The sequence below is a fragment of the Bradyrhizobium sp. SZCCHNR1093 genome, assembly GCF_032381175.1.
Lineage (GTDB): Bacteria > Pseudomonadota > Alphaproteobacteria > Rhizobiales > Xanthobacteraceae > Bradyrhizobium.
In genome coordinates this window covers 1-115,343 of sequence record NZ_JAUHJJ010000003.1, presented here as the reverse complement: position 1 = coordinate 115,343, position 115,343 = coordinate 1, and the positions used below count along the sequence as shown (strand labels likewise).

The following is a 115,343-nucleotide window of genomic DNA, read 5'->3' as shown; positions in this document are numbered from 1 at the left end:
CGCGCGGCACCCGGCAATCCGGAGCGCGACGTGCTGACGCGCCTGATCCAGGGCGAGGCCGACGGCGAGCGGCTGAGCGAAAAGGAGCTCCTGCACAATTGCATCTTCCTGCTCAATGCCGGACACGAGACCACCACCAATTTGATCGGCAACGGCCTCGTCCTGCTGTGCCAGCATCCGGCCGAGCGCGAGAGGCTGATCGAGACCCCCAACCTGATCCGCACCGCCGTCGAGGAAATCCTGCGCTACGAGAGCTCGAACCAGCTCGGCAACCGCATGACGACCGAGCCGGTCACGCTCGGCGACATCACGCTCGAGCCCGGCACCTCCGTCACGCTGTGCATCGGCGCAGCCAACCGCGATCCCGCCCAGTTCGACGATCCCGAACGCTTCGACATCACCCGCCTCGCCAGCCGCCACCTCGCCTTCGGCACCGGCGCCCACCAATGCGCAGGGATGGCGCTGGCAAGACTGGAGGGCACGGTGGCGATCGCGCGCTTCGTGAAGAGGTTTCCGAACTACCAGTTGGACGGCGTGCCGGTGCGCGGCGGACGGGTGCGGTTTCGGGGATTCATGAACGTGCCTTGCGTGGTCGGCTGAGGCGAGGATCACGTTGTGCGGAGTGACCGGAGCACCTCAGTCTGTGATTTGTAGGGCGGATGAGCGAAGCGTAATCCGCCGCTGACACGGCCGGGTGCTGTCGAAAGACCCGCATTTCATCAGCGATATCTCCTCGCCGGTCACAACCAGCGCTCAAGCGACGCGTTGTGACATGCATGTTCACTGCTGCCGGCGCGGCGGATTACGCTTCGCTCATCCGCCCTACGCGCTGCTGTCGGAAAGTCTGACCGGCTACATAAAGAAGGCGATACTCGCCCGCTCCGGCCGACACCCACTCCTCGAAAAATCTCTTTCTTTTTTTCAGAATTGATGTATACGTTCTCCCGTCCCGCCTCACAAGAGGGGCGCTTCGCGGTCGTCACGAACGTCGAGTGCGGGATGCGGTGGGCGTGTTGGTGCTGCAGCGTGGGTGATCCCTGCGCCGACGAACGGCAGCGATGCGCACGGTCAAGTCGCGTGGTCCTGATACCCCGATGCTGGTATTACGCCTGCGTTGGCGCTCACGCGTCGCGCGGGCAACGGTGGCCAGAAAGCTCGGCGCACCGGGGAGAACGCGAAGCAGCCGTCAAACCATCGCGCGGGGAATGCCGGGTGTACTCGGCTGAACCTGTGGTTCCTGCCGCCTGCATTTTTTTCGCAGGCGGGCCATGGGTGCGGCCAGCGCCCGGCATTCCCCGTGCCCTCTTCCCAAGGAGGGCAGGACGATCAGCAAAGCTCGGACGCGAAAACGCGCCGCGAGATGGGACCTTCATGTCTCACTTCCGTCAGCTTAGGTCTCACCGCCCCGACACAACTCTCACCATCGTCATTGCGAGCGAAGCGAAGCAATCCAGGGCCGCGCACGCGACTCTGGATTGCTTCGTCGCTTCGCTCCTCGCAATGACGGGGAGACAGACGGGACTCAACGGTCGGGCGGACGATCGAGTAGGTCAGCCCCTGCTCCGGCAGATGCGCTTCGAACGCCAGCTTGGCCTTCTGAAACGCCAGCACCGGCTTCTGCACGCAGATGGCGGACAGCAGCACGAAGTGACTCACACCGACACTCCGCGCAGCATCCAGCGCGTTCACATGGGCTTGATAGTCGATCGCCTGGGCATCCGTCGGCTCGGCTTCGACCTCACGCCGCCGCGCGCGGGGTCTTCTCGAGGATCAGCGTGTGGATGCCGCAGGTGCCGCTGTAGAGGCTCATCACCCGCGTGCCCGGCTTGCGGCCGGCGCGCGGCTCGGAGACCTGCAGGCCGGCGGCGAGCAGCCGCGCGCGCGTCGCCTCGATGTCGGCGACACGCCAGCTCAGGCCCCACAGCTTGTCATGGGCCTTGTCGTTGCCGGCGACCGGCCGCTTCACCACCTCGACGATCAGGTCGCCGCAGCGGAAGAACATCAACTGCCCCCATTCCTGATGGCTGCGGTCGAGCGCCATGTCGAGCCCGAGCCGCGCGCCGTAGAGCGCGGCGGCGCGTTCGGGATCCTCGGTCGAGATCACGATATGGTCGAGGCCGAGCATGGCCGTATCGGCGGTCTTGGCGGACGGCGGGCGCGGCTCGGCAAGCTCGAGGAAGAACATGCGCACGCCACGCGTGAGATCGGTCATGGCGCGGGTGCGCTTCCAATGCAGCGTCTGGCCCGAGACGCGATCGGTGTTCTCGACCTCGGTGATCGGGTCCGGCTTCAGCGCCACGCGCTCCAATCTGCGATGCATCTTGGCGATGTCGTTGGTGGCAAAGCAGATGCTGGCGAGCCCCTCGCCCCAGATCTTGATGACGTTGCGGATGCGGTCGGCCGCCACGCTCTGGCCCATCGGGGCCATCAGCTCCAGGCTCATATTGTCGAGCGTGAACAGGACGCGGTCGGCGCCCTCGCCCGAATTCTGCCAGGACGGCTTGCGCGCCAGCAGCGTCTCGAAGGCGGCGCTGCCGGCCTGGACGTCCTGCAGCAGGACGACGACGTGGTCGAGGCCGGTGATCACGGAAACAGCCCTCGCGAGTTCTTGGCGGCACGCACCTTCTCCACGCCGATCGCCATCGCCGCGGTCCGGTGGGAGATGCCGTCGGCCTTGCCGCGCGTCAGCATGCGCTCGAAGGCACGGTCGAGGATCTGGTACTCCCTGCGCATCACCTCCTCTTCCTCCCAGAACAGCTGCTGCAGATCCTGCACCCATTCGAAATAGCTGACGATGACGCCGCCGGAATTGCAGAGAATGTCGGGAATGAGGAAGATCTCGTTGCGGCGCTGGTCGAGCACCAGATCGGCATCCGGCGTGGTCGGGCCATTGGCGGCTTCCGCAATGACGCGGCATTTCAGGTTCGCCGCCACCTTGGCGTCGATCACGCGCTCGACAGCCGCCGGCACGAGGATGTCGCAGGCCAGGGTCAGGATCTCCCGCGGATCGAAGGCGAGCTCGGTGGAGAAGCCGGCAATGCTGCCGTGCCTGGCGGCGTGCGCCATCAAGGCCGGGATGTCGAGACCACGGGGATCATGGAGGGCGCCGGTGTGATCGCTGACCGCAATCACCTTCATGCCCATCTGGTGGAAGCCGAGCGCGGCATAGGAGCCGACATTGCCAAAGCCCTGCACGACCGCGGTGGACTTGGTCGGGTCGATGCCCAGCTCATCCATCACCCGCCTCGACACATGGGCGACGCCGCGGCCGGTCGCCTCGCGGCGACCCAAGGTGCCGCCGGAGAACACCGGCTTGCCGGTCACGATCTCCATCACCGTCTGCCCCTGGTACATGGAATACGTGTCCATGAACCACGCCATCACCTGCTCGTTGGTGCCCATGTCGGGCGCCATCACGTCGGTATGCGGGCCGACGAAGGGGATCATCTCCTGCATGTAGCGGCGGGACAGCGATTCGAGCTCGCGCCGGGACAGCTTGGACAGATCGACGTTGACGCCACCCTTGGCGCCGCCATAAGGCAACCCGACGAGGGCGCACTTCCAGCTCATCCAGATCGCCAGCGCCGCCACCTCGCCGATGTCGACGGTGGGAGCAAAGCGCGTGCCGCCCTTGGTCGGTCCCATGGTCAGGAGGTGCTGGACCCGGTAGCCTTCATAGACCGCGATCGTGCCGTCATCCTTGTGGATCGGACACGAGACGGTGATCGCCCGCTTCGGCAAGAGAAGCCGGTCCCGCTCGTCGGCTGGGATGCCAAGATGGTCGGCGATCACGTTGAACTGATTGGTGGCCATCTCGAAGACCGGACCCGCATAGACAGTCATATTCCACTCCCGAATCTGCGTTTCTGCAGGCCGGCAACCATAGCGCGACCCGAGCGCCGGCGGCAGGGGGCCACCGGTAGCAGAGGGCCGATCTCAACCACCATGGTGACGATTTGACGAAGAATTTCAGCGTTGATCCGCTTTGACCGCTTGCTAATCTGCGGCGCCGGGGCCGCAATCACCCCTTAGTGAGACAGAAATGGCAATGCAGGCCCTCTTCATCGGACAGACCTACATCGACGTGACGTTCATCACCGACCACATGCCGACGGGGGACGAGAAGCACGTGGCCTCCGACTATGCCGTCTCGTTCGGCGGCAATGCGGTGACTGCGGCATTTTGCTGCGCCAAGCTCGGCATCGTGCCCGACCTGATCGCCACCGTCGCGAATGACTGGCTCGGGCGGATGTTCCAGGACATGACCGCGAAATACGGCATCTCCGTCCACCCCCGGAAGGTCAATGCCTCCTCGCTGTCCTTCATCATGCCGAAGGACGGCAAGCGCGCGATCGTGCGTTGCCGCGACGATGCGCATATCCACCCGTTCCCGCTGCTCAATCTCGGCAATTGCCGGGCGCTGCATGTCGATGGCCACCAGCCCGACGCCGCGTTGCATTATGCCAAGCTGTGCCGCGAGGCCGGCGTCCTGACCTCGCTCGACGGTGGCGGCCTGCGCGCCAACACCCATGAGCTCCTGGAATATATCGACGTCGCGATCGTGGCCGAGCGGCTGTGCGAGCAGATGGATCTCACGCCGGAGAAGATGCTCGACTACCTGAAGAGCCGCGGCTGCCGCATTGGCGGCGTCACCCAGGGCGAGAAGGGCCTGCTCTGGTATGACGAGGTCGGCGCCGTGCATACGCTGCCGGCCTATCCGATCCCGCGCGAGCGCGTGATCGACACCAACGGCGCCGGCGACGTCTTCCACGGCGCCTATGTGTATTCGTACCTCGCCAATCCGGCGAAGGGCTGGAAGGAGCATTTCGAGTTCGCGCGCGCGGCCTCGACGTTCAAGATCCAGAAGCTCGGCAACGAGGCCGGCCTGCCGACCCTCGCCGACATCGAGCTGGTCAGGCAGGAATTCGAGGCGCGCGTCTAGCGGTTGTGGGGAGCAAGCGGATGGGGCGGATCGTCGTCGCCGGCAGCATCAACATGGATGTGGTGGCGACTGCCGAGCGCCATCCGCGCATCGGCGAGACCGTCGCCGGCCGGTCGGTGATGTACTTTCCCGGCGGCAAGGGAGCGAACCAGGCGGTCGCCGCAGCCAAGCTCGGCGCGCCGACGGCGCTGATCGGCCGACTCGGCCGCGACGCCTTCGGCGAGCAGCTGCGCGCGTTCCTCGCGGCTCAGAGCATCGACCTCGCCGCCGTCAAGGACAGCGCGGGCGCGTCGACCGGCACCGCGATCATCACACTGGCCAAGGCCGACAACACGATCGTGGTGATATCAGGCGCCAACGCCGAGGTCAGCGCCGACGATGTGGCACAGGTGTCTCTTGGCTCGGGAGACGTGGCCGTCAGCCAGTTCGAGATCCCGCAGGCGACGATTGCCGCGTTCTTCCAGCGCGCCAAAGCGGCCGGCGCCACCACGATCCTCAACCCCGCCCCGGCGAGCGCATTCGACAGCACGCTGTTCGCACTGGTCGATGTGCTCGTGCTGAACGAAACCGAGCTCAGTTTCCTGGCCGGGATCGAACTCGGCGACGCGCCGACGCCGCAGCAGGTGAATGAGGCGGTTCGCGCGCTCGAGCCTCGCGACGACCAGACGGTCTGCGTCACGCTCGGCGCGCGCGGCGCGGTCGCGGTTTCTGGCGCCGAGGCCAGGCTGGTCGAAGGCCGCGCGGTCAAGGCCGTCGACACCACCGGCGCCGGCGACTGCTTCGTCGGCGCGCTGGCCGCGCGGCTGTCGCAGGGCGCGGCGATCGCGGATGCGATCGGCTATGCCAACATCGCCGCATCGATCTCGGTGCAGCGGATGGGTGCCGGCCCTTCGATGCCGACCGCAGAGGAGGTGCGCGCGCTGCTCTAAGCGAGAGCGCTCTTCAGGTCGAAGCTGGGATCAGCGGCTTTGGCTGCATCCAAGGTGCCGCCCGCAGCAAGCAACTTGCGGCCGAACATATGGTCGCCGGCACGGTTGACGGACTCGATGCCGACCAGCCTGCCCTCTTTGTAACAGAATGCGGAGAATGCCTTTTGCGTGGGATCACCGCGCAGCACCACCTGATCATAGCCGGTGGTGAGCCCCGCGATCTGGAGCTTGTCATTGCCCTGGTCGCTCCAGAACCACGGCTGTCCGTCATAGGGCTTGACGTCGCCCGTCAGCCGCGCCGCGACGCAGCGGGCGTGATCGGTGGCGTTCTGCACCGACTCCAGCCGCAGCGTGCCGCCGAAGCGCTGGCTGACGAACAGGGCGCAGTCGCCGATGGCCGAGATGTGCGGATCGCTGGTGAGCAGATATTCGTCGACGACGATGCCGGAGGCGACCTGCAATCCAGCCTCGGCGGCGAGCTCGACATTCGGCAGCACGCCGACGCCGACCACGACGAGGTCAGCGGGGATGTGCCGACCATCGCTGAGGCTGACGCCGGTGACCTTGTTGCCGTCGGCCTCGATGCTGGTGGCCTGCACGCCGAGATGGATGCGCACGCCGGCTTCCGCATGCTGCTTCTGGAAGTAGTCCGAGATCTCGGCGGTCACGGCCCGCGCCATCACCCGCGCACCGAGCTCGAGCACGTCGACCTCGAGGCCCTTGATCCGCGCAGTCGCCGCGAATTCGAGACCGATGAAGCCGGCGCCGATCACGACGACCCGCTTGGCATCGCCCAGCAAGGTCCTGAGCGCTTCGCTGTCGTCGAGGATGCGCAAGTAACGGACCGCCGGGAGGCTGGCATTGGGAATGTCGAGCAGGCGGTTGCGCGCACCGGTCGCGAACACGAGGTGCCCATAGTCGAGCGTCCTGCCGGAGGCGAGCAACACCTTGCGCTGATCGCGCTGAACAGAGACGGCACGATCATAGACGAGATCGATGGTCTGGTCCGCGTAGAACTTCTGCGGACGAAACATCAAGGTTTCGGGACCGCCGGTGCCCTTCAGATACGCCTTCGACAGCGGCGGGCGCTGATACGGCAGATGCGGCTCGTCGTTGATCAGGTGAATGGGATCGGCAAAGCCTGCCTGACGCAGCGAGGTCGCGAGCTGGAAACCCGCATGCCCCGCACCCACGATCACAACCGGTCCCTTCGTCACTGCGTCCTGCCCCATTCTGTCCATATCCCGTGTTTGCACGCCATGTCTGCTGCGGGTTTACCTCCCGTCATGCCAGCCGAGCCGGGTTGTCGCAGACTTCCCCGGCATTGTCACCGGCCTGCTGTGCGCTTTAAATGCGGCAACAACCATGCAAGGGAGGATTGAATGTCGGACGCAGCCGCGGACCCCGCTCGCCTGAGCATTGACGGCCCGATCGCGACCATCACGCTGGACCGACCGGCAGCGTTCAACGCCATCAACCTCGCCATCGCGCAGCGCCTGGAACAGCTCGCGGCGCAGGTCGAGGCGGACCCGACCATCCGGGTGCTCGTCCTCAAGGGCGAAGGCCGCGCCTTCTGCGCCGGCGGCGACCTGCAGACGATCGGCGCTGCCGCCGAGGCCGACACCATCACGCCTGTCGTGAGCGAGCTGCTGCACCACTACCACGCCTTCATCGCGAGCCTGCGGCGCATGCCCAAGATCGTGCTCGCCAGCGTGCACGGCTCCGCCGCCGGTGCAGGAATGTCGCTGGCCTTCGCGGCTGATCTCTGCATTGCGGCCGAGGATGCGCGCTTCACGCCGGCCTATGCCAAGCTCGGCGCCTCGCCCGACGGCGGCGGCACGGTCGGTGTCGTTGCGACCGTCGGTGTGCGGCGCGCGCTGCAGATATTCCTGGCCGAGGACAGCTTCACGGCGGCGCAGGCATACGAATGGGGACTGGTCGCGAAAATCGTCCCGGCCTCCGAGCTCGTCGCAGCTACCGACGCGCTGGCTGCGCGGCTGGCGCAGAATGTGCCGGCGGGGATCGCGGCGACCAAGGCGCTGATCCACCGCGCGCCGACCAGCTCGGTCGAAGACCAGCTCGCCGCCGAGCGCGACGCAATCATCAACTGCATGCACACGGATGAATTCCGCGCCGCTGTGAAGCGGTTCACCAGCAAAGGAAAGTAGGACTGCGCTCACCCCTTCCCTTTCCGGCGCATGAAGTCGAAATCGCAGCCGTCGTCGGCCTGCAGGATCGTCTCATGAAAGAGGTGCGCGTAGCCGCGCTCCGCCCATTCCGGCGTCGGGGCTTGCATCAGCGCAGCTCGGCGCCGGTCCAGCTCGGCGTCGTCGACCAGCAGGTCAATGCTGCGCTTGGCGACGTCGAGCCGGATCATGTCGCCGGTCCGCACCAGCGCCAGCGGCCCGCCAACGGCGGACTCCGGCGTGATGTGAAGGACGATGGTGCCGAAGGCGGTGCCGCTCATGCGCGCATCGGAGATGCGCACCATGTCCTTGGTGCCGCCGCGCGCGAGCTTCTTCGGGATCGGCAGATAGCCGGCCTCCGGCATGCCCGGGGCGCCTTTGGGTCCGGCATTGCGCAGCACCAGCACGTCGTCCGCCGAGACGTCGAGATCGGGATCATCGACCCGCAGGGTCATGTCCTCGATCGACTCGAACACGACGGCGCGCCCGGTGTGCTGCAGCAGCTTGGGGCTTGCCGCCGAATGCTTGATGACCGCGCCGCGCGGCGCCAGATTGCCGCGCAGCACCGCGAGCCCGCCCTCCGGCTTGATCGCGTCACCGCGCGAGCGGATCACGTCCTGCCCCGGCACGTCCTCGGCGGCGGCCACGATGTCGCGCAGCGACTGGCCGGTGATCGAGCGGCAATCGAGATCGATGAGATCACCGAGCTGCTTCATCAGCTTCGGCACGCCGCCGGCGTGGTGGAAATGCTCCATGTAGTGATCGCCGGATGGCTTGAGATCGACCAGCACCGGCACCTCGCGGCCGATGCGGTCGAATGCATCGAGATCGATTGTGTGCGGGGTCCGGCCAGCGATCGCGGTGAGATGCACCAGGCCATTGGTCGAGCCGCCGATTGCCTGCAGCACCACCTGCGCATTCTTGAAGGCGGCCGGCGTCAGCAGCTCGCTCGGTTTCGGCCCCTTGGCCTTGGCCATCTCGGCCGCGACGCGTCCGCTGGCTTCGGCCGAACGGAAGCGCTCGGCATGCGGCGCCGGAATCGTTGCGCTCATCGGCAGCGACAATCCGAGGGCCTCGGTGATGCAGGCCATCGTCGAGGCCGTTCCCATCACCATGCAGGTGCCGACCGACGGCGCCAGCCGGCCGTTGACCGCCTCGATCTCGCTGCCGTCCATCTCGCCGGCGCGATACTTCGCCCACAGCCTGCGGCAATCGGTGCAGGCGCCGAGCACCTCGCCCTTGTGATGACCGACCACCATCGGACCAACGGGGATGACCACCGTCGGCAGGTCGGCCGACACCGCCGCCATGATCTGCGCCGGCAAGGTCTTGTCGCAGCCGCCGATGACGACAACCGCATCCATCGGCTGGGCACGGATCATCTCCTCGGTTTCCATCGCCATCAGGTTGCGCAGATACATCGAGGTCGGATGCGCGAAGCTCTCGGCGATCGAGATCGTCGGAAACACGAACGGCATCGCGCCGGACAGCATGACCCCGCGCTTCACCGCTTCTAGGATCTGCGGCACGTTGCCATGGCAGGGGTTGTAGTCGCTGTAGGTGTTGGTGATGCCGACGATGGGCCGGTCGAGCGCGTCGTCCGAATAGCCGGCGGCCTTGATGAAGGCCTTGCGCAGGAACAGCGAGAAGCCGGCATCGCCGTAGGCAGTCAGTCCCTTGCGCAGGCCATCGGTCATGGTCTTCTCTTCTTTCATTCTCAACGTCATTCCGGGGCGCGCGAAGCGCGAACCAGGAATCCAGAAGTTGTCTTGCGCTCTCACATCGAGATTCCGGGTTCGCGTCCTGCGGACGCGCCCCGGAATGACGACGCCCAATTACCCCCAGTCGATGATCCGGCTGGTGTCGCCATCGAACTCGGTGGTGCAGAAAGCGCCGCCCTGGAAGTAGTCGCCGATCGGATCGGCGGGCAGCTTGGCTTGCTCCGCAAAAGCATGCTCGCGGAAATCCTCGGCGCGGCCGGTCGGGCGATAGCCGAGATCGTAGGCGCGCTGATTGTCCCACCAGGCGCGCTCGTTCAACGAGGCGCCATAGAGCACATCGAAATGAATGTCCGGATGCTCGAGGCCGATGCGGCAGAGCTCGACCAGATCCTCCGGCTTCAGCCAGATCGACAGCCGGCGCCGGTCGAGCGGCTTGTCGCCGAAATTGCCGATGCGGATGCACGTCACCTTCAGCCCGTGCTTGTCGGCATAGAGCGAGCCGAGCGCTTCGCCGAACACCTTGCTGACGCCGTAGCGGCCGTCGGGACGCGGTTGCACGTCGTTGTCGATCTTGCGATGGCGCGGATAGAAACCAACCGCGTGGTTTGACGACGCGAACACCACGCGCTTGACGCCCTTGCGGCGAGCCGCCTCGAACAGGTTGTAGCCGCCGATGATGTTGGCCTGCAGGATGTCATTCCATGGACCTTCGACCGAATAGCCGCCGAAATGGATGATGCCGTCGATGCCATCGCACAGTGCTTCGACCTGGGAGAGGTCGGCAAGATCGGCCGCCTTGAACGTCTCCTGGCTGGAGAGATCGGCAGGCGGTCGGAGATCGCTGAGCAGAAGGTCCGGATAGATCGGCGGGAGCAGCTTCCGCAAGGAAGTGCCGATTCCACCGCTCGCTCCGGTCATCAAGATATGTGGCATTTCATCCCTCGTGTTCGGCCCGCAGGTTTGCGGTCATTGCTTGCGGATGATAGCAGAGATCGTAACGGTGCAATAACAGGACCGGCCAGATGTCCGACGGAAACGCTCACGCCCAGGGCTTTCGCCCTGCCACCTTCTATCCCGATCCGGCGATCCAGACGCTCGATCCGCGCTTCGAGAAATACTGGCTCAAATTGTCGGCCGTCGAGCGGCTGGCGACGGGCCTGCGCTGGGCCGAAGGGCCGGTGTGGTTCGGCGACGGCCGCTATCTCTTGTGCAGCGACATTCCCAACCAGCGCATCCTCAAATGGGAGGAGGAGACCGGGGGGGTCTCGGTGTTCCGCAAGCCCTCCAACTTCGCCAACGGCAACACCCGCGACCGGCAGGGCCGGCTGGTCACCTGCGAGCATGGCGGCCGCCGCGTCACCCGCACCGAATATGACGGCTCGATCACGGTGCTGATCGACAGCTTCGACGGCAAGCGGTTGAATTCGCCGAACGACGTCGTGGTCAAATCCGACGGCTCGATCTGGTTCACCGATCCGACCTTCGGACTGCTCGGCAATTACGAGGGCTACAAGGCCGAGCCCGAGATCGACGCCAACGTGTACCGGATCGACGGCACCACCGGCCGGGCGACCATCGTCGCCGAGGGCGTGCTGGGACCGAACGGGCTGTGCTTCTCGCCCGACGAGAGCATCCTCTACGTCGTCGAATCCCGCGGCGCGCCGACCCGCAAGATCCTCGCCTACGACGTCTCCGGCGACGGTACCAAGCTTACCAACAAGCGCATCCACATCGATGCCGGCCCGGGCACGCCGGACGGCATGCGCTGCGACGTCGACGGCAATCTCTGGTGTGGCTGGGGCATGGGCACGCCTGAGCTCGACGGCGTCATGGTGTTCGCGCCGGACGGTGCGCCGATCGGCCGCATCGCTTTGCCCGAGCGCTGCGCCAACCTGTGCTTCGGCGGCCTCAAGCGCAACCGCCTGTTCATGGCCGCCAGCCAGTCGATCTACGCGCTCTACGTGAATACACAGGGCGCGCTGGGGGGCTAAGCTTCCACCGAGTAGGGTGGGCAAAGGCGCGGAGCGCCGTGCCCACCAGCTTCGTTGTTGGCGTGAATGGTGGGCACGCTGCGCTTTGCCCACCCTACGCACTCTCACCAATCAAGCCGCGTTGTAGCCCGCGACGGCCTTGACCTCGAGATACTCCTCGAGACCGAACCGGCCCCATTCGCGGCCGTTGCCGGACTGCTTGTAGCCGCCGAACGGCGCGGTGCGGTCGTTCGGGACGCCCTGCAGGTTGACGTTGCCGGCGCGGATCTTGCGGCCGACCTCGCGGGCCTTCTCGATCGTCGGCGCGGTGACGTAGCCGGCGAGACCATAGGGCGTGTCGTTGGCGATCTTGACCGCCTCGGCCTCGTCCTTGGCGGGGATGATGACCAGCACCGGCCCGAAGATCTCCTCGCGCGAGATCGTCATCTCGGGCTTGACGTCGGCGAAGATCGTCGGCCGCACGTAGAAGCCCTTGTTGACGCCCTCGGGCAGGCCGGGACCGCCGGCGACGAGCGTGGCGCCCTCCTCGATGCCCTTGTTGATGAGGGCCTGGATCTTGTCCCACTGGCCGCGATTGACGACCGGGCCGATCGTGGTGCCTTCGCCACGCGGATCGCCGGCCTTGGTCTTGTCGGCAACGCCCTTCGCGATCGCAGCCACTTCCTTCATCCGTGCGGCTGGCACGATCATGCGCGACGGCGCGTTGCAGGACTGGCCGGAATTGTTGAACATGTGCATGACGCCGCCGGTCACCGCCTTGACCAGATCGGCCCCCTCCAGGATCACGTTCGGCGACTTGCCGCCGAGCTCCTGGCTGACGCGCTTCACGGTCGGCGCGGCGCGCTTGGCGACGTCGATGCCGGCGCGGGTCGAGCCGGTGAACGAGATCATGTCGATGTCCGGATGCTCGCTCATGGCGGCACCGACCTCCGGCCCGAGGCCGTTGATCAGGTTGAACACGCCCTTCGGCACGCCGGCCTCGTGCAGGATCTCGGCGAAGATCAGCGCCGAGGTCGGGGTGAACTCCGACGGCTTCAGGATCATGGTGCAGCCGGCCGCGAGCGCGGGAGCGACCTTGCAGGCGATCTGGTTGAGCGGCCAGTTCCAGGGCGTGATCATGCCGACCACGCCGACCGGCTCGCGCACCACCACGGACGCCGGCAGTGTCTCCTCGAACTCATATTTCTTCAGCACATCGAGCGTCGACATCAGATGGCCGAGACCGGCGCCCGCCTGCAGCTTCTCCGCCATCGGCAGCGGCGCGCCCATCTCGTCGGAGACGGCAGCACCGATTTCCTTCATGCGGCCCTTGTAGACGGCGATGATCTTCTCGAACAGCGCGACGCGCTCCTCGCGCGAGGTCTGCGAGAACGTCTCGAAGGCGCGCTTGGCGGCGGCGACCGCCTTGTCGACATCGGCCTTGGAGCCCAGCGCAACCTCGTACATCGCCTCTTCAGTCGCCGGATTCACGACCGGCGTGGACTTCTTGACGACCGGATCGACCCAGGCGCCGTCGATGTAGAATTGCAGGCGATTGACCATCGGAAAACCTCTTCACGTGGAAGCATCTGGAGGGGGCGGCAGCACGCGGCCGGCATCCTGGCACGCGCGATCCGCGGGATGAACCCGCCACATGCGGGGACCGGGGTTGCGTCCCGCGGATATAGGAGCAAGGCCGCGACCGGCGCAAGCCGACGGACCTGCGTTTCGTCGCCGCTCCATTTTGCATCGCAGCAAATGCGATTGCGGCGATCATTCCGGATGGCAGAATTCCCAGTCCTGCAGATTCATTTTCAACATGTGAACTGCTTCACATCGTGGCCCGGTCGTGCCGATTACTCTCTCCTTCATAGACAGCCCAGCATCTCGAAAGGACGCTGGAAAACATTTCACAACGAATGACTTCGCCAGTTTTTATTGCGTAGCTTTTCAGCACCTAGCCCTTTTGCTCCAAGTTGCGACGCCGTCTCCTTCATCCAGGTGGGGGAGACGGCGCAGCTGTTTTCAGCTCCCTCTTCCCCCCGCCCTCACACCGCCATCTTGCGATGCCGCACCGGAGCGCCGGTGAGGCTCTCGGCCGCATCGATGATCGCGTTGGCATCCATGCCGTTGTGGCGATAGAGATCGTCGATCGTGCCGGTCTGGCCGAACTTTTCGACGCCGAGCGCCTCGACACGATGGCCGCGCACCGACCCGAGCCAGCCGAGCGTCGCCGGGTGGCCGTCGATCACGGTGACGATGCCGCAGTCGCGCGGCAGCGGCGCCAGCAACTGCTCGATATGGCTGAGATGCTGCACGCCGCGGCGATGCCGGCGCAGGCTGCGCGCCGCCGTCCATCCCGCATGCAGCCGGTCCGCCGAGGTGATCGCGAGCAGGCCGACGTCGCGCCGGGATTCGCCGATCAGGCCGGTCGCCTCGATCGCCTCTGGAGCAAGGGCGCCGGTATAGGCGACGATCACCTCCGCATTCGGCCCCGGCTTGCGCAGCCAATAGGCGCCGGCGGCGATGTCGGATTCCAGCTCCGGCGTCATGATCCGCTGCGGCTGATCGATGGTGCGCGTCGATAGCCGCAGATAGAGCGAGCCGCCCTCGCCTGCCTCGCGCTGCATGTGGGCAAAGCCCCATTTCATGATCGCGGCGAGCTCATCGACGAAGGCCGGCTCGAACGACGACAGCCCGTCCTGCGCCATGCCGATCAGCGGCGTTGCGATCGACTGATGCGCGCCGCCTTCCGGTGCCAGCGTCACGCCCGACGGCGTTGCCGCCACCATGAAGCGCGCATCCTGATAGCAGGCGTAGTTCAGCGCATCGAGGCCGCGCTCGATGAAGGGATCGTACAAGGTCACCACGGGCAGCAGCCGGGCGCCATTGATGGCGTGCGACAGGCCGAGCGCGGAGGCCATGATGAACAGGTTCATCTCGGCGATGCCGAGCTCGATGTGCTGGCCCTTCGGCGATGCCGCCCAGTTGAAGGTCGACGGGATCTTCTCGCTACGGAACAGGTCGGCCTTCTCGGCGCGCGCGAACAGGCCGCGGCGGTTGACCCAGGCGCCGAGATTGGTCGACACGGTGACGTCGGGCGACGACGTCACGATGCGCGAGGCCATCGCGGTGTCGCTGCGCGCGAGATCGTTGAGGATCAGGCCAAAGCCCTGCTGCGTCGACATCTGCGCCGCGGCCGTAAAGGTCAGCCGCTCCGGCACGTCGAACACGGCATCGTCAAGCCGGCGGCCGTCGCGATTGAACGGCACGGCGGCGAGAAACGCCTCCAGCTTTGCCGGGTCCTGCTTCAGGCCTTCGAACTTGTCCCACTCATGGCCGGGGCGGATGTTCTGCTGGGCGCGCCATTTCTCCATCTGCGCGACGGTCATCAGGCCGGCGTGATTGTCCTTGTGGCCCTGGAACGGCAGGCCAACACCCTTGATCGTGTAGGCGATGAAGCAGACCGGGCGGTCGTGATCGATGGACTCGAACGCCTCCAGCATGCTCGCCATGTCGTGGCCGCCGAGATTGGACATCAGCGCCAGCAGCTCGTCGTCGCTGCGCTTGTCGAGCAGCCGCGTGACGTCGCCCTGATCGCCGATGTCGTCCTGGATGTGCTTGCGGAAGGCGGCGCCGCCCTGGAAGCACAGCGCCGCATAGAGCGCGTTCGGGCAGTTGTCGATCCAGCGCCGCAAGGCCTCGCCGCCGGGCTCGGCGAACGCCTCGCGCATCAGCTTGCCGTATTTCACGATCACCACGTCCCAGCCGAAATTGCGGAACATGGTCTCGAACTTCTCCCACAGGCCTTCGCGCACGACGGCGTCCAGGCTCTGGCGGTTGTAGTCCACGATCCACCAGGTGTTGCGCAGGCCGTGCTTCCAGCCCTCCGCCAGCGCCTCGAAGATGTTGCCCTCGTCCATCTCGGCATCGCCGACCAGCGCGATCATGCGGCCTTCGCGGCGGTCCTTCATCCAGCCATGCGCCTTGACGTAGTCCTGCACCAGCGACGAGAACAGCGTCTGAGCGACGCCGAGGCCGACCGAGCCGGTCGAGAAATCGACGTCGTCGATGTCCTTGGTGCGCGAGGGATAGGACTGCGCGCCCTTGAAGCCGCGGAAATTCTCCAGCTTCTCGCGGGTCTGCCGGCCGAACAGATACTGGATGGCGTGAAACACCGGGCTGGCATGCGGCTTCACCGCGACGCGGTCCTCCGGGCGCAGCACCGAGAAGTACAGCGCCGACATGATGGTCGCGAGCGAGGCCGAGGAGGCCTGGTGGCCGCCGACCTTGAGGCCGTCAATATTCGGCCGGATGTGGTTGGCGTGATGAATGGTCCAGGACGACAGCCACAGCGCCTTGCGGGCCAGCGCGTTCAGCATGTCGAGACGGTCTGACGGTGCGGATGGCGTGGCCATGGCGCGGCTCCCGGGGGATTGTTTGGATTCTGCAAGCCTAATCCTGTCGACGAGACCATAATTCTCAAATTTTCGCGCATCATGGGCCATTATTGGGATATTTTTCCATCCGATCACCACTTCTAGGGATGCCATCCCAATGCCCGACCTCGACGCCATCGACCGCAAGATCCTCGCCCATCTCCAGGCCGACGGCCGCATCACCATGCAGGAGCTCGCCGACAAGGTCGGACTGTCGGTGTCGCCCTGCCACCGCCGCGTCAAGCTGCTGGAGGAGCGCGGCGTCATCACCCGCTACATCGCCACCGTCGACCAGAAGGCGCTGGGGCTGCACGTCTCCGTTTTCATCTCCATCAAGCTGGCGCGGCAGAAGGAGGAGGATCTGAAGCGGTTCGAGAAGGCGATCTCGGCCTGGCCCGAGGTGCTGGAGTGCTATCTGATGACGGGGAATCGCGACTACCTGCTGCGCGTGGTCGCGGCTGATCTCTCCTCCTATGAAGCGTTCCTGAAAACCAAGCTGACTCGTCTCGACGGCATCGCCTCGATCGAAAGTAGCTTTGCGCTGAGCCAGGTGAAGTATTCGATCGCGCTGCCGGTGTGAGGCCAGCTGCCTCAGCAATCTCAGCTGTCGTCCCGGCGAACGCCGGGACCCATACTCCGCGGCAGTTATTGTGAAGAAAGACTGGGTCGACATCGTGCGCAACAACATCTCCCTGGGGTTATGTGTCCCGGCGTTCGCCGGGACGACACTGGAATCCTGGGCGAGAGCGCTCGTCCCCCAACGCCGGCGATCTATCGCCACATGCGTTCGCAGTCCCGCGGCGGGTTGCGCCCGAGCTATGCTGATCGCTTCACCCTCCTCGACAACAGAGGGCGCAGGGAAGGCCGGGCGCTGGCCGCGCCCGTGGCCCGCCTGCGAAAAAAAAATGCAGGCGGCAGGTACCACAGGTCTGGCCGAACACGCCCGGCCCTCCCTGCGCGATGGTTTTGACGGCTGCTTCGCGTTCTCCCCGGTGCGCCGGCTTTTGGCCACCGTGCGCGACGATGCGCTTTGCGCGCTCCGCCGCGGGACACCAGCATCGGGGTGCCAGGACCGCGCGACTTGACCGTGCGTGCATCGCTGTTCGTCCGCGCGAATGATCACGCTGCAACGACACACGCCCATCGCATTCCGCTGCCGACGTCCATGACGACCGCGATACGTCCCCTCCGACGCAACGGAACGGGCGGGACTCTAATGCTGATTTTACGAAATAGACAAGCGATTTATTTTTCCGCACAGGGCTGGACAGGATTTCTCGCGCACGCCCCGATTTGCCCGACGGGCAGCTTTCGCATGCCGCATCCCACGCACACGCGCCTTCATTGCGCCTGCGATCTGTCACGGTGAAGGCCGTCATTGATCCAGATCAAACGCACTCGAAAACAAACCTCGATCCAGATCAAATGCTTGATGCTCCTCGATTTGATCCAGATCAAACGGCCGCAGGCCCACCGCAGCATGGCCCAGACACGTCCATATTGGCCGTCAAAAAGCGCCACATCTCGTCGGCAGATTCCGCGGCACAGCATGCGCTGATGACGCGAACTAACAGGCCTGGCGGACGAGCACGTCTGGCCCGGCCTCGTCACACCAGCGCGCCGTGCCAAGTAACCAGCGTCCTGGAAAGCAATGCGAAACAACAGCGCTCAACGTTCGTCCCAATACGACTACGCTTCGCACCGTCGAGAGGCCCGGCCGCTCACACACGTGGCCGTGCAGGTGGCTCCCGCCAGGTATCAGCCGGCCGCGCAGCCGGGCAGCCGCAGCACCGGCCGGGCCGAGCGGCGATTCTGGCTGACCATGCAGACGGTCATGCTGGTCGTCGGCGTGCTGCTGGTGAATCTGCTGCTGTTCTTCCCTGCGCTCGGCATCGCCCTGATGTGGAATCTGCTGATTCCGGTCGCGCCGGCGCTGGTGACGATCTCGCCCGGCCTGTGGCGCAACATCTGTCCGATGGCGACCTTTCATCTCTTGCCGAACAAGATGGGCATCTCGCAGAACATCCGGATGCCGGAATGGGGCGCGGCGACCTTAGCGGTGATCAGCGTAACCTCGCTCTTCATCGTCGTGCCGATGCGGCGCATCGGACTCAATGTTGACGGGCCGTTGACGGCGCTCATGCTGCTGTCGGCTGCGGTCATGGCGTTCGCGATGGGCTCGGTGTTCGAGATGCGCTCGGGCTGGTGCACCTCGCTGTGCCCGATCCACCCCGTCGAGCGTCTGTACGGCACCAACCCCGCTCTCACCTTCAAGAACGCCCGCTGCAATATCTGCGAGGCCTGCAGCAATCCGTGCCCGGACTCGACGCCGGAGCTGACGCCGACCGCGGGCGTGCCGACGAAGGTGCAGCAGTTCCTCGGCAACTTCCTGATCGGCAGCTTTCCCGGCTTCGTCTGGGGCTGGTTCCAGGTGCCGGATTATCCGCCGCAGCAGGTCGGGAGTGCCGAGATCATCACTGCCTATGTCTGGCCGTTCGGCGCGGCCGTCATCAGCTACATCGTGTTCAGGATCGGCGAGCACATGCTGCGCTACAAGCCGGCCACCCGCACCCGGATGCACCGCATCTTCGCCGCGACGGCGGTCAGCACCTACTATTGGTATCGCCTGCCCGGTCCGGCGTCGCTGCTGCCGGACTGGTTTCCGCTGGTCTCGCACCTCGTCACGACGCCGTTCTTCTTCTGGTTCCTGGTGCTGCGCTCGCCGAAGGTGAGCTGGCTGAAGCGGCCGGTGATGGCCTCGAACTACTGGTCGAGCCGGTTCGAGAGCACGGCCAACAAGAACCTCATCCGCGTCTCACCCGACAGGGCGTGATCCCGCGGCGTCCTTCAGCCCACATTGTCACAGCGTATTCGATCGAGGAGTGAACCATGTCGAACTTCAGGACCGTCACCGTCAAGGGCCGCCAGTTCCGCGTCCGCGCGGGTGACGTGCTGCTCGATGGCGCGCTGGCCAACGGCGTCGAGATTCCGTTCGACTGCCGCGCCGGCACCTGCGGCACCTGCATGGTTCATGTCTCCAAGGGCCAGACGGTGTGCGGCGAGACGCATACGCAGGGCATGATCTACGCCTGCCAGGCGCGCGTCGTGTCCGACCTCGACGTCGAGATGGAGGACGTGCCCGAGATCGACACCAGCAAGGCGCGCCTGGTCGGCCTGCGCGAGGTCGCGCCCGACATCATGGAGCTGATGATCGCCCCGGAGAAGAGCATCAGCTATCTGCCGGGGCAGTACTTCAAGTTCACCTTCAACGGCTATCCGGCGCGCGCCTACAGCCCCACCGCCTCGTTCGACGGCCGCATCGGCGGCCGCGTCATCCATCTCAACATCAAGCGCGTGCGCGGCGGCCGCGTGACGACGGCGCTCGGCAGCGGCATCCGTCCCGGCCATCGCTTGCGCATCCAGGGGCCCTACGGCCATGCGTTCCTGCGCCCCGGCGGGACCGGCCGGCTGATCCTCGTCGGCAGCGGCACCGGCTTTGCGCCGATCTGGGCGATCGCGGCGATGGCGCTGCGCGAGCAGCGCGGCCGGCCGATGGTGATCATCGCCGGCGCCAAGAAGCTGCCGCAGCTCTACATGACGCCGATCCTGGCACAGCTCGCGCGGCTGCCCAACGTCACGATCATCCCGACCGTCGAGGAAGGCCCGATCAATCATCCCTCGATCCGCACCGGACGGATCGAGCCGCACATGCCGACCTTGACCGCCTCCGACGTCGTCTATGCCTGCGGCTCGCCGCGCATGGTCAGCGCGCTCGCCGGCATGGTCGAGAAGGCCGGCGCGACCTTCTATGCCGATCCGTTCGACCCAGCTCCGCCGGAAGCGCCGTCCGGCCTGATCGGACGCATCAAGACGCTGGTGGCGCGGCGGCCGCCGGAGCCCGAGCCGAGCCGCGACAGCGGCAAGGGCCGTGAGGCTTCGCTCGATCCGTTCGAGCGGGCGCTATCGCTGGTGCCGAAGGATCCGATCGAGGATGATCTCGGCCTGCGCCGCCCCGAGCCGCGCCGCAGCGCGGCGGCCGAGCGCGACCATGCATTGTCGGTGGTGCGAGAGCGTGCCGCGCTGGGCGATCCCACGCAGTTGCAGGAGCGCGCCCGCCGCGCCGCCGGGCAGATGGCGTCGGGGCACGTGTGAGGACTGCGGCCGGGTATCCGCAACAGGGCGACCGCATACGAGGACCAGAGCGCCGTCCTCGTCTATCTCCATGTCGTCATGGCCGGGCTTGTCCCGGCCATCCACGTCATTCGGCATACGTGGGAGGACGTGGATGCCCGGGACAAGCCCGGGCATGACGGAATAACGACTAAGCAAGCCTCAGATCAGCTTGCGCCGCGCCAAACTCCGCATCAAGGCACCGACGCCGAAAGTCCACGGCTCGCATTCGTCGCTGTTGCGCATGCGGTTGACGAGGCGGCCGAGCTGCGGCGCTGAAATGGTGACGATGTCGTCGCGCTTGTGCGTAAAACCCTGGCCCGGCGCGTCGCGGTCCTTGACGGGCGCGAACATCGTGCCGAGGAACAGCGCGAAGCCGTCGGGATATTGATGCACGGCGCCGATGGTCTGGGCGACGAGATCGGTCGGATCGCGGCTGATCTTGCTGATGGAGGAATGACCGTCGAGCACGAAGCCGTCGCTGCCGGTCACGGTCAGCGCGACATCCATTTGCCTGACGTCGTCGAGCGAAAAGCTCTTGTCGAACAGCCGCAGCAGCGGGCCGATGGCACAGGAGGCGTTGTTGTCCTTGGCCTTTGACAGCAGCAGCGCCGAGCGGCCCTCGAAGTCGCGCAGGTTGACGTCATTGCCGAGCATCGCGCCGACGATGCGGCCGCGGCTCGACACCGCCAGCACCACCTCCGGCTCCGGATTGTTCCAGGTCGATTTCGGATGCAGCCCGGCATCCATGCCGGTGCCGACAGATGACAAGGTCGGCGCCTTGGTGAAGACCTCGGCATCGGGCCCGATGCCGACCTCGAGATACTGGCTCCAGGCGTTCTGCTCGATCAGCACCTGCTTCAGGTGCATCGCCTGGTCCGAGCCCGGCTTGAGCTTGGAGAAATCGTCGCCGACGAGACGCACCACCTCCTTGCGGATCGCCTCGGCGGAGGCCGGGTTGCCGCGCGCGCGCTCCTCGATGACACGCTCCAGCATCGAGATCGCGAAGGTGACACCCGCGGCCTTCAGCACCTGCAGATCGACCGGCGCCAGCAGCCACGGCTTGGCCGGATTGCGGCGATCCGGCGGCGTGTTGGCGAGGATGGCGGCGAGATCGCCGATGCGCTCGCCTTTCATCGCGCGCAGGGCCGCCGCCGGATCGTCGTGCTCGCAGAGGGCGCTGACGGTGGGGAAAGCCGAGGTGACGTCATAAACGCCGTCATCGCGCACCGCGACCACGGCCGGTCCGTCCACGTCGGGGCGCCAGACCCGGCCGACCAGCGTCCCGCTGGGGCCGTCGTCGGGCAGGACGGTCTCGGGCGTCAGGTTGATCATGGCGTCGTGCTCCCTGTTGTTCTTGTTGCTCAGCGCACCCCTAGCATCGGTGCACGCCGGCTCCAAGCCACACGACGTCGCGCAATCACCAACTGTAGCGCAGCACGCCCTTGCCGGCGTAGGAGCGGCTGATGGACGAGAACTCGCCCTCGAAGGTCACAGCCGCCGACCAGCCGTTGCGCCAGGCCATTTCGGCCGAGGCCGTGGTCAGCGCAAGGTCGCGCGACTGCGCAGCGCCGTTGACGACGAAACTCGTGCCCGGGAGCAGCTGGAAGCCGGCGGTCATGGTGCGATCCGGGTTGAAATTGTGCGCCCAGGCGGCGCGGCCGCGCAGCGACAACACGCCATCGGCGAGCACGAAAGCCCGGTCGAAACGCGCGCCGATCTCGATGCGCGCATCGGTCACGGTCTTGCCGGCATAGGTCAGCGCGAAGGTCCCGGCGCCGGAGAGCACCTGCTCGGCATAGGACGGCAGCACGTAAGCCGTCGCCTGGCCGCCGAGATAGGGCGTGATCCCGCCCCACGGCGTGGCATAGCGGCGGCCGGCCTCGAGGCGGGCCGAATAGGCCGACGCATTGAAGCGGGCGCGGAGCTGGTCGACGCCGGCGACGGTCACGGTGCGGTCGGTGGTCACGTCGTGCCAGCCATAGGCGAGCGCGGCGGCAAGATAATTCGGGCCGTTGCGATAGCGGGCGAAGGCGCCAGCCTGGAACAGGTCGGAGCGGCCGCTGCCGCCGCCATTGACGCCGAAGCTGGTGCCGCCGCCGGACAGCGCGAAGCCGGCCAGCCAGCTCGGCGACACGATGTAATCGGCGCCGGCGGCCAAGCCGACCTCGCGGATCGTGGCGTTGTTCGAGCCGAGCGCGGCGTTGCCATCGGTGAACGAGCCGCCGCCGAACGGCGCGGCCCAGGTGCTCCAGCGCTCATCGAAGCGCTGGGCCGGTGTGGCCTTCACCTGCATGCGCGCGAAGGCATCGCGCGGCGCGGCGCCCTTCCCTGCGTCGGCGAACGCTGCAGCCGGACTAGATGCGTTCGCGCTGCGACCGGCGACGAAAGGATCGGTCATCAGGCCAAGAAAGATCTTCATCGAGTCGAACATCGCCTGCTGCGGAGCGGTGGCGATCTCGCCGGAGACCTGCGTCAGGCCGGCCGGGGTCAGCGCGCCGAAGGCGAGCGGAATGCCGCCGGTGCGATTGAAATAGCCGGTCGTGGTGTCCGTGACGTTCTGCTGGTTGGTGTTGTTGGTGCCGGTCGAGCCAAGCGTCAGGTTCAGATAGACGTTGTTGGCGTCGTAGCTCAGACGAGAAGTGAAATTGGCCGGCAGGTTGGTGTTGACCAGCGCATTGAAGGTGCCGCTGACGCCGCCGGTCGCATTGACGATCGTGTACTGCTTGTTGACGTAGCTGCCGGGCGCGAAACTCGCCTGCACGGTGGCGCCGCCGAGCGTCGCCGTTCCCGTCACGTTGACCCGATCGGCATTGGCCGGGGATACCTCGACCATGTAGCTCGCAGCCGTCGTGAACACGAGGTTGCCCTGCACGGTGAGCAGCCCGATCGAATTGCCCGGCGCGAGTGCGCCGCCATTGACCAGCGTGCTACCGACGATGCCGTTGCCGCCGAGCGCGCCGCCGGAATTCACCACGACAATGCTGCCGGCGATCGAGCCGTTCACGGCGAGGATGCCGCCGTCGATCGTGGTCGTGCCGGTATAGGTATTGACGCCGGACAATGTCAGCTTGCCGCTGCCGACCTTGGTCAGCGAGCCTGGGCCGATGGTGCCGCACCCGCAAGGATCGGTGTCGCCGATCACGCCGGAGACCTCGGTGGAGAGATTGTTGCCGCCGACCACCAGCGTGTTGAAGGCGCCGATGTAGTAGTTGCCGGAGCCCGCCAGCGAGCCGGCGGTGATGCGGCCGTCGCCATTGACACCCGTGCTACCGGAGAAATCGACCACGCCGGTGCCATTGGTGACGAACTGGGCGGTGCCGCCGGTCGTATTGTCGAGGAAGCGGGTGCGGCCGCCATCATTGGTGATGATCGTGGCGGAGCCGGCGCTGGCGTGATCGAAGAACAGCGTCGAGCCGCCGTCATTGGTGGTGACGGTCGCGTTCGCCGCGGTGGAATGGGCGTTGAACTGGACCTGGCCGTTCATGTTGTTGGTGATGGTGGCATTGCCGGCCGACGGGGTGTCGCTGCCGAAGCCGATCCCGAACATCACGTAGGAATTGCCGCCATTGGTGATGACCGCATTGGCGGCCGTGGCGGCATTGACGAACGCCAGCATGCTGAACGTGTCGTTCGTGATCGTCGCGTTGCCGGCGCTGGTACTGGCGTTGAACAGCGTACGGCCCTGATGGTTGGTGATCACGGCGCTGCCGGCCGTGGCCGTGTCCGTGCCGCCGGCGACACCGAACGCGGTCGTGGCGATCGACTGGTTCACGATCGTCATCGTGCCGGCGGAGCTCGCACCGAGGAAGTTGGTGGTGCCGCCATCATTGGTGAGCGAGACGATGCCGGACGTGTCGGCCCTAACGATGTTGAAGATGCCGAAATTCGACACGTCGCCGACGATCCGGGCGGTGTGGGTGGCATCGCCGAGCTGCAGGGTCGCGACGCTGCCGATGAAGGTGCCGCCGGAGTAGGAATTGGTGCCGAGCAGGATGGTGGTGCTGTTGCCGAGCAATTCGGCGCGCACGCCGGCAACGGTCTCGCCGAGGTTGTTGCCGATGGTGATGGTCTGGCCGGAATTGGCGTTGTTGATGAAGCCCCAGCCGGAGCCGGCGACGCCGAAATTCACGTCGGCGCCGCCGATCGAATAGGACTGGGCGTTGCTGAGGAAGATCCAGGAATCCGGATTGATCGGCGCGGTGACCGTGATGGTCGATGCGCCGGTGGCCCCGAACAGCGCCTCCTGGCCGCCCGATGCCGGCGGCGCGCCGGCCGGCGGGGTCTCCCAGTTGGTCGAGAGATTGTAGTCGGAGGTCGTCGTCGTGGCGCCGGGACCGCCCCAGGTGTAGTCGGTTTGCGCCTGCGCGGCCGTCGTCAGCCCGAGCCCGACCACGAGCACCAATCCGCCAACCCGCCAGCGGACAGCCGTGTTGTCGCCCGACATCCCCACTCCGACACTCCCAAGCCCTGCTCTGCACGTTCTCGTGCAGTCCAAGACCTAGCAGCTCAGACTTGGTGGTCGGGACGGGATGCGAATGCGTTTTTCCAATGATTTCAGATCATTACGCGTTTCGCACCGGTTGTGGCGATCGCGCAACGCATCCGCCCAAAAATTCACACCCCCGTATTCGCCAGGGATGCGCGAGCGAGGGCTCACGGATTCGGCGAGCTCTCGCCGGCGACCTGCAGCAGTTGCGAGCGGCGGACGCGCTCGCGATGGGCGGTGTAGAGGCCGCTGGAGACGATGAAGGCGGCGCCGACAATGGTCCAGACGTCCGGCACCTCGCCGAACACCAGGAAGCCGAGGATGCTGACCCACAGGAGCTGGGTGTAGGAGAACGGCGCCAGCACCGAGGCGTCGGCATAGCGGAACGCCAGCACGACGATCCACTGCCCCATGGTCGAGGCGACGCCGACCAGCACGCCGAAGCCGATGTCCTGCCAGGACGGCGTGGTCCAGACGAACGGCACGATTGCCGTGAGCACGCAGAGGCCGGCGATCGACGAATAGGTCATGATCGTGATGGCGTGCTCACGCCCGCTCATCATCCGCGTCATGATCAGCGTGCAGGCCCAGGCGAAGGCCGAGGCGATCGGGAACAAGGCGGCGAGATGGAACGCGCCGGTGCCGGGGCGGAGAATGATCAGCACGCCAAACAACCCGACCGCGGTCGCGATCCAGCGGCGCAGGCCGACCTTCTCGCTGAGGAACACGATCGACAACGCGGTGACGAACAGCGGCGCGACGAAGCCGGTGGCGGAAGCCTCGGCGATCGGCAGATAGCGTAAACCGGTGATGAACATCAGCGACGAGCCGAGCAGCGCAACGCCGCGCAGCAGTTGGAACTTGAGCCGCTCGGTGCGCATCGCGAACAGCGGCGAGCCCGGGATCATCGCCGGCACCATGATCGCTGCGAATATGACGAAGCGGATCCAGGTGATCTCGATCGAGGGCAGCGTCTTCGAGAGATATTTCGCTGTGACGTCCGAGGTGCCGAGGAACACGGTCGACAGCAGGATCAGCGCGATGCCGCGGAACGGCCGGTCGGCCCGCGCGGGCGCGCGCTTGCGCGTGGCCTGCGGCTTCTCCTGCACGGAGGTCGGCACGTCGTCGAGGCGCGCGGCTGCGGCCGCACTCGGTGGCGGGGTCACGGTCGAACTCGGGAGTTTTGGAACGGGGACGATTCGGTGAGTGGCGACAAAACGCCAATCGCGACGCCGCGACAACCCATCGAAGCGGGCAGCACTTATGCGTTGCCACGCGCCGGAGTAGCAAACATCCGTAATTTTCCGTGATGCTGCATTACAGCATGGGCAGCCCGCGCGGCTTCGGCCCGCGCGGAAAGGCGCGATCGATTGCGGCGATCTCGGCTGCGGTCAGCTCGATGTCGCCGGCCGCGGCATTCTGCTCGGCATGCTCGGGCCGCGACGCCTTGGGGATCGCGAGCAGCGACGACGCCCGCGTCAGGAAGGCGAGCGCGATCTGGCGCGGCGTTGCGCCATGCTGCTCCGCGATGCGCTGCAGCACCTCGCCGCCGGCGCTGCGGCGTTCCGGAAAGTCGTCATGGCCGAACGGCGAGTAGGCGACGACGGCGACGCCATGCTGGCCGCACCACGGGATCACCGCGTGCTCGATGGCGCGCTCCTGCAGATGGTAGAGCACCTGGTTGCAGGCGATCTTGCCCTCGCCTGCGACCTTCAGCAGTTCATCGAGATCGTCGACGTCGAAATTGCTGACGCCCCAGGACCCGATCTTGCCGGCGGCCTTGAGCTCCTCGAACGCCGCCACCGTTTCCGCGAGCGGATAGGAGCCCGGCCAGTGCAGGAGATAGCAGTCGAGCCGGTCGGTCTTCAGCCGCTTCAGCGAGCGCTCGCAGGCGGTGATGGTGCCCTTGCGCGAGGCGTTGCTTGGCAGCACCTTCGAGACCAGGAATACGTCGTCACGCCGGCCGGCGATGGCCTCGGCGATGACCAGCTCGGCATCGCCATACATCTCCGCGGTATCGATGTGGCTCATGCCGAGATCCAGGCCGCGCCGCAACGTGGCGATGGCGCGGCTGCGATCGGCGTGGTCGAGATACCAGGTGCCCTGCCCGATGACGGAGACGCTGGCTCCGCCGGTTCCGAATGTCTTGTGCTTCATGCGCGGGAGCATAGTGGATGAGGCGCACGACGTCGATTGGGTGCCTCCCTGCTCAAGGCATCTGACGCGCCTCCACACCCACGTCATTCCGGTTCGACGCGTCAGCGTCGAACCCGGAATCCCGAGCTCGTCTTGCGCTGTTTCATTTCCACCATGTCGAGATTCCGGGTTCGAGGCCGTTGGCCTCGCCCCGGAATGACAGTGTTCTCGGCTAGCTCGCCGCCGCGATGGGCGGGGCGTCCGTGGCCGTCTGCGCGATCAGCCGCTTCATCTCCGGAATGCACGAGCCGCAATTGGTGCCGGCCTTGAGCTGCGCACCGATGGCGGCGGGCGTGCGCGCGCCGCCGGCGATGGCGTCGCAGATGGTATCGCGGCCGACGCCGAAGCAGGCGCAGACGATCGGGCCGCCGCCGACGCCGTCGGGCGCGCGGCCGGACAGCAGCACGCGGCGCTGGTCGTCGTCGAGGCGATCGGCGGCGAACATCGTCTTCACGACGTTCCAGTCGCCGGCATCATGGCCGGGGCCGACGAAGAGACAGGTTTCGATGCGATCGCCGGCGAACGACGCGGCGCGATAGACGCCGCCGCCGACATCCATGTAGTCCGTGACGTCGTCGGTGGCGCGCGCCTTGAACCAGGCCGGCCAGCGCGACAGATCGCCGTTATCGGCGAACAGATAGCCCAAGCCGCCCTGCACCGTCGCGCGTGCCCACCACAGGTTGGACGGCAGCGTGAGCTCGTTGCGCGACAGGATGAAGCCGCGGAATACGTACTCATAAGAACTGATCGCAGCCGGGGTCGCCTTGGCCTCGGGCTGGCCGGAGAACGGATCGGTGTGGGAGGCGACCAGCGCGCCGACGCGGCCATGCGAGGCGTTGGTGGCGTTCCAATGGATCGGCGCGAACAGCATGCCGCGCTGCTGGCGCTCGCTGACCACGACCTTGAGGATGCACTGGCCGTGCTCGGTCGTCACCTTGGCGAAGCCGTCATGCATCAGGCCGTATTTCAGCGCGTCGTCCGGATGCACCTCGACGAACGGCTCCGGCAGATGCGCTGATAGCCGCGGGCTCAAGCCCGTGCGCGTCATCGTGTGCCACTGGTCGCGGATGCGCCCGGTGTTCAGGCGCAGCGGGCGGGCGGCGGTGGTCTCACCGCGCAGCGCCGGCACTTCCGGCGCGACGAAGCGCGCTTTGCTGTCGTTGGTGAAGAAGGCGCCGTCGGCGAAAAAGCGCGGCTCGGGCGGCTTGCCCGCGCGCGCCGGCCATTGCACCGGCGCCATCGTCTCGTATTCGTCGTCAGTGAGCGAGGCCAGCGCGCCGATGTCGAAATCGCGCGTGCCGTCGTTCTCGAACGCCGACAATGCCGCATGCTCGCGGAACACGTCGGCCGCAGAGTTGTAGTTGAAGGCGCCCGCGTGGCCGAGCCGTTTGCCGACCTCGCTCAGGATCCACCAGTCCGGCATGGCCTCGCCGGCCGGCGCAAGGAAGGCGCGCTGGCGCGAGATGCGGCGCTCGGAATTGGTGACCGTGCCCGACTTCTCGCCCCAGGCCTGCGCCGGCAGCAGCACGTGGACGCCGGCATCGACGGTGTCGTTGGAGCGGACGTTCTCGGACACGACGAACAGCTCGAGCTTCTTGAGCGCGGCGCGGACCAGATCGGCGTCCGGCAGCGACACCGCGGGGTTGGTGCCGATCACCCACAACGCCTTGATCTCGCCGCGCGCGATCGCCTCGAACATCTGCACCGCCTTGAGACCCTCATGGGTGGCGATGTCCTTGGCCTTCCAGAAGCGGCGGACGCGGTCGATGTCTGGCGGCGTGAAGCCCATGTGGGCCGCGAGCTGGTTGGCGAGCCCGCCGACCTCGCGGCCGCCCATCGCATTGGGTTGGCCGGTCAGCGAGAACGGCCCCATGCCCGGCTTGCCGATGCGCGCCGTCGCGAGATGGCAGTTGAGGATCGCGTTGACCTTGTCGGTGCCCTGCGCCGACTGGTTGACGCCCTGCGAATAGAGGGTGACGACCTTGGGAGTATCGCGGAACAGCTTGAAGAAGGCGACGACGTCGACCTCGGACAGGCCGGTGGCGAGCGCGGTCGCCGCGGCGCTGCCGGCGAGGCTGCGGGCGCGAGCCAGGGTCTCGTCGAAGCCGCTGGTGTGAGCGTTGATGTAGTCGTGATCGAGCGCACCGCTGTCGGCGAGATGCACCAGCAGGCCGGAGAACAGCGCCGCATCAGTGCCAGGCTTCAATCCCAGGAACAGATCGGCGTCGCTCGACGTGTCGGTGCGACGTGGATCGATGACCACGAACCTGGCGCCGCGCGTCTGCTTGTTGGCCAGCATGCGCTGATACAGCACCGGATGGCACCAGGCGGCATTGCTGCCCACGAAGACCAGCAGATCGGCCTGATCGAGATCCTCATAGGTGCCGGGCACGGTGTCGGCGCCGAAGGCGCGGCGGTGGCCGGCGACCGACGAGGCCATGCACAGCCGCGAGTTGGTGTCGACATTGGCCGAGCCGAGAAAGCCTTTCATCAGCTTGTTGGCGACGTAATAGTCCTCGGTCAGCATCTGGCCGGAGAGATAGAACGCCACCGCATCCTCGCCGTCGCGGGCGACGATGTGCTTCAGGCGGGTCGCGACGTGATCGAGCGCATCGCTCCACGCCACCCGCTGCATGCCGCCCTTGCAGCGGATCATCGGGTACAGCAGCCGGCTCTCGAGCCCGAGCGTCTCGCCGAGCGCCGAGCCCTTGGAGCAAAGCCGGCCGAGATTGGCGGGGTGCATCGGATCGCCGGAGATGGCAGCGCCGCCGCGGCCGTCGGGCGTGGCGAGCACGCCACAACCGACACCACAGTAAGGACACGCAGTGCGCACCGTCAGCAGCTTCGGATCGACCGTCGTCATCGTCGTGCGTGGCCCCTTCTCACGCTGCCTGCGGCCGCGCGCCCGCGCGGCCGAACATCATCGCCGTCCGAATCGCTGCAACCGGCTCGCGGCTCCGGATCAGCTCGCGATACCACAACGCGTCCTGAGTCTCACCGATCAGCACGGCGCCGGTGAGGCGCCCCTCCGTGATGACGAGCTTCTTGTAGATGCCGCGTTTGGCATCGTTGAGCACGATCGCCTCGCTGCCCTCGGCGCCGATGAAGTCGCCCGCCGAGAACACGGATACGCCGGACACTTTCAAGTTGGTCGACACGACGCTGCCGCCATAGGCCGCCTGGCGGCCGGCCAGATGTCGCGCCAGCACCCGCGCCTGCTCGTAGGCAGGCTCGACCAGCCCATAACAGGTGCCGCGATGCTCGGCGCATTCGCCGAGCGCGAAGATGCCGGGGGCCGAGGTCTGCATGGCGTCATCGACGACGATGCCGCGGTTGACGGCGAGCCCCGCCTCTTTCGCCAGCGCAACGTTCGGCCGGATTCCGGCCGCGAAGATCACGGCGTCGGTGGCGAGGCGCCGTCCATCGGCCAGTTCGACTCCTTCGACCCGCCCGTCCCCATGGATGGCCGCGGTGCTGGCATTGAGCAGAACCTCGATCCCCTTGCGCGCCACCAGCGCCTTCAGCAACGCGGCCGCCGGCGCATCGAGCTGCCGCTCCATCAGCCGGTCCATCAGATGCAACAGCGTCACCCTGGCGCCGGCACGCGCCAGGCCATAGGCCGCTTCCAGCCCGAGCAGGCCGCCGCCGACGACCACCACGCGCCCCTTCTTCGCCGCGAGCGCCAACAGCACGTCGGTATCGCGGCTGTCACGGAACGTATGCACGCCCGGCAGATCGGCGCCGGGCACGGGAAGCCGCAGCGGCAGCGAGCCGGTGGCCAGGACCAGGCGCGAGAACGCCACGTTCTCATCGTTCTCGATCTGGAGCTCGCGGCGGCCGACATCGATGGCGGTCGCGCGCGCACCGTATTTCAGCGTCACGCCGCGCTCGCGCCACCAGGTGGCTGGCTTGAGCTCGATCTCGTGGGACGCGGCCTCGCCGGCCAGCACCGACGACAGCAGCACGCGGTTGTACGCCAGACGCGGCTCCTCGCCGATGACGGCGATCGCGTAGCGGCCGAGCGCGGTCTGCGACAGCTCCTCGGCCAGCTTTGCAGCGGCCATGCCATTGCCGACGATGACGAGCGGTTCACTCAACGATGCTACTCCGCAGCCTGCGCCTTGCCGTAGGCTTCCGCGATCATGAAGCCGGACAGCGTGCCATAGGCCGCGGTCCAGGCCTCGGCGACCTCGGGCGTCCAGGCCTCGCCCAGTCCCTTCTCCAGGGTCCACAGCAGCGCAGAGCCGACCACCGGATAGTGCTCGGGCTTGGCACCATAATCGACGTGGCGCTTGGCCAGCGCGCTTGCCGCTGGCAGGATCGCAGGCAAGTTCGCCAATCCATTGACGACGACCGCCAGCGTCGCCATCAGCTTCTTGCGCTGCTCGGTGAGATCGTCTGGAAACATCGGCCGCACCTGCGGCGCGACCTCGAACAAGCGATCGTAGAAGATGCCCGCGGCCTGGTCGGAGATCGGCGCGACCTTGGCAAAGCTGTCCTGAACCAATGCGATCTGAGACGGCGTCATGGGAAATCCTTCGATGATGGAGACGAGAACCCGTTAGTCGCCCGAGGCGGAGGGCGGTTCGATCCGTCCTCCGCGTTCGAATCGTCACGCCGCCTCGACGTAGCGATGGCGCTCATAGAGGAATTCCAGCACGCGCTGGCGGCACTTCACGTAGGTCGCGTTGGTCGCGAGCTCGAGCCGCTTGCGCGGACGCGGCAGCGCGACCTCGAGCACCTCGCCGATCCGTGCGCTCGGACCGTTGGTCATCATCACGATACGGTCGGACAGCAACACGGCCTCGTCGACATCGTGCGTGATCATCAGGATGGTGTTGCCGAGCTTCTGATGCAGGGCCATCACGGAATCCTGCAGATGCGCCCGGGTCAGCGCATCGAGCGCGCCGAACGGCTCGTCGAGCAGCAGCACCTTCGGCTCCATGGCGAGCGCACGGGCAATGCCGACGCGCTGCTTCATGCCGCCGGAGATCTCGTTCGGACGCTTGTCCTTGGCATGGGCCATCTGCACGAGGTTCAGATTGTGCATGGTCCAGGCATCGCGCTCGGCCCGGGTCTTGGTCTTGGCGAACACCTTGTCGACGCCGAGCCGCACGTTCTCATAGACCGTGAGCCAGGGCAGCAGGCTGTGGTTCTGGAACACCACCGCGCGGTCAGGTCCCGGCGAATTGACCTCGCGCTCCTCCAGCAGCACGCCGCCGGTCGTGGCCGTGGTGAGCCCCGCCACGATGTTGAGCATCGTCGACTTGCCGCAGCCGGAATGGCCGATGATCGAGACGTACTCGCCCTTCTCGATCGAGAGGTTGATGTCCTTCAGCACTTCGGTGGTAGCGGTGCCGCGGGTGAAGGTCTTGTCGACGTGGTCGAGCTTCAGATAGGCCATGATCTCTACCTCTCAATTCGTCGCAGTGCCGCGGGTGACGATCTTGCCGACCACCGCGATCATGCGGTCGAGCACGAAGCCGATGATGCCGACATAGAACAGCGCGAGAATGATCTCGCTGATATGCGAGGAGTTCCACGCGTCCCAGATGAAGAAGCCGATGCCGACGCCGCCGATCAGCATCTCGGCCGCGACGATCGCGAGCCACGACAGGCCGATGCCGATGCGCAGGCCGGTGAAGATGTAGGGCGCGGCCGCCGGGATCATGATCTTGGCGAAGAACTCCAGCGGATTGAGCTGCACCACCGCGGCGACGTTGCGGTAGTCCTGCGGAATGTTGCGGATGCCGACCGCGGTGTTGATGATGATCGGCCACACCGAGGTGATGAAGATGACGAAGATCGCCGACGGCTGGCCGTCGCGGAAGGCCGCCAGCGACAGCGGCAGCCAGGCGAGCGGCGGGATCGTGCGCAGCACCTGGAAGATCGGATCGAGGCCGCGCATGGCCCACACCGACTGGCCGATCAGCGTGCCGACACCGACGCCGACGACGACGGCAATCGCGTAGCCGAAGGCGACGCGCCGGAGGCTGGCTTCGAGATGCCAGAACAAGCCCTTGTCGATGCCGCCATGATCGAAGAACGGATCGAAGATCAGCTCCCGGGTGTCGCTGAAGACCCGGGAGGGCGGCGGCAGCGCCGAGCCGGCCCGGCGGCAGACCAGCTCCCAAATCAGCAGGAACAGCGCCAGCACGATCAGCGGCGGCACCACGCGCACCGCGGCCTCACGTGCCATCTTTACATAGCGCTCGGCCTTCGGCGGCTGTTTGGGCGTCATCGTTACGATGGACGCCGAGGTGGACGCCGCCGCGGTCGGCACGACCTGGGGAGCACTATCGTTGCTCAACGCTGGCATGGACATCGGAAACCTTTCTCCGTGCAATGAGAGGGGCCGCGCGCTTTCCGCGCGCGGCGAGAGTCCTGATCAGGCGTCGACGCGCTTGATCGACAGCGACTTCAGGTAGGCGGTGGGATCTTCCGGATCGAACACCTTGCCATCGAAGAAGGTCTCCTTGCCGCGCGACTTGGAGGTCGGAATCTCGGCGGCGGCGACGTTCATCTCCTTGGCGGCCTCGCGCCAGATGTCCTCGCGGTTGACCTTGGCGATCAGCGACTTGGCGTCGAAGCCGGCCTCATACTTGCCCCACCGGATGTCCTCGGTGATGAACCAGAGATCGTGGCTCTGGAATGGATAGGATGCGAAGTCGCTCCAGTACTTCATGATGTGCGGCGAGTTCTCGACGACCTTGCCGGTGCCGTAGTCGAACTTGCCGGCCGAGCGCCCGGCGACGTCCTCGACCGGGCAGTTGATCCACTGCCGCTTGGCCATGATGGTCGCGAGCTCCTGCTTGTTCTCCATCTTGTCGGCCCACTGCTGGGCTTCCATCACCGCCATCGTCAACGCCTTCGCGGCCTTCGGATATTTGTCGACAAAGGCGGCGCGCATCGCGAAGGATTTTTCGGGATGCTTGTTCCAGATCTCGCCCGTCGTGACGGCGGTGTAGCCGATGCCCTGGTTGACGAGCTGCGCATTCCACGGCTCGCCGACGCAGAAGCAGTCCATGGTGCCGACCTTCATGTTGGCCACCATCTGCGGCGGCGGCACCACGATGGTCTCGATGTCCTTGTCGGGATCGATGCCGCCGGCGGCGAGCCAATAGCGGATCCAGAGATCGTGGGTGCCGCCCGGGAAGGTCATCGCTGCCTTCACGGACTTGCCGGAGGCCTTCTTCTTCTCCAGCGCGGCCTTGAACGGCGCGGTATCGAGACCGAGCTTCAGGTCGGCGTACTCCTTGCCGACCGAGATGCACTGCGCATCGAGATTGAGCCGCGCCAGGATGTACATCGGGGTCGGCTGATTGTTCTGCGTCACCTTGCCGGACGAGATCAGATACGGCATCGGCGTGAGGATGTGCGCGCCGTCGATCCCGTTGCCCTCGGAGCCGAGCACGAGGTTGTCGCGGGTCGTGCCCCATGAGGCCTGCTTCTGCACATCGACATCAGGCATGCCGTATTTCGCAAACAGGCCCTTGTCCTTGGCGACGAACAGCGGGCCGGCATCGCTGAGCGCGATGAAGCCGAGCTTGGCGCTGGTGACTTCCGGCCCCGCCCCTTGGGCGAAAGCTCCGCCCGGCAAGTTCAGCTTCGCGGCTGCAAGCAGCGCAGCCGTCCCTGCGCCGGCCTTGAGAAGCTGACGACGGCTGAGGCCGTTGCGGCGAGCAGGATTGGCAGTCTTCGTCATGAGTGCTGTCGTCCTTTGGCTGAAGAGCGCTCGATGGTGAATGGCCGTCCGTTGCGGGTCGCTGCACCACGCACAAAGGCGCGTTCCGAGGAGGCCTCGGAAGGGGCAGCGTCACGATTCGGATGAGGGTTGCGCGGACGGCATCGATGGCGTCGGACACGCTCTTTCAAGCTTCGTGCCAACACGCCGATTTGGATTTGTCAGGCAAATTCAACCCTTTAGCGTTGCACAACAATCCATCAGAGGCAGCGGGCCGCATCCAAAATTTGCGATTCGCACACTTTGTGTGCGGCGCACACAAAATAAGCATGGAGAGATTGTTCCGTGAGCATCAGGGCACCAAAAGAGCCCTTTCAGGCAGCTGCAGCAGAGAAACTCCAGCGCAGTCGCTTGAAATCACTGACTTTCTCGGTGGCGTCAAATTTGGCACACGCATTGCTTCTGGTTCTGCAAGTCAACGATGACTGCGGTTCGCCGGACTGTCGACGCCTATGGCGCTGATCTCCGGGACGGATGCGCGCACGCGACCGAGGTCTCCTCGGCGCGGTCGTCGTGACGCCCTTCCCGCATTCGACATCCGATCCGCCTGCCCGTGGCGATGTCCCTCGAGAGCCAGAACCTCTCGCAAGGCAGCGCGCAATCGACTCCCGAGAGCAAGCAAAGGACGTTTGAATGTCGTATCTCGCGCCTTCAGAATTCGTCACCAAGATGGTGGACGCAGGCGAGTCCAAGATCTTCATGTCGACCCGGGACACCGTGATCCGCGCCTACATGGCTGGCGCGATCCTGGCGCTCGCGGCCTGGTTTGCCGTCACCATCAATGTGAACACCGGCCAGCCGATCATCGGCGCCCTGTTGTTTCCGGTCGGCTTCTGCATGCTCTATTTGTTGGGCTTCGATCTGCTAACGGGTGTGTTCGTGCTGTCGCCGCTGGCCGTGATCGACAAACGTCCGGGCGTGACCATCGCAGGCGTGCTGCGCAACTGGGGACTTGTCTTCATCGGCAATTTCGCCGGAGCACTGACCGTTGCCTTCATGATGGCATTCGTGACCACGTTCGGCTTCACGCAGGAGCCGGACAAGATCGGCGCTGTGATCGGCAATATCGGTGAAGGCCGGACGCTCGGCTACGCGGCGCATGGCGCGGCCGGAATGGCGACGCTGTTCATCCGCGGCATGCTGTGCAACTGGATGGTCTCCACCGGCGTGGTCGGCGCGATGATCTCGACGACGGTCCCGGGCAAGGTGCTGGCGATGTGGATGCCGATCCTGGTCTTCTTCTACATGGTGTTCGAGCATTCGGTGGTGAACATGTTCCTGTTCCCGTCGGGGCTGATGCTCCATGCGAAGTTCTCGATCATGGACTACCTGGTCTGGAACGAGATCCCGACCGTGCTCGGCAATCTCGTCGGCGGCCTCTCGTTCACCGGCCTGACGCTCTATGCCACCCACATCAGGACGCAGCCGAAGCGTGATGCCAAGATCGCAGCTCGCGCCGCGGCCTGATTCCGTTTCCCTCGGAGAGCCCGGCCCCGGTAAGGTCGGGCTCCCTTCATTTCGCCCGACAGCCCAAATGCCATTGCGGATCACAATCGGAGCGCATTCCGACAAAGGGCAGAAGCCGGGCAACCAGGACTTCCACGGCGCTCTGATTCCCGATGAGCCGGCGCTCAGCCTGAAGGGCATCGCGATCGCGATCGCGGACGGGATCAGCAGCAGCGAGGTCAGCCACATTGCGAGCGAGTCGGCGGTCAAGAGCTTCCTGACCGACTATTACTGCACGCCGGATGCCTGGTCGGTGAAGACCTCGGTGCGACGCGTGATCGCCGCGGCCAACTCCTGGCTCTACGCCCAGACCAGAGCCAGCCAATACGCCTATGATCGCGACAAAGGTTATGTCTGCACGCTCAGCGCGATCGTGATCAAGGCGGCCACGGCGCATCTCTTCCATATCGGCGATTGTCGCATCTATCGCCCCGCAGGCCATTCGCTCGAGCAACTCACCGACGATCATCGCGTCATCATCTCGTCGCAGCAGAGCTATCTGGGGCGTGCGCTCGGGGTCAATCCCGAGGTCGAAATCGACTATCAGGCCATTCGGATCGAGCGCGGCGACATCTTCGTGCTCGCGACGGACGGCGTTCACGAGCACGTGGGCAAGCGTTTTGTCGCCAACGTGTTGAAGGAGAATTCCCACGACCTCGATCAGGCGGCCCGCATCATCGTCGCTGAGGCACTGGCGCAGGGCAGTGCGGACAATCTCACGATCCAGATCGTGCGGATCGACGAACTCGGCGCCGGCGATGCCGCCGAGATCCCGGTCCAGGCCGAGCAGCTGCCGCCGGCGCCGCTGCTGGACGCGCGGACGATCTTCGAGGGCTACCGGATCGTGCGCGAGATCCATGCCAGCAGCCGCAGCCACATCTATCTGGCCATCGACGTCGAGACGGAGCTCGCCGTCGCCCTCAAGGTGCCTTCGATCGACCTGCGCGGCGACGGCGCCTATCTCAAACGGTTCCTGATGGAAGACTGGATCGCGCGGCGGATCGATAACCCGCATGTGCTGAAGGCCTTCCCATCGACGCGGCGCCGCGATCATCTCTACGTCGTCACCGAATTCGTCGAAGGCCAGACCTTGGCGCAATGGATGATCGACCATCCCAAAGCCGATCTCGATGCCATCAGAGACATCATCGAGCAGATCGCCAAGGGGCTGCAGGCGCTGCATCGAAAGGAAATGCTGCACCAGGATCTGCGGCCGCAGAACATCATGATCGACCGGACCCGAACGGTGAAGATCATCGATTTCGGATCGGTGCGCGTCAGCGGCGTGGTCGAGGCCGACCCGGCTGCCGACCACGACAGCATCCTCGGCACCCAACAGTATACGGCGCCGGAATATTTTCTCGGCGAGGGCGGCTCCGAATGGTCCGATCAGTTCTCACTCGGGGTCATCGCTTACCAGATGCTGACGGGGCGATTGCCCTACGGCGCGCAGATGGCGCGCGCAAGAACCCGGGCACAGTTTCGCAAGGTCCGCTATCTGCCGGCCTCCGGCGATGACCAGGCCGTCCCCCTCTGGATCGACGGCGCACTTCGACGCGCCGTCCATCCCGTCGCCGCCAAACGTTACGAGAGCCTCTCCGAATTCGTCTTCGACCTTCGGCACCCCAATCCCGCCTATATCGGCGGCAACCGGACGCCCCTGATCGAGCGCAATCCGCTGCTGTTCTGGAAAGCAACGACTGCGCTGCTCGCGATCGCAGTCGTCATCCTGCTCGCGGCTCGCCACGGCGGCTGGTAGGCGGGCCTGCCGGCCGCCACAGCTCAGGCGGGTTCAGGCGCGATCGCGCCGAGCGGTCTCGGCGCCGCGCCCGCTCCCGGCTTCATGCGGAAATCATAGGTCATGAAGTGCCATGGCCCGACGGCCAGCTTGCCGTCCGGCATCACCGCGTCGCTGCGCCGCTCCACTTGGGCGACGAGGTCGTTCTTGACGCCAAACACGACATCGCTGTCGAGATATTCGTCACCGCCGACGAAGACGTGGGTGATCAGCGGCTCGTAGCCCTTGGCGTCCACCAGGAAATGCACATGAGCCGGCCGCATCGGATGGCGTTTGGTGCTCAGGATCATCTGTCCCACCGGACCGTCGGTCGGGATCGGATAGCTGCAGGGCAGGATGGTGCGGAAGAAAAAGCGACCGTCCGCATCGGTGATGAAGCGCGCCCGCGACGACGGACCATCGCTCGCGTAGGACGGCCGCTGCGAATCGTAGAAGCCCTCGTCGTCGGCATGCCAGACATCGACCGTGGCGCCTGCCAGCGGGGCACCCGACAGATCGGTGACCCGTCCCTGGACGAACATCTTCTCGCCCTTGAGATCCGCCGAGATGTCGGTGCCGTGGGGCGTCACCTTGTGCTCGCCGACGTAGAACGGGCCGAGCACGGTCGTCTCCGTCGCCCCTGCCCGGTCGCGATGATTGATGGCGTCGACCAGCATCGACACGCCGAGCACGTCGGACAGCAGGATGAACTCCTGCCGGCTCGCGGTGCAGGTCTGTCCGGTGCGGGTGAGAAAGTCGATGGCGGCGGCCCACTCGTCGAAAGTGAGCTCCGTCCGGCGCACGTAATCGTGCAGCGATTTCACCAATTCCTGCAGCAGGAATTTCGCGCGCGGATCGGGTGTCCCTTCGAAGCTCGCGACGACGGCCTCCGTGAGCTCGGCCTCGTTGAATTGTGTCATTGCCAATTCCTCCCGGCGCAAAGGGTACACGACGCATCCCTGGCCTGCCATTGGACGCGGCGCGTTTTTCGGCTATCACCCGGAACAAACGGCATGTGCGGCCGATCCTCGCGCAGGCCGCCAGAAACCGATCATAGCGGAGACGCCCGATGCTCGCCCCGACACCCGCCTCGCCCGAAACCGTCGGCATGTCGAAAGCCGCGCTCGATCGCATCGATGCCCATCTGCGGCAGCGCTATATCGAGGCCGGCCGCTTTCCCGGGACGCAGTTGATGGTCTATCGCCGCGGCAAGATCGTGCATGCGAGCTCGCTCGGCTATGCCGACGTCGAGCGCAAGGTCCCGGTCAGGGACGACACGATCTACCGCATCTATTCGATGACCAAGCCGATCACCTCGGTCGCCTTCATGATGCTGGTCGAGGAAGGCAAGGTCGCGCTCGACGAGCCGGTCGCAAAATACATTCCGGAGTGGAAGAATCTGGGCGTGTTCGTCGCCGGCACCGCGCCGGCCTTTGTCAGCCGGCCGCCGGCGCGGCCGATGCTGATCGTCGACCTCTTGCGCCACACCTCCGGCCTCACCTACGGCTTCCAGCAGCGCTCGAACGTCGATGCCGCGTATCGCGACGCGAAGATCGGCGCGGTCGAAAAGGCAGGAACGTTGCAGTCGATGATCGACGACCTGTCGCGCATTCCGCTGGAGTTCTCGCCGGGGGAAGCCTGGAACTACTCGGTCTCCACCGACGTGGTCGGCTATCTCGTCGGCAAGATCGCCGACAAGCCGTTCGAGCAAGTGCTGAAAGAGCGCATCTTCGATCCGCTCGGCATGAACGACACCGACTTCCACGTCCCCGCCGCGAAGGCGCACCGGCTGGCGGCGTGCTACTCGGCCGATGCCGGCGGCGCCTTGTCGTTCCACGCCGCCGATCGCAAGGGCGGCCTGACCTTGCAGGACGATCCCGCCACCAGCTCTTTCTTGAGCCCGCCCGACTTCATCTCAGGCGGCGGCGGTCTGTGCTCGACCACGGCGGACTATCTGACGTTCTGCCGCGCGCTGGTCAATGGCGGCGAGCTCGGCGGGGTCAGGCTGCTCGGCCCGAAGACGCTGAAGCTGATGACCTCGAACCATCTGCCGGGCGGCGTCGACCTGCCGGCGCTGTCGCGCTCGATGTTCGCGGAAGCAGCCTATAACGGCATCGGCTTCGGTCTCGGCTTCTCGGTGACGATGGATACGGCCAAGACGCTCATTCCAGGCAGCGCCGGAGAATATGCCTGGGGCGGTGCGGCCTCCACCGCGTTCTGGATCGATCCAGCCGAGGAGCTGATCACGATCTTCATGACCCAGGTGCTGCCGTCGAGCGCCTATCCGATCCGCCGCGAACTACGCACGATGGTGTATGCGGCCATCAGCGAGAGCAACGTCTAGGAGAGGCGCTGTGGCGGTAGAGCCGCTCAGGGAACCGGCGATCGCCGCGCGTTGCGCTTGGCGTGCACGCCGCGCTCTCCTATGCTGACAGTCATGTGAACGGTTGCAACCGCCGAGCCCTTGCGGAGGCAGCCGCTCCAGCCTGAAATGCGCTCGCTGCACAAGTTCGCCTCCGCCCGACGCACCTCCGCCTGCGTCAGTCCCAACGGCGATCAGCAGCGCCAGCTCAAACGGGGCATCCGTGCCAAAACTCTCCCTGCCGATCCGGCTTGCTCTTCTGGTCGCAGGGACCACGCTGCCGCTCATCCTGTTCGCAGGCGGGATCGTCTTGCACAACTACATGCAGGACCGCAGCGACGCCCGTCAGCGCGTGCTGGAGACGGTGCGCAGCATCCGGCTGACGCTCGATGCGGAAATGCAGCGCATGACTGGCGGCGTCCAGGTGCTGGCGCTGACCGATGCCCTGACCACCGGCGATTTCGAACGCTTCCGGCCGATCGCGATGGGCTTCCTCGAGCAGTACGGCAAGAACGGCACGATCGTGGTCGCCGACCGCAACGGACGCCAGCTGTTCTCGTCGGCGACGACGGATACGGCTCACCTGCCGACGCGCAACAACCGCGAGATCACCCGCCGCGTGTTCGAGACCCGGCAGCCGCAATATTCCGACCTTTTCTACGGCGTCGTGAAGAAGAGCCTGATCGTCACCGTCGAGGTGCCCGTCTTTCGCGACGGCGAGGTCGTCTATGACATCTCGTTCAGCCCGCCGATCGAGATGTTCCAGACCATCCTGGAAAAGCAGCGGCCGAACCCGGACTGGACCTTGTCGCTGCTCGACCGCAAGGCGACCGTATTCGCACGCGTGCCAAATCCGGCGGACACGATAGGCAAGCAGGCCTCGCCCTCGGTGTTTGATCGCATGCGCAGCGAGCAGGAGGCGACGCTGTCGAGCGTATCGCTCGAGGGCGTGCCGCTGCTGTCGAGCTTCACCCATTCCACCCTCACCGGATGGACCATCGGCGCCGGCATCGCCGAGGATTCGCTTGTGGCGCCGCTGTGGCGCAACCTCGCCGTCACCAGCCTGCTCGGCGGCATCATGCTGGCGATCGGTCTGGCCTTCGCGGTGCGGATGGCGACGACGATCGCGCGCGCCGAGATGCTGCACGACCTGCTGATCGAGGAGCTCAATCACCGGGTCAAGAACACGCTGGCGATCCTGCAGGCGATCGCGGTGCAGACCTTCCGCAGCGCCAGCCGCCATGAGCGTGAGAAGTTCGAGGGCCGGCTCGGCGCGCTCGCCGAGGCGCACAATCTGCTCAGCAAGGAGAAATGGCAGGGTTCTGAGCTGCAGGACGTGATCGAGCGCGTGCTCAAGCCCTACCGCCTCAACACGCCCGACCGCATCAGGATCTCCGGCCCGAAGGTGGCGCTGTCGCCGCGGCTCGCCGTGGTGCTGTCGATGATCGTGCACGAGATCGCAACCAACGCCGCCAAGTATGGTGCGCTCTCCGACGACACCGGCACGGTCGATCTGTCCTGGGAGCTGGCGAGCGCGGCCGACGCGGCGAAGAAGCTGCCGGCACGGCTGCGGCTGGTGTGGCAGGAAACCGGCGGCCCGGTGGTCTCGGCGCCGATCCAGCGCGGCTTCGGCTCCCGCCTGATCGAGCGCAGCGCGCGCGATCAGCTCGGCGGCGAGGCCACGGTCGACTTCCTGCCGCCGGGCGTGGTCTACACCATCACCTGCAAGCTCGACGATTGAGCCGCGTCAGCCGAACCTCTGCAGCGCCGGGAACGTCTCGAGCAGCCAGATGCTGAAGGTCGAGACCGCGCCGGTGAGAAAGCCGATGCCGGTGGCGATCATCAGCACGCCCATCGCGCGCTCGATGTTCACGAGATGGCCACGCATGCGGATGAACAGCGCCGAGAACTGTTCGATCATGAACGCCGCGACCAGGAACGGAATGCCGAGGCCGGCGGAATAGACGGCAAGAAGCCCGGCCCCCTTGGCGACTGTCGTCTCCGCGGCTGCGATCGAGAGGATCGCCGCCAGGATCGGCCCGATGCACGGCGTCCAGCCGAAGGCGAAGGCGAGCCCCATGACGTAGGCGCCCCACAGGCCGACCGGCTTGGGGATCGGCAGCCGACCTTCGCGCATCAGGAACGAGATCCGGGTCAGGCCGAGGAAGTGCAGGCCCATCACGATGATGACGATGCCGGCGAGAATGGACAACTGCTCCGACCAGGCCCGGATAAGGCCGCCGATCAGCGAAGCGCTCGCCCCCAACATCACGAACACGGTCGAGAAGCCCAGCACGAACAGTGCAGCCGAGATCATCACGGCGCGGCGCGACGCGGCCGGAGGCTCCTCGCTCTCGATGTGCTCGATCGTGGCACCGGTGAGATAGACCAGATAAGGCGGAACCAGCGGTAGCACGCAGGGCGAAAGAAAACTGACCAGGCCAGCAATGAACGCGGCCGGAATCGATACGTTCTGGATCATGCGAGTCCCGCGATACGCCCCTCCAGGCGCAAGCCGGGGCACGACGCTTCTTGCCGCCGATGCCGGGAATACGCAACAGACGTGCCGAAGTTACGGCGGTCACCGGTGATCACCGCCTGCGGGCTTTCGCGAGGACAGAGCCCGACATCCCCGGATCGGGGGCCTCATTGGCGAAGTCCCCCGCCCCGATGGGAGTGTCCGCCTCGTTCCAACCGGCTCGTCTGCGAGCCGGTGCGCGCTCACTGTGGGATCACGACATATCACAAATGCGCTAAATGCACCCTTGTGCGCACATCGAACTGTGCTATTTCACCACTCGAAGCAACGGTGGCCGGCGCTGACCCGGCTGCAGCTTCGCATCGCGCAGCTTGTCGGGATTGTCAGCTTGAACCATCTCATCGCAGAGCGATTTCAGATCGTCTTCGCTCAGACGGTTCAGCTTCATACGCAGGTCGAGGATGGCAACCGAGACCAAATGTGCCGATTCGCGATTGCCCGTTGCCGCGAGCATGGCGCGGCACTGCTCCAGGGATGCAAGCACTGCAAGCATTTGTTCGTCTGAATTGGCCACAGGCGTCGTTTCCGTTCTAGCGTGCGACGAGATGGAGCCGAGCAACTCCCGACTCGCGGATGGCTTCCAAATACGTCATGTCCTTGCTCCCCTGCGCTTTGCCCATGCGGCTCAGTCCTGGCATGACGCAGGGTGAAGACACGCCACCGCTTCCCGGCATTCGATGAGTCAGCGCCACGATCCGTTCATCAAGATAGCATGACAACGGACCATCTTCGAATACCATTTCATTGCGGTCGAGGCAAAAACCGTCGATCTTAGATTCGACTCGCGCTAAGCGTGTCCTTGTCCTACATGATGTGTCAGACCGCGCGTCTGCTGGCGGTAAGACCATGCTGCAGAGAACTGAAGGTAGCAGACTCATCGACCCTCGATCGCTCAACCAAATCATGGCACGAACGTGTCTTGCCCGTAATTTATCGGAATCACTCTAGCAGGCGGAGAGAGCTTGTATGCGCGTTGCGGCGGAACGGGGCGTTCCTCAGAAGGAACGCCAGGACCTAGCCGAGACCCCTGCGACGCTGGCGCCAGGGGAGCACGGCGACTCGTCTGCTGCGGCAGGATCGAGCATCGAACTGAGCCGAGAGAGTGGCGGCGCCAGGGGCGCAGCGGCGAGCAAGCCGGCAAGAACTGTGACGGGCCGGACCGCCCCGGCCAAGTCAACCGTGAGCAAATCGGCGCTGGCAAGTCTCACCGACTGGGATGCAGCGCGGATCTTCCTCGAGGTTGTCAGGGCCGGCAGCTTCCGCTCCGCGGCCGAGCGGCTGACGCTCTCGATCAATGCCGTACGGCGGCGCATCGATGATTTCGAGCGGCAGATCGGCGCGACGCTGTTCACGCGCGATGTCCACGGCGCTCGGCTGACCGACGAAGGCGCGCTGGTGGTCTCCGCCGTCGAGCACATGGAGGCCGCGTCATTCGAGCTGCTGCGCGCGGGCGATGGTCTCGCCGGCGCTGCGTCGGGCGAGGTCCGGGTCGCGGTGACCGAGGGGCTCGGCACGTTCTGGCTGGCGCCCCGGCTGGTCGAATTTCAGCAGAGCTTCCCCAACGTCATGGTCGACCTCTATTGCGCGATGCGCTCGGCCGATGTGTCGCGTCACGAGGCCGATGTCGCCATCCACCTCACCCGGCCGGCGGCGCTCGACGTCAAGCTGGTCCGGCTCGGCCGCATGCACCTGATGTGCTTTGCGAGCGAGAAATATCTGGAGATATTTGGCATCCCAAAGACGATTGACGATCTCGTCAAACATCGCTTGGTTCTGCAGGTGGCGGACGAAGCCGCCGCCAACGCCGCCTTCGCCACCATCTTTCCCGGTTTTGAGCAGCGGGACCTGATCGCGATGACCACCAATGTCTCGAGCGCCAATTACTGGGCGGTGGCGCACGGCGCCGGTATTGGAGTCTTCCCAACCTACGCGAGTGCCCTGGGCGGGAAGATCATACCGCTTGAGGTTGATCTCAAGTGGTCCTACGACATCTGGCTGTCTTACCATGCCACCACTGGACGCATCCCTAGGGTGCGTCACATGATCGACTGGCTGGTGGAGGCCTTTAACCCTGGCAAATACCCGTGGTTTAAGGACGAATTCATCCATCCACAGCAACTTAAAACAGTATATATGGGTGAACCCCTGACCCATCTTTTCGGGGGCTTTCCGATGGAAGGACGGTAAAATCAGTATGAACAAATCAGCGGCAAAGAAAATGAAGCAGCGCAGTGCGGGCAAGCCCGACATCGAGCTCGGCAAGCGGATTCGCCTGCGGCGTGTAGAGCAGAAGATCTCGCAGGCTGAGCTCGGCGAGAAGCTCGGCGTGAGCTTCCAGCAGGTCCAGAAGTACGAGAAGGGCGTCAACCGGGTCGGCGCTGCGCGTCTGCAGCAGATCGCCACCGCGCTCGACGTGCCCGTGACGTTCTTCTACGACGGCGACAGCAAGGCCCGTGAGGTCGAGAGCCTCCTGTTCCTGGACAGCGCCTTCAGCCTGCGGTTGCTGCGCGCCTACAGCAAGATCAAGGACCAGACGGTACAACGTCAGCTGGTATCCTTGATGGAATCGATCGCAGCGAACGAAGAATAGGCAAGGCTGTCTGATCCGTCAGACAGGTCTGCCCGTGATGGTTATGGGCCATCTTCGCTCGAGGGCGCAACTTGGGGGCGCCAGGCGATCTGCCAGCTCGGGCGAGTTCACTGCCTCGGCTCAAGGCCGAGCGATCGGCGTGGCCGACACACCGGCCCTTCTCGTCCGCCCAGCGATCGCTGCGCGGTCTGAGGCTTCGTCGCCTTTATTTTTTCGTGCTCCCCTGCCGTCATAGGAAGTGGCGGCATGCCGGCGTTTCGGTCCCGTCCGGCCGACGCTGATCGTGAAGGGCTCGCGTTCTCTCCTGGACGATCCGTGCACAGGTCGAGAGCATCGGCCCGGACGTCCCTTGCCTGCCCATCATGTCCTGAACCCACATTGACGCCGTCACCGGCGCGGTGAACGATGCCGGCCGCCTGCCCTCCTGCCGACGGACCCTCCATGCCGATCATCTCCGAGCTCCCCACCACCTTCGCCGGGGACAAGATCCTCATGACCAGAGCGGGCGATGGCGTCGGCATCATCACCTTCAACAACCCGGACAAACGCAATGCGATGTCGCTGGAGATGTGGGAGGGGCTCGGCCAGGCGCTGGTGGCGCTGCGCGACGACGAGGCGATCCGGGTCGTGGTGCTGACCGGCGCCGGCGACAAGGCCTTCGTGTCCGGCGCCGACATCAGCCAGTTCGAGCAGAGCCGCCACAATGCCGCAGCCTCCGAGGCCTATGCCGAGCGAAGCGCCGCCCAGCGGGCGCTGCTCGCCGGCTACCCGAAGCCGACGATCGCCTGCATCCGCGGCTTCTGCCTCGGCGGCGGCCTGCAGATCGCGATGCTGACCGACATGCGCTTCGCCGCCGCGGACAGCCAGTTCGGCATCCCCGCCGCCAGGCTCGGCATCGCCTACGGTTACGACGGTCTCCGCAATCTGGTGTCCCTGGTCGGCCCGTCGCAGGCGCGGCTGCTGCTCTATACGGGCCTGCGGATCGATGCCGCGGAGGCGCTGCGGATCGGCCTCGTCGATCGGATGATGAGCATCGACGAGCTGCTGCCGGCCACGCTGGAGATCGCCCGCACCATTGCCGGCAATGCGCCGCTGGCGGTTAAGGCCGCCAAGATCACCATCGCCGAAGTGCTGAAGGACGAAAGCCGCCGCGACACAGCCGCGATCAAGCGGATTGGCGATGCCTGCATGGATTCGGAGGATTTCCGCGAGGGCCGCCGCGCCTTCATGGAGAAGCGCAAGCCGGCCTTCAAGGGACGCTAATTAAATCATGATGCGTTTCCAAGAAAACGCATCATGATCCTATCTCTCATTGTTTGAGCATGATCGTTTCGGAAAACCGGTTCCCACTTTTCCGGATCATGCTCTAAAGCGCCTCCAGCACCGCCTTGGTCACGTCGATCGTGCCGGCATTGCCACCGAACTCGAACGGCTTGAGGCCGGATGCATAGACCTGGTCGACGGCCTGCTCGATCCGCTGGGCCGCTTCGGCTGCGCCCTCGATGCCATGGGTGTCCGCCAGCCAGTCCAGCATCATCGCGGCCGACAGGATCATCGCGGTCGGGTTGGCCTTGCCCTGCCCCATGATGTCGGGCGCGGTGCCGTGGCAGGGCTGGAACACCGCATGGCGGTCGCCGATGTCGGCCGAGGGCGCCATGCCCATGCCGCCGACGAGGCCGGCGGCGAGATCGGAGAGGATGTCGCCGAACATGTTCTCGGTGACCAGGACGTCGAAATCCCAGGGGCGCTTCACCAGCATCAACGCGCACGCATCGACGTAGAGATGATCTGCCTTCACATCCGGGTGAAGCTGAGCGACCTCGTCGAAAATCTTGCGGAAGTAGGCGAAGGCCTTGAAGACGTTGGCCTTGTCGACGCAGGCTAATGTCCCCGAGCGGCCGCGATCCTTGCGGCGGGCGGCGAGCTTGAAGGAGAAGTTGAAGAGCCGCTCGGACGTCCTGCGGGTGATAACGAGCGTCTCGCGCGCCTCCTCATGTGTCACCACACCTTTGCCCATCGAGGCGAACAGGCCCTCGGTCGACTCGCGGATGACGACGAAGTCGATGCCGTGCTCGGCGGCGCCGACGATCGGGCTCGGCACGCCCGGAATCAGCCGCGCCGGCCGCACGCCGGCATAGAGATCGAAATGGAAGCGCAGCTCGATCTGCGGCGCGATCTCGGTGTTGTCGGGATAGCGCACCGACGGCAGGCCGCAGGCGCCGAGCAGGATCGCGTCGGCCTGCTCGCACAGCCGGATCGTGGCGTCGGCGATCGAGACCCCGGTCGCAAGATAGTTGGTGGCGCCGGCCTGGGCCTCGGTGAAACGGAACGACAGGCCGGCCCTCTCCTCGACCTTGCGCAGCACCTCGAGCGCTGGCGCCATGACCTCCGGCCCGATGCCGTCGCCGGGAAGGACTGCGATGTGGAGTGCGTTGGTGGAGGGCATGTTTTCTTCACAATACGAGTGAGTTAGCTCGGTCATTGCGAGCGAAGCGACGCAATCCAGGGCTCAGGTTGAGACTCTGGATTGCTTCGTCGCTTCGCTCCTCGCAATGACGGAAGTGGCTGGGAGTTACGGCGTCAGCACGGCGCGGCCGACGAGTTGGCCCTTCTGCAGCTCGCGCAGGGCATCGTTGGCCTTGGCAAGCGGCATCGGCGTCACCGGGATCGGCGCGATGTTCTTGGCGCGGACCAGGTCGAGCAGCTCCTTCGTCTCGCGGAGATTGCCGACATAGCTGCCCTGGATGGTGACCGCCTTGATCGGAATGAGCGGCAGCGCCCACGGCGCACCGCCGCCGAACAGGCCGACGATGACCAGCTTGCCGCCCTTTGTCAGGCAGTCGAAGCCGAGCTGCGCGGTGGCGGCATTGCCGACCAGGTCGATGACGGCCCGGATCGGCTCGCCTGCGGCCTTGTTCAATTGCTCGAGCGCATCCGGCGCCTTGCCGTCGACCGCCGCCAGCGCGCCGGCCGCCAACGCGGCCTCGCGCTTGCGCGCGTCGATATCGACCACGATCGCGCCCTTGCCGCCCATGGCCTTCAACAGCGACAGCGCCATCAGCCCGAGCCCGCCGGCGCCGAAGATCACGATCGGCGTGTCGAAATCCTTCTCGACCTTCTTGAGCGCGCTGTAGGTCGTCACGCCCGAGCAGGCGTAGGGCGCGGTCGTCACCGGATTGAGGCCCTTGAGGTCGATCAGGTGGCGCGGATGCGGCACGGTCATGTGGTCGGCATAGCCGCCGTCGCAATAGACGCCGAGCGAGGCCGGCTTCAGGCACATGTTCTCGTCGCCGGCCAGGCACGTGGCGCATTTGCCGCAGCCGATCCAGGGATAGACCAGCACGACGTCGCCGACCTTCAGCCCGCCCTTCTCGGCTTCGGTGACCTCGGGCCCGAACGCCACGATCTCACCGGCGCTCTCATGGCCCATGGTCCGCGGCAGCGACACGCCGCGATCCTTGAGGGACAGCGGCTTGCGGCCGTGGCCGAGATCATAGCCGCCTTCCCAGATGTGCAGATCGCTATGGCAGACGCCGGCCGCCTTCACCTTGATCAGCACCTGTTTGCCGAAGGGCTGCGGTGTCGGCTCGTCGACCTCGGTCAGCGGTGCATTGAAATCGGTGACCTTGAAGCTCTTCATGCTTTCACTCCCGTAGTCCGATGCGGGCGGGCCCGGACGGCGCATCGACGGGACGAGCGGCGAGGCTGCGCGCGGCAACGTCGCCTTGGACCTCCTCCCGGCATGAGCGCGTCCGGCTGGTCCGGACTGTTCTTGCGATATCGCGACATTGGCTGGAAACACGTGGAGCGGCAAGGCTGCGCGCAGCATGTGCGGTCATGGCAGCCCTGCAGCGGTTTGGCTCACGAGCTCAAGGTTTTGCAGCGTCGCTTACGCCAGCCCCCCGCAGGATTTCCACGGTGTGCTCTCCGAGGCTTGCAGCCCGCGGGCCCGCCGCAACCTTTGCCTCCGACATCCGGAACGGCAGGTTGACGACCTTGAAGGTCCCGGCGGCATCCTCCACGTCGGCCAGCGCGCCACGATGCGCGATCTGCGGATCAGCCAGCGCATCGGCCACGCTGCGGTAGGCCGAGCTGGGCACGCCGCCCGCGTTCAATGCCTCCAGGCATTGGGCGACGTTGAGCCGGCGCGACCAAGCCTCGACGCCATCCATCAGCGCGCCCCAGTTTGCCCGCCGGTCGGAATATTTTGCGAATCTGGGATCATCGACCCAGTCCGGATGTCCGATCACCGTCATCAGGTTCTGGAACGTCTTCTCGCTGGCGATGGCGATCATCACGAAGCCGTCGCGACACTCCGCCGGGCCAAAGGTCGGCCGCGACGGCTGCGCGACGGGAAATTGCGACCATTGGATCTCGTTCAAGGTCAGGCTCAGCATCGATTCCAGCATCGAGCAGTCGATGTGCTGGCCGCGGCCGGTGCGCTCGCGCTGATACAGGGCGGAGGCGATGGCGCCGAAGGCATAGGTCCCCGTCACCACGTCGGCGTGATAGATGCCGCAATAGTCAGGCCGGCTGCGCCCGGGCTGGTAGGCGAGATGCGCCATGTCATAGCCCGAGGCCGCGTGGATCACCGGCGCATAGGCCGGGAGTTCCGCCGAGGGGCCGGTCTGGCCGTAGCCGGAGATCGAACAGTAGATCAGCCGCGGGTTCAATTTGCGCAAGGTCGCATCGTCGAGCCCGAGCCGCTGCATCACGCCGGGGCGGAAATTCTCGACCAGGATGTCGGCACCTGTGACGAGCCGACGCACCGCGTCGCCGCCATCGCGCGATTTCAGATCGAGCACGACACTCTTCTTGCCGACGTTGAGCTGACCGAAGGCGGTGGAGCAGCCGCCGCGCATCGGAGGCCGGATGCGCATCGTTTCACCTTCAGCTGACTCGATCTTGATCACCTCCGCACCCATGTCTGCAAGCATGCGTGCACAATGCGGGCCGGCGATCGTGGTCGAAAAATCCAGGACGCGCAGCCCCGCGAAGCATCCTGTCAAACGGCTCTCATCGTTTCCAACTAGACTCACGAGCGCAGCTCCCTGGTGGAGTTCTCTTTTCCGCACGCCGATGCCGGCATGATCCACTTCCTCTTCGCCGATTCACGAAGCGTAAGCCATCGGATGCGGTGCGCGGGGAGTCTAGTTCGAACCATTCGATGTCGAAAGCGTTTGGCCTTCCGCCGCGGTGGGGCGACGCTTTTCTTCACGACTGAATTTGGACCTTTTCTTGCATAGGACGAACATGGGGCTTGATCGAGGACATCTCTTGCGGGTTCTGTTCGTTACGACCGAAATGGACGATTTCGTCCGGGTGGGCGGACTGGCTGCCGTTTCGGCGGCACTTCCCCGGGCACTACGCTCACACACCGACGTCAGGATCATGCTGCCCGGCTACCGGGACGTGATCGAGCAACTCACTCACATCGAGATCGTCGGCCAATGCGCTCCTCTGGCAGAGATGCCAGCCTGCGCGCTGGGACGGTCTTCGACCCGCGACGGCCTGCCGGTCTACGTCCTGCTCTGCGACGAGCTCTATGACCGTCCGGGCAATCCTTACGGCGACGAGAACGGGCAGGACTGGGCGGACAACGACATCCGCTTCGGCCGTCTCGCCGCCGCCGCCGCCGAGCTGGCGGCGGGCACGCTGGATGAGAACTGGGCAGCTGATCTCGTGCACGCCAACGATTGGCAGGCCGCATTGGTGCCGGCCTATCTGGCATGGCGCGGGGTCGAGGTTCCCTCGATCCTGACCATCCACAACCTCGCCTATCAGGGCCTGTTCCCGCGCGAGTCGCTGCGCCGGATCGGCGCCCCCGAATCCTCGTTCCACATCGACGGTCTGGAGTTCTACGACAAGCTGTCCTTTCTCAAGGGCGGCCTGGTCTATGCGTCGCATCTCACCACGGTCAGCTCGACCTATGCGCAGGAGATCACGACGCCCGAGCTCGGCTGCGGGCTGGAGGGCCTGCTCCGGCAGCGCTCCAATGCCCATGAGCTGACCGGCATTCTCAACGGCATCGACGAGAGCTGGGATCCCCGTTACTGCCAGCAGCTGGCGCAGCCCTTCGCCGCCGGCGACTGGAAGGGCAAGAAGGCCAACGCCGACTACGTCCGCAAACAGTTCGGCCTCGCCGTGTCGCGCGGTCCGATGTTCGGCATCGTCGCGCGCCTCGTCCATCAGAAGGGCATCGACTTGGTGCTGGAAGCCGCCGACGAGATCGTCGGCGCCGGCGGCCAGATCGTGGTCACCGGCACCGGCGAGCCCGCCATCGAGCGCGCGCTGTTGGAGGCTCACCGCCGCCGGCCGGACGCGATCGGGGTCGCCATTGGCTTCAACGATGCGCAGGCGCGGCGCATCTTCGCCGGCAGCGACTTCACCCTGATGCCGTCGCGCTTCGAGCCCTGCGGCCTGAGCCAGATGTATGCCCAGCGCTTCGGCTCGCTGCCGATCGGCCACCAGACCGGCGGCCTCGCCGAGACCATCACCGATGGCGAGACCGGATTCCTGTTCGAGAAGCCGTCGGCGGAATCCTTCCTCGGCGGGGTGAAGCGCGCGTTTTCGGCGTTCACCAGCACCGAACGGCTGAACGAGATGCGGCTGTCAGCGATGGCACGCTCCTTCAGCTGGAACCTGTCGGCCGCCTGCTACAACGCGCTGTACCGGAAGATGCTGGCGTCGTAGCCCGCTCCCGTAGCCCGGATGAGCGAAGCGACATCCAGGTTCATCTCGTCCTGTCGAACAGGCCCCGGATATCGCTTCGCTCATCCGGGCTACGGTCAAACAACAAAAGCCCGGACGTCGTCCGGGCTTTTTCTTGTGCGCTTGAAAGGCGGGCTTCTTACGCTGCGCGGACCGCTTCCAGGAAGCTGCCGACCTCGCGCTTGAGCCGGTTGGAATCTCCGGCGAGCGACTTGGCCGATGACAGCACCTCGGCGGAGGCCGAGCCGGTCTGCGAGGCGCCGCGCTGCACGTCCGTGATGTTGGACGAGACCTGCTGGGTGCCGTGGGCGGCCTGCTGCACGTTGCGGGAGATTTCCTGCGTCGCAGCCCCCTGCTCTTCGACCGCCGCCGCAATGGCCGCGCCGATCTCGGCAAGCCGCTCGATCGTCGAGCTGATCGCCTGGATCGAATTCACCGATTCCTGCGTCGCGGCCTGCACGCCTGAGATCTGCTGCGAGATCTCCTCGGTCGCCTTCGCCGTCTGCTCGGCCAGCGCCTTGACCTCGGTCGCGACCACCGCGAAACCGCGCCCGGCGTCGCCCGCGCGCGCCGCCTCGATGGTGGCGTTGAGTGCGAGGAGATTGGTCTGTCCGGCAATGCTGTTGATGAGCTCGACGACGTCGCCGATGCGGGCTGCGGCCTGCGACAATTCTGCGACGCGCCCATTGGTCTGGCGCACCTGCTGCACGGCGTCGCCGGCCATGCGCGCCGACGCCTGGACCTGACGGCTGATCTCGGTCACCGACGAGGAGAGCTCCTCGGTGGCGGAGGCGACCGACTGAACGTTGGCGGAAGCTTCCTCCGACGCAGCCGCCACCACCGTGCTGAGCTCTTGCGAGCGGTTGGCGGTGTTTGTCAGCATATCCGCCGACGTTTCGAGGCCCGAGGCCGCCGACGACACGGTGTTGACGATGTCGGCGATCGTCGACTCGAAGTTGCGCGTCAGCGCATCCAGCCGCCGGGCCCGATCGATCTGCGCCTGCGCGTCGCGCTGCGCGGCCTCGTCCGAGGCCTTTTTGGCGATCAGCGCGTCCTTGAAGATCTTCAGGGCGCGCGCCATCGCGCCGATCTCGTCCTTGCGGGACTCGTTCGGAATGTCGGCGCTCAGCTCGCCATTGGCGAGCCGCAGGGTCACGCCGGTCAGTCCGACCAGCGGGCCGACGACGCCACGGACGATGCCGATGACCACGGCGACTGACACGATCGCCACCAGCAGCAGAACGCCGAGCGCGATGAACAGCCGCAGCCGCGCCGCGCCAATGGCCTGATCGATAGCCTGATGCGCGGACTTGAGCGCCGCATCGCGCAGCACGATGACGTTGTTCAGCATCGGCGTCGTCCAGCGGCCCCACTCCTCCGCCGTGACCGGCGACGGCTGTCCGTCGCGCCCCGCGGTGACGATCTGACGGTAGCGCTGTTCGCCCGCGCCCATCAGGGTCGTGCGAACGTGCTCGAGCGCTGCGGACACTTCCGGCGTATTGCGAACGCTGCGCGCCGCAAGCTCGATCTGCTGCCACAGCAACGTCACCTGGCCGCTCTGCTCGGTCACCTCGGCAAGACGCGCCGGGGTCCAGCTGGTGTTCTGGATGAAGAAGCGCAACACGGCGGAGCGCGCGCCGTTGATCGTGCGCATCGATTGCGCCAATTGCGCAAGCTGGGCCGACGGCAACAGGTTCTCGATCTCGCCGCCGGCCCGCGACAGCTCGATCGCGGACTCGTCGATGGCGGCATTCAGAGACTCGGCCGCGCGACCGAGGCCATCCGTGGTCGTCGCCTGGATGTTCGCCGGACGCTGCGCGGCCGGAAGCGGTGCCGCGCTGCGCGCCGCGGAACGGACGCCGCGCAATGTCGTCGCTGCGGCATCGAGATTGGTGGTCGGCAGTCCCGCTACTTGCGCGGCGGTCTTGGCCTGGACCAGCGACTCGTCCGTCGTGGCGATGGCCTTGTCGAGCTTGGCGACATCATCCGCCGAGGCGGACCCGGCCGCCGCGAGCAGATTCCACTGGCCGCGCTCGAGCGGGATCTGCGCATTGACCTTCAGTGCCAGCTCGAAGGCGTCCAGAACCCGTGCCGCCTGCTCGCGCTTGCGCAAGTCGCCCCACCCGCTCCATGCGAGCGCAAAGGCGAAGGCCATCGCGAAGAAGCCGGTCAGCAGATTGCCGGCGAGAATTTTCCATTTGAGGCTGACCGCACCGGTCTCCGGCTCAACCGTCTCATTCTGCAGCACCGCGCGTTCGGACATTGGCCAATCCCAATCAAATACCGCTGCCCGGCCGGTCACGCTCGCATCGGCCGATACGCGCTTGCGCAGCGGCCCTCCGGCGACGTCTTCGCACGGTCGGCAAACAAGGATCGCGGCGACGCCGCCGCGCCATAATGATTAAGAACGAATGGCGACTAATCCCTTAAACTGAGTTGATCCGAGCGGTATCGGAATGCCGAGATGCCGCACTAATCGGATCGACTCAGCGCATCGGCCCCTCTACTCCGCAGCCGCTGCGAGCGTCACCGACGAATCGCGTAACACCTCGCCGGAGAGCGGATCGTGCTCGCCCGACCAGGGCCTGCGCTCCAGGATGTTGCACGGGCGGGTCGTGGCTCTCGTCCTCATGAATGCCGTCGCCCGTCATCGGGCGTTCGCATTGCACGCGCGGCCTGCGCTGCTTGAGAAATGCCGTTGTCCAATCGCGATGATAGCGCCTGCCTATCGATAGCGACGCTGATCCTCGTTCAGCAGGGCGAGACCATCGAATATGCCAGCAAGTGCGCCGAGCAGGCATCGTCGCCGCGCTCGCGGTCGCGGGATGTCTGGCGCGTTGGTTGACGCTGCCGGGCGTTCAGGACCGGCTCGGCGCGGGCTCGGATTGAGCCGGCGGGGCCTGCTCATCGTCGTCGGCGATCGCGCGCCAAGCCGCCCCTTCGAGATCGTCGTACTGGCCGCTCTTCAGCGACCAGAGAAAGCCGACCAGACCGGCAAGGCCGAGCGCCAAAGCGAGCGGAACGAGAATGATCATCACTTCCATGACACGGCCTCCCCAGCCACCTTGCGGGCACGCAGCGCATTCAGCATGACGATGATCGATGAGCCGGACATCGCGGCTGCCGCGATCAGCGGGGTGACGACGCCGCTGATCGCAAGCGGCACCGCCAGGACGTTATAGCCGACCGCGAGCCACAGATTCTGCCGCATCAGATGCAGCGCCTTGCGCGCGTAGTCGATCGCAGCCAGCACCGGCGCCAGGGGACGACCGAGAAAGACGAGATCGGCGGTGGCCTGGCTGAGATGCGCGGCCGAAATCGGCGACATCGAAACGTGCGCGGCGGCGAGCGACGGCGCATCGTTCATGCCGTCGCCGACCATCATGACCTTGACCTCGGCCCGCTTCAGCTCCTCGATGCGCGCGATCTTGTCGGCCGGCGTCACGCCGGCGCGCCACTCGCTGATGCCGAGCGCCATGGCGGCGGAGGCCACCGCCGCCTCGCGATCGCCCGAGAGGATCTCGACCTTGATGCCGCGCCGCTGCAGGCCGGCGACGATCTTGGCAGCGTCAGGGCGCAGGCCCTGGCGCACCGAGAACAGGTACTTGCTATCGCCGCGGCTGAAGGCAACCACCGAAGCCTCGGGATCGACGCTGCTGGTCTGCGCAACCAGCGCCTCTGCGCCGCAGAAGGCCGGACGCCCCAGCCTGATTTCGACGCCGTCGACGACGGCGCGGACACCCTGCCCCGGCTCCTCGACCGCGCCCATCAGCGGCGAACGCGCATTGGCAGCCTGGGCCACCGCCGCCGCCACCGGATGATGGCTCGACAGTGCGAGCTGGCCGGCCAGTGCGAACACGTCTGCAGGAATGTCGGCGGCGTTGACGACCTCGAGCTCCGGCAGCGTCAAGGTGCCGGTCTTGTCGAAGATGACGTGATCGGCCTCGGCGAGGCGCTCGATCGCATCGCCCGCATTGAGCAGCACGCCGGACTTGAACATCGCGCCCGACGCCACGGTCTGCACGGTCGGAATCGCGAGCCCAAGGGCGCAGGGACAGGTGATGATCAGCACGGCGATGCCGGTGACGATGGCGTCGTGCCAGCTCGCCCCCATCAGCACCCAGCCGAGCACGGTGAGCGCTGCGGTCGCATGCACCACCGGCGCATACAGCCGCGAGGCGCGGTCGGCCAGCCGCATGTAGCGCGAGCGGGCCTGCAGCGCGTTGTCGAGCAGGCGCGTGATCTCGGCGAGCAAGGTGCCCTCGGCGGCGGCCGAGACCCGGACGCGCAGCGTGCCGGAAATGTTGAGCGAACCCGCATAGACCGCGGTGCCCTGCTCGGCCGGCACGTAGAGCGTCTCGCCGGTGATCAGGCTCTGGTCGATCTCGGAGCGGCCCTCGACGACCACGCCGTCGACCGCGCAGCGCTCGCCGGGACGCAGCAGCACCAGATCGCCGGCGCGAACGGCGGCGACCGGCACCTCCGAAATCTCGTCGGGGCCGATGAACTTGGTCGCGGTCTCCGCCTTCAGCGCGGCCAGATTGCCGGCGACGGCGCGGGTCTTCCGCCGCATGTTCTGGTCGAGATAGCGGCCGACCAGCAGGAAGGTCAGCAGCATGATCGCGGCGTCGAAATAGGCGTGCTCGGCGTGATGAAACGTCTCGACGATCGACATGCCCAAGGCCAGGATCACGCCGATGCAGATCGGCACGTCCATGTTGACGTTACCGGTCTTCAAGGCACGCCAGGCGGAGCGGAAGAACGGCTGGCCGGCATAGGCCGCGGCCGGCAGCGCGATCACGGCCGACAACCAGTGGAAGAAGTCGCGCTGCTCGGGCAGCATGTCGCTGACATTGCCGGACCAGACCGGGATCGACAGCATCATCACGTTCATGGTCGCGAACGCCGCGACGCCAAGACAGCGCAGCAGGAAGCGCGACTCCTCGGCCTCGGTGGCTTCCGCACTCGCCTTCTCGAACGGATAGGCCTTGTAGCCGAGCTCGGCGAGCCGATCGATGAACTTGGCCGGATCGAGCGTGCCCTGCTTCCATTCCAGCGCGACGCGGCGGTCGGTGAGATTGACGCGCGCCAGCGTCACGTCGGGCAGCGCGGAGAGGCCGCGCTCGATCTTGGCCATGCAGCCGGCGCAGCTGACGCCTTCGACCGCGAGGTCGATATGCTTCAGCCCTGCCCCGAGATCCTTGACGTAGTGAGAGAAGTCACGCGTCGCATGCATGATCGAAATCCCTTCAGTTCAGCAGCACGCGGTTCTTCGACATGAACAGGCGTCGGCCGCTGGAATCGCCTTCGAGCACGAGGTCCCACTGGCCCGGCGCGATCGCCTCCGCCGTGCCGCGATAGATGCCGATGCCGACCTCGGCGAGCGCGACCTCCTGATCCGCGCGCTTGTCGGCGGGACGCTCGAGCCGGCCCTGGAAGGTCAGGCCCGAGACGGGATTGCCGCTCGCGTCGCGCGCGTTGACCTGCAGAATGGCGGCGCCTCCGGCGCCACGCTCGATATGCGCCTCGACCTGCCAGCGCCGCGCCTCCTGGGCGCGCGCCGCCGCGATCTCCTTTTCGTAGCCGAGGCTGGCGCTGTAGGCGCTGTCGACCTCGGTGCCCGGCAAGGTCGAGATCGCCATCTTCATCATGTAGACGTTGACGCCGATCACGGTCCCGAAGAAGGCAAGGAGCATCGCGAGCACCATGCCTCCGGTCAGCTGGAAAGAAGGATTGGAACGGCTGGCCATTGACAGGCTCCTTGCTTACGGGCTGACGAAATTGTCGGTGGCGGAGGCGACGACGCCAAGACCGATATCCGTCACGTGGAACTTCACCGGGATGGACTTCGCAGGATTGCTCTCCTCGGGCGCGGTCACCAGGAGGCGCAGCTCCTCGGTCTGGTCGCGGCCGACCACGATCATCGGTCGGTCCGGCGTGACGGAGTCGGCTCCGACGACGTGAACGGTCGAATTGACGGGACCCTCGATGTCGATGGCGATGACGCGATCGAAGCCGTGCTTATTGAGGACGCGCACCGTATAGGCATTGCGGATCGAGCCGTCGGATAGCTTGATCGCAATCGGATTGCGATCGTGCAGCACGTTGACCTCGAGCAGCGACCGGGTCGCGAGCTTGTAGGCCATGGCACCGCCGACCGCGGCGATGATCGCGGCATAGACGATGGTCCGCGGGCGCACGAGCTTGTAGATCGGCGGCTTGCCTTCCTGCCGGCGATGGATGTTGATGTCGTTGTCATAGCCGATCAGCCGCGTCGGGCGGCCGATCTTGGTCATGACGGTATCGCAGGCGTCGATACAGAGGCCGCACTGGATGCAGTCCATCTGGGCGCCGTCGCGGATGTCGATGCCGGTCGGGCACACCGCCACGCATTGCTTGCAATCGATGCAGTCGCCGGCCGGCTGGCCGAGCGCGCGCAATTCGGCGGCCTTCTTGACCGACATGCGGCTCTCGCCTCGGTCGTAGCGGTAGGTGACGTTGAGCGCCCATTCATCGGTCAGTGCCGCCTGGATGCGCGGCCACGGGCACATATACACGCAGACCTGCTCGCGCATGAAGCCGGCGAGCGTATAGGTCGTCGCGGTCAGGATCGCGATCCAGACATAGGCGAGCATCGGCCCCTGGAAGGTGATGAGATCCTTCACGAGCGTCGGCGCATCGCTGAAATACAGCACCCAGGCGCCGCCGGTCCACCACGCGATCATCAGCCAGATCGAATGCTTGAGCACGAGCTCCGAGATCCGCTCCAGTTTCATCGGGTCGTTGGAGGCATCCTTCTTCATGCGCTCCCGGCGGTCGCCCTCGATCAGGCGCTCCACCGCGTAGAACAGGTCGGTCCACACTGTCTGTGGGCACAGATAGCCGCACCAGATGCGGCCGCCGATCGCGTTCATCAGGAACAGGCCGATGGCGGCGATGATCAGGAGGCCGGTGAAGTAGTACACCTCCTGCGGCCATAGCTCGATGAAGAAGAAATAGAAGCGGTGGTTCGGGAAGTCGATCAGCACCGCCTGGTCGGGCGCGCCGAAGCCGCGATTCCAGCGCACGAACGGCAGGAAATAATAGACACCGAGACAGAAGCCCATCAGGCCCCATTTGATCCGGCGGAAGGTTCCTGAGACGCTCTGTGGATAGACCTTCTTGTGCGCGGCATAGAGCGGACCGTAATCGTCCACCGGCTGCAGGTCCTGAGGCTTCAGGTCGTCCGGTCTTACCGTCTGGTTCATGGCTGGCGGGTCATGGCTGGGGGATCTTCTCGCAGTTGCGGCCGAAGGTATTCCCACCTCCGGCCGCGCAGTTGATCCAGCTCAATTGAAGGAAAGGTTCCGTTGGATTTCCGTTACTTTCCTCCGCCCAGCGAGTGGACGTAGACGGCCATCGCCTTGATCGTGGTCGGGTCGAGACGGCCCTCCCAGGCCGGCATGACACCGGCGCGACCGTTGGTGATGGTCTCGATTAGGGTCACCTCGTCGGAACCGTAGAGCCAGATCTTGTCGGTCAGGTTCGGCGCCCCGAGGTCCGGATTGCCCTTGGCGTTGTCGCCATGGCAGGCCGCGCAGTTTTCGGCGAAGACCTTGGCGCCGGCCTTGGCGTCATAACCCGGCCGGGTCGGCAGGCCCGCCAGCTCCCGAACGTAGTTGGCGACCGTGACGATCTCCGCCGGCTTCAGGACACCGTCCTTGCCGAAGGCGAGCATCTGGCCCTCACGCGTCTTCGGGTGACCCGAGCGCACGCCGTACAGCAGGGTCTGCTGGATCTGCTCCAGCGAGCCGCCCCACAGCCAGTCGTCGTCGTTCAGGTTCGGGAAGCCCTTGGCGCCGGCCGCGCCGGTCCCGTGGCAGGCGGCGCAATTGTCGCCGAACACGGTCTTGCCCTTGGCACGCGCCAGGGCCAGCATCGCCGGATCCTTCTCGATGTCGGCGAGCGAGGCGGTCGCGAGCGCCGCCATCTTGGCGCCGCGGATCTTCTCGAGATTGGCAAGCTCGACCGCCACGTCCGCACGGGACGAGTAGCCGAACAGGCCCTGAGTGTTGCTGGAGATGGTCGGCCAGGCCGGATACACGATCCAGTAGCCGATCGCCCAGACGATGGTGATGTAGAAGGTGATCACCCACCACCGCGGCAGCGGGGTGTTGAGCTCCTTGATGCCGTCCCAGGCGTGGCCGGTGGTGGGGGTGCCGGAGACACTGTCGACTTCGGTATGGTCAGCCATGATGAATTAATCCTCCCGCAACGGCATGCTCGCCGCCTCGTCGAAAGCGGCCTTGTTGCGAGGCCAGAGGGCATAGGTCACGATCGCGATGAAGATCGCGACGAAGATCGGGGTCCACAGCGTCGTCACGAGTGACGACGCGATGTTTTCGACTGCAATGATGGGCTTCATGATGTTCGCCTCTGATCTCAGCGCAGATTGGCTTTTTCGTTGTAGATCTTGAAGTCGACCAAGGTGCCGAGCATTTGCAGGTACGCAACCAGCGCATCCATCTCGGTCGGAGCACCCGCCTTGCCGTCGAAGTTGCGCACCACCGCCTTCGGATAGCGTTTGGTGAGCGCCTCGGCACCGGCACCGTCCGGATCGACCTGCGCCTTGAGGTCGGTGGCGGCGTTGGCGATCTGGTCGTCGGTGTAGGGCACACCCACCGCCCGCAGCGTCTTCAGGTGATCGGCGACGTTGTCGGCGTTCAGCTCGGTCTCCTTCAGGAAGGGATAGCCGGGCATGATCGATTGCGGGACGATGGCGCGCGGGTTGGTCAGGTGGGTGACATGCCAGTCGTCGGAGTACTTGTTGCCGACGCGGGCGAGGTCAGGACCCGTACGCTTGGAGCCCCACTGGAACGGATGGTCGTACATGCTCTCCGCGGCGAGCGAGAAGTGGCCGTAGCGTTCCACTTCGTCGCGCAGCGGACGAACCATCTGCGAATGGCAGAGATAGCAGCCCTCGCGGACGTAGATGTTGCGGCCGGCCAGCTCGAGCGGCGTATAGGGACGCACGCCGTCGACCGCCTCGATCGTGCTCTTCAGGTAGAAGAGCGGAGTGATCTCGACGAGGCCGCCGATCGCGATCACCAGCAGGATGCCGATGACCAGGATGATCGAGTTTTTCTCGAAGACTTGGTGTCGTTGCCAGAAAGACATGGTTGATACCTCACTCCGCCGGCTGAAGGGCGACGGGCGACTGAACTTCTTCCTCACCGACACGGACCGTCATCCAGAGATTGTAGGCCATGATGAGTGAGCCGATCAGGAACAGCGCGCCACCGGCGGCACGGATGATGTAGAAGGGGTGCATCGCCTCGACGGTCTCGATGAACGAGTATTCGAGGAAGCCGAGCGCCGTGTAGGACCGCCACATCAGACCCTGCAGGATGCCCGAGACCCACATCGCGGAGATGTAGAGCACGATGCCCAGCGTGGCCGTCCAGAAGTGCCAGTTCACGAGCTTGAGGCTATAGAGACCCTTGCGGTTCCAGATCCACGGCACCAGGCAGTACAGCGCGCCGAAGGAGACGAAGCCGACCCAGCCGAGCGCACCGGAGTGCACGTGACCGATGGTCCAGTCGGTGTAATGGCTGAGCGAGTTGACCACCTTGATCGACATCATCGGACCTTCGAAGGTCGACATGCCGTAGAAGGCGACCGAGACGACCAGCATGCGCAGCACGGGGTCCGTCCGCAGCTTGTCCCACGCTCCCGACAGGGTCATCAGGCCGTTGATCATGCCGCCCCAGGAGGGCATCCACAGCATGATCGAGAAGGTCATGCCCAGGGTCTGCGTCCAGTCCGGCAGCGCCGTATAATGCAGATGGTGCGGGCCGGCCCAGATGTAGAGGAAGATCAGCGCCCAGAAGTGGATGATCGACAGCCGGTAGGAATAGACCGGCCGTTCCGCCCGCTTCGGGATGAAGTAGTACATGATGGCGAGGAAGCCGGCGGTCAGGAAGAAGCCGACCGCGTTGTGGCCATACCACCACTGGAACATCGCATCCTGCACGCCACCCCAGGCGATGTAGGACTTGGAGCCGAACAGCGACACCGGAAGCGCCGGGTTGTTGCCGAGGTGCAGAACCGCGATCGTGACGATGAAGGCAAGATAGAACCAGTTCGCCACGAAGATGTGCGGCTCCTTGCGCTTGATGATCGTCGTCAGGAAGACCAGCAGGTAGACCACCCAGACGATCGTCAGCCAAAGATCCGAGTACCATTCGGGCTCGGCGTACTCCTTGCCCTCGGTGACACCGAGCAGATAGCCTGTGCCCGCGATCAGGATGAAGAAGTTGTAGCCGATCACCACGAACCAGGGCGCAAGATCGCCGGCGAGGCGCACGCGGCAGGTCCGCTGCACGACGTAGAATGACGTCGCCAGCAGCACGTTGCCGCCGAAGGCGAAGATCACCGCCGAGGTATGCAGCGGCCGCAGGCGGCCGAAGCTGGTCCACGGCAGGTCGAAGTTCAGCGCGGGCCAGGCCAGTTGCGAGGCGATGATGAGGCCGACCGTGAAGCCGGCGATGCCCCAGAACATCGACATGAACGAGGCGAACTTGATCGGACCGAGATTGTAGTTCGGCCGACCATTGATCTCCTGTGGAGGCAGCTCGCCGCGCTCGAAGTAGCGGTTGAGGATGAAGAAGACGGACGCCGCGCTGGCGGCAGCCGCGAGCGAGGCGTGGAACGCGAAGGCCGTATCCAGTGCCTTCGCCGCAGCGAAGACGCACAGGAAGGCGGTGACGGCAAAAGTGAGCGACAAGCCACTTTCGCCGATGGTCATGGATTTTGTGGATGAGGACGCGCTCATGCGGAATCTCGCTGAAAGAACACGAGCCCAGCAACCACAATCGTTCACACGTGGAATTGATCGAAATCAACTTTGCGACCGGTTCGCCGGTAAACAGGCGGAGTGTTGCACGACGACGCGGTTTCGGTCGCAGACACGGCGACGGCCGGCATGCAGCGATGCATGCCGGCCGTCATTAGACGTTCGTAGCAGGCTTCGGACTCAGCGCGCCGCGCTCAATCCTTGGCGGCAGCCGCCAGCGCTCGCACGATGTCCTCGCGGGCGACGATCCCGACCACGCGGTTGTCGGCATCGGTCACGGGAAGGCTGCGGATGCGATGCTCGACCATCAGCTGCAGCACGCGCGTCAGCTTCGTATCCGGCCTGACGTAGATGAACTCGGACGTCATCACGTCGGCGACCGTCCGGTTCATCAGGTCGCTGTAGCGCGGCAGCATCTGATTCGGCGTGAAGGCAAAGCATTTCAGCACGTCGAACTTGGTGACGATGCCGATCACCTCGTCGTTCTCGACGACGGGGTAGGTGTTGAAATCGTCGCGGTCGAACATCTCGCCGAGCTCGCGGATCGTCGTCTCCCGGCTCACGGTCGTGACGTTGCGCGTCATGTAGTTGCCGGCGGTTTCCTCGAGAAATCTGTACAAGGCGGCAATCCTGTTCTCGGATGGAGCGGGTCGAATTTCAGTGCGACAGCAGAACGCAACGCTCACTGCGCGTCATCAGATGCTCGGTAACCCCGCCGAGCACGAGCTCGCGGAACCGGGAATGGCCATAGGCGCCGGCCACCACGAGGCCTGCCGAAAGATCGGCGGCGACGGCGTCGAGCGTGGCCACAACGTTCCGTCCCTGCCCCGGCTCCGCGACGCGCGCCGATGCGACGATCTTGTGACGGCCGAGCCATGCGACCACGTCCGCAAGACGCGCTGCGCAGGCGTCATATTCCGAGGTGTTCTCCAGGATCTCGACGACCACGACGCCGCTCGCCTTGGCGAGCAGCGGCAGGGCATCGGTCAGGGCCCGGCGCGCCTCCGATGTCTCCTTCCAGGCCACCAGCACGGTCCCAAGATCGAGCGAACTGGCGTTGTCCGGCACCACGAGCAGCGGGCGCCCGGCCTGCATGACGAGATCCTTGGGATTGGCGACCGCGAACGCATCGGACATCCCGGGCGGCACGCTGCCGGTGACGAGAATGTCGGCGGCACGGGCCTGCGCCAGCACATGGCGCGCGGGAAAATCTACCGCGCCGCGCCAGCTCAACGACGCAGCCCGGTCACCAACGGCGGTGCGGAACTGCTGTTCGAGCTCGGCCAGTCGATTCCGCAGCGCGGCCTCGCCCTGCTCGATCAGATCCTGCGCCTGCTCGCCGGTCGTGAAGTAGAGCGGCGGCGCGAATTCCGCAGCCGCCACGCCGATGACACCCGCGTCAAAGCGCGCCGCAAGGTCGGCCGCGACCTGAAGGCGGGCCTCATTCGGCTGACTGAGCGCAAGGCTCACCATCACAGTCGCGAACGTCATCCCGTCTCTCCAAACATTGCTTCCATGCAGCTCTTAGAGGTGAAATCACCTGCCGTGATGAGATAGATCAAGGTGCGGCGGTAAAGCACGGGCGGCAGGACACCGTTGGAACCCGGCCCACGATCGGAGAAAGCCTTGAATTGTCGAACCAAAGTTTAAGTCGGGCCGGGTTGCGGGGGCGCAATCTGGTATAGGATACCGCGGTGGTCGGCCTCCCGGCTGCGGCGATAACGGCGAATCGAACAACGGCGAATCGATCAAAGGCTTCGAATTGCGCGGCTTCACCCAACCCTTCCCGGATGCATCCGCCAGACCCGACGACGCTCGGACGCTGGGCTTCGGCGCGTGGGATCTCGATCTGGCCTCGGGCGAGTTCTACTGGTCGGTGACGACGCGGAAGCTGTTCGGCGTGGCAGCCGACGAGCCGGTGACCTACGGCTCCTTCCTGGCGCTGCTGGCGCCCGAGGATCGCGCGCCGGTTGAGGCGGCGATCGAGGATTCGCGCCGTCAGAGCACCGGGTTCGACATGTCGTTCAAGATGTCCGGCAGCGGCCACTGGATTCGCGTGCTTGCCGGCGTGGTCCCCGACGAGGCCGGCACACCGCACCGTCTGCGCGGCATCGCCCTCGACATCGACCAGGAGAAGCGGCTGGAGGAGACGCTGCGGCTGCGCGAGCAGCATTTCCGCTCGATCCTGGACACCGTGCCGGACGCGATGATCGTGATCGACGGCAGCGGTACGATCCAGTTCTTCAGCTCCGCGGCGGAGCGCATGTTCGGCCTCACCGAGGCGGAGGCGGTCGGCCTCGACGTCAGTGAATTGATGCCCGAGCCGGACCGCTCCCGCCATGCCGGCTACCTCACCCGCTACCACGCCAGCCGCGAGCGCCGTATCATCGGCATCGGCCGTATCGTGACCGGCCGCCGCCGCGACGGCACGACATTCCCGATGCATCTGTCGATCGGCGAGATGCAGTCCGGCGGCAAGCCCTATTTCACCGGCTTCGCCCATGATCTCACCGAGCATCAGCAGACCCAGGCGCGGCTGCGCGAATTGCAGTCGGAGCTGGTCCACGTGTCGCGCCTCAGCGCCATGGGCGAGATGGCCTCGGCGCTGGCGCATGAGCTGAACCAGCCGCTCGCCGCGATCAGCAATTACATGAAAGGCTCGCGCCGGCTGCTGGCCGGCAGCGGCGATCCGAACACGCCCAAGATCGAGAGCGCGATGGACCGCGCCGCCGAGCAGGCGATTCGCGCCGGCCAGATCATCCGCCGTCTGCGCGACTTCGTCTCGCGCGGCGAATCGGAGAAGCGGGTCGAGAGCCTGTCGAAACTGATCGAGGAAGCCGGCGCGCTCGGCCTTTCCGGAGCCCGCGAGCAGAACGTCCAGTTGCGCTTCCAGCTCAATCCGGAGGCCGACCTCGTGCTGGCCGACCGGGTCCAGATCCAGCAGGTCCTGGTCAATCTGTTCCGCAATGCGCTCGAGGCGATGTCTCATTCCGGACGCCGCGAGCTCAGTGCGACAAATCGCAGACTCGGCGACGACTTGATCGAGGTCTCGGTCTCCGATACCGGAACGGGATTCCACGACGACGTCATGCCCAACCTCTTCAAGACCTTCTTCACCACCAAGGACACTGGAATGGGAGTCGGCCTCTCGATCAGCCGGTCCATCATCGAGGCCCACGGGGGGCGCATGTGGGCCGAGAACAACGAGGCGGGCGGAGCGACGTTCCGCTTCACCCTGCCGGCGGCCTCGACCAGGGTTGAGCACGATGGCTGAACGGGCCAAGGTCTATGTGATCGACGACGACGAGGCGATGCGGGATTCGCTCAACTTCCTGCTCGATTCATCAGGCTTCGACGTCACGCTGTTCGAGAACGCGGAGGTCTTCCTCGGCCGACTGCCGACGCTCCCTTTCGGCTGCGTCGTCTCGGACGTGCGGATGCCCGGCATCGACGGCATCGAGCTGCTCAAGCAAATGAAGGCCGCCGGCAGCAGCTTTCCGATCCTGGTGATGACCGGCCATGGCGACGTGCCGCTCGCGGTCGAGGCGATGAAGCTCGGCGCGGTCGATTTTCTGGAGAAGCCGTTCGAGGACGAGCGATTGGTTGCCATGATCGAAACGGCGATCCAGCAGGCCGAGCCGGCCGCGAAGAACGAATCGGTCACGCAGGATGTCCTGGCACGCGTCGCCAGCCTGAGCCCCCGGGAGCGACAGGTGATGGATGGACTGATGGCCGGGCTCTCCAACAAGCTGATCGCGCGCGAATACGACATCAGTCCGCGCACCATCGAGGTCTACAGGGCCAACGTGATGACCAAGATGGGAGCGAACAGCCTCTCCGAGCTGGTGCGTCTGGCGATGCGCGCAGGCGCGCTGAAGGATTGAGCTAGATCAAGATACCTTGACAGAATCGAGTGTTATGTTGTGCCTCGGTTCAACATCACATTCTCGCGGCACGTGCGATGTCGGCTCACACAAAACTTACGGTCTACGTAGCCGACGACGATGCTGACGTCCTCGGCTCGCTGCGCTTCCTGCTGGAGGCCGACGGCTTCGACGTGCGCACGTTTCGCAGCGGCACCGCGCTGCTCAAGGCCTCCGACCACGCGCCCGTCGACTGCTTCGTGGTCGACTACAAGATGCCGGAGATCAACGGGGTCGAGCTCGCCGAACGGTTGCGCAAGCAGGGCGCCACCGCTCCGGTGGTGCTGATCACCGGCCACTACGATGACAGGCTTGCGGCGCGCGCGGCGGCCGTCGGGATCCAGGATTTCCTGCTCAAGCCGCTGCTCGACGACAATCTGGTGAAGCGGATCCGCAAAGCGATCGCCAACGACCATTCGGGTACCGCACAGCGCGTCTCCTGACCCGGCCGGCCTACGTATATCTACGTAAGGGGCCCCCCTTAAGATATCGCGCGAAATGTCCTTAACGGGAGCCGCCGTGTACCACATCGCCATCCGCCGCAAGGAGATGGTCATGCTCAATCAGTCGATTATCAATTCGGTCGTCAGCACCAACGTTCCCCACACCGTCCCCTCTCCTGCGGCCAATCCCTTTGCCGAGATCACCGGCCACACCGGGCTGATCGCCAGCGAGTTCTCGTACAAGAAGGACGAGGAGATCTATGGCGAGGATGAGCCGGCCGAGTACGTCTACCAGGTGATCTCCGGCGCGGTTCGCAGCTACAAGCTGCTCTCCGACGGCCGCCGCCAGATCGGCGCCTTCCATCTTCCAGGGGACGTTTTCGGCCTCGAATTCGGCTCCATGCACCGTCTCGCCGCCGAAGCCATCATCGACACCACCGTGCGCCTGGTGAAACGCCGCAGCCTCGAACAGGCCGCAGGCGTCGACGTCACGGTCGCCCGCAAGCTCTGGACCATGACGGCCGGCGATCTCCGCCATGCCGAGGACCACATGCTGCTGCTGGGCCGCAAGACCGCGATGGAGCGCGTCGCCACCTTCCTGCTCGAGATGGACCGCCGCCTCGCCGTCGCCGGCATGATGGCGCTGCCGATGTGCCGCCGCGATATCGGCGACTATCTCGGCCTGACCCTGGAGACCGTGTCGCGCGCGCTGTCGCAGTTGCACAGCCAGGGCGTTCTCGGCTTCTCCGGTGCCCGCCAGATCGTGCTGCGCAACCGCCAGCGCCTGCGCAGCATGGACGCCTGAGGCGCCCTGCCCGTTCACGCCCTGCGCCGGCGGTGCCCAGTCTCGGGCATCAGCAGCGCGATCAGAAGAAGACCTGTCAGTGCCACGCCCGACAGACCCATGAAGGCGGTGGCGCTGCCGTAGCGGTCGCTGGCGAAGCCGGCGACGACGGTGGACAGCGATCCGCCGATCCCGGACGCCGTCCCGACAATTCCCTGCGCCAGATTGAAGTGCCCGCTGCCGAAGGCGACGTCGGCCACCGTGAGTGGAATCATCACGGCGAAGACGGCCGCGGTGACGCTGTCGAAGATCTGCACCGCCACCAGCACGTAGGGATCGTGCACGACCGCGAACAGCGCGCCGCGCATCGCGAGCGCGGCAAACCCCAGCATCAGCAGCGGCCTGCGGCCCCATTGCTGCGCCACCGCGCCGACCGAGGGCGAGGTCAGCGCCACGATCGCCTGCGGCACCACGATGCAGAACGCGATCAGCATCGGCGCCCATTCGCTCGATTTCGTCGTCACCACGCCGGCCATCAGCGGCAGCATCGCCGCATTGGCGAGTTGCAGCAGGAACACGCCGAGCGCGAAGACGAGCAGCGCGCGCTGACGCAACAGGCCGAGCAGATTCGACAGCCGCGCGACCTCCTTGTCCTCGTGATCGGCCCGGCCGTGCGCCCGCGCGACGTCGATCTCGCGCTCGCGGACTCGCGACAACGCGATCAGCGTCGGAAAGGCGAGAATGAAGGTGACCAGGAACACGGCGCGGCTGGACAGCAGATAGCCGCAGGTGCCCATCACGGCCGCGGCCACGCCATTGCCGAGCGACGCGAACCGCGCATTGCGGCCGAGCCGCTCCGCCATGCCGCGCGGCCCGACCAGGCCGAGGCTGATCGCCGCGATCGCGGGTCCCAGCACGCAGCTCGCCGCCGCATGCAACGTTGCGGCAGCCGCGACCACGGGAAAGATCGGCCAAGCCGCATAGGCCAGCGCGCAGCCGCCGATGGCCGCGATGGCAAGGCCGGCGACGCGGCGCTCGGATCTGGCCGCATCGATGATCGCGCCGCCCGGCATCTGCCCGATCAGCCCGACGATGCCGCCGATCGACAGCACCAGGCCGATCTGCGCCTGCGTCCATTTCTGCGTCGTCAGATAGACCGCGATGAAGGGACCGAAGCCGGTCTGCACGTCGGCCAGGAAGAAGATGAACCAGTCCAGCCCGCGCAGGCTCTGCCGCGACGGCGCTGGTCTTGAAGTCTGGCCATGATCCTCCCCGGTATCCGGACGCGCGCCCGCCTCTGCCGCGCCGTCAGGCTCGGACTCCCGGTCAGGCGATCTCGACGGCCGTGCAATCGGCATGGCTCTCACATCTCAACTCATCTCAACTCATGAGGCTGACGGGACAGAACATCCCCACCGTGTTCCGCTGCACGCGCAGGCCGGACCGGCAATCTCACGCATCAACTCAATGATCGAAATCCCAGGGAGACAGCTTGCCGGACGCGCCGAGCACCACGACGGGCTTGTCCTCCTTGTATTCGGGCGCGGCCTTCACCTGCTCCTTGGTGAGGTCGAGCGTGACCTGGTCGCTCTTCTCGGCGATGTGCTTGAAATCGAGCGCGGTCCAGTCGACCACGATCTTGCGGCTGCCGACGCCGAGGAAGCCGCCGAAATCGATCACCGCGGCGCGCACCGTGCCGGTGAGATCGACGATGACGTCGACGATGTGGCCCATGTCCTCGCCGGTCGAGCTGCGCACGTCGCGACCGAGCACGCCATGCGCATCGCGCGCGCCGAGGATCGTGACCGAAGGGGGTGGTGCCGGCTCTTTCGCGGGCGCCGCCGCATCCTTGGCAGGCGGTGTCGGCGACGGCTGCTGCGCATGCCCATGAGTCGCATGCAGACCGATCAGCAGCGGCAGCATGAGGAGGCAGCTGCGAGCAGCTCGGCGGAGGGCGCGTTTCAGCGTCATCATTGCGCCAGCACCAGCGAGACCTGGATCTGACCGCGCCGCCGCAGCACCTCCATGGAGATGTCCTCGCCATGGCGGCGAATCCGCAGGTCGATCGTCGAGTTGCCGAGCCTGAGATCGCGCAGCACCACCCAGTCCAGGAACGCCGGCAGCCGCGGATTGCGCAGGCGGATCTCGCCGCGCGCGGCGTCGAACTCGAGCCCGAGCGCCGCTTCGAGCAAGGTGAATGGGGTTGCGCTGGCCCAGGCCTGCGGCGCGCAGGCCACCGGATAGAGCGTCGGGCCCCGATGCTTCTCGCGCCGGAAGCCGCAGAACAGCTCCGGCAGCCGGCGCAGATCCATGTAGGACGCTGCTTCGAACAGGCCGCCGAACACCTGCTCGACCGCATGCTTCAGGCCATAGCGCGACAGGCCGAGCGCGATCAGCGCATTGTCGTGCGGCCAGATCGATCCGTCGTGATAGGACATCGGATTGTAGCGCGGCTCGCCGCAGGCGACGGTGCGGATGCCCCAGCCCGAGAAGAAATGCGGCCGCAGCAGTTCGGCGGCAAGCTTGCGGGCGCGATCCTCGCGCACCATGCCGCTGAACAGCAGCTGCCCGGCGTTGGACGTCCGGACGCGGCAGGGCTGCTTGTGGCCGTCGAGCGCGAGCGCATAGGTGTTCAGATCCTCGCACCAGAAGGCGTCCTCGAACCGTTCCGCGAGATCAGCGGCCTCGGCCTGGAGCCGGTCCGCCATCTCGGCCTTGCCGAGCCGACGGGCGCAACGCGCCGCCAGCTGCTTGCCGGCAAAGACATAGCCCTGCACCTCCGCAAGCGCGATGTAACCTTCCGCGAGACGTCCATCGGCATGGAACACCGCGTCGTAGGAGTCCTTCCAGCCCTGGTTGGCGAGACCCTGCTCGGAGGCGCGCTGATATTCCACGAAGCCATCGCGATCGGGATCGCCGGGGCCGTCGATCCAGCGCAACGCCAGCTCGATCGCCGGCCATAGCTCCCTCAGGGTGTCGATGTCGCCGGTGCGCTCGATATAGAGGCCGGCGAGCAGCACGAACAGCGGCGTGGAATCGACGCTGCCATAATAGCAGCCGAACGGCACCTCACGCAGCGCCGCCATCTCGCCGCCGCGCATCTCGTGCAGGATCTTGCCGGGCTCGGCATCGGACAGCGGATCGGTCGTGCGCGCCTGATGCACGGCGAGCCGGCGCAGGACGCCGCGGGCAATGCGCGGATCGACCCACAGCATCTGCAGCGCGGTGATCAGCCCGTCGCGACCGAATGTCGTCGAATACCAGGGAATGCCGGCATAGGGATAACGCCCCTCCGGCGTATCCGTCATCAGGATGTTCAGATCGGCCGCTGCCTGGCACAGCACCTCGTTGAGGATGTCGTTGGAGGTCTCGATGCTGGCGGCGCCTACGGTGCATCGGCGCATCTCGCGGCGATGGGCGAGCAGGCTGCGGAAGAAGCGCCGGGGCCGCTCGCCGGCCTTGGCGTTGCACATCACGGCCACGAACAGCGAGGCCGATTCCTGCGGGGCAAGATCGAAATGATAGGTTGCGGCATTGACGGTGAGATGCGTCGGACGCGGATCGAAGCTCACGTCGGTGGTGCGCAGGACGTTGTCCAGGCCGCGATAGCGCAGGACGACCTCGGACGGGTCCACCAGCCGGCTCGCGCTGATGCCGCGCCGCGGCCGCACGGTGCCTCGCACCTCGAAAAGGTCGGCAAAATCATTGTCGAATGTCAGCTTGAGATCGAAGCTGGCCTGGCGATCGCCATGGTTCTGCAGCCCGATGCGCTGATAGGCCGTGCCATGCCACAGAAAGATCGTGCGCACGATGTGCAGCATATCCTTCGGCAGCACCAGGCGGCCCTGGCTGTAGATGTCGGGATTGGTGAGATCGACGGTCAGCGCGGAGTTGTCGTCGCGCAGGCTCGAGCCGAGCAGCAGGGGCTGAACGTCGTCCAACGTCAATTCGAGCCGCGCGAGATAGCGCGTATCAGCGTTGAAGAGACCGTCCGGTCCGCCGGCCGAGGCGCCGATGTCGCCGTGGCCGTCGAGGACGATGAACGTATCGTCGTGCTTGAGCGAGCGCCGCGGCCGGGACGCCGGCCCCGTCATGGGAATATAGAACGGCTGCTCCGCGGGCTCGTCCGTCTGGGTGATCGACGACAGTGTGCTTGCGACTTCGGCGGACATGTTGGCCTCATGCGATGTTGAAGTGCCCAGACAACCGAGAGTGCACGTTCTCGACGCGACCCGACGCTACGATCAGGCGGCGAACTTGGCGAGCCGGTTCATCTCCTGGGTCACGAGATCCCGATACGGGCCCTCGTCCTGCATCAGCCGGTCGGGTGCGCCGTCCTCGATGATCCTGCCCGATTTCAGCACCACCACGCGGTCAAAATTCCGCAAGGTCGCGAGCCGATGCGCGATCGCGATGACGGTGCGGCCGCGCATCAGCCGACTCAACGCCTCGCGGATGGCCTCCTCGGACTCGCTGTCGAGCGCAGCCGTGGCTTCGTCGAGCAGCAGGATCGGCGCGTCCTTGAGGAACGCCCGCGCGATCGCGATGCGCTGGCGCTGCCCGCCCGACAGCTTGACGCCGCGATCCCCGACCATCGTCTGCAGTCCTTCCGGCAGTGTCTCGACGAAGTCGCAGCGCGCCGCGATCGCCGCCCGCAACACCTCGTCGTCGGTCGCACTCGGACGTCCGTAGCGAATGTTCTCCAGAATGGAGCGATGGAACAGCGAGATGTCCTGCGGAACCACCGAGATCGCCTCACGCAGGCTCTGCTGGGTGACCTTGGCGATGTCCTGACCATCGATCCTGATGTGCCCGGCTTGCGGATCATAGAACCGTTGCAGCAGCGTGAACAGGCTCGACTTGCCGCCGCCGGACTGTCCGACCAGGCCCACGCGCTGGCCCGGCTGCAGGCGCAGCGTGAAATTGTCGAACAGCTTGTGGCCGCCTGGATAGTGGAAGGTGATGTTGTCGAAGGCGATGGCCGCACCGCTCTTGACCAGCGGCTCGGCCTCGGGGTGATCGCGCAGCTCGTGCGGCTGCAGCAGGGTCGCGATCGCCTCGCTCATGCGCGCCACGTGCTGGGTGACGTCGACCAGCGCCACCGCCAGATCGCGCGTCGCGTTGAGAATGCAGAGGCCGAGCGTGCAGACCAGCACGACGTCGCCCGTCGTCGCCCCGCCCCGCTGCCACAGCGAGATCGCCCAAGCCATCAGCGCGACCGTCAGCACGATCGTGACCGTCGCGTGCAGAATGCGCAGCTTCTCGAGGTAGCGAAGACTGCGCCCGCGCGCCTCCAGCTCCCTGTCGACCGTCGCATCGAATCGGTCATGCTCGTGGCGCAGGCCGCAGAACGCGCGCACCAGCGGCATGTTCGAGATCACGTCGACCATCTCGCCGTCGACCATGGCCGCCTTGTCGGCGAAATCGTCATGCAGCGGCTTGCCGGCTGCCGCCAGACGGAACATCGCCGCCACCATCATCGCCGCGATCAGCAGCAGGCCGATGGCCATCGGGCCGCTCACGGTTCCGATCAGACAGATCGCCGCGACGGTGGCGAGGCATGGCGGCAAGACGTTCCAGACGAACATGTTCTCGACGGTGAACACGGCGTTCGACGTCGCCGTGATGCGGCTCGACAACATGCCGGGCAAACGGTCGCCGAAATAGCTCGGCGAATGCCCGGTGAGATGACGGAAGATGTCGCGCCGGAGATCTCCGGTGACACGGACGAAGGTGAAGCTCGCGATCCAGCTGGCGACGCGCCACAGAATGTTGTCGGTCGCGATCAGCGCCATCAGCAGCACGAACGCGGCCCAGACGTTGCCGCCCCCCGCAGGCCCGGCGGAGAGGCTGTCGACGAGGGATTTCACGCCATATTGCGTGCCTACCGAACAGGCAACCGCACCGATGACGGCCATCAGGATAACGAGATGGGCGGTGGGACGCTTGCGCAGATAGCGCATCACGAAGGGAAAGGGTCGGTGCGCGTAGCCTGAAAGCTGATCCATGGTCTTCCCCTTGATGAGCGAGGTCGTGGCGACACCTGATGGGGCCAGATGAACGATGAACCATTTCTCCGGTTCCGTGCGCCTTCGCAGCGCAACCCTGCCCTCCGGTGATGCCGCGGCGGGCAGCGTTGGAGAGCGGGGATGGCATCAATAAGACGGCGCGGAACACGTTGTGTCGAAGAAAGAGTGATCGCGTGAATGGAACTTCGCACATGCGACAACGTTCCCGCTGTGGCAGTGCCGGCGCCATTGGGGATTCATCCATGATCGGTCACGAACAGGAGACGACGAGATGCGCATTGCGCAAATAGCTCCATTGACGGAGGCCGTGCCTCCGAAGCTCTACGGCGGCACTGAGCGGGTCGTTCATTGGTTGACCGAAGAGCTCGTTGCCCTCGGACACGACGTCACCCTATTCGCCAGCGGCGATTCTCAGACCTCGGCGAAGCTCTCTCCGACATGGCCGAAAGCTCTGCGCCTCGACGGATCGGTGAGGGATCCGAACGCGCTGCACATGGTGATGCTCGAAAACGTCCGGCAGCAATGCGACGACGAACAGTTCGACATTCTGCACTTCCACCTCGACTACTACCCGTTCTCCCTGTTCCACCGGCAACCCACACCGTTCCTGACCACCTTGCACGGCAGGCTCGATCTTCCGGAGCACCAGCCGGTGTTCTCGGTCTTCAAGGATGTTCCCGTCGTCTCGATCTCGGACTCACAGCGCCGGCCAGTGCCGAATGCGAACTGGGTGCGCACCGTGCTGCATGGACTGCCCGCAACGCTCCTGATGCCCAAGCCGGTGACGCCGAGCTATCTCGCCGTGCTCGGACGCATCGCCCCGGAAAAGGGTGTCGACCGTGCCATCAAGATCGCCATGCGCTGCGGGATTCCGCTGAAGATCGCGGCCAAGGTCGATCGCGCTGACCAAGACTATTACGAGCAGACGATCCGTCCCTTGATCCACGACAATCCGCTCGTCGAGTTCATTGGCGAGATCGGCGATCGTGAGAAGCCGGAGTTCCTGTCTGGCGCGCTCGGACTGCTGTTGCCGATCGATTGGCCGGAGCCGTTCGGCCTCGTGATGATCGAATCGATGGCCTGCGGCACGCCCGTGATCGCCTACAACCGCGGCTCGGTTCCAGAAGTGATCGACGACGGCGTGACCGGCTTCATCGTCGAGGACGAGCTCAGCGCGGTCGCGGCCGTCAATCGCCTGCCCGACCTGAGCCGCGCCCGCGTGCGCGAGCAGTTCGAGCGCCGCTTCACCGCGCGCCGCATGGCGCTCGATTATCTCGCCGCGTATCGCAGCCTGATCGACATCGCGAAGCCGCGCATCCGGCTGGTCAGCAGCGCCGAATAGCACGAGGAGGCCGGGCAAGTCGGCAGCCCGGCCTCCGCCTCAACTCAGGTCACGGCGCCTCGCTTCGGCTCGACGATCTCGAACATGCGCGGGAACTCATCCATCAGCGACATCAGCTCGGCCAGCCGCATCGGATTGCCCGCGAAGCTGATCTTTCCGGCGGCGACCGCTTCCGGAAAGCTCGTGGCCTTGGCAATGACCGCATCAAGCGTCGAACGCGCCAGCGTGAACCCCGCATCGGCGGTCGACGCCTGCACGCCGACCGCATAGGTCAGCGCACAATTCTGCAAGGTGAGCACGAAGCGCTCGCCGGTGTCGGTGAACGTCCAGTTCAGCACGATGTGCTTGCCCTCCGCCTTGGGCCCGTTCAGCCTGACCCCGAGCACGTCCCATAGCTGCTCGGTGCGCAGCGCCGCCAGCGTCTCGCGCGGCAGGCCGGGCCGGGCCGGAACCTCCGGCATACCCTGGCGCAGCTCCTGCGCGCCGAACAGATAGGCATTGCGCCAGGTCGCACTCTCGGCGGCATAGCCGAGCTGCTCCAGCGTGTCGGCCAGCAGCGCGCGCGCCTCGGCATTGTCCGGCTCGGCGAAGACGAGATGACCCACGGCCTGCGCGACGAAGCGGAATTCGCCGTTGGCAAAGTCCGCGCTCGCCCGCGCCAGCAGCGCCTCGGCCCCGCCCATATAGGAGACGTATTTCCGGCCGGCCTCGACCGGCGGCAGCGGATCGAGATTGACCGGATTGGCATCATACCAGCCGAGATATTTCTGGTAGATCGCCTTCACGTTGTGGCGGATGTGGCCGTAATAGCCGCGCGCATGCCATGCCCCTTCGAGGCTCCGGGGCAGCCTGATCTGCTCGGCGATCTCGCTTGCGGTCAGGCCATGATTCATCAGCCGCACCGTCTGGTCGTGGGCAAACTTGTAGAGGTCGCGCTGCTCGCGGATCATGCCGTCGACACGGCTCGCGCCCCATATCGGCCAATGATGCTGGCCGCACATCACCTCCGCCTTGCCGCCCCACAGTTGCAGCGCCTCGCCGAGATATTTCGACCACGCCAGCGCGTCGCGCACGTCGGCGCCGCGAAACGGCAGCAGGTTGTGGAAGTTGTGCGTGCAGTTCTCCGCGAGGTTCAACAGGCGATAGCGCGGCACGAAGAAATGCATCTCCGCCGGCGCCTCGCTGTTCGGCGCCATCTGGAATTCGAAGGTGAGACCGTCGATGGTCCTGGTGTCACCGGTTGCCATGATCAGGTCGGTCGGCCGCAACAGCGCAACGGCCCCCGCCGCCATGGTCTTGCCGAGCCCACAATCGACATGGCCCTTCGGACCCTTCGCGAGCAGCGGCCCGAACTGATATTGCGCCCGGCGCAGCATCGCAGGACCGGCGATGATGTTCTCGGAGACCGCATGCTCGATGAACAGGTTCGGCGCGATCAGCGGCACGCGGCCGCTGGTCAGGGCATCGTCGTCGACCACGCCGCGCGCGCCGCCCCAATGATCGGTGTGGGTATGCGTGAACATCACCGCCGTGACCGGCCTGACGCCGCGGTGCTGGTAGTACAGTTCCAATGCAGCCTGCGCGCCCTCGATCGAGGTCAGCGTGTCGACCACGATCACGCCGGTGTCCCCCTCGATCAGCGTCATGTTGGCTATGTCGAGCCCACGCACCTGGTACACGCCGGGCACGACCTCGAACAGGCCGTGATGCATGTTGAGCTTTGCCTGCCGCCACAGACTGGGATTGACGGTCGGCGGCGCCTGCTCCGCGTCGAGGAAGCCGTAAGGCGCGAGGCTCCAGACGGTGCGCCCCTGCGCCGTCGCCACCTTGGCCTGATCGATCGTGCCGAGAAAGCCGCGGGCGGCATCATCGAAATCGGCGGTGTCGCCGAACGGCAGCGCCTCCAGCAGAGCCTGCTGCGCCGCGCCCACGGCTGCGCTGGCCTCCTTGCACTCCTTGGTGCCATCTCCGCTGACCGGCGCGTTCATGACCGCTTCCTCCGCAACGACGTTGGCACGATGCTAGTGCGCGGGATCGCGGAGCGCAAATCGCGGTCCGCAGAACAGCCCCTCAGAGCACGTGATCGACGGCCTCGTCGATGGCGGCATAGACCGTCTCGACATCCCCGGCGGTGACGCAGTAAGGCGGCATGACGTAGATCGTGTGGCCAAGCGGACGCAGCAGGACGTCGCGGTCGCGAAAGAAGGCTTGCAGCTTGGGGCCGACCTCGGCGAGGTAGCCGGGCTCGTCGGCGTGGAGATCGAGCGCGGTGATGGTGCCACAGCGCCGCAGGTCGGCAAATCGCTCGTCGTAACGCAAGCGGTCGAGGCAGCGCTCCTGCGCGGCCGCGACGGCGGCGATCCGGGCGCGCGTCTGCGGCTGCCGCAACAGTTCGAGATTGGCGCTCGCCGCCGCGCAGGCGATCGGATTGGCGGTGTAGGAGCTGGAGTGAAAGAACGTGCAGGCGCGGTCGGTCGAATAGTGCGCCTCGAAGATGGCGGGACTGCACAGCGTAACCGCAAGCGGCATCGCGCCTCCAGTCAGTCCTTTAGCGTAGCAGGCGATATCGGGGGCGATGTCCGCCTGCTCGCAGGCGAACAACGTGCCGGTGCGGCCCCAGCCGGTCATCACCTCGTCGGCGATGAATAGCACGCCGAACGCCTTGCAGATCCGGTGCATCTCGCGCAGCACCGCGGCCGGATACATCAGCATGCCGCCGGCGCCGAGCACCAAGGGCTCGACGATGAAGGCGGCCGGCCGGTCCTTCTCGCAAAATGTAGAGAGCGCATCCAGAGTCGCCTGTTCCCTGCCTTGCGCTGGAAACGGGACGACGGCGACGTCGAACAGCAGCGGCTCATAGGCCGCATTGAACACGCCGCGCGCGCCGACCGACATCGCGCCGATGGTGTCGCCGTGATAGGAATGCTGCATTACCACGATGCGCGTGCGCGACTCGCCGATGTTCCTGAAATAGCCGAGCGCCATCTTCAGCGCGACCTCGACGCTGGTGGCGCCGCTGTCGGAGAAGAACACGTGCGTGAGGCTCGGCGGCACCAGCGCGAGCAGCCCGGCGGCAACCTGCTCGGCCGGCTCATGGGTATGACCGGCGAAGATGACCTGATCCAGCCGCTCGGCCTGATCCTGGATCGCGCGCACGATATGCGGATGGCAATGGCCGTGCGTGACCACCCACCACGACGCGATCGCATCGATGATCCGCCTGCCGTCGGCGGTGAAGAGATAGGCGCCCTCGCCGCGCACGACCGGTGTCATCTCGGGCTGGAGGGCATGCTGCGTGAAGGGATGCCAGATCGGCGAGGCTGCGTTGCGCGTCATCCTTCGAAATCCGTGCGCTGGAATTGAGTACCGAACACGTGCTGCAGCGATCGCGCCGTCAGCGGCGTGACCCAGGGCAACCGGCCGAGGCGCCTCACCTCGCCGAACCGGCAGATCGTATCTTCGTTGTCGTCGTGGCCGTCGCCGATGAAGGCGATGCCGAGCACGTCGATGCCGCGACTGCGCAGCGCCGCCAGCGACAGCAGCGAGTGATTGATCGTGCCGAGACTGGTGCGCGCGCAGAGCACGACCGGGAGCTGCCAGCGCGCGAAGACATCGAGATAGAGCGTTCCGGAATCGAGCGGCACCATGACCCCGCCGGCCCCCTCGATCACGACAGGCTGGCCGACGGCCTGCGGAGGACGGAGGCGGAGCGGATCGATGCTGATGCCTGCGAGGCGCGCCGCGCGATGCGGCGAGGCCGGCTCGGCCAGCCGATAGGCTTCAGGCAACACGCGGTCGTCGGCGAGTTCGGCGAGCCGCTGGACACGGCGGGCATCCGTCTCCTCGGCAAGGCCGGCCTGGACCGGCTTCCAATAGCAGGCACCGAGCAGCGCCGTGAGGCCGGCGGCGAACACCGTCTTGCCGATCCCGGTGTCGGTCCCGGTGACCACGATGCGCAGCGTCATGGCCGCAGCCCTCCGATCTCGTCGGAGAGCGCATCGAGCAGCGCCGCGATGGCCGCCTCGTCGATATTCAAGGTCAGCGACAGCCTGAGCCGCGCCGTGCCCGGCGGCACCGTCGGCGGGCGGATGCCGCGGACGTCGAAGCCCCGCGCCTGCAGCGCTGCAGCCAGGTTCATCGCGCGCGCATTGTTACCGACGATGCAGGGAATGATCTGCGACGGCGACCAGCTTTCACCGAAGCGCGCGGCGATCGCGCCATGGGCGAAGGCGACGAGCTGCGCCAGCCTCCGCTGCCGCTCCGGCTCTTCGCGCAGGATCGCAAGCGCTTCCATCACCGCCACCGCCATCAGCGGCGACGGCGCCGTGCTGAAGACGAAGGGGCGGCAGCGATTGATCAGCGTGTCGCACAGCACGCGGCTTGCGGTGACCAGCGCGCCGGCGACGCCCAACGCCTTGCCGCAGGTGTGAACGGTCACGATGCTCTCGCGTCCCTCGTAGGCTGCGGCAAGACCGCGGCCCTGCGCGCCATGGACCCCGGTCGCATGGGCCTCGTCGATCAGCAGAAAGGCATCGTGGCGCTCGGCGATCGCGATCAAATCCGCCAGCGGCGCGAGATCGCCATCCATGCTGTAGAGGCTTTCGACGATGATCCAGGGCCGGCCCACCCCGCCGCCCCTGCGCCAGATCAGGATCGCGTCCTCGGCCGACTGGGCGTTGTTGTGGCTGAACTGGCACGTCTCGGCACGGCCGGCGCGCGCGCCTTCATGGGTGCTGGCATGAACCAGCGCATCCAGCACCAGCAGGTCGTCGCGCTGCGGCAGCGTGGTGAGCACGGCGAAGTTCGCCATGTAGCCGGAGCCGAAGAACAGCGCGCTCTCGGCACCGAAGAAGCGCGCCGCTTCCGCCTCGAGCCGTTCGTGCTCCTCGCAATTGCCCCGCAGCAGGCGCGAGCCGCCGGCACCGACCGGCGTGCCGGCCTCCATGGCCGCGGCGACCGCGCGCTTCATCCGCGGAGCCTGTGCGAGACCGAGATAGTCGTTGGAGGAGAAATCGAGACCGGCCCGTGGACTGAGGCGCCGCAACCGGTCATCGGCCGCGAGTCTCTGCAGACCGTCGGAATAGATCGCCAATCTGTCGGACGGCATGGACATGGCTCCGCTCTGTTTCGGTCAGCCGCAGGCGTGGACCGGGCACGACAAGGCAGTTCCGTGGGCGCGGTCGCCCCGAGATCGCGATCAGGCTCGAATCAGGCTGGGGACGGCGCGTCCGCGCTCTCTCTGGCGGCGGCCGGCACGGCCGGGCGCGCCGACAGCGACGAGGTCATGCCGAGACGCGCGAGCAGATCGGCGTCGCGGTCGGCTTGCGGATTGGCCGTGGTCAGCAGCACGTCGCCGATGAAGATGGAATTGGCGCCGGCGAGCAGGCACAGGCTCTGCAGCTCGTCGCTCATATATTGCCGGCCCGCGGACAGCCGCACCACGCTGGCCGGCATCAGGATCCGCGCGACCGCGATCAATCGCACGAGCGCAATCGGATCGGGGCGCGCGGCCGTGTCGTTGACCGGCACGCCCTTCACCTCGTTCCACATGTTGATCGGTACGCTGTCGGGATGCTCATCGAGATTGGCCAGCAACACCAGCATGCCGAGACGGTCGTCGACCTCCTCGCCCATGCCGATGATGCCGCCGCAGCACACCTTGATGCCGGCCTGGCGCACATGCGCGAGCGTGTCGATGCGGTCCTGCAGCGTGCGCGTGGTGATGATGCGGTCGTAGAATTCGGGCGAGGTGTCGACATTGTGATTGTAGAAGTCGAGCCCGGCCGCTTTGAGCCGCTCCGCCTGCGGCGGGGTCAGCATGCCCAGCGTGACGCAGGTCTCCATGCCGAGACCCTTCACTGCGCTGACCATGTCGCAGACCTGATCGAGGTCACGGTCCTTCGGACTGCGCCAGGCCGCGGCCATGCAGAAGCGCTCGGCTCCCGCTGCCTTGGCACGCCGCGCGGTGGCGACCACCTCGTCGCGATCCAGCAGCTTCGTCGCCTTGAGCCCGGTGTCGTAGTGCGCGCTCTGCGAGCAGTAGCCGCAATCCTCCGGGCAGCCGCCGGTCTTGATGCTGAGCAGGCTCGCCGTCTCGACGCGGGTGGGATCGAACTGCCGACGATGCGCCGACTGCGCCAGGAACATCAGGTCCGGAAATGGCAGGCGGTAGAGCGCCTCGGCCTCGTCTCTGGTCCAGTCATGACGGATGGCATTGCCAACCACCATTCGATCAGGGCCCGCACCGCTTCGATCTATCATGCTCGCTCCACACCAAATTATAGATTATAATAGATATTATCTATGATTTCTCTGTATTTGAGCACCGTATCGGACGAGAGCTTCCGCTGCATTGGTTTTTTCGATAGATAATCTATGACTATGCCGGACGAGAATCTCACCACCGCTCAGCGGATCGCCGAAGCCATCACCGATCGCATCGTCAGCGGTGCGCTGCCGCCCGACGCGCCGTTGCGGCAGGACCACGTCGCGCGCGAGTTCAACTCCAGCCACGTGCCGGTGCGCGAGGCATTTCGGCAGCTCGAAGCGCTCTATCTGGTGGTCGCGGCACCGCGACGCGGCGTGCGGGTGGCGCCGCTGGATGCGAAGTCGACCAGGGAGATCGTCGAGATGCGCACAGCGCTCGAGGTGATCGCGCTGCGCAATGCCGCGCCGCGCTATACGCCGACGCATCTCGCCGCGATCGAGCTCGCGCTGATCGAAGCCGACAATGCCGAGACCATTCAGGAGTTCGAGACAGCGAACCGCGCCTTCCACCGCGCGCTGGTCACGCCCTGCGCGATGCCGCGGCTGCTGGCGAGCCTCGACGGACTACGCCTCGCGAATTCGCGGCTGGTGCTGGCGATGGCGCGCAATGCCGGCTGGCGTCCGCGCACCAACCAGGATCACCGCCTGATCCTGCAGGCCCTGCGCGCCCGCCAGATCGGCCACGCCTGCGAGCTGTTGACGCGGCACAACCAGACGATCGAGCGGTTGGCGCGGCCGGGCGTGTAGCCGGCTTCAACCCGTTCCTTGCGACCGGGCGCATACCGCCATGCGCCCGCGACGGCTGGGGCGCCCGTCTGTTCGAGTGTACATGCTGATCCGGACGCGCCCCGCGAGCCGAAGGTCCCCAAAGGTCTCCATGTCCAACCGCCACCACGCTTCGAAGCTCGCCGGCAACGGCACGGCCGACGGCCTGCCGCCTGGCAAGCGGCCCTGGGCGATCGCCGCGATCTTCACGGCGCTGTCGATGGCCTCGCTCGACGTCGCCATCGCCAACATCGCGCTGCCGTCGATCTCGGCCGATCTCCACGTCTCCCCGGCCGAGGTGGTCTGGGTGGTCAACATCTACCAGATCGCGTTGGTGGCGACGCTATTGCCGCTCGGCGCGCTCGGCGAGATCGTCGGCCATCAGCGCATCTATCTCGGCGGCCTCCTGCTGTTCACGCTGGCCTCGGTCGGCTGCGCGCTGGCGTGGTCGCTACCGACCCTGGTCGTCGCCCGCGCGTTGCAGGGCCTGGGCGCCAGCGGCATCATGAGCGTCAACACCGCGCTGGTGCGCTACGTCTATCCCGGCAAGATGCTCGGCCGCGGTCTCGGCCACAACGCGCTCGTCGTCGGCATCTCCTTCACCTTCGGACCGACCATCGCCTCCGCCATTCTCTCGCTCGGCTCGTGGCCTTGGCTGTTCGCGATCAACCTGCCGTTCGGCCTGATCGCGATTGCCATCGGCCTGAAGATGCTGCCGCGCACGCCGCGCGCCGACCACGGCTTCGACTTCCTCGGCGCCGGGCTCGCTGCGCTCTGCCTCGGCCTGTTCATCACCGGCATCGGCAGCGCCGCGCATGGCGCGACGCCGGCCATGGTGGTGGCCGAGCTGGTCGCAGCGCTCGTGCTCGGCGTCATCCTGGCCCGCCGCCAGGCCGATCATCCCGCGCCGATGCTGCCGATCGACCTGTTCCGCCGCGGCGTGTTCGCGCTCTCGGCGGCGACCGCCGTATGCTCCTTCTCGGTCCAGGGCCTCGGCTTCGTGTCGCTGCCGTTCTACTTCGAGGACATTCTCCAACGCTCGCAGGTCGAGACCGGGTTCTTCATGACGCCCTGGCCGCTCGCCGTGACGATCATGGCGCCGATCGCCGGCCGGCTGTCGGACCGCTTTCCCGCCGGCCTGCTCGGCGGCATCGGCCTGGTGATGCTCGGATCCGGCATGGCGCTGCTGGCCATGCTGCCGGAGAACCCGAGCATCGCGAACATCGTCTGGCGCATGCTGATCTGCGGCATCGGGTTCGGCTTCTTCCAGGCGCCGAACATGAAGGCCATCATGTCGAGCGCCCCGCCCCATCGCAGCGGCGGCGCCAGCGGCATCGTCGCAACGGCCCGATTGACCGGCCAGACCACGGGCGCGGCGCTGGCCGCCCTGTGCTTCAGCCTTGCGGGGCGCGAAGGTGCCACCCTTGCCTTGGCCCTCGGCGCAGGTTTCGCCGCGCTGGGCAGCGTGATGAGCTTCCTGCGGCTTGCCGTAGCTCCGCCGCGCGGCCCATGAGCCGAAGCAACTACAACCCCGGCTCATCACAAATCTTCCCGCGCGGCAAACGCATATTCTTGATTTGAAGGATGCAAACGTTCGCGCCACATTGCCGCCCTCTGTTCAACTGGCGAGTTGAACGAAAGGGATCTGCGATGGCAAACCTGACGATCAACGGACAATCCTATGCTCTGGACGTCGAGCCCGACACGCCGCTGCTGTGGGCGATCCGCGAGAACGCCGGACTGACCGGCACCAAATATGGCTGCGGCATCGCACAATGCGGCGCCTGCACCGTGCATCTCGACGGCACCGCCGTGCGTTCCTGCGGCGTCACCGTCTCCGAGGCCCAGGGCAAGCAGATCACGACCATCGAGGGACTCGCCAGCGACGGCGGCCTGCACAAGGTGCAACAGGCGTGGCTGGAGAACGACGTTCCCCAATGCGGCTACTGCCAGAGCGGCATGATCATGGCCGTCGTCGCGCTGCTCAAGGACAATCCGAAGCCGAGCGACCAGGACATCAACGACGCCATCACCAACATCTGCCGCTGTGGAACCTTCGCGCAGGTGCGCGAGGCGATCCACGCCGCTGCCAACGCCTGAGGAGGACGGCATGAACCAGCATGTGACGCCGCGCCTCAACCGCCGGTCCTTCGTCATCGGCACCGCCGCGCTCGGCGGTGGCCTCGCGCTCGGCCTCGACATCCCGTTCGGCGGCCCGCAAATCGTGCGCGCCGCGGATGGCTCGCCCGAGGTCAATGCCTGGGTCGTAGTCCGGCCCGACGACACCGTGGTGATCCGCATCGCCCGCTCGGAGATGGGCCAGGGCTCGCTCACCGGTCTCGCTCAGCTCGTCGCGGAAGAACTTGCCTGCGACTGGAGCAAGGTGACGACCGAATATCCGACGCCCGGCCAGAACGTCGCCCGCAAGCGCGTGTGGGGCGATTTCTCCACCGGCGGCAGCCGCGGCATCCGCTCTTCGCAGGACTACGTCCGCAAGGGCGGCGCCGCCGCGCGCATGATGCTGATCCAGGCGGCCGCCGACGAATGGAAGGTTCCGGTGGCCGAATGCACCGCCGCCAACAGCGTCATCACCCACAAGGCCTCGGGCCGCACGACGACCTACGGCAAGGTGGCGGAAGCCGCCGCGAAGCTGACGCCGCCTGCCGACGTCAAGCTGAAGGATCCGAAGGACTGGACCCTGATCGGCAAGGGCGTGAGACGGCTCGACACCGCCGACAAGGTCACCGGCGCGATGATCTACGGCGCCGATATGAAGCTGCCGAACATGCTCAACGCCGCGATCAAGGACTGTCCGGTCACCGGCGGCAAGCTGAAGAGCTATGACGAGGCCAAGATCGCCGGCATGAAGGGCGTCAAGAAGGTGGTGGCGATCGACGGCACCGCCGTGGCCGTGGTCGCCGACACCTGGTGGCACGCGAAGACGGCGCTCGATGCGCTGCCGATCGTGTGGGAGGAAGGAGAGAACACCAAGGTCTCCTCGGCGTCGATCGCCAAATGGCTCGCGGAAGGATTGGACTCCGGGCCGGCCTTCGTCGGCAACGAGAACGGCGATGCCAAGGCCGCGCTGGCGAACGCGGTGAAGAAGGTCGAGGCGGTCTACGACTATCCCTACCAGAACCACGCCACGATGGAGCCGATGAACGCGACCGCGCTCTACACGGCCGATCGCTGCGAGGTGTGGTGCGGCACGCAGAACGGCGAGGCGGCGTTCGCCGCGGTGCTGGAAGCCTCAGGGCTTCCGGCGGACAAGTGCGAGGTGCACAAGTTGATTCTCGGCGGCGGCTTCGGCCGGCGCGGCCAGACCGACTATGTCCGCCAGGCGGTGAAGATCGCCAAGGAGATGCCGGGCACGCCGGTCAAGCTGCTGTGGTCGCGCGAGGAGGACATGACGCATGGCCGCTATCACCCGATCACGCAGTGCAAGCTGACCGGCGGCTTCGACGCCGACAACAATCTGACCGCGCTGCACATGCGCATCTCCGGCCAGTCGATCCTGTTCAGCCTGCGGCCCGACGCGCTGGTCAACGGCAAAGACCCCGCGACCTTCCAGGGGCTCGCGCCATCGGGCGAAGCCACGATCGGCTACTCCGTGCCGAACCTCCTGATCGAACACGCGATGCGCAACCCGCACATCAATCCGGGCTTCTGGCGCGGCGTCAACGTGAACCAGAACGCGATCTATCTCGAATGCTTCATGGATGAGCTCGCCAATGCGGCCGGCCAGGATCCGCTGGAATTCCGCCGCAAGCTGATGGCCGATCATCCCAAGCACCTCGCGGTGCTGAACGCCGTGGCCGAGAAGATCGGCTGGGACACGCCGGCGCCGGACGGCGTTCATCGCGGGCTGGCGCAGCTCCATGGCTATGGCAGCTATGTCGCGGGCGCCGCCGAGATCTCCGTGATCGACGGCACCAAGATCAAGATCCACCGCATCGTCGCCTCGACCGATCCCGGCTACGTGGTCAATCCGGCGCAGGTGGAGCGGCAGATCGCGGGCTCGTTCGTCTACGGCCTGTCGGCGCTGTTCTACGGCGGCTGCACGGTCAAGGACGGCCGCATCGAGCAGACCAACTTCGACAGCTACAACTCGATGCGGATCAGCGAGATGCCGAAGGTGGAAGCGATCATGATCCCGAGCGGCGGCTTCTGGGGCGGCGTCGGCGAGCCGACCATCGGCGTCGCCGCGCCCGCCGTGCTGAACGCGTATTTCGCTGCCACCGGCAAGCGCATCCGCTCGGTGCCGCTGCGCGCCCAGAACATCACCTTCGCATGACCCACGTGGCGGCAGCCGTTGGGAACAATGGCCGCCGCCGTGCTATTGCAAGATGATGACGATGTCCCGGCAGCGCACGCGCAGAGAGGTCGGCGGCCTGATCGCGGCAAGCGTTGCCATGATCGCCGCCCCTGCCGTGCTGCGCGCACAAGCGATGGCGCGCGTGGTCGTGATCGGCGGCGGCTTCGGCGGCGCCAGTTGCGCCCGCGCGCTGCGCCAGGCGGATGCGAAGCTCGACGTCACCCTGGTCGAGGCCAACAAGACCTTCACGGCGTGTCCGCTCAGCAACGAGGTCATCGCCGGCCTGCGCGATATCAGTGCCCAGCAGTTCGGCTATGACAAGATCGCAGCCGAAGGCGTGAGCGTCGTGCTGCAGACGGCCACGGCGATCGATGCGCCGGCCCACAAGGTCACGTTCGCCGACGGCACCACGTTGGCCTATGACCGGCTCGTGCTGGCGCCCGGCATCGATCTCGATTTCACGGCCCTGCAGGGCTACGACGAAGCTGCATCAGAAGCGATGCCGCACGCCTACAAGGCCGGCGAGCAGACGCTGCTGCTGCGGAAGCAGATCGAGGCGATGCCGGATGGCGGCACCGTCGCCATCGCGGTGCCGGCCAATCCGTCGCGCTGCCCGCCGGCGCCTTACGAGCGCGCCAGCCTGATCGCGCATTACCTGAAAACGCACAAACCGAAGTCGAAGGTGCTGATCCTCGATGCCAAGGACAGCTTCTCGCAGCAGAAGCTGTTCGAGCAGGCGTGGCAGCAGCTCTATGCCGGAATGATCGAGCGTATCCCGCTGTCGCAGGGCGGCCGCGTCACCGGCGTCGACGTTGCCACGCGCTCCGTCGTCACCGAGTTCGGCAACTACAATCCCGATGTGACCAACATCATCCCGCCGCAGAAGGCCGGCCGCATTGCCTCGCTCGCCGGCGCGGCCGACCGCACCGGCTGGTGTCCGATCGATGCCGCGACCTTCGCCTCAAAGCTCGTCCCGGATGTCCACGTCATCGGCGACGCCTGTCTCGGCGGCGGCATCCCGAAATCGGCCGGCGCCGCGCAGGCGCAGGGCAAGGCGTGTGCGGCCGTGATCGTGCGCGATCTGACGGGACGGCCGTCGGAGCCGCCGCCGCTGACCGGCATCTGTTACAGCATCGTCGCGCCGGACTACGCGTTCTCGCTGGCAGGCGTTTATCAGCCCAAGGGAGACATCTTCGCCGAGGTCGAGGGCGGCCGGAGCAGCCCGGTCGACGCCCCGCGCGAGACGCGCGCGCGTGAGGCCGACGCGGCGACGGCCTGGTTCAAGGCGCTGACCCATGATGCCTTCGGCTAGCGTTCTGATCGCCGCGATCGTCGCCGCCCTGCCCGCCGCTATCACGGCGCAGGCACTCGCGCCCACTACGATCACCGGCGACGGCATCGCCTCCTCCCTCACCGGCCAGTCCGGCAACGCCGAGCGCGGCCGCGCGCTCGTCCTCGCACGCAGTTCGACCTGCATCCTCTGTCACTCCGGCCCGTTTGCGGAGGTGCGCTTCCAGGGCGATCTCGCGCCCAGCCTTGCCGGGGCCGGCAGCCGTTCGACGGTCCCGCAGCTCCGCCTGCGGCTGGTCGATGCCTCCAGGCTCAATCCGGAAACGATCATGCCGTCCTACTACCGCGTGGATGGGCTGACGCGCGTCGGTTCCGCCTGGCGCGACAAGCCGATCCTGTCGGCGGAGCAGATCGAAGACATCGTCGCCTATCTCGCGACCTTGCGCGAGTGAGCCCATATGATTGGCATGTTCGAATCGTCCCACATCTCGCGCCGCCACCTGCTGCAACTGGCGGGAACGCTGACCGCCGCCGGCGCGCTGCCGCTGATCACGGTCCGGCCTGCGCAGGCGACGCCGGCGATGCTCGCGTCGGCGATCCGCAATCTCGTCGGCGAGGCCAATGTGACGGTCGGCAAGGTCCGGCTCGACATCCCGCCGCTGGTCGAGAACGGCAACACCGTGCCGATGACCGTCAGCGTCGATCATCCGATGACGCCTAACAGCTACGTCAAGAGCATCCACGTCTTCAACGAGAAGAATCCGCAGCCCAACGTCGCCAACTTTCACCTGACAGCGAGCGCCGGCCGCGCCCAGGTGACGACCCGCATCCGGCTCGCCGATACCCAGAAGGTCGTGGCGATCGCAAGACTGTCCGACGGCTCGTTCTGGTCGGCGAGCGTCGATGTCATCGTGACGCTCGCCGCCTGCACCGAGGAGATGCCGTGATGCCTGCCGCCCTCGTCAACGTTCCCGCCAAGGCCAAGCGCGGCGCCGTCATCGAGATCAAGACGCTGATGAGCCACGTCATGGAGCCGGGCTATCGCCATACGGCCGCAGGCGAAGCCATCCCGCGCGACATCATCACCAGCTTCACCTGCCGCTTCAACGGCACCGAGATCTTTCGGGCCGATCTGTTTCCCGCCATCGCCGCCAATCCGTTCCTGTCGTTCTTCACCACCGCGCGCGAGAGCGGCCGCTTCGAGTTCGAATGGATCGGCGACAACGGCTTCGTTGCCAGCGCCTCGGCGACGATCACGGTCGAATGATGCGGAGCGCGCTTCTCGCGGTCACAGCTTTGCTGGGCGCAGCGTTGCCTGTCGTCGCGGGTGAGATTGCGGAATCCGCGCGCCGCTCCGGCTATGACTTCATGTCGTCCGACACCAGGGCGATGCAGGACGACGACACCGCCAATCCCGCGATGCTGTCGGTGCTCGATGGTGAGACGCTGTGGACGACGAAGGCGGGCACGGCGAACAAGTCCTGCAACGATTGCCATGGCGAGGTCGACGTCAGCATGAAGGGCGTCGCCGCGCGCTATCCGGCCTTCAATGCCGCCAGCGCTGCTTCGGTCGATCTCGGCCAGCGCGTCAATCTCTGCCGCAGGCAGCATCAGGAAGCTGAACCGTTCGCCCCTGAGAGCCGCGAGCTGCTGGCTCTGACAGCGCTGATCGCCCGGCAATCGCGCGGCATGCCGATCACCGCCGGCGACGATCCGCGGCTGGAGCCGTCAGTTGCGCGCGGGCGCGAGCTGTTCATGCAGCGGCAGGGCCAGCTCAACCTCGCCTGCTCCAATTGTCACGATGACAATTGGAGCAAGCATCTTGCCGGCTCCGCGATCACGCAGGGACAGCCGACGGGCTATCCGATCTACCGGCTGGAATGGCAAGGCATGGGCTCGCTGCAGCGCCGCCTCCGCGGCTGCATGACCGGCATCCGCGCGCAAGCCTTCGACTTCGACGCGCCCGACATGATCGCGCTCGAGCTCTACCTGATGTCGCGCGCGCGTGGCATGCCGATGGACGCGCCGGCGGTGCGGCCATGAGTGCGTCGAACCAAACCACGACGCAACCAACCAAGATCGGATTGATGGGGCAACGGAGCCGCGATGCCCCGCCTCTCCTTCACCGATCCGCATGCGCAGGGACGCATCGGACCGACCCGGATGCGTCGCTGTTCGCCCTGCCGGCGTTCCACCGTCATTCCGGGGCGATCGGCAACGCGAAGGCGCAAAGCGGCTGCGCGTTGACGATCGATCCCGGAATGACGGTGGTCGTGACGTCATCGGACTACTCCGCGGGCGCCGCCTGCATCTCCGCATGCGGAACGTAGCTCTCGGACATGCCGAGCCGGCCCAGCGCGAACAATCCGCCGGCGACCACGACATAGGCCAGCGCCACCGCGGGCGTCACGCCGAGGCCGCCGCCGATGCCGACCGCTTCACCGTGCATGAAGCCGAAATAGGTCATGACGGCACCGGCGAGCGCGAACGCCGCCGCCTTGGTGAAGTCGCGCTCGATCACGAACACGCCGATCGCGCCGAGCACGAGCCCGGCGAGAATCGAGCCGCCGCCCATCACCTCCAACCCATGATAGAGCACGCCCTGCTGCGGCAGCGCGGCGATCGCAGCGGTCTTGACCGCATCGACCTTGTCGGCGGCGAGGCCGCCCACGGTCTGCGCCGCCGTCACGGTCGAGGCCAGCATGGTGTCGATCTGCAGCTTGGCCCAGGCGGCGAGATGCGGCGTGAAGGCGAGCACGATCGCGGGCGCATGCTTGACCGGCGTGGTCTGGAACGCCTGCGCACCGATCAGCATGCCGATGTAGAGCAGGATCGGCGAGATCGCGACCACCGGCACCAGTGCCAGCAGCACCGAGATGATGCCGAGCCAGGACAGCACGATCACCATCAGCCCGGTCGCCGCGGAGTAGCCGATGCGGCCGCCCATCGCCTTCCAGCCGGGATGGCCGATATAGACCGCATTGATGAAAGGATTGCCCATCATGCAGCCGATCAGGCTGACGATGCCGTCGGCGGTCAGCACGCGCGTGGTCGGATATTCGTCGCCCGCGGCTTCCGCGCTCTCGACGTTGTCCATGGCCTCGACGAGGTCGTAGATACCGAACGGGATCGCGGTGACCAGGATAACGCCGAGATATTCGAAGCCTGAGAACACCGTGCCGAACGCCGGCAGCGGCACCGAGAAGCCGAAGCTCGCAAAGGCATCGCCGACGCCCTTGACGCTGAGGCCGCCGAGACCGAGGCCGAACAGGTTCGAGCCCCAGGCGATGACCATGCCGACCGCGATGGCGACGAGCCCGGCCGGCAGCCCCTTGGGATATTTCACGCCGCCAAACCAGCTCACCAGAATGATCGCGAAGCACACCAGGCCGATCTGCGGCGTCATGTACATCTCGAGCGCCGGGCGCATCGAGATGAAGGTGACGGAGACGCCGGCGAGCGTGCCGAGCAGCGCGGCGCGCGGCGTGATCTTGCGGATGTAGGGCGCGACGAAGCCGCCGATCATCAGGATGAAGCTCTGAAAGAACACCCAGACCAGGCCGGCCGACCAGCCCTTCAGCGGATCGCCGGTCTTCAAGGTGATCGGCAGCATGATCACGAAGGTGACGATGAACATGTGCGGCACGCTGACCCCCGAGGGTAGCGCACAGACGTCGCTGCGTCCGGTCCTCTGCGCGAGGCGGTAGGCGAGGAACGCGTAGTAGAACGTCGACAGGCACATCATCAGGCCGAGCGCCGGCAGGATGCGACCGAACACCAGGCTGTCCGGCATCTTCAGCACGAAGCGCAAGAGCCCGGTGAGCACGAGCATGTTGACGAGGATGTTGGTGCCGAAACCGAAGAATGCGTTCCAATCGCCGGGTGTCCACAGCACCGGCTTGAAATCCGCCTTGACCGCGCTTGCCGTCCCGCTTCCGCTCATCGCCTTGCTCCCCTGTTGCTGTCAGCGCCTACATCGTCGAACTCATCCGTCTCAACTCGTCTCTCGGCTCATCTCTCAGTTCATCGCCTTCAGAACCGCGGCGGAGTCAGCGACCCAGCCGAAGATGCCGCCCTGGGCCTTGATCATCTTCAGGCCTATCTCGTGGAATTCCGGGAAGTAGGACGCGCAGCCGTCGGAGATGACGACGCAGCGATAGCCGCGGTCATTGGCCTCGCGCACGGTGGTGTTGACGCAGACCTCGGTGGTGACGCCGCACACCAGCAGGTTTTCGATGCCGTGATGCTTCAGCACCTCACCGAGTTCGGTGGCGTAGAATGCGCCCTTGCCCGGCTTGTCGATCACGACCTCGCCGTCGACGGGATAGAGCGCGGGAATGATGTCGTGCCCGGCCTCGCCGCGGATCAGGATGCGCCCCATCGGGCCGGGATCACCGATGCGAAGGGATGGCGCGCCGCGCTCGACCTTGGCCGGCGGCGCATCGGACAGATCCGGCTTGTGGCCCTCGCGGGTGTGAATGACGAGCATGCCCATCTTGCGCGCCGCCCCCAGGACGTTCGCGATCGGCGTCACGGCGCGCGCGAGCTGCGAGACGTCGTTGCCCAGCGTCTCGCCAAAACCGCCCGGCTCCATGAAGTCGCGCTGCATGTCGATGATGAGCAGCGCCGTCTGGTCCCAGTCGAGCGCGATCGGCTCGGGCTCGGCGGCGATGCTCACTCCACCCGATGCAATTGAGTCCGCCATGGCGACCATTGCCTCCCCGCGAGAATGGCTCGCAAGTAACGAAGCAAGCGCTGTGCCATTGTGTACAATCGGCTCGCGCTTGCCGCGGATTTGGAAGAGACAACCGTTTCAATGACTTGAGAAAAGGACCTGAAGCTGCTCGATTGCCGGGCAGCCGCCCTCGCCGACGCCTCAGCTTATTTCTTGGGCGGCCGCTGCACGCGGCGCATGGTCCCGATGGTCAGCCCGTCGCGAAGGTGGGGCAACCACCTAGGTCGTAAACGTATAGAGCGTTCCGACGTTCGACTGGAACACTTTCCCCGGCATTTCGCGCCGGACCATGTCGTAGAACGGCTCGCCCGTACAATGGGCCGGCATGAGGTAATCAGGGTTGATGTCCTTCAACTCCGCGATGACCTGCTTGAAGTAGGCATCGTCGAGCGGCGGCACGAGGTGGAAGCCACCAATCACCGCGTGAACCTTGTCAACTCCCGATGCGCGCTGGGCCTGCCTGATGGTGTTGATGACGCCACGATGGCTGCACGAGGTCAGAATCACCAGACCTTTTCCCTTCAGCAGGAAATTGGTCCCGATCTCGTGCTCGAAGTCGTCCACGACGAACTCGCCGGCGTTTTTCGCCGGCGAGACCTTGTCCGGGAAGCAGCCGAATCCATTGGCGATGCCGACCTTCTCGCGACTGGGACTGAGCGGCTTTTCAAAGCTGCTTTGCGCGATCTTGCCCGTCGTGAACGCATGATCGGCAACGACGGCCGGCCCGTCCGCCATCATCAGGATGAGGTTCGACTCCTTGATGGCCTGGCGATCGAGCGCCCCGAACTGACCACCATTCCCGACGGTCCGCGTGCAGAAACAGTCCTCACCGCCGACAAAGAAGGGCAGATCCTTCTTGAGCTTGCCCTTTGTCGCGGAGAGAAACCCCACCATGCCGCCGAAGTGATCGTAATGGCCATGGCTGAGGACGAGCGCGTCGAACTCCTCGGGCTGGATCTTCAGGATCTCCATGTTGGTCAGCGGCGTGACCGGATTGTATCCGAAATCGACGAGGATATTGCGGACCTCATTGTCACGCTGGGATTCAGCGTGCATCGAGAGGCCCGATTCCCCGACCAGGGTGGCGCGGGGCGGCGCATCCGGTGTTTCATTGCCCTGCATGCGCGCGATCGAGAGGTCACCGAGCTTTTGCGATATCCCGAAGCGACGGACAATGATGTCGCTGACCATGCGAACCTTCAAGCGATCGACCTGCGGCACGGCTCCGCCGAGTGCCTGAGCCCTTGCGCTCCGCCCGCTCCCGACCAGCGTGCCCACCATCGCGGACACAAAGCCCGCGCCGCCGGCGCAAAGCAGGTGGCGTCTCGACAACGACGGCGATCGAGTCATCAACCACACGGACGAAACAACATGGCGGCCTCCTCTCGGCACGACTTTCGGGTCGGGAGCTTAATCCTCTGGTCCCGGCAGCATTGACATCGGACAATGCGAGGGACCCTGGAGGGCGATGGAGCAGCGCTTGTCGGGTTCCGTCTGGCCCAAGGCGCCGCCCGGCCCCGAACGCGATGTCCGTTCTTCAGGCCAGAGCCGATCTACCGCAGTCCAACGCCAAGCAGCGGCTTGCGCCCCAATGCGGACTACCGAGATTGAGCACGCCAAGGGCGGTTGGGGACGCCCCCCGGCGCGCATTGAGCAATGTCTGCAGGATTTGGGCACTGAAAATGGTTCTGCCTCGCGCACCGCATACCTTATAAATGATGCGTGGGAAGGCGAGGCTCGAATGACTGACTTGGAAAGCTTCATCGTCAACCAGAACCTGGTTCACTACAAAGCGCTCCTGCGAGAGGAGACGGATCCGCATAAGAGCCGCATATTGCTCCGGCTGATCGAGAATGAAATGGGGAAACTACCCGCCTCCGCGAAGCGCATCGAGATACCTAAGTCGAGATAGCCAAGATGTCCGGCTTTCAATGACCTAATTATACTTTCGTCTCCTCGGTGTGACCGCCCCTGGATCGTTCACCAGTGACACCGAACGAATTGGGCCGTCGAATGTCACATTCGACGGCCCAATTTTCGAACGCGAGGCGCCGAGCAAAGCTCAACAGCCGATTTTCGTTTGTAAGTAGTGTGAGTTGTCTGTCTGTGGGGGAACTGATGGCGCTGACGCAGAGCGAGTGGTCGCAAACGTATCCTCGCGCCGCATTGCGGGGTGTTCTGGCGGACGCTGCAAGAACGATACCCGAAGCAAAGCGGACACCTTCCTTGATGGCATGCCTCGCCGAGAAGATCTTGGCCTCGGCGGCTGACGGCCAAGAGAAGCCGGTCGATCTATGTCGCCGCGCCATCGAGAAGGTGCAGGAATCTTGTCCTGACTGCCGCGCATGCCATGGCTTGCAAGCAGCCCACAACAGCGGTCGCTCGCACGAAAAACTGTAGATTTCCGGTCGCAGCCTGTTACGTGGAGTGACAGACATATGGGCGCATCCGAGCCACCTTGGCTTAACTGCTTCAGGCATTCATCTAAATCCCCCGCAGAGAATTGGTGCGCCTTTGAGTCGCCGGTGTGTGTCGGGTGTACGAATGCCGTGTCGTCTCACCCTTCAGTGGGCGCTCACAAAGATCCTATGAAGTCCGAGGAGATCGAAGGCTGGTTTCGCGGTCTCAAGTCGTGCAAGGTTTCTGATGGCATGAGAGATTAAGGTCACCCCGCCGATGTCGGCACGTGCCCTTTCCCGACTTGTCGACCGAGGTCCAAATGCGTCTGCTTGCCTGACTTGACCGGGCCTCATTGTTGATGGATTGACCCGGGCGGCGCGGTCCGGGGGCGGCCCATCGCCTTCCAGCTTAGAGAGTGCGCATCCGACGCACATGATTGCCCTGTTGATCTCGGTCAATGGGCGGGCTCGTATTGAGATCAAGGTCGCGCAACTTCGCAGTAGGACACTCCATGATCAAGCGATTAGTTACAATGGTGACGTGTTCTGTGCTCAGTTTGATCGGAGATGGTCCAACTGGAAAGCTGGTCCTCGTCGGCGGCGTCCACAGGACGCCCGGGGGTCTCGCCCTAACCCAAATGCAGGAAGGAACCGCAACGATCGAGATGAAGGACGGAAGGGCAGTTGGCTTAGCCGGGTCCGGCAAGGCCCTCATCAAGTTCACGTCGGGCGCGTTGGCAGGCCTGTCCGGCAAGACCCCCAAGTTCGTAACGAAGTCAATTGGCTTCAACCGCTTCGACATCCTGTGGTCGGAGTAGCTCCGCCTATCGGTCGCTTGCGCCCCCCGGGTCGGGGAGAGTTGCCGCCCTTGTTCCAGCGCAGGCCATGATCCGGTCCATGCAACCCAAGCTCTAGGTCTTCGGTTGCTCGTTCCTTCGAACGACGAAATGGAGAAAGGCATGAACAGCCAGCCAGCGTTCAATCGCGGATCGTCCACCGAAATCGCCGGGCAGATCGACGCCGTTGCCTGGGCCGTGTTCTTCATATGGGTCGGCATCGCCATGCTGGTGCCGGTGCCCTGGGAATGGTTTCTCATGGGTGTTGGCATCCTCATCCTCGCGGCGGAGTATGCCCGCTGGCAGATGGACATCAGGATCGAAGGCTTCTGGGTCGCTTGCGGGGTCGTGTGCTTCGCAGGGGGGCTTTGGGCGCTTCTCAACTTGCCTTGGCCACTGGCTCCGATCCTGATCATTGGTCTCGGAGTGTGGTTGCTTGCTAAGATCATCGTGGATGCTAACCGTTGACCAGCCGCCCTCTGGCCATCCTGTGTAGCAAGCCGTCTTGGGCCCAGCGGTGCATCGGTCCGGAATTTGGGCTCCAGCCGACGTTCCGGACAGCGTCCCGCAAGGTCCATGGCCACCTTGAACTTCGGGTAGAAACATGCTGCGTATTTCCAGAAATCGCGGTTGTCTGCGCATCCCGCCTCACTGCGGAGGAGCGTTGCGCGCGATCGTCACGACACGCGAGGCGGGGAGCGATGGCCGCGAGAGATCGCAGTGTGTCTTCGGATGCGCGGACGAACGATCGCTTGCGGACGTGAAGTCGCAGCGTCCTGACACCCCGATGCTGGTGTCCCGCGCAATGCGCAAGCGTTGTCGCGAATGGTGGCCAACAAGCCCGGCGCACCAGGGAGACTGCGTATAAGCGTGAAGACCATCGCGCAGGGAATGCCGGCTACGGCAGCACCTGGGGTACCTGCCGCCTGCATTTTTTCAGCAGGCGGGCCATGGGTGAGGCCTTCACCCGGCATTCCCTGCGCCCTCTGCACTATCAGGAGGGACCGAACTGATCGCAGAACTCGGGCGCGACGCGCCGCGGGAACGAGACCTTATACCAATCGCTGTTTGAAGCGTATATCCGACCCACCCACCGCTGTCGTCCCGGGCAAGCCGTGACGCGCGACAGCGCGGCGCGGCGCCGACCCGGGACCCATACGCCGCGGCGGACGTGTGGCGCGAGGTGCTCACGACGCACCTGCCTCAAACTGCTCCCTGGGGTTATGTGTCCCGGCGTTCGCCGGGGCGACAGCTGTGGTCGTGGCTGCAGCTCAGCATCTCACGAATGCAATGCTAAGACGCCTGCCTTGCCACCGGCTTGCGCTCCACCGGATCGATGTCGATGCCGCGCAGCCGTCCCAGCCGCAGCACGTCCATCGCGATGGTACGGCCGATGCGGTCGCGGTCGAGCACGCGGATCAGGTCGTCGACGCCGTTGATGTCGACGCCGTCGAGCCTGATCACGACGTCGCCCGGCAGCAGGCCGGCGCGGGCCGCGGGCCCGTCCGGCTCGATCTGCATCAACAGCGCGCCCATCTTGTTCTCGACACCGGCGAGCAACGCATGTCGCCGCGGCACCGGCGCGGTCTGCCCGGACACGCCGATATAGGCGCGGCGGACATAGCCGTGGCGGATAATCTCCGACAGCACGAACTGGGCGGTGTTGCTCGCGACCGCAAAGCAGATGCCCTGCGCGCCCTGGATGATGGCGGTGTTGATGCCGATCACCTCGGCGGCCGACGACACCAGCGCGCCGCCGGAATTGCCGGGGTTGAGCGCGGCGTCGGTCTGGATGACGTCCTCGATCATGCGGCCCGACACCGAGCGGATCGAGCGCCCCAGCGCCGAGACGACGCCGGCGGTGACCGTCGATTCGAACCCGAGCGGGTTGCCGATCGCGACCACGAGCTGGCCGCGGCGCAGGCTCTTGGAATTGCCGAGCGCGGCGTAGCGCAGGTCGCGCGCGTGATTGGCGCGCAGCAGCGCCAAATCGGTGTCGGGATCGACGCCGAGCACCTGCGCATCGGTGACGATGCCCTCGACGTCGCGCAGCCGGATGCTCTTGGAGGAGCCGACCACATGGCTATTGGTCAGCACGAGGCCGTCGGGCGAGATCACGATGCCCGAGCCGAGCCCGCCGCGGGAGCCGGCGGTCGCCCCAGCCTTGGGGCCGGTTTCGACACGCACGACCGCAGGACCGACGCGCTCGGTGACATCGATGACGGCATTGGAATAGGCGTCGAGCAGCGCGCGGTCATCGGCCGGCGCAGGGTCAGACGCACGCGCCGGCGACAGCGCATCGCCGGCGAGATCGGAGGTAAAGTCCAACATGGCAAGATTTCCTTCGCCCGGTCAGATGGGTAGCAGCCGCCCCCCGCGCAAGGTGGCCGTCCGGCGGCACCGTTCCGCGCCGCCCTTGGCGAGACTCACGCGCGCTGTGATAGGACTTCGGCCGGGTATTTGATGAATGTGATTGCGGGAGGAAGCATGCGGCTGCGAGACCGGCTGTTGTCGTTGTGTGGGGCCATAGTGCTGGGAGCCGGCATGACCGGCGGGTCGCTGGCCGCAAGCGCCACGGTGCGCAGCGGCGACACGATCCAGCTCGGCGACACGGTGTTCCGGCTCGACGGCATCGATGCGCCGGAGGTCGACCAGCTCTGCATCGACGATCACGCCGATTCCTGGAGCTGTGGCGTCGAGGCGCGCGAGCAGCTCGGCAAGCTGATCGGCGGCCGCGCGGTGCGCTGCGACGATCTCGGTCCGGACAAGCCGCTCAAGACCCGCAGGATCGGCCTCTGCACCGTCGACGGCGACAGGGTCAGCCTCAACCAGCAAATGGCGCGCGCAGGTTTCGCCGTCGGCGCCGACCCGGCCGCGAAGGCGCGGGTCAAGGACGATGTCGCCGCGGCCAAGGAGGCGCTGCGCGGACTCTGGAAGGGCTGCTTCGTCGCGCCGGCCGAGTTCCGCACCGACAAGAAGGACGGCGCCCTGCTTGGCGCCGCCTGCCGCACCGACCGCGACCGCGAGATCCGTGCCGTGCTGTTCCCGGACGCGCCGAGCGCGCCGCCGGGCTGCAGCATCAAGGGCAAGTTCGCGGTGCGCGCGCGCGTCACCGGCAACATCGGCATCTATCATCTGCAGGGCTGCCCGAGCTATCCCGCGACCACCGAGCCCGATCGCTGGTTCTGCTCCGAGGACGACGCCCGCGCCGCCGGCTTCCGCCGCGCCTTCAACTGCCGCGCGCCGAAGAAGTGAGTCACAGGTGGTGGTGCGGCGCTCAGCGGCTCACGCGCCAGATCGTGCCATTGCCGTCCTCGGAAATGAGAAGGCTGCCGTCGCGCGCCACGGTGACGCCGACCGGCCGACCCCAGATCTCGCGGTCATTGAGGACGAAGCCGGTGACGAAATCCTCGTATTCGCCGGTGGGCACGCCGTCCTTGAGCCTGACCCGGATCACCTTGTAGCCGGTGCGCTTGGAGCGGTTCCACGAGCCGTGCTCGGCCGCGAAGGCGTCGCCGTGATAGTCCGGCGGGAACAGATTTTCGTCGTAGAACGTCAGACCGAGCGAGGCCGAATGCGGCTGCAGCAGCACGTCGGGCACAGTGATCCTGCCCTTGAGGTCCGGGCGCTCGCCGGCATGGCGCGGGTCGGGGTTGTCGCCGATGTAGTACCAGGGCCAGCCATAGAAGCCGCCCTCCTTCACCCGCGTGACGTAGTCCGGCACCAGATCGTCGCCGAGCCCGTCGCGTTCGTTGGTCGAGCACCACGGCGTTCCGGTCGCGGGCTGGATGGCGAGGCCGACGCAGTTGCGGATGCCGGTGGCGAACAGGCTGCGGTTGTTGCCGTCGGGATCGAACGCGAGCACGCCGGCGCGATCGGTCTCCCCGCCCCAGGCCGCGCCGAGCGGATGCGCCTTGATCCAGGCACTGATTCCGCCGGCAGGCTCTCCCAGCGCCTCGCCGACATTGCCGACGGAGCCGACCGACACCAGCATGCGCTTGTCGTCCCTGGTGAAGACAACATCGCGGGTCGAATGGCCGTAGCCGGCCGGCAGATCGGGCACGACGACCTGCAGCGGCCCATGCGCCTTCATGTCGCCGGCACGATAGGGAAAGCGCATGACGCGCTCGGTGCTCGCGACATAGACCCATTGCGGATCGGCACTCGGATAGAACGCAATGCCGAAGGGATGGCCGAGCCGGCCGGCGAAGATCTCGCTCGACGCGACCTTGCTGCCGTCCTCGCTTGGGCGCAGCACGCGGACGCGTCCTGCCCGGGTCTCGGCGACGAAGATGTCACCATTCGGCGCGGTGCGGATGATGCGCGGCCCGCTCAGCCCCTCGGCGAACAGCGCGATCTTGAAACCGTCGATGACCTTCGGCACGGCGGAGGCCGGTCGTTGCACCACGCGGGAGACGTTGGCTGCGGACGCCGTCGCACCCGGTTTGGGCAGGTCTTCGGGACGGATCAGCCTGATCGTGCCCGGTGCATCGCCCTGCCAGCTGCCGAACGCGTCCTTGCCTTTGAGCACCGCGGGCTGTGCTGTCGCCGCAGCCGTCACCAGCGCGCTCAAGGCGGCCACGATAGCCGTGCTCATCCGTCTCGTCATGCAGTCCTCACGCGTCTCGATCGGCCGTCAGCCTGCCCTGGTGCCGGCCCAGGGATCACGCGCCGCGGCGATGGGACGCGGTCACGACAGCGCCCCGAGCACGCCGCGCGTCGCCTGGTCGATCTCCTCGACATAGCGGCGGCGCGCGAAGGACTCGGTCAGGAAGCCGATCACCTTGCGGCTGTTCTCCGACTCCAGCACGGCCAGCACCTCGGCGCCGGAATCGTCGAAGATCTTCATCGCCGTCTTGACGTTCATTTCGGGCAACAGCGCGACATCGAAATATTTCGCGAGCTCGACCACCTGGATCTCGTCGGCAATGGAATCCAATTCGCCCGAGAACAAATCGGGCAAGGAGACCAGCCCGCAATAATCGTCGCTGTTGTTCACCACCACCACGGCCTGGCGCGTGCCCAGCGCGAACTCGCGCCGGCAGGCCGCGATGCTCGTCGTGGTCGGCACCTTCCCGACGTCGGAGCGCATCAGCCGCTCGACCGTGAGGTTGCGCAGCCAGCCGACATCGTTGGCGCTGCGGATGGTCTCGCCGCGCAGATGCAGGCGCCAGGTCGAGAACGAGTGGCCGAACAGGACGCGGACGCACACCGAGGTCACGATGCAGGCGGCCAGCACAACGGCGGTGACGTCGACGCTGCGGGTCATTTCCAGCACCAGGAACGACATCGTCAGCGGTCCGCCGACGATGGCGACACCGAGCGTCGCCATGCCGGTAAGCATCGCCACCAGCGGGTCGATCGCGAGCCCGAGGCCGGCCAGCGCGAGCAGGCCCGCAAACAGCTTGCCGAGCAGACTGCCGACGAACAGCGAGGCGAAGAACAGACCGCCGCGGAAGCCCGAGGCCAGCGAGATCAGGCAGGCGGCGAGCTTGAGCACGATGATGGTGGCGATCATGCCGACCGCCATCTCGCGATGCAGGTCGAGCAGCATTGCGCCGTGGCCTGCCGCCAGCACCTGCGGCGTCACGATCGCCATGGCGCCGACACAGACCCCGCCGATCACCGGGCGCAGCCACACCGGAATGCGGACGAACAGCCGCTCGACCGTCGGCGAGGCACGCATCACCACGATGCCGATGCCGGCGACGAGGAGCGCCAGCACGAACAGCGCGATGTATTGCTCGAAGCCGACCGCGCCGACCTTGGCGACCTCCAGCGAATACGGCGCGCCGGCGAGATATTGCGAGGTCAGCGCACCCGCCAGCGAGGCCGCCAGGATCGGCGCCGCGCTGCCGACGGAGTAGACGCCGACGATCAGCTCACAGGCATAGAACGCCCCCGTGATCGGCGCGCCGAAGGCGGCCGCAATGGCGGCGGCCGCACCGCAGCCGAGAATGAGGCGCATATCGTTGCGGCGGAGCGTGAGATACTGCCCAAGCAGCGAGGCGACGCCGGCGCCGATCTGGGTGTAGCCGGCCTCGAGCCCGACCGACGCGCCGGAGCCGTTGGAGACCAGGGTCTGGCCGCTCACCACGATGCTGTCGCGCATCGACAGCCGTCCGCCGCGCAGCGCATTGGCCTCGACGGGGTCGACCGCGGCCGCGATCTTCCAGCGCCGCCGCAGCCATTCCATGATGCCGAGCGCAAGGCCGCCGCAGGCGGGCGCGATCAGGGCGACCACCGGGTTGACCCAGGTATGAGCGCTGAGCCGGACATCGATCGGGATGCCGTAAATGACCACATGCGCGACTTGCGCGATCAGGCTCATCACCGTCACGATCGCACCCGTCGCAACGCCGATCACCAGGGCCAACGGTATCAGGTAGAACTCATTGCTGCGCAGCAGTGCCCGCAGCCGCGTGACCACCCGGTTCGAAGCTTTGCGATCGATGATATGCGACAGCGTCGACAGCACGGAGAGCCGTTTCTTCTAAGATGAGGCCTCGCCGTGGCAATAACCCGTCGCAATTAGCGGAACAAGCGCGAATTCCTTTCCGGTCGAAACGTGGTTGACTGGTCCGGAAAGTGGAACCGCCACGGCTCGCGCGATCCTACGCCCCAACCGCGCGGCACCGCCGAGGTCACAAGCGGCCCAGGTGCAAAACGACGGCGCCCGCCACGGGAGACTCCGCAGCGGGCGCGCACCTCAGATCGAGGAGATGTACCGTTCAGACCCGCTCGATGATGATCGCGGGTGCCATGCCGCCGGCCGCGCACATCGTGACCAGGCCGCGCTTGAGATCGCGCCGCTCGAGCTCGTCGAGCAGCGTCCCGATCAGGATGGAACCGGTGGCGCCGATCGGATGTCCCAGCGCGATCGAGCCGCCGTTCACATTGACCTTGGCGCGGTCGAGCTCGAGGTCGCGGATGTACTTCTCGGCGACGACGGCGAACGCCTCGTTGATCTCGAACAGGTCGATGTCATCAAGCTTGAGCCCGGCCTTGGCCAGCACCTTGCGCGTCGCCGGCACCGGGGCGTTCAGCATCAGGGTCGGGTCATCGCCCATATTGGCCATCGCCACGACGCGTGCCCGCGGCTTCAGGCCATGGGCCTTGGCATAGGACGGCGACGCCAGCAGGATCGCCGCCGCACCGTCGACGACGCCGGAGGAATTGCCGGCGTGATGCATGAAATCGATCTCGAGGCCGGGATAGCGCTGCAGGATCAGGTTGCGATAGGTCGTGCCCTTCTCGTCCAGCGCGTAGTCGGCGATCGCCGGAAACGCCGGCTTCAGCCCGGCCAGCGCCTCGGCCGTGGTCTGCGGCCGGGGGTATTCCTCGTGGTCGAGCGCGAGGCTGCCGTCCTCGCGATGCACCGGCACCAGGCTCTTCTTGAAATGGCCGGCAGCGATCGCAGCCGCCGCGCGCTTCTGGCTCTCCAGCCCGAGCGCGTCGACGTCGGCGCGGGTGATGCCTTCCATGGTGGCAATGGCGTCGGCACAGACGCCCTGGTGCGACTGCGGATGCAGCGCGCGCAGATGCAGATTGCCGGCGTCCATCATCAGCGGCCCCTCGCCGCGCCGGCCGTCCATCGACATCATCTCGCAGCCGCCGGCGACGACGAGGTCCTCCTGCCCGGCCATGATCGAGCTTGCTGCGATGTTGACGCTGGTGATGCCGGAGCCGCAGAAGCGATCGAGCGTGACGCCCGAGGCGCGGATGTCGTAGCCGGCGTCGAGCGCCGACATGCGGCCGAGATCACCGCTCTGCGGCCCGCGCTGCGACGAGCAGCCCCAGATGACGTCCTCGACGTCGCCGGTGTTGATGCCGGTGCGATCGGCCAGCGCGCGCAGCACGGTGGCGCCGAGATGCTGCGGGTGCAGTCCTGCGAGCGCGCCCTTGCCGGCCTTGCCAATACCGCGCGGCGTTCTGCAGGCATCGATGATGAGCGCGTCGACCATGGTGTTTCCTTTGCCCGATACCGTTGTGAACTGACAGCCGCGCAGCGTCTCGGTGCCCCGCGCGCCCCTCTTTGCTGTCGCATAGCATTGCGCATGCGGTCTCCACAACGGCGCTCGAAGCCGCCGGCGCATGACCAAAACGCACGCCATGGCGTTGACGCAACTCACCTTTCCGTCGCACGAACAATTCCGCGGATCGGCGCGCTCGGGCTGCCTTCTCGCAGACTGGTTGAAGAGCAGCCCATCTCGCCCAGTCGCGCTGCAACGCAGCTCGAACGGAGGGTCTCAGCAACGTTGGCAGTAGGACTGCAGAGCATTGTCCAACCAAGCGAACTGACCGTTCACCCAATGCTTCTTGTCATGCTGCAGAGGCTGCAAGATCCTCGATCAGGAACAACTGGGATCACAGCGGTCCGCCGGCTCCGGATCCGAAGCACGCCATGATCACGACGCCATGTTGAGAGGTCGCCTGATCTCTCCATCGTGGCGTGACGATAGCAAACACGAACGATGCCGGAGCCTGGCAGGCAACGCCTGCCTGTGACCGCGGCCATTCCGAGGAGGACGCTCTGATGTTGAGACGAGATCTGCTGGCCACCATGGCCGGACTGGGAGCGGCGAGCGTGCTCGGCGCTGTCCCTGCGCAACTCTCCGCCGAAGAGGTCAAGATCCCCAGCATCGCCGGCCCGGATCCGGCGACGAAGACCCCGAGCTTCCGGCCGCCGCTCGGCAGCGTCGATACCCACACGCACATCTTCGGGCCGGCCTCGACCTATCCGTTCTCGCCCACCCGCCCCTACACGCCGCCCGATGCGTCACTGGAGATGTTCCGGGCGCTGCACGCCAAAATCGGTGTCGAACGCGCCGTCATCGTCAACGCCACCGTCCATGGCACGGACAATCGCGTCGTCACGGACGCCATCGCGCAGAGCAACGGCAACTACAAAGGCGTCGCCAACATCAACGCGGCGATGTCCGACGCCGACCTCACGGCGCTCGGGAAGGCCGGCATCTGCGCCTGCCGGTTCGCCTTCCTCCGCCGCCTCGGCGGCGTCGGCGACATGAACGTCTTCCGCACCCTGGTGGACCGCGTCGCGGCGATCGGCTGGCACGTCGACATTTATCTCGAGGCCGGGACAATCCAGGAATTCGTGCCGATCCTGAAGGCGCTGCCGGTCACCTATGTGATCGACCACATGGGCACGATCAGCGCCGCCAAGGGCATCGATGACGCCGAGTTCAAGGCGCTGCTCGACCTGCAGGCCAGCGACGGCAAGTGCTGGATCAAGATCACCGGTCCCGAGCGCGCCTCGGCCTCCGGACCACCGTTCCACGACGCCGTGCCGTTCGCCCGGAAACTGATCGAGAATGCGCCCGATCGCGTCATCTGGGGCACGGACTGGCCGCATCCGAACGTCAAGATCATGCCCAATGATGGTGATCTGGTCGATCTGATCCCGCTCTACGCCCCGGATCCGGCCATGCAGCGAAAGCTGCTTGTCAGCAATCCCGAACGGCTGTTCAAGTTCGAGCCCAAGAGCTGAGTCACCGCCAGCTGCAACTTCGAGCCCTTCAGCGACAGGACCGATCATGACTGCCACGACCCTCACCGCCGACAGCAAGGCAGGCGCCCGCCGCGGCTGGTGGAAGGAGCTTTGGGTCCAGGTCATGATCGCGATGGCAGCGGGCATCCTGCTCGGTGCCGTCAAGCCGGATCTCGGCGCCCAGATGCAGCCGCTCGGCGACGCCTTCATCAAGGCGATCCGGATGCTGATCGCGCCGATCATCTTCTGCACGGTGGTCAACGGCATCGCCCACATGGCCGACATGGCCAAGGTCGGCCGCGTCGCGATCAAGGCGCTGATCTATTTCGAGGCGATCACGACGCTGGCGCTGATCATCGGCTTGACCGCGGTGAACCTGTTTCAGCCCGGCGTCGGCATGAACATCGACCCGGCGACCATCAACTCCGCGACCATCGAGCCCTATGTCAAGCAGACCGCTGCGGTCGGCTTCGTGCCGTTCCTGCTCAACATCATCCCGCAGACCTTCGTCGGCGCGTTTGCGGAAGGCAACATCCTGCAGGTGCTGTTCATCTCGGTGATGTGCGGGTTCTCGCTGATCTGGCTCGGCGACCGCGCCAAGGCGGTGACGGATGTGATCGATGTCGGCGGCAAGATGATCTTCGGTGTCGTTCGGATCGTGATGTGGGCGGCCCCGCTCGGCGCCTTCGGCGCCATCGCCTTCACCGTCGGCAAGTTCGGCCTGGGCTCGCTGGCCAAGCTCGGCCTGCTGCTCGGCAGCTTCTATCTCACCTGCCTGATCTTCATCGCCGCCGTGCTCGGCCCCATTGCCGCCCTCACCGGCTTCAGCCTGTGGAAGCTGATCCGCTACATTCGCGATGAGGTGCTGGTCTGCATCGCCACCACGTCATCGGAGACCGTGCTGCCGCGCATGCTGGCGAAGCTCGAAGCCGCCGGATGCGAGCGCGGCATCGTCGGCCTGGTCATCCCCACCGGCTACTCGTTCAATCTCGACGGCACCTGCCTCTACCTCGCCACCGCCGCGGTGTTCCTGGCGCAGGCGACCAACACTCATCTCGACATCAGCCACCAGATCGGGCTGCTGCTGATCCTGCTGGTGACGTCGAAGGGCGCAGCCGGCATCGCCGGCGCCGCTTTCGTCGTGCTGGCCGCGACGCTCGCCGCGACCGGAACGATTCCGGTCGCCAGCGTCGCACTGGTGCTCGGCATTCACCGGTTGATGTCGCAGGGGCTGACGCCGACGAATTTGATCGGCAACGCGGTCGCCACCATCGTCATCGCAAGGTGGGAAAACGCGCTGGACAAGACGCGTCTCCAGCAGGTGCTCGATGGCGAAGCCGGCAGCGAACTGACCGAATCAGTCTGATATCAGCGAGGCGACCGATGGACTGCGCAGCTACCATCCTGAGGCAGGCCGTCATTGTCGCTTTCGTCGCGTGCGCGACGCTCGCTCCGGTTCGAAGCTATTCCGCTGATGTCGACGTGGCACGCACTCTCGCGCCGACCGGACATCTGCGCGCGGGACTCTATCCGGGCACGCCGACATCGATCCTGCCCGACGGGACCGAGAATCCCCGCGGCGTCGGCTACACCATCGGCAAGGAAATGGCGCGCCAGCTCCATGTCGACTACGAGCCGGTCGTGTTCGCCAAGAACGCCGAGGTGCTCGAGGCCGTCAAGACCGGCGCGGTCGACGTCGCCTTCACCAATGCTTCGCCGGCGCGCGCAAAGGAGATGGATTTCGGTCCTGTCTATCTCGAGATCGAGCTTGGGTATCTCGTGCCCGACGGCTCCCCGCTTTCCGACGCCGGCGATGTCGACGCGAGCGGCCGCAAGATCGGCGTCACGACCGGCAGCACGTCGGATGCGACGCTCGGGCGCGAGCTGAAGAACGCGACGCTGGTCCGGGCGCCGACCTTGAAGGATGCGGTCGCCATGCTGACGAGCCGCCAGATCGATGCCTTCGCCACCAACAAGGCGACGCTGTTCGAGATCGCCGAGCAGGTGCCAGGATCGCGCGTGCTCGACGGGCGCTGGGGCGAGGAGCGCCACGCCATCGCGATCCCCAGGGGCCGCGACGCCGGGCTCGACTTCCTGCGCAGCTTCACGGCCGAGATCCAGTCGTCTGGCCTCGTCAGCGCCGCTGCTGAGCGCGCCGGACTGAAGGGCATTGTGTCGCCAGGGAAATCGCCCTGACGCGTCGGCGCGCAGTGCCGCCGGGGATCGCGGTGTTCTCCGCATCGGACAGCGACAGACTGCGGATCAGTGCGACACCGACGTGAGAAGCGAAGCGCATCGCCAAGGGCCTCTCACAATGACGCGCTGAAGTCCGAGATGAGCGCGTCATCCTGAGATGCCGCCGCTATCTCGTTTCAGCCGGTCACCGAGAAACGTCAGTCGTGAATTGACATCATTTGCATAGACACCGATTTGCTTTCGCCGCATTGACGCCGATCAAACGGCGCATGACCTAAAATTAATAGTTATCTCCTTTCGTATGAGTGGTGCGCTCGGCTAATGAAAGCGCAACGGCGGCGGACTGATCTCGCAGCGTCGTCCAGCAAGAAACGATCTGAAACTACGGAGTGAGCGCCTGCGGACAACAGTCACGCCGCGTCGTTCGTGTGTGTGACGATCACTCGACGATCACTTGGCGAATACTTGGAGACGATCATGAACAAGCAGCTTCTGCTCAAACTTCACCGCTGGATCAGCCTCGTCTTCGCGCTGCCGCTGCTTGTCATCATCGTGACCGGACTGATCCTCTCCTTCGAGCCGATGGCGCAGGTCGCTGCCGTCAAGCCGCAGAGCGTCGATCCGGCGCGCGTGATCGCGCTGATCAAGCAGCATGATCCCGACGGCAAGGCACGCGGCCTGTCGATCGATGCGTCCACACAGCACCTCACCTTGCAGGGTACGCCGGGCGCCGAGGTCGACATCACGACCGGCGCCGCGGTCGAGAAGCCCGCGATGGCGAGCGTCTTCCTGTGGGCGCGCAGGACCCACGAGCATCTGATCGGAATCCCCGGCCTCACCTTGATCTCGACCATCGCAATGGTCACCATCATGATCATCGGCATCCTGATGGGACTGCCGCGGCTGCGCAACACGCTGTCCGGCTGGCACAAGGGCACGGCCTGGTTCACGCTGCCTCTGATTCTGCTCAGCCCGCTCACCGGACTCTGTCTCGAGCTCGGCCTGACCTTCGCAGGCAGCGCTCCGCCCACCGCAGCCAAGCGCATCTCGCTGCCTGACGCCGTCAGCATCGTCGCCAGGGACCACGACCTTTCGGCGGTCAACTCGATCGGCAATCGCGGCGGGCGGATGATGGCGAGGATCATCGAGGACGATGAGCTCAGGGCCTATGCTGTGACGTCCGACGGGCTCTCCGCGTTGCCGCGCAACTGGCCGCGCCTGCTGCACGAAGGCAACTGGTCGCTGATCGGCAGCGCGGCCAACGTGCTGATCTCGATCGCGCTGTTCGCACTGCTGATCACAGGCGTGCTGATCTGGGCGCAGCGCCGGCTGCGGCGCCCGAATCGCGCGCGCACCGTGCCGGCAAAGCCGGTGGTCGCATCCTCGATGCCGTCCTGACGCGCGGCGACCGCCCCACGGAGCCGGCTCGACGCTGCGAGCCGGCCTCCAACTCCGTCTCGCGCGCTGCTTCGCCAAAGGCCGGCCCGCGCCGCGCGAGCTCGGCGGCAGACCTTTTTCGATCATTGTGACAAGAACGACGTCGCTGCCCGACCGCTGCGGAAATGGAAGCGGCGCGTTGTCTACTCTCACCTCAAAAATGATGCGCCCGTCCGGTGCAAGCGAGCACCGGCGCCGCGCAGGACGAAGCTGTGCGCATCACCGCCCTGTCATCAACGTGACTTGACTACGTCTGTGCTGCCCCGCATGGTCCGGATAGAAAACGAAACGGTTTAGTTTTATGTCAGATCATGTCCGAATGTTTCCCGCGCGTTTGAGGGGGGTCCCGACAGGCCGCGCGATGTCCGTCCCGCTCGGCCTTTTTGGCTGCAGCGTGCTGCTCGCATCCTGCGCCGTCGGCCCGGACTTCATCTCCCCCGAGGCGCCGGTCGCGACCGGTTACGTCGCCGAGCGACGCCTCGCCGCGACCGCCAGCGCCTCGACGCCGGGCGGCAATGTGCAGAGCTTCGCACCCGGAGGCGATCTGCCCGGCACCTGGTGGGCGCTGTTTCATTCCCGGCAGATCAACGCCTTCGTCGAGGAAGCGATTCGCAACCACCCGGACATCGAAGCCGCGCAATTGGCGCTGCGTGCTGCGCGCGAGAACGCGCTGTCGCAACAGGGCGCGCTGTTTCCGCAGCTGAGCGCGAGCGGATCCGCCGAACGCACCCAGGGCTCCACCACACAGAACGGGCAATGGCCCGGCCAGACCTCGCTCTACACGCTCTATGGCACGTCGGTAAGCGTCAGCTACGCGCTCGATCTGTGGGGCGGCACGCGACGCCAGGTCGAGGCGCTGCAGGCGCAGGCCGACTACCAGGCGTTCAAGCTGGAGGCGACGCATCTCGCGCTGACCGCCAATGTCGTCACCGCCGCGATCAGCGACGCCTCGCTGCGCGATCAGATCGCAGCGACCGAGGAGATCATCAAGGCCGAGACCGACCAGCTTGGCCGGATCCAACACCAGTTTGATGTCGGCGCCATCTCCAAATCCGACGTGCTGGCGCAGGAGGCGACGCTGGCGCAGGCCAAGGCGACCTTGGCGCCGCTGCAGAAGCAACTCGCGCAGCAACGCAATCAACTGATGGCCTATCTCGGCCGGCTGCCGAGCCAGGACCGCGGCGAGCATGTGACCCTCGCGGAGCTGCGGCTGCCGCGCAAGCTGCCGGTGTCACTGCCCTCCTCGCTCGTCCGGCAGCGTCCGGACATCCGGCAGGCCGAGGCTACGTTGCACCAGGCCACAGCGACGGTCGGCGTCGGCGTCGCCAATCTGCTGCCGCAGGTGACGCTGTCGGGCAGCTACGGCGCAAGCGGACCGGGCCGGCTGTTCTCGCCGACGACCATCGTGTGGGATGCGGCCTCGAGCGTCAGCCAGAAGCTGATCGACGGCGGCACGCTGTATCACACCAAGGAGGCTGACGTCGCCACCTTCGAGCAGGACTTGTCGCTCTACAAGAGCACGGTCATCACCGCGTTCCAGAACGTTGCGGATTCGCTGCGCGCCATCCAGTACGACGCCGAGGCGCTGAAGGCCCAGGCCGCCGCCGAGAAGGCCACCGCCGACAGTCTCGCCATGGCGGTCGAGCAGTTCAAGAGCGGCGCGGTGCCCTACGCCAACGTCATCAACGCGCAGCAATCCTATCTCAACGCGCGCGTCTCCCGCATCAAGTCGCAGGCCACGCGCTTCACCGACACCGCGGCGCTGTTCCAGGCGCTCGGCGGCGGCTGGTGGAATCGCCAGGACGAGACCCCGGCGGCGCTGCCCCGCGTCAATCCCGGCTACTTCGCCGGTCCCAATCGCACGACCCAGGAAGCAATGTAATGAAGAAACGCATGACGATCATGCTGGCCGCCATGGCGGTGCTGTTCGGCGGCCTCTACGGCTTTCAGACATTCAAGGGCATCATGATCGCCAAGGCGATCGGCGCCATGGCCAACCCGCCGCAGACGATCTCGACGGTCGTTGCGGCGACCGCACCATGGCGCTCCAACCTCACCGCGGTCGGCTCGCTGCGCGCCGTCAACGGCGCCGATCTGGCGCTGCAGGCCGCAGGCATCGTGCAGGGCATCCAGTTCAATTCGGGCGACACCGTCGAAGCCGGCCAGCAATTGCTGCAGCTGGTCGCGACCGACGACGTCGCCAAGCTGCAGTCGCTGCAGGCGACTGCCGAGAACTATGCCATCGTCGTCAAGCGCGACGAGGAGCAGATCAAGTTCAACGCGGTCAGCCAGGCCACGCTCGACAGCGACCGCGCCAATCTGAAGAACGCGCAGGCCCTGGTGACGCAGCAGAAGGCGATCGTCGAGCAGAAGACCCTGAAGGCGCCCTTCGCCGGCCGGCTCGGCATCCGCGCCGTCGATCTCGGGCAGTATCTCGGCGCCGGCACCACCATTGTCACCCTGCAGAGCCTCGATCCCATCTTCGTCGACTTCTATCTGCCGCAGCAGTCGCTCGCCGACATTCGGATCGGCCAGGACGTCGCCATCACGGTGGATGCCTTCCCATCCGAGCGCTTCACCGGCCAGATCTCGGCGATCAACGCCAAGGTCGATTCCACCAGCCGCAACGTCCAGGTCCGCGCCACCCTGCACAACGAGGCCGCCCGGCTGTTGCCTGGCATGTTCGCCAAGGTCGAGATCGCGACCGGCAGCCCGGAGCAGCTCGTCACGCTGCCGCTGACGGCAATCGTCAGCAACCCCTACGGCGATCTCGTCTACGTCGTCGACGATCTCAAGGACGGCCAGGGCAAGGCGCGGCAGATGTTCGTCAAGAGCAAGCCGGCCAAGGGCGACCGGATCGCGATCACCGACGGCGTCAAGCCGGGCGAGGCGGTCGTGATCGCGGGACAGATCAAGCTGCGCAACGGCAGCCCGGTGAGAGTCGACAACTCACACGTACCGGTCGCGGAAGCCGCGCCGAACGTCGTCGATCAATAATCCGGCCAGCCCGCGCCCACCAGAGTCATCACCATGCGTTTCACAGACATCTTCATCCGCCGGCCGGTGCTGGCGCTCGTGGTCAGCGCCCTCATCCTGGTGCTCGGCCTGCGCTCGATGACGACGCTCGCCATCCTGCAATATCCGCGCACGCAGAACGCCATCGTCACGGTGAGCACGGCCTATGCCGGTGCCGATAGCGACATCATCGCCGGCTTCATCACGACGCCGCTGGAGAACGCGATCGCCCAGGCCAACGGCATCGACTACATGACGTCGACCAGCGTCACCGGCAGCAGCACCATCACCGTGAACCTGCGGCTCAACTACGATTCCGGCAAGGCGATGACCGAGATCAACGCCAAGGTGAACTCGGTGCTCAACCAGCTACCGACCGGCACGCAACAGCCGACCCTGACCTTGAAGGTCGGGCAGACCATCGATTCGATGTATATCGGCTTCGCCAGCGACGTGCTGGCGCCGAACCAGATCACCGACTACCTCACCCGCGTGGTGCAGCCGAAGCTGCAGGCGGTCTCCGGCGTGCAGACCGCCGAATTGCTCGGCGCCAAGAAATTCGCCCTGCGCGCCTGGCTCGACCCCGACAAGCTCGCGGCCTATGGCCTGACCGCGACCGACGTGTCGACGGCACTGTCGGGCAACGACTACATCTCCGGGCTCGGCACCACTAAGGGCCGCCTCGTGCAGGTCGACCTCGCCGCCGCGACAAATCTGCATTCGCTGGAGCAATACCGCAATCTCGTCGTCAAGCAGGTCAATGGCGCCATCATCCGCCTGCGCGATGTCGCCAATGTCACGCTCGGCAATGACGACTACGACAGCGCGACGCGCTTCAACGGCAAGACCGCGGTCTACATCGGCATCCAGGTGGCGCCAACGGCGAACCTGCTCGACGTCATCAACGGCGTGAAGGCTGTTTATCCGGAGCTGCAGCGACAGCTGCCGAACGGCATCACCAGCGAGATCCTGTACGACTCCACCGATTTCGTGAACTCGTCCATCGACGAGGTGATCCATACGCTAGTGGAGGCGATCGGGATCGTAATTGTCGTCGTCTTCATGTTCCTGGGATCGTGGCGCTCGGTGCTGATCCCGGTGATCGCCATTCCGCTGTCGCTGATCGGCACCTTCGGGCTGATGCTGCTGATGGGCTTCTCCATCAACCTGCTGACCTTGCTGGCGCTGGTGCTCGCGATCGGCCTGGTCGTCGACGACGCCATCATCGTGGTGGAAAGCGTCCACCGCCTGATCGACGAGGGCGTGCCGCCGGTCGAGGCCGCGATCCAGTCGGCGCGGGCGCTGGCGAGCCCGATCATCGCGATGACCGTGGTCCTGATCGCGGTCTACGTGCCCGTCGGCTTCCAGGGCGGCCTGACCGGGGCCCTGTTCACTGAGTTCGCCTTCACGCTCGCCGGCGCCGTCACCGTCTCGGCGGTAATCGCGCTGACGCTCTCGCCGATGAACTGCGCCTGGCTGCTGCGCCGGACCGAGCGCGACGCCACCACGTTCGAGACGCGTTTGGTGAGGACGATCGACCATGTGCTCGAACGGCTCGCCCACTTCTATCGCCGCTGGCTCGAAAGCGTGTTCGCGACCAAGCCGGTGGTGGTGGTGTTCGCGCTGCTGCTGCTCGCGATGATTCCCTGGCTCTATGTCAGTTCCACCAGCGAGCTTGCGCCGGACGAGGACCAGGGCATCGTGCTATCGCTGACGAATTCGGCGCCCTCGGCCACGCTCGAGCAGCGCCAGTTTTACGGCCAGCAGCTGTATGGCTTGATCGCCCAGCGCCCGGAGACGCGTACCGTGTTCCAGATCGATACCTCGACACAGGTGATCGGCGGCTGGGTTCTCAAGCCCTGGGATCAGCGCAAGGCGACGACCAAGACCCTGCAGCCGGAATTCCAGCAGCTCCTGAACGGCATCGCCGGCGCCCGCTCGGTGGCGTTCCAGCCCTCGCCGCTGCCGGGCAGCAACGGCCTGCCGGTCCAGTTCGTGATCGGCACCACCGGCGCGTTCGGCGAGCTCAACGACGTGTCGCGCGATTTCATGGCCAAGGCGCTGGCGAGCGGCCGATTCATCTTCCTCGACAGCGATCTGAAGATCGACAAGCCGCAGACCACCGTGGTGTTCGATCGCGACAAGGCCGCCGATCTCGGCCTCAAGATGAGCGATCTCGGCGGCGCGCTCGCGACCATGCTGGGCGGCAATTATCTCGACTATTTCAGCCTGGAGGGCCGCTCCTACAAGGTGATCCCCCAGGTCCGGCAGAACGACCGCCTCACCGACAGTCAGTTGCTCGACTATTCGATCCGCACCAGCGGCAATGCCATGGTGCCGCTGTCGACCGTGGCCCGGCTCGAGCGCAAGACGATCCCCGAGTCGCTCAATCACTTCCAGCAGATCAATGCGGCAACCATCTCCGGCGTGGCGATGCCGGGCATCGCGATGGGCGACGCGCTCGCCACCTTGAAGGAGATCGCGAAGTCGCTGCCATCGGGTTACTCGATCGACTATGGCGGCGCGTCGCGACAGCTCGAACAGGAATCCGGCGGCTTCGTCACCACCTTCGTGTTCGCGCTGATCATCATCTTCCTGGCGCTCGCCGCCTTGTTCAACAGCTTCGTCGATCCGATCATCATCCTGGTGTCGGTGCCGATGTCGCTGGCGGGCGCGCTGATCTTCATCAGCCTCGGCATCGGCGGCGCCAGCATCAACATCTACACCCAGGTCGGCTTGGTCACCCTGATGGGCCTCGTCAGCAAGCACGGCATCCTGATGGTCGAGGTCGCGAACGAGCTGCGCGAACAGGGCAAGGACCGCACCGAGGCGATCATCGCGGCGGCCACCGTCCGCCTGCGTCCGATCCTGATGACCACGGCGGCGATGGTGCTCGGCGTGATCCCGCTGATCACCGCGAGCGGCGCCGGCGCGGTGTCGCGCTTCAACATGGG

General features: G+C 65.8%; 93 protein-coding genes and 1 pseudogene (1 of these 94 running past the window's edge). 42 read left to right on the top strand and 52 right to left on the bottom strand.

Annotated features, from left to right (window positions below; genetic code table 11):
* Both QX070_RS11610 and QX070_RS11605 read left to right on the top strand, forming a co-directional pair.
* On the top strand, positions 1-600 hold the final stretch of the coding sequence (locus tag QX070_RS11610) for a cytochrome P450 (RefSeq protein WP_315737191.1). It extends 618 nt beyond the left edge of the window; 600 of the gene's 1,218 nt are visible here — the last part of the coding sequence; its start codon lies beyond the left edge, outside the window; its stop codon occupies positions 598-600.
* Positions 601-694: 94 nt separating this feature from the next.
* Positions 695-931 carry a hypothetical protein gene (locus QX070_RS11605; protein ID WP_315737190.1) on the top strand — a complete coding sequence of 79 codons (237 nt, stop codon included), beginning with the start codon at positions 695-697 and terminating at the stop codon, positions 929-931.
* Positions 932-1,527: 596 nt separating this feature from the next.
* Here the strand turns inward: QX070_RS11605 and QX070_RS11600 are convergent.
* The 3 genes and pseudogenes from QX070_RS11600 to QX070_RS11590 all read right to left on the bottom strand — a co-directional run.
* A pseudogene (locus tag QX070_RS11600) lies at positions 1,528-1,725 on the bottom strand (NAD(P)H-binding protein); the annotation flags it as partial.
* Between the two features lie 13 nt (positions 1,726-1,738).
* Positions 1,739-2,587 carry a VOC family protein gene (locus QX070_RS11595; RefSeq protein WP_315737189.1) on the bottom strand — a complete coding sequence of 283 codons (849 nt, stop codon included), beginning with the start codon at positions 2,585-2,587 and terminating at the stop codon, positions 1,739-1,741.
* Positions 2,584-3,843 carry a Glu/Leu/Phe/Val dehydrogenase gene (locus QX070_RS11590; RefSeq protein WP_315737188.1) on the bottom strand — a complete coding sequence of 420 codons (1,260 nt, stop codon included), beginning with the start codon at positions 3,841-3,843 and terminating at the stop codon, positions 2,584-2,586. Before QX070_RS11590 ends, QX070_RS11595 begins: the two co-directional genes overlap by 4 nt.
* Positions 3,844-4,048: 205 nt before the next feature.
* On the opposite strand from QX070_RS11590, the gene QX070_RS11585 reads away from it, so the two are divergent.
* Both QX070_RS11585 and rbsK read left to right on the top strand, forming a co-directional pair.
* Positions 4,049-4,942: a sugar kinase gene (locus QX070_RS11585; RefSeq protein WP_315737711.1), complete on the top strand. Its 894-nt coding sequence runs from the start codon at positions 4,049-4,051 to the stop codon at positions 4,940-4,942.
* 20 nt (positions 4,943-4,962) lie between these two features.
* Positions 4,963-5,871 carry a ribokinase gene (rbsK, locus tag QX070_RS11580; protein WP_315737187.1) on the top strand — a complete coding sequence of 303 codons (909 nt, stop codon included), beginning with the start codon at positions 4,963-4,965 and terminating at the stop codon, positions 5,869-5,871.
* On the opposite strand, the gene QX070_RS11575 is transcribed toward rbsK, so the two are convergent.
* Positions 5,868-7,103 (bottom strand): NAD(P)/FAD-dependent oxidoreductase, encoded by a 1,236-nt coding sequence (locus QX070_RS11575; RefSeq protein ID WP_315737186.1) that lies wholly within the window; start codon positions 7,101-7,103, stop codon positions 5,868-5,870. The genes rbsK and QX070_RS11575 overlap by 4 nt on opposite strands.
* 150 nt (positions 7,104-7,253) lie before the next feature.
* Between QX070_RS11575 and QX070_RS11570 the strand changes: the two genes are divergently transcribed.
* Complete coding sequence (locus tag QX070_RS11570; protein ID WP_315737185.1) at positions 7,254-8,039, top strand: enoyl-CoA hydratase/isomerase family protein; 786 nt, start codon at positions 7,254-7,256, stop codon at positions 8,037-8,039.
* 8 nt (positions 8,040-8,047) lie between these two features.
* Here QX070_RS11570 and QX070_RS11565 read toward each other — a convergent pair whose 3' ends face one another.
* Positions 8,048-9,754 (bottom strand): IlvD/Edd family dehydratase, encoded by a 1,707-nt coding sequence (locus tag QX070_RS11565; protein ID WP_315737710.1) that lies wholly within the window; start codon positions 9,752-9,754, stop codon positions 8,048-8,050.
* 138 nt (positions 9,755-9,892) lie between these two features.
* Complete coding sequence (locus QX070_RS11560) at positions 9,893-10,711, bottom strand: NAD(P)-dependent oxidoreductase (RefSeq protein ID WP_315737184.1); 819 nt, start codon at positions 10,709-10,711, stop codon at positions 9,893-9,895.
* A gap of 89 nt (positions 10,712-10,800) precedes the next feature.
* Between QX070_RS11560 and QX070_RS11555 the strand changes: the two genes are divergently transcribed.
* On the top strand, positions 10,801-11,769 hold the full coding sequence (locus QX070_RS11555) for an SMP-30/gluconolactonase/LRE family protein (protein ID WP_315737183.1): 969 nt from the start codon (positions 10,801-10,803) through the stop codon (positions 11,767-11,769).
* 111 nt (positions 11,770-11,880) lie between these two features.
* On the opposite strand, the gene QX070_RS11550 is transcribed toward QX070_RS11555, so the two are convergent.
* Together QX070_RS11550 and QX070_RS11545 are read right to left on the bottom strand one after the other, a co-directional pair.
* The gene (locus QX070_RS11550) at positions 11,881-13,311 is read right to left on the bottom strand and encodes an aldehyde dehydrogenase family protein (RefSeq protein WP_315737182.1); all 1,431 of its coding nucleotides are present in this window, start codon (positions 13,309-13,311) and stop codon (positions 11,881-11,883) included.
* 485 nt (positions 13,312-13,796) lie between these two features.
* The gene (locus QX070_RS11545) at positions 13,797-16,166 is read right to left on the bottom strand and encodes a transketolase (RefSeq protein ID WP_315737181.1); all 2,370 of its coding nucleotides are present in this window, start codon (positions 16,164-16,166) and stop codon (positions 13,797-13,799) included.
* Positions 16,167-16,305: 139 nt separating this feature from the next.
* Here QX070_RS11545 and QX070_RS11540 point away from each other — a divergent pair, with 139 nt between their 5' ends.
* The 3 genes from QX070_RS11540 (at position 16,306) to QX070_RS11530 (ending at position 20,339) form a co-directional block, all read left to right on the top strand.
* Complete coding sequence (locus QX070_RS11540) at positions 16,306-16,767, top strand: Lrp/AsnC family transcriptional regulator (RefSeq protein WP_315737180.1); 462 nt, start codon at positions 16,306-16,308, stop codon at positions 16,765-16,767.
* 1,149 nt (positions 16,768-17,916) lie between these two features.
* Positions 17,917-19,020: a ferredoxin gene (locus QX070_RS11535; RefSeq protein ID WP_315737179.1), complete on the top strand. Its 1,104-nt coding sequence runs from the start codon at positions 17,917-17,919 to the stop codon at positions 19,018-19,020.
* 56 nt (positions 19,021-19,076) lie between these two features.
* Positions 19,077-20,339 carry a 2Fe-2S iron-sulfur cluster-binding protein gene (locus QX070_RS11530; RefSeq protein ID WP_315737178.1) on the top strand — a complete coding sequence of 421 codons (1,263 nt, stop codon included), beginning with the start codon at positions 19,077-19,079 and terminating at the stop codon, positions 20,337-20,339.
* Between the two features lie 180 nt (positions 20,340-20,519).
* On the opposite strand, the gene QX070_RS11525 is transcribed toward QX070_RS11530, so the two are convergent.
* From QX070_RS11525 to QX070_RS11480, 10 genes are all read right to left on the bottom strand, one after another.
* Positions 20,520-21,692: a fumarylacetoacetate hydrolase family protein gene (locus tag QX070_RS11525; RefSeq protein WP_315737177.1), complete on the bottom strand. Its 1,173-nt coding sequence runs from the start codon at positions 21,690-21,692 to the stop codon at positions 20,520-20,522.
* A gap of 85 nt (positions 21,693-21,777) precedes the next feature.
* The gene (locus QX070_RS11520; protein ID WP_315737176.1) at positions 21,778-24,804 is read right to left on the bottom strand and encodes an autotransporter domain-containing protein; all 3,027 of its coding nucleotides are present in this window, start codon (positions 24,802-24,804) and stop codon (positions 21,778-21,780) included.
* Positions 24,805-25,013: 209 nt separating this feature from the next.
* Positions 25,014-25,967 (bottom strand): DMT family transporter, encoded by a 954-nt coding sequence (locus QX070_RS11515; RefSeq protein WP_315737709.1) that lies wholly within the window; start codon positions 25,965-25,967, stop codon positions 25,014-25,016.
* Between the two features lie 196 nt (positions 25,968-26,163).
* A complete protein-coding gene (locus QX070_RS11510) occupies positions 26,164-27,003 on the bottom strand; it encodes an aldo/keto reductase (protein ID WP_315737175.1) in 840 nt (279 codons plus the stop codon).
* Between the two features lie 211 nt (positions 27,004-27,214).
* Positions 27,215-29,905 (bottom strand): molybdopterin-dependent oxidoreductase, encoded by a 2,691-nt coding sequence (locus QX070_RS11505; RefSeq protein ID WP_315737174.1) that lies wholly within the window; start codon positions 29,903-29,905, stop codon positions 27,215-27,217.
* A gap of 19 nt (positions 29,906-29,924) precedes the next feature.
* Complete coding sequence (locus QX070_RS11500) at positions 29,925-31,139, bottom strand: NAD(P)/FAD-dependent oxidoreductase (RefSeq protein ID WP_315737173.1); 1,215 nt, start codon at positions 31,137-31,139, stop codon at positions 29,925-29,927.
* A 5-nt stretch (positions 31,140-31,144) separates the two neighbouring features.
* Positions 31,145-31,570, bottom strand: a complete 426-nt coding sequence (locus tag QX070_RS11495) for a globin family protein (RefSeq protein ID WP_315737172.1) — start codon at positions 31,568-31,570, stop codon at positions 31,145-31,147.
* A gap of 84 nt (positions 31,571-31,654) precedes the next feature.
* Positions 31,655-32,446: an ABC transporter ATP-binding protein gene (locus tag QX070_RS11490; protein ID WP_315737171.1), complete on the bottom strand. Its 792-nt coding sequence runs from the start codon at positions 32,444-32,446 to the stop codon at positions 31,655-31,657.
* A gap of 12 nt (positions 32,447-32,458) precedes the next feature.
* The gene (ntrB, locus tag QX070_RS11485) at positions 32,459-33,367 is read right to left on the bottom strand and encodes a nitrate ABC transporter permease (RefSeq protein WP_315737170.1); all 909 of its coding nucleotides are present in this window, start codon (positions 33,365-33,367) and stop codon (positions 32,459-32,461) included.
* A gap of 63 nt (positions 33,368-33,430) precedes the next feature.
* Positions 33,431-34,747, bottom strand: a complete 1,317-nt coding sequence (locus tag QX070_RS11480; RefSeq protein ID WP_315737169.1) for a CmpA/NrtA family ABC transporter substrate-binding protein — start codon at positions 34,745-34,747, stop codon at positions 33,431-33,433.
* 146 nt (positions 34,748-34,893) lie between these two features.
* Here QX070_RS11480 and QX070_RS11475 point away from each other — a divergent pair, with 146 nt between their 5' ends.
* The 3 genes from QX070_RS11475 to QX070_RS11465 all read left to right on the top strand — a co-directional run bounded on the left by QX070_RS11475 (position 34,894) and on the right by QX070_RS11465 (position 38,051).
* Positions 34,894-35,211 carry a hypothetical protein gene (locus QX070_RS11475; RefSeq protein WP_315737168.1) on the top strand — a complete coding sequence of 106 codons (318 nt, stop codon included), beginning with the start codon at positions 34,894-34,896 and terminating at the stop codon, positions 35,209-35,211.
* A gap of 208 nt (positions 35,212-35,419) precedes the next feature.
* A complete protein-coding gene (locus tag QX070_RS11470; RefSeq protein ID WP_315737167.1) occupies positions 35,420-36,253 on the top strand; it encodes a formate/nitrite transporter family protein in 834 nt (277 codons plus the stop codon).
* Positions 36,254-36,320: 67 nt separating this feature from the next.
* Complete coding sequence (locus tag QX070_RS11465) at positions 36,321-38,051, top strand: bifunctional protein-serine/threonine kinase/phosphatase (protein WP_315737166.1); 1,731 nt, start codon at positions 36,321-36,323, stop codon at positions 38,049-38,051.
* Between the two features lie 23 nt (positions 38,052-38,074).
* Here the strand turns inward: QX070_RS11465 and QX070_RS11460 are convergent, their stop codons facing one another.
* Complete coding sequence (locus QX070_RS11460; protein ID WP_315737165.1) at positions 38,075-38,989, bottom strand: intradiol ring-cleavage dioxygenase; 915 nt, start codon at positions 38,987-38,989, stop codon at positions 38,075-38,077.
* 149 nt (positions 38,990-39,138) lie between these two features.
* Here QX070_RS11460 and QX070_RS11455 point away from each other — a divergent pair, with 149 nt between their 5' ends.
* On the top strand, positions 39,139-40,413 hold the full coding sequence (locus tag QX070_RS11455; protein ID WP_315737164.1) for a serine hydrolase domain-containing protein: 1,275 nt from the start codon (positions 39,139-39,141) through the stop codon (positions 40,411-40,413).
* A 241-nt stretch (positions 40,414-40,654) separates the two neighbouring features.
* Positions 40,655-42,172, top strand: a complete 1,518-nt coding sequence (locus QX070_RS11450; protein ID WP_315737163.1) for a sensor histidine kinase — start codon at positions 40,655-40,657, stop codon at positions 42,170-42,172.
* A gap of 6 nt (positions 42,173-42,178) precedes the next feature.
* Here the strand turns inward: QX070_RS11450 and QX070_RS11445 are convergent, their stop codons facing one another.
* Positions 42,179-42,913, bottom strand: a complete 735-nt coding sequence (locus QX070_RS11445; RefSeq protein WP_315737162.1) for a cytochrome c biogenesis CcdA family protein — start codon at positions 42,911-42,913, stop codon at positions 42,179-42,181.
* A gap of 304 nt (positions 42,914-43,217) precedes the next feature.
* The gene (locus QX070_RS11440; RefSeq protein WP_315737708.1) at positions 43,218-43,463 is read right to left on the bottom strand and encodes a hypothetical protein; all 246 of its coding nucleotides are present in this window, start codon (positions 43,461-43,463) and stop codon (positions 43,218-43,220) included.
* Between the two features lie 473 nt (positions 43,464-43,936).
* Between QX070_RS11440 and QX070_RS11435 the strand changes: the two genes are divergently transcribed.
* The 3 genes from QX070_RS11435 to QX070_RS11425 all read left to right on the top strand — a co-directional run bounded on the left by QX070_RS11435 (position 43,937) and on the right by QX070_RS11425 (position 46,823).
* The gene (locus QX070_RS11435; RefSeq protein WP_315737161.1) at positions 43,937-45,157 is read left to right on the top strand and encodes a LysR family transcriptional regulator; all 1,221 of its coding nucleotides are present in this window, start codon (positions 43,937-43,939) and stop codon (positions 45,155-45,157) included.
* Positions 45,158-45,164: 7 nt separating this feature from the next.
* Complete coding sequence (locus tag QX070_RS11430) at positions 45,165-45,560, top strand: helix-turn-helix domain-containing protein (protein WP_015668220.1); 396 nt, start codon at positions 45,165-45,167, stop codon at positions 45,558-45,560.
* A gap of 441 nt (positions 45,561-46,001) precedes the next feature.
* Positions 46,002-46,823 (top strand): enoyl-CoA hydratase, encoded by an 822-nt coding sequence (locus QX070_RS11425; protein ID WP_315737160.1) that lies wholly within the window; start codon positions 46,002-46,004, stop codon positions 46,821-46,823.
* A 103-nt stretch (positions 46,824-46,926) separates the two neighbouring features.
* Here QX070_RS11425 and QX070_RS11420 read toward each other — a convergent pair whose 3' ends face one another.
* The 3 genes from QX070_RS11420 to QX070_RS11410 form a co-directional block, all read right to left on the bottom strand.
* A complete protein-coding gene (locus QX070_RS11420) occupies positions 46,927-48,006 on the bottom strand; it encodes an isocitrate/isopropylmalate dehydrogenase family protein (protein ID WP_315737159.1) in 1,080 nt (359 codons plus the stop codon).
* Positions 48,007-48,132: 126 nt separating this feature from the next.
* Positions 48,133-49,200 carry an alcohol dehydrogenase gene (locus QX070_RS11415; RefSeq protein WP_315737158.1) on the bottom strand — a complete coding sequence of 356 codons (1,068 nt, stop codon included), beginning with the start codon at positions 49,198-49,200 and terminating at the stop codon, positions 48,133-48,135.
* Between the two features lie 229 nt (positions 49,201-49,429).
* Positions 49,430-50,497, bottom strand: a complete 1,068-nt coding sequence (locus QX070_RS11410) for a CaiB/BaiF CoA transferase family protein (RefSeq protein ID WP_409998093.1) — start codon at positions 50,495-50,497, stop codon at positions 49,430-49,432.
* 340 nt (positions 50,498-50,837) lie between these two features.
* Between QX070_RS11410 and glgA the strand changes: the two genes are divergently transcribed.
* Positions 50,838-52,253, top strand: coding sequence for a glycogen synthase GlgA (glgA, locus tag QX070_RS11405; protein ID WP_315737157.1), 1,416 nt, complete (start codon positions 50,838-50,840; stop codon positions 52,251-52,253).
* Positions 52,254-52,410: 157 nt separating this feature from the next.
* On the opposite strand, the gene QX070_RS11400 is transcribed toward glgA, so the two are convergent.
* The 12 genes from QX070_RS11400 to QX070_RS11345 all read right to left on the bottom strand — a co-directional run bounded on the left by QX070_RS11400 (position 52,411) and on the right by QX070_RS11345 (position 64,596).
* Positions 52,411-54,534 (bottom strand): HAMP domain-containing methyl-accepting chemotaxis protein, encoded by a 2,124-nt coding sequence (locus QX070_RS11400; protein ID WP_315737156.1) that lies wholly within the window; start codon positions 54,532-54,534, stop codon positions 52,411-52,413.
* A gap of 240 nt (positions 54,535-54,774) precedes the next feature.
* Positions 54,775-54,903, bottom strand: coding sequence for a hypothetical protein (locus QX070_RS11395; RefSeq protein WP_315737155.1), 129 nt, complete (start codon positions 54,901-54,903; stop codon positions 54,775-54,777).
* A 226-nt stretch (positions 54,904-55,129) separates the two neighbouring features.
* A complete protein-coding gene (ccoS, locus tag QX070_RS11390; RefSeq protein WP_315737154.1) occupies positions 55,130-55,315 on the bottom strand; it encodes a cbb3-type cytochrome oxidase assembly protein CcoS in 186 nt (61 codons plus the stop codon).
* The gene (locus QX070_RS11385; RefSeq protein WP_315737153.1) at positions 55,306-57,507 is read right to left on the bottom strand and encodes a cation-translocating P-type ATPase; all 2,202 of its coding nucleotides are present in this window, start codon (positions 57,505-57,507) and stop codon (positions 55,306-55,308) included. Before QX070_RS11385 ends, ccoS begins: the two co-directional genes overlap by 10 nt.
* A 13-nt stretch (positions 57,508-57,520) precedes the next feature.
* Entirely contained in the window at positions 57,521-58,021 is a 501-nt protein-coding gene (locus tag QX070_RS11380; RefSeq protein ID WP_315737152.1) for a FixH family protein, read from the bottom strand.
* Between the two features lie 15 nt (positions 58,022-58,036).
* Positions 58,037-59,518: a cytochrome c oxidase accessory protein CcoG gene (gene ccoG / locus QX070_RS11375; protein ID WP_315737151.1), complete on the bottom strand. Its 1,482-nt coding sequence runs from the start codon at positions 59,516-59,518 to the stop codon at positions 58,037-58,039.
* 113 nt (positions 59,519-59,631) lie between these two features.
* Positions 59,632-60,504, bottom strand: coding sequence for a cytochrome-c oxidase, cbb3-type subunit III (gene ccoP / locus QX070_RS11370; RefSeq protein WP_315737150.1), 873 nt, complete (start codon positions 60,502-60,504; stop codon positions 59,632-59,634).
* A gap of 6 nt (positions 60,505-60,510) precedes the next feature.
* A complete protein-coding gene (locus tag QX070_RS11365) occupies positions 60,511-60,675 on the bottom strand; it encodes a cbb3-type cytochrome c oxidase subunit 3 (RefSeq protein ID WP_315715702.1) in 165 nt (54 codons plus the stop codon).
* Between the two features lie 17 nt (positions 60,676-60,692).
* Positions 60,693-61,427, bottom strand: coding sequence for a cytochrome-c oxidase, cbb3-type subunit II (gene ccoO, locus QX070_RS11360; protein WP_315737149.1), 735 nt, complete (start codon positions 61,425-61,427; stop codon positions 60,693-60,695).
* Between the two features lie 10 nt (positions 61,428-61,437).
* Positions 61,438-63,084 carry a cytochrome-c oxidase, cbb3-type subunit I gene (gene ccoN, locus QX070_RS11355; RefSeq protein ID WP_315737148.1) on the bottom strand — a complete coding sequence of 549 codons (1,647 nt, stop codon included), beginning with the start codon at positions 63,082-63,084 and terminating at the stop codon, positions 61,438-61,440.
* 215 nt (positions 63,085-63,299) lie between these two features.
* Positions 63,300-63,725 carry an HPP family protein gene (locus tag QX070_RS11350; protein WP_315737147.1) on the bottom strand — a complete coding sequence of 142 codons (426 nt, stop codon included), beginning with the start codon at positions 63,723-63,725 and terminating at the stop codon, positions 63,300-63,302.
* A 37-nt stretch (positions 63,726-63,762) separates the two neighbouring features.
* Positions 63,763-64,596, bottom strand: a complete 834-nt coding sequence (locus QX070_RS11345; protein WP_315737146.1) for a universal stress protein — start codon at positions 64,594-64,596, stop codon at positions 63,763-63,765.
* Positions 64,597-64,867: 271 nt separating this feature from the next.
* Here QX070_RS11345 and fixL point away from each other — a divergent pair, with 271 nt between their 5' ends.
* The 4 genes from fixL to QX070_RS11325 all read left to right on the top strand — a co-directional run bounded on the left by fixL (position 64,868) and on the right by QX070_RS11325 (position 68,276).
* On the top strand, positions 64,868-66,379 hold the full coding sequence (gene fixL / locus QX070_RS11340; protein WP_409999162.1) for a sensor protein FixL: 1,512 nt from the start codon (positions 64,868-64,870) through the stop codon (positions 66,377-66,379).
* Complete coding sequence (gene fixJ, locus QX070_RS11335) at positions 66,372-66,989, top strand: response regulator FixJ (protein WP_315737145.1); 618 nt, start codon at positions 66,372-66,374, stop codon at positions 66,987-66,989. Before fixL ends, fixJ begins: the two co-directional genes overlap by 8 nt.
* A 77-nt stretch (positions 66,990-67,066) precedes the next feature.
* Positions 67,067-67,471, top strand: coding sequence for a response regulator (locus QX070_RS11330; protein WP_315737144.1), 405 nt, complete (start codon positions 67,067-67,069; stop codon positions 67,469-67,471).
* Between the two features lie 112 nt (positions 67,472-67,583).
* Positions 67,584-68,276, top strand: a complete 693-nt coding sequence (locus tag QX070_RS11325; RefSeq protein WP_315737706.1) for a helix-turn-helix domain-containing protein — start codon at positions 67,584-67,586, stop codon at positions 68,274-68,276.
* Between the two features lie 14 nt (positions 68,277-68,290).
* Here the strand turns inward: QX070_RS11325 and QX070_RS11320 are convergent, their stop codons facing one another.
* The 4 genes from QX070_RS11320 to QX070_RS11305 form a co-directional block, all read right to left on the bottom strand.
* Positions 68,291-69,613: an MFS transporter gene (locus tag QX070_RS11320; RefSeq protein ID WP_315737143.1), complete on the bottom strand. Its 1,323-nt coding sequence runs from the start codon at positions 69,611-69,613 to the stop codon at positions 68,291-68,293.
* Positions 69,614-69,719: 106 nt separating this feature from the next.
* On the bottom strand, positions 69,720-70,178 hold the full coding sequence (locus QX070_RS11315) for a PRC-barrel domain-containing protein (protein ID WP_315737142.1): 459 nt from the start codon (positions 70,176-70,178) through the stop codon (positions 69,720-69,722).
* A gap of 47 nt (positions 70,179-70,225) precedes the next feature.
* The gene (locus QX070_RS11310) at positions 70,226-72,427 is read right to left on the bottom strand and encodes an amylo-alpha-1,6-glucosidase (protein WP_315737141.1); all 2,202 of its coding nucleotides are present in this window, start codon (positions 72,425-72,427) and stop codon (positions 70,226-70,228) included.
* Between the two features lie 72 nt (positions 72,428-72,499).
* Entirely contained in the window at positions 72,500-74,263 is a 1,764-nt protein-coding gene (locus QX070_RS11305; RefSeq protein WP_315737140.1) for an ABC transporter ATP-binding protein, read from the bottom strand.
* A gap of 292 nt (positions 74,264-74,555) precedes the next feature.
* Between QX070_RS11305 and QX070_RS11300 the strand changes: the two genes are divergently transcribed.
* Positions 74,556-75,626, top strand: coding sequence for a glycosyltransferase family 4 protein (locus QX070_RS11300; RefSeq protein ID WP_315737139.1), 1,071 nt, complete (start codon positions 74,556-74,558; stop codon positions 75,624-75,626).
* 44 nt (positions 75,627-75,670) lie between these two features.
* Here the strand turns inward: QX070_RS11300 and QX070_RS11295 are convergent, their stop codons facing one another.
* From QX070_RS11295 to bioB, 5 genes are all read right to left on the bottom strand, one after another.
* Positions 75,671-77,614, bottom strand: coding sequence for an alkyl/aryl-sulfatase (locus QX070_RS11295; RefSeq protein ID WP_315737138.1), 1,944 nt, complete (start codon positions 77,612-77,614; stop codon positions 75,671-75,673).
* A gap of 82 nt (positions 77,615-77,696) precedes the next feature.
* Positions 77,697-78,962 (bottom strand): adenosylmethionine--8-amino-7-oxononanoate transaminase, encoded by a 1,266-nt coding sequence (locus QX070_RS11290; RefSeq protein WP_315737137.1) that lies wholly within the window; start codon positions 78,960-78,962, stop codon positions 77,697-77,699.
* On the bottom strand, positions 78,959-79,591 hold the full coding sequence (gene bioD / locus QX070_RS11285) for a dethiobiotin synthase (RefSeq protein ID WP_315737136.1): 633 nt from the start codon (positions 79,589-79,591) through the stop codon (positions 78,959-78,961). Before bioD ends, QX070_RS11290 begins: the two co-directional genes overlap by 4 nt.
* Complete coding sequence (locus tag QX070_RS11280) at positions 79,588-80,733, bottom strand: 8-amino-7-oxononanoate synthase (protein ID WP_315737705.1); 1,146 nt, start codon at positions 80,731-80,733, stop codon at positions 79,588-79,590. The genes bioD and QX070_RS11280 overlap by 4 nt, the downstream gene beginning before the upstream one ends.
* A gap of 101 nt (positions 80,734-80,834) precedes the next feature.
* Entirely contained in the window at positions 80,835-81,887 is a 1,053-nt protein-coding gene (gene bioB / locus QX070_RS11275; protein ID WP_315737135.1) for a biotin synthase BioB, read from the bottom strand.
* Between the two features lie 120 nt (positions 81,888-82,007).
* Here bioB and QX070_RS11270 point away from each other — a divergent pair, with 120 nt between their 5' ends.
* The 9 genes from QX070_RS11270 (at position 82,008) to soxA (ending at position 90,306) form a co-directional block, all read left to right on the top strand.
* On the top strand, positions 82,008-82,640 hold the full coding sequence (locus QX070_RS11270) for a GntR family transcriptional regulator (protein ID WP_315737704.1): 633 nt from the start codon (positions 82,008-82,010) through the stop codon (positions 82,638-82,640).
* Positions 82,641-82,770: 130 nt separating this feature from the next.
* Positions 82,771-84,171: an MFS transporter gene (locus QX070_RS11265; protein WP_315737134.1), complete on the top strand. Its 1,401-nt coding sequence runs from the start codon at positions 82,771-82,773 to the stop codon at positions 84,169-84,171.
* 137 nt (positions 84,172-84,308) lie between these two features.
* The gene (locus tag QX070_RS11260; protein ID WP_315737133.1) at positions 84,309-84,758 is read left to right on the top strand and encodes a (2Fe-2S)-binding protein; all 450 of its coding nucleotides are present in this window, start codon (positions 84,309-84,311) and stop codon (positions 84,756-84,758) included.
* A 10-nt stretch (positions 84,759-84,768) separates the two neighbouring features.
* Positions 84,769-86,952, top strand: coding sequence for a xanthine dehydrogenase family protein molybdopterin-binding subunit (locus QX070_RS11255; protein ID WP_315737132.1), 2,184 nt, complete (start codon positions 84,769-84,771; stop codon positions 86,950-86,952).
* Between the two features lie 55 nt (positions 86,953-87,007).
* Entirely contained in the window at positions 87,008-88,285 is a 1,278-nt protein-coding gene (locus QX070_RS11250; protein WP_315737703.1) for an NAD(P)/FAD-dependent oxidoreductase, read from the top strand.
* Entirely contained in the window at positions 88,272-88,715 is a 444-nt protein-coding gene (gene soxX, locus QX070_RS11245) for a sulfur oxidation c-type cytochrome SoxX (RefSeq protein WP_409998886.1), read from the top strand. Before QX070_RS11250 ends, soxX begins: the two co-directional genes overlap by 14 nt.
* A gap of 15 nt (positions 88,716-88,730) precedes the next feature.
* Positions 88,731-89,210: a SoxY-related AACIE arm protein gene (locus QX070_RS11240; protein ID WP_409997772.1), complete on the top strand. Its 480-nt coding sequence runs from the start codon at positions 88,731-88,733 to the stop codon at positions 89,208-89,210.
* Positions 89,210-89,530 carry a thiosulfate oxidation carrier complex protein SoxZ gene (gene soxZ, locus QX070_RS11235; protein WP_315737129.1) on the top strand — a complete coding sequence of 107 codons (321 nt, stop codon included), beginning with the start codon at positions 89,210-89,212 and terminating at the stop codon, positions 89,528-89,530. The genes QX070_RS11240 and soxZ overlap by 1 nt, the downstream gene beginning before the upstream one ends.
* The gene (gene soxA, locus QX070_RS11230) at positions 89,530-90,306 is read left to right on the top strand and encodes a sulfur oxidation c-type cytochrome SoxA (RefSeq protein ID WP_315737702.1); all 777 of its coding nucleotides are present in this window, start codon (positions 89,530-89,532) and stop codon (positions 90,304-90,306) included. Before soxZ ends, soxA begins: the two co-directional genes overlap by 1 nt.
* Positions 90,307-90,550: 244 nt before the next feature.
* On the opposite strand, the gene QX070_RS11225 is transcribed toward soxA, so the two are convergent.
* From QX070_RS11225 to QX070_RS11215, 3 genes are all read right to left on the bottom strand, one after another.
* Entirely contained in the window at positions 90,551-92,206 is a 1,656-nt protein-coding gene (locus tag QX070_RS11225) for a regulator (RefSeq protein ID WP_315737128.1), read from the bottom strand.
* A 75-nt stretch (positions 92,207-92,281) separates the two neighbouring features.
* The gene (locus tag QX070_RS11220; protein ID WP_315737127.1) at positions 92,282-92,968 is read right to left on the bottom strand and encodes an isochorismatase family cysteine hydrolase; all 687 of its coding nucleotides are present in this window, start codon (positions 92,966-92,968) and stop codon (positions 92,282-92,284) included.
* A 249-nt stretch (positions 92,969-93,217) separates the two neighbouring features.
* Positions 93,218-94,330 (bottom strand): MBL fold metallo-hydrolase, encoded by a 1,113-nt coding sequence (locus tag QX070_RS11215; protein ID WP_315737126.1) that lies wholly within the window; start codon positions 94,328-94,330, stop codon positions 93,218-93,220.
* A gap of 1,579 nt (positions 94,331-95,909) precedes the next feature.
* On the opposite strand from QX070_RS11215, the gene QX070_RS11210 reads away from it, so the two are divergent.
* Together QX070_RS11210 and QX070_RS11205 are read left to right on the top strand one after the other, a co-directional pair.
* The gene (locus QX070_RS11210; protein WP_315737125.1) at positions 95,910-96,215 is read left to right on the top strand and encodes a hypothetical protein; all 306 of its coding nucleotides are present in this window, start codon (positions 95,910-95,912) and stop codon (positions 96,213-96,215) included.
* A gap of 141 nt (positions 96,216-96,356) precedes the next feature.
* On the top strand, positions 96,357-96,701 hold the full coding sequence (locus tag QX070_RS11205; protein ID WP_315737124.1) for a hypothetical protein: 345 nt from the start codon (positions 96,357-96,359) through the stop codon (positions 96,699-96,701).
* Positions 96,702-97,526: 825 nt separating this feature from the next.
* Here the strand turns inward: QX070_RS11205 and QX070_RS11200 are convergent.
* Complete coding sequence (locus tag QX070_RS11200; RefSeq protein WP_315737123.1) at positions 97,527-98,564, bottom strand: S1C family serine protease; 1,038 nt, start codon at positions 98,562-98,564, stop codon at positions 97,527-97,529.
* A gap of 156 nt (positions 98,565-98,720) precedes the next feature.
* Here QX070_RS11200 and QX070_RS11195 point away from each other — a divergent pair, with 156 nt between their 5' ends.
* Positions 98,721-99,488 carry a thermonuclease family protein gene (locus tag QX070_RS11195; protein ID WP_409999161.1) on the top strand — a complete coding sequence of 256 codons (768 nt, stop codon included), beginning with the start codon at positions 98,721-98,723 and terminating at the stop codon, positions 99,486-99,488.
* 22 nt (positions 99,489-99,510) lie between these two features.
* On the opposite strand, the gene QX070_RS11190 is transcribed toward QX070_RS11195, so the two are convergent.
* From QX070_RS11190 to QX070_RS11180, 3 genes are all read right to left on the bottom strand, one after another.
* A complete protein-coding gene (locus QX070_RS11190; RefSeq protein ID WP_315737120.1) occupies positions 99,511-100,842 on the bottom strand; it encodes a PQQ-dependent sugar dehydrogenase in 1,332 nt (443 codons plus the stop codon).
* A gap of 81 nt (positions 100,843-100,923) precedes the next feature.
* The gene (locus QX070_RS11185) at positions 100,924-102,711 is read right to left on the bottom strand and encodes a chloride channel protein (protein WP_315737118.1); all 1,788 of its coding nucleotides are present in this window, start codon (positions 102,709-102,711) and stop codon (positions 100,924-100,926) included.
* A 253-nt stretch (positions 102,712-102,964) separates the two neighbouring features.
* On the bottom strand, positions 102,965-104,197 hold the full coding sequence (locus tag QX070_RS11180) for an acetyl-CoA C-acetyltransferase (RefSeq protein ID WP_315737116.1): 1,233 nt from the start codon (positions 104,195-104,197) through the stop codon (positions 102,965-102,967).
* A 572-nt stretch (positions 104,198-104,769) separates the two neighbouring features.
* Between QX070_RS11180 and QX070_RS11175 the strand changes: the two genes are divergently transcribed.
* The 7 genes from QX070_RS11175 to QX070_RS11145 all read left to right on the top strand — a co-directional run.
* The gene (locus QX070_RS11175) at positions 104,770-105,741 is read left to right on the top strand and encodes an amidohydrolase family protein (protein WP_315737114.1); all 972 of its coding nucleotides are present in this window, start codon (positions 104,770-104,772) and stop codon (positions 105,739-105,741) included.
* A 46-nt stretch (positions 105,742-105,787) separates the two neighbouring features.
* Positions 105,788-107,107 (top strand): C4-dicarboxylate transporter DctA, encoded by a 1,320-nt coding sequence (dctA, locus tag QX070_RS11170; RefSeq protein ID WP_315737112.1) that lies wholly within the window; start codon positions 105,788-105,790, stop codon positions 107,105-107,107.
* Between the two features lie 116 nt (positions 107,108-107,223).
* On the top strand, positions 107,224-107,937 hold the full coding sequence (locus QX070_RS11165; protein WP_315737110.1) for an ABC transporter substrate-binding protein: 714 nt from the start codon (positions 107,224-107,226) through the stop codon (positions 107,935-107,937).
* A gap of 477 nt (positions 107,938-108,414) precedes the next feature.
* Positions 108,415-109,335 (top strand): PepSY-associated TM helix domain-containing protein, encoded by a 921-nt coding sequence (locus QX070_RS11160; RefSeq protein WP_315737108.1) that lies wholly within the window; start codon positions 108,415-108,417, stop codon positions 109,333-109,335.
* A 400-nt stretch (positions 109,336-109,735) separates the two neighbouring features.
* Positions 109,736-111,256 carry an efflux transporter outer membrane subunit gene (locus tag QX070_RS11155; protein ID WP_315737107.1) on the top strand — a complete coding sequence of 507 codons (1,521 nt, stop codon included), beginning with the start codon at positions 109,736-109,738 and terminating at the stop codon, positions 111,254-111,256.
* Positions 111,256-112,371 (top strand): efflux RND transporter periplasmic adaptor subunit, encoded by a 1,116-nt coding sequence (locus QX070_RS11150; protein ID WP_315737106.1) that lies wholly within the window; start codon positions 111,256-111,258, stop codon positions 112,369-112,371. Before QX070_RS11155 ends, QX070_RS11150 begins: the two co-directional genes overlap by 1 nt.
* Positions 112,372-112,404: 33 nt before the next feature.
* Positions 112,405-115,343: efflux RND transporter permease subunit (locus tag QX070_RS11145; RefSeq protein ID WP_315737104.1), on the top strand; the 2,939-nt coding region annotated here is incomplete at its 3' end.

Excerpts from the sequence above, each read along its gene's own strand:
- QX070_RS11590 (WP_315737188.1), bottom strand. The coding sequence starts at position 3,843 with ATGACTGTCTATGCGGGTCCGGTCTTCGAGATGGCCACCAATCAGTTC.
- QX070_RS11585 (WP_315737711.1), top strand. The coding sequence starts at position 4,049 with ATGCAGGCCCTCTTCATCGGACAGACCTACATCGACGTGACGTTCATC.
- rbsK (WP_315737187.1), top strand. The coding sequence starts at position 4,963 with ATGGGGCGGATCGTCGTCGCCGGCAGCATCAACATGGATGTGGTGGCG.
- QX070_RS11575 (WP_315737186.1), bottom strand. The coding sequence starts at position 7,103 with ATGGGGCAGGACGCAGTGACGAAGGGACCGGTTGTGATCGTGGGTGCG.
- QX070_RS11570 (WP_315737185.1), top strand. The coding sequence starts at position 7,254 with ATGTCGGACGCAGCCGCGGACCCCGCTCGCCTGAGCATTGACGGCCCG.
- QX070_RS11565 (WP_315737710.1), bottom strand. The coding sequence starts at position 9,754 with ATGACCGATGGCCTGCGCAAGGGACTGACTGCCTACGGCGATGCCGGC.
- QX070_RS11560 (WP_315737184.1), bottom strand. The coding sequence starts at position 10,711 with ATGCCACATATCTTGATGACCGGAGCGAGCGGTGGAATCGGCACTTCC.
- QX070_RS11555 (WP_315737183.1), top strand. The coding sequence starts at position 10,801 with ATGTCCGACGGAAACGCTCACGCCCAGGGCTTTCGCCCTGCCACCTTC.
- QX070_RS11550 (WP_315737182.1), bottom strand. The coding sequence starts at position 13,311 with ATGGTCAATCGCCTGCAATTCTACATCGACGGCGCCTGGGTCGATCCG.
- QX070_RS11545 (WP_315737181.1), bottom strand. The coding sequence starts at position 16,166 with ATGGCCACGCCATCCGCACCGTCAGACCGTCTCGACATGCTGAACGCG.
- QX070_RS11540 (WP_315737180.1), top strand. The coding sequence starts at position 16,306 with ATGCCCGACCTCGACGCCATCGACCGCAAGATCCTCGCCCATCTCCAG.
- QX070_RS11530 (WP_315737178.1), top strand. The coding sequence starts at position 19,077 with ATGTCGAACTTCAGGACCGTCACCGTCAAGGGCCGCCAGTTCCGCGTC.
- QX070_RS11525 (WP_315737177.1), bottom strand. The coding sequence starts at position 21,692 with ATGATCAACCTGACGCCCGAGACCGTCCTGCCCGACGACGGCCCCAGC.
- QX070_RS11520 (WP_315737176.1), bottom strand. The coding sequence starts at position 24,804 with ATGTCGGGCGACAACACGGCTGTCCGCTGGCGGGTTGGCGGATTGGTG.
- QX070_RS11510 (WP_315737175.1), bottom strand. The coding sequence starts at position 27,003 with ATGAAGCACAAGACATTCGGAACCGGCGGAGCCAGCGTCTCCGTCATC.
- QX070_RS11505 (WP_315737174.1), bottom strand. The coding sequence starts at position 29,905 with ATGACGACGGTCGATCCGAAGCTGCTGACGGTGCGCACTGCGTGTCCT.
- QX070_RS11495 (WP_315737172.1), bottom strand. The coding sequence starts at position 31,570 with ATGACGCCGTCTCAGATCGCATTGGTTCAGGACAGCTTTGCCAAGGTC.
- QX070_RS11490 (WP_315737171.1), bottom strand. The coding sequence starts at position 32,446 with ATGGCCTATCTGAAGCTCGACCACGTCGACAAGACCTTCACCCGCGGC.
- ntrB (WP_315737170.1), bottom strand. The coding sequence starts at position 33,367 with ATGTCCATGCCAGCGTTGAGCAACGATAGTGCTCCCCAGGTCGTGCCG.
- QX070_RS11480 (WP_315737169.1), bottom strand. The coding sequence starts at position 34,747 with ATGACGAAGACTGCCAATCCTGCTCGCCGCAACGGCCTCAGCCGTCGT.
- QX070_RS11475 (WP_315737168.1), top strand. The coding sequence starts at position 34,894 with ATGGCGTCGGACACGCTCTTTCAAGCTTCGTGCCAACACGCCGATTTG.
- QX070_RS11470 (WP_315737167.1), top strand. The coding sequence starts at position 35,420 with ATGTCGTATCTCGCGCCTTCAGAATTCGTCACCAAGATGGTGGACGCA.
- QX070_RS11465 (WP_315737166.1), top strand. The coding sequence starts at position 36,321 with ATGCCATTGCGGATCACAATCGGAGCGCATTCCGACAAAGGGCAGAAG.
- QX070_RS11460 (WP_315737165.1), bottom strand. The coding sequence starts at position 38,989 with ATGACACAATTCAACGAGGCCGAGCTCACGGAGGCCGTCGTCGCGAGC.
- QX070_RS11455 (WP_315737164.1), top strand. The coding sequence starts at position 39,139 with ATGCTCGCCCCGACACCCGCCTCGCCCGAAACCGTCGGCATGTCGAAA.
- QX070_RS11445 (WP_315737162.1), bottom strand. The coding sequence starts at position 42,913 with ATGATCCAGAACGTATCGATTCCGGCCGCGTTCATTGCTGGCCTGGTC.
- QX070_RS11440 (WP_315737708.1), bottom strand. The coding sequence starts at position 43,463 with ATGCTTGCAGTGCTTGCATCCCTGGAGCAGTGCCGCGCCATGCTCGCG.
- QX070_RS11435 (WP_315737161.1), top strand. The coding sequence starts at position 43,937 with ATGCGCGTTGCGGCGGAACGGGGCGTTCCTCAGAAGGAACGCCAGGAC.
- QX070_RS11430 (WP_015668220.1), top strand. The coding sequence starts at position 45,165 with ATGAACAAATCAGCGGCAAAGAAAATGAAGCAGCGCAGTGCGGGCAAG.
- QX070_RS11425 (WP_315737160.1), top strand. The coding sequence starts at position 46,002 with ATGCCGATCATCTCCGAGCTCCCCACCACCTTCGCCGGGGACAAGATC.
- QX070_RS11420 (WP_315737159.1), bottom strand. The coding sequence starts at position 48,006 with ATGCCCTCCACCAACGCACTCCACATCGCAGTCCTTCCCGGCGACGGC.
- QX070_RS11415 (WP_315737158.1), bottom strand. The coding sequence starts at position 49,200 with ATGAAGAGCTTCAAGGTCACCGATTTCAATGCACCGCTGACCGAGGTC.
- QX070_RS11410 (WP_409998093.1), bottom strand. The coding sequence starts at position 50,497 with ATGCTTGCAGACATGGGTGCGGAGGTGATCAAGATCGAGTCAGCTGAA.
- QX070_RS11400 (WP_315737156.1), bottom strand. The coding sequence starts at position 54,534 with ATGTCCGAACGCGCGGTGCTGCAGAATGAGACGGTTGAGCCGGAGACC.
- QX070_RS11395 (WP_315737155.1), bottom strand. The coding sequence starts at position 54,903 with ATGAGGACGAGAGCCACGACCCGCCCGTGCAACATCCTGGAGCGCAGG.
- ccoS (WP_315737154.1), bottom strand. The coding sequence starts at position 55,315 with ATGGAAGTGATGATCATTCTCGTTCCGCTCGCTTTGGCGCTCGGCCTT.
- QX070_RS11385 (WP_315737153.1), bottom strand. The coding sequence starts at position 57,507 with ATGCATGCGACGCGTGACTTCTCTCACTACGTCAAGGATCTCGGGGCA.
- QX070_RS11380 (WP_315737152.1), bottom strand. The coding sequence starts at position 58,021 with ATGGCCAGCCGTTCCAATCCTTCTTTCCAGCTGACCGGAGGCATGGTG.
- ccoG (WP_315737151.1), bottom strand. The coding sequence starts at position 59,518 with ATGAACCAGACGGTAAGACCGGACGACCTGAAGCCTCAGGACCTGCAG.
- ccoP (WP_315737150.1), bottom strand. The coding sequence starts at position 60,504 with ATGGCTGACCATACCGAAGTCGACAGTGTCTCCGGCACCCCCACCACC.
- QX070_RS11365 (WP_315715702.1), bottom strand. The coding sequence starts at position 60,675 with ATGAAGCCCATCATTGCAGTCGAAAACATCGCGTCGTCACTCGTGACG.
- ccoO (WP_315737149.1), bottom strand. The coding sequence starts at position 61,427 with ATGTCTTTCTGGCAACGACACCAAGTCTTCGAGAAAAACTCGATCATC.
- ccoN (WP_315737148.1), bottom strand. The coding sequence starts at position 63,084 with ATGAGCGCGTCCTCATCCACAAAATCCATGACCATCGGCGAAAGTGGC.
- QX070_RS11345 (WP_315737146.1), bottom strand. The coding sequence starts at position 64,596 with ATGACGTTCGCGACTGTGATGGTGAGCCTTGCGCTCAGTCAGCCGAAT.
- fixJ (WP_315737145.1), top strand. The coding sequence starts at position 66,372 with ATGGCTGAACGGGCCAAGGTCTATGTGATCGACGACGACGAGGCGATG.
- QX070_RS11330 (WP_315737144.1), top strand. The coding sequence starts at position 67,067 with ATGTCGGCTCACACAAAACTTACGGTCTACGTAGCCGACGACGATGCT.
- QX070_RS11325 (WP_315737706.1), top strand. The coding sequence starts at position 67,584 with ATGCTCAATCAGTCGATTATCAATTCGGTCGTCAGCACCAACGTTCCC.
- QX070_RS11320 (WP_315737143.1), bottom strand. The coding sequence starts at position 69,613 with ATGCCGATTGCACGGCCGTCGAGATCGCCTGACCGGGAGTCCGAGCCT.
- QX070_RS11315 (WP_315737142.1), bottom strand. The coding sequence starts at position 70,178 with ATGCTGCCGCTGCTGATCGGTCTGCATGCGACTCATGGGCATGCGCAG.
- QX070_RS11310 (WP_315737141.1), bottom strand. The coding sequence starts at position 72,427 with ATGTCCGCCGAAGTCGCAAGCACACTGTCGTCGATCACCCAGACGGAC.
- QX070_RS11305 (WP_315737140.1), bottom strand. The coding sequence starts at position 74,263 with ATGGATCAGCTTTCAGGCTACGCGCACCGACCCTTTCCCTTCGTGATG.
- QX070_RS11300 (WP_315737139.1), top strand. The coding sequence starts at position 74,556 with ATGCGCATTGCGCAAATAGCTCCATTGACGGAGGCCGTGCCTCCGAAG.
- QX070_RS11295 (WP_315737138.1), bottom strand. The coding sequence starts at position 77,614 with ATGAACGCGCCGGTCAGCGGAGATGGCACCAAGGAGTGCAAGGAGGCC.
- QX070_RS11290 (WP_315737137.1), bottom strand. The coding sequence starts at position 78,962 with ATGACGCGCAACGCAGCCTCGCCGATCTGGCATCCCTTCACGCAGCAT.
- bioD (WP_315737136.1), bottom strand. The coding sequence starts at position 79,591 with ATGACGCTGCGCATCGTGGTCACCGGGACCGACACCGGGATCGGCAAG.
- QX070_RS11280 (WP_315737705.1), bottom strand. The coding sequence starts at position 80,733 with ATGCCGTCCGACAGATTGGCGATCTATTCCGACGGTCTGCAGAGACTC.
- bioB (WP_315737135.1), bottom strand. The coding sequence starts at position 81,887 with ATGATAGATCGAAGCGGTGCGGGCCCTGATCGAATGGTGGTTGGCAAT.
- QX070_RS11270 (WP_315737704.1), top strand. The coding sequence starts at position 82,008 with ATGCCGGACGAGAATCTCACCACCGCTCAGCGGATCGCCGAAGCCATC.
- QX070_RS11265 (WP_315737134.1), top strand. The coding sequence starts at position 82,771 with ATGTCCAACCGCCACCACGCTTCGAAGCTCGCCGGCAACGGCACGGCC.
- QX070_RS11260 (WP_315737133.1), top strand. The coding sequence starts at position 84,309 with ATGGCAAACCTGACGATCAACGGACAATCCTATGCTCTGGACGTCGAG.
- QX070_RS11255 (WP_315737132.1), top strand. The coding sequence starts at position 84,769 with ATGAACCAGCATGTGACGCCGCGCCTCAACCGCCGGTCCTTCGTCATC.
- QX070_RS11250 (WP_315737703.1), top strand. The coding sequence starts at position 87,008 with ATGACGATGTCCCGGCAGCGCACGCGCAGAGAGGTCGGCGGCCTGATC.
- soxX (WP_409998886.1), top strand. The coding sequence starts at position 88,272 with ATGCCTTCGGCTAGCGTTCTGATCGCCGCGATCGTCGCCGCCCTGCCC.
- QX070_RS11240 (WP_409997772.1), top strand. The coding sequence starts at position 88,731 with ATGTTCGAATCGTCCCACATCTCGCGCCGCCACCTGCTGCAACTGGCG.
- soxZ (WP_315737129.1), top strand. The coding sequence starts at position 89,210 with ATGCCTGCCGCCCTCGTCAACGTTCCCGCCAAGGCCAAGCGCGGCGCC.
- soxA (WP_315737702.1), top strand. The coding sequence starts at position 89,530 with ATGCGGAGCGCGCTTCTCGCGGTCACAGCTTTGCTGGGCGCAGCGTTG.
- QX070_RS11225 (WP_315737128.1), bottom strand. The coding sequence starts at position 92,206 with ATGAGCGGAAGCGGGACGGCAAGCGCGGTCAAGGCGGATTTCAAGCCG.
- QX070_RS11220 (WP_315737127.1), bottom strand. The coding sequence starts at position 92,968 with ATGGCGGACTCAATTGCATCGGGTGGAGTGAGCATCGCCGCCGAGCCC.
- QX070_RS11210 (WP_315737125.1), top strand. The coding sequence starts at position 95,910 with ATGATCAAGCGATTAGTTACAATGGTGACGTGTTCTGTGCTCAGTTTG.
- QX070_RS11205 (WP_315737124.1), top strand. The coding sequence starts at position 96,357 with ATGAACAGCCAGCCAGCGTTCAATCGCGGATCGTCCACCGAAATCGCC.
- QX070_RS11200 (WP_315737123.1), bottom strand. The coding sequence starts at position 98,564 with ATGTTGGACTTTACCTCCGATCTCGCCGGCGATGCGCTGTCGCCGGCG.
- QX070_RS11195 (WP_409999161.1), top strand. The coding sequence starts at position 98,721 with ATGCGGCTGCGAGACCGGCTGTTGTCGTTGTGTGGGGCCATAGTGCTG.
- QX070_RS11190 (WP_315737120.1), bottom strand. The coding sequence starts at position 100,842 with ATGACGAGACGGATGAGCACGGCTATCGTGGCCGCCTTGAGCGCGCTG.
- QX070_RS11180 (WP_315737116.1), bottom strand. The coding sequence starts at position 104,197 with ATGGTCGACGCGCTCATCATCGATGCCTGCAGAACGCCGCGCGGTATT.
- QX070_RS11175 (WP_315737114.1), top strand. The coding sequence starts at position 104,770 with ATGTTGAGACGAGATCTGCTGGCCACCATGGCCGGACTGGGAGCGGCG.
- dctA (WP_315737112.1), top strand. The coding sequence starts at position 105,788 with ATGACTGCCACGACCCTCACCGCCGACAGCAAGGCAGGCGCCCGCCGC.
- QX070_RS11160 (WP_315737108.1), top strand. The coding sequence starts at position 108,415 with ATGAACAAGCAGCTTCTGCTCAAACTTCACCGCTGGATCAGCCTCGTC.
- QX070_RS11155 (WP_315737107.1), top strand. The coding sequence starts at position 109,736 with ATGTCCGTCCCGCTCGGCCTTTTTGGCTGCAGCGTGCTGCTCGCATCC.
- QX070_RS11150 (WP_315737106.1), top strand. The coding sequence starts at position 111,256 with ATGAAGAAACGCATGACGATCATGCTGGCCGCCATGGCGGTGCTGTTC.